Here is an 86,783-nt window from a genome sequence, read left to right on the forward strand (position 1 = left end):
GCCTGTCACGCCGGAGGTCGAGGGTTCAAGTCCCTTCCGCGTCGCCATTTGCCTCTGTAGCTCAGTTGGTAGAGCAGGGGACTGAAAATCCCCGTGTCGTTGGTTCGATTCCGACCGGAGGCACCAAATCTCTCTGAATTGCATAGTGTAGTTCAGAGAGAGTTCTCTGCGGGTGTAGCTCATCTGGTAGAGCGCCACCTTGCCAAGGTGGAGGTAGCGAGTTCGAGCCTCGTCACCCGCTCCAGAAACAGAGGATAACAGGAGCAAGTAATTTGCTCCTGTTATCTGTAATCGGCGCCATAGCCAAGTGGTAAGGCAGAGGTCTGCAAAACCTTTACCCCCAGTTCGAGTCTGGGTGGCGCCTCCAAAAATCCCGAATGCGAAAGCGTTCGGGATTTTTCATTGTTTTATACTGTTCTGCCGGTTCGGTGTTCAACGGCAGAGCGGGAAATAGCCCCATGGCGGGGCGGGCTGATTTTAAACTGTTGCAGCCAGGAGGGGAACGCAATGGCAGAGCTAATCGAAATCACCAGCCTGGATTTGCCTGAGCTGGAGGTCTTTACCCGGCTGACGGAGGCCCAGCTGCGCAACCGGCTGGAGCCCGAGAAGGGAATTTTCATCGCCGAGAGCCCCAAGGTCATCGCCCGGGCCCTGGAGGCCGGATATCAGCCCCTGTCCCTGCTGATGGAGCGCAAGCACCTGGAGGGCCAGGGCAGGGAGGTCATGGAGCGCTGCGGGGATATCCCGGTGTACACCGGGGACAGCGAAGTGCTGGCCGCCCTGACCGGCTATCAGGTGAACCGGGGCATCCTGTGCGCCATGCGCCGCCCCGTGCTGCCCACCGTGGAGGCGCTGTGCGCCGGGGCCCGCCGGGTGGCGGTGCTGGAGGGCATCGTGGACGCCACCAATGTGGGGGCCATTTTCCGATCCGCCGCGGCGCTGCACATGGACGCTGTGCTGGTCACGCCCACCTGCTGCGACCCCCTCTACCGCCGGGCGGTGCGGGTGAGCATGGGCACCGTGTTCCAGATCCCCTGGGCCCGCATCGGCGACAGCCCCGCCGACTGGCCGGAGAAGGGCCTCGCCCTGCTCAACGCCCTGGGATTCAAGACCGCCGCCATGGCCCTGAGCGACGACTCGGTGCCCATTGACGATCCGGCCCTCATGGCCGAAGAAAAACTGGCCATTGTGCTGGGCACCGAGGGGGACGGCCTGGCGGAGCGCACCATCGCCGGCTGCGACTACACGGTGCGCATCCCCATGTCCCACGGGGTGGACTCGCTGAATGTGGCTGCGGCCAGCGCGGTGGCCTTCTGGCAGCTGCGCGCAAGGGAATAAGGAACCGGCCCCCGGCGCAAGCGCCGGGGGCCGGTTTGTCATATTCAGAGAGCGGAGGCCCCGTCTGCGCGGATATCCCGGAGCACGCGGAGAATCTGAAGGGTGTCGGCATGGGAGTGCCGGGGGCTCTCGATCCTGCCGGCGGCCACGTCGTCTATCAGGGCCTGAATCTCGCCGGTCATGTCGTCGCCCGGGGCGGGAAAGCGGCGCAGGATGGGCGGGCGGCCCTCCAGCGCGATTTCATAGCCGGTGAGGCGGTGGAAGTCGGGGACCGTGATGCTGCCCAGTTCGCCCCGGATGACGGCGCGGCGCGCCCTGTCCTGGTCAATGCCGCCCTCCAGCAGCGCGGTCACGCCGCCCTCAAAGGTGAGCGCCGCCTGGAAATGGAGGTCGATGCCGCCCTGCCGGGTGAGCGCGCCGGAGATCTCCCGAACGGCCCGGCCGGACATGAGGGCCAGCGGAAAGCCGGCCACATAGGGGCCCAGGTCATTGAGGGCGCCGCCCTGGGCCGGGTCGAAGAGAAAGCTGTCCCGCTCCTCCGAGGCGTCATAGCAGAAGCAGGTCTCAATGGTGCGGAGGGGGCCTAAGAGGGCTGTGTCCCGCCGCAGCCGCTCCAGCCCGGGGGCGAACTTGGTCTTCAGCGCCTCCAGGAAATAGGTGTGCTCCTCCGCCGAGACCCGGGCGATCTCCTCCATCTCTTCAACGGTCAGCGCCGCCGGCTTCTCGCAGAGCACCGGGCGGCGGCGGCGAAGAGCCTCCACGGCCCACACAGCGTGCAGCTTGTGGGGGAGGGCGATATAGACCGCCTCCACCTCCGGGTCCCGGAGCAGGGCGCCGTAGTCCCGGTAGAGCCGCACGCCGGGGCTGGAGCGCAGAACGGGGTCCTCCGGGCTGAGGCTGCGGGAGGCAATGGCACAGATGCGCCCGCCGGAGGTATAGGGGATGCTCTGGGCAAAACGACGCGCAATGTTTCCAAACCCAATCACGCCAAAGTTCAAGGCAGTACGCCCCTCTCTTTTTGAAATGGGGGTTGGCAAGAGAAAACGCTGGGTAGAGTATAGCACTCCGGGAATAGGCGATCAAGGAGGGGAGGGAAAAGAAGCGCAGACACAGCCTTCCGGATGGACTAAAAAGAGACTGTTATCGCTTTTTCCCGATTGGGCAAAAGGAAGGAAAAAAGAGGGGAGAGGCTTGTGGGTTTAGCGGATTGACTTTTTGGCTCGATTTCGGTAGTATAGGATCTGAATTTTTATCAAAAGACCTGAACCCGGCCTGCGGGGCCCTCAGGTGAATTTCCATCGGGGAGTGAAGCTTCCATGAAAAAGCCCTTCGTGACCCTGGACCAGCTCCAGGAAATGACCAAGACCTATCCCACCCCGTTCCATCTCTACGACGAGAAGGGCATCCGGGAGAATGCCCGGAAGCTGAAGGCGGCCTTCGCCTGGAACCCGGGCTTCAAGGAGTATTTCGCCGTCAAGGCCACGCCCAACCCCGCCATCCTGAAGATCCTCCGGGAGGAGGGCTGCGGCACCGACTGCTCCTCTCTCACCGAGCTGATGATGGCCGACCGCTGCGGCTTCTCCGGCAGCGAGATCATGTTCTCCTCCAACGACACCCCCGCCGAGGAGTTCGCCCTTGCCGCCAGGCTGGGCGCCACCATCAACCTGGACGACTTCACCCACATCGACTTCCTCAAGGAGACCATCGGCTATATCCCCGAGACCATCTCCTGCCGCTTCAACCCCGGCGGCACCTTCTCCATCGGCGCGTCCGAGGAGGGCTTCCAGGTGATGGACAACCCCGGCGAGGCCAAGTACGGCTTCACCCGGGAGCAGCTCTTTGAGGGCTTCAAGAAGCTGAAGGCCATGGGCGCCAAGCACTTCGGCCTCCACGCCTTCCTGGCCTCCAACACCCTGAGCAACGAGTACTACCCCACCCTGGCGGGCATCCTGTTCCAGCTGGCCGTGGACCTGAAGAAGGAGACCGGCTGCGACATCCGGTTCATCAACCTGTCCGGCGGCGTGGGCGTGCCCTACCGCCCCGAGCAGCCCGCCAACGACATCGCCGTTATCGGCGAGGGTGTGCGCAGGCAGTACGAGGCCATTCTCACCCCCGCCGGCATGGGGGACGTGGCCATCTTCACCGAGCTGGGCCGGTTCATGCTGGCCCCCTACGGCTGCCTGGTGACCAAGGCCACCCACTTCAAGCACACCTACAAGGAGTATGTGGGCGTGGACGCCTGCGCCGCCAACCTGATGCGCCCGGCCATGTACGGCGCCTATCACCACATCACCGTCATGGGCAAGGAGGACGCCCCCTGCGACCACAAGTACGACGTCACCGGCTCCCTCTGCGAGAACAACGACAAGTTCGCCGTGGACCGCATGCTGCCCGAAATTGAGCTGGGCGACCTGCTGGTCATCCACGACACCGGCGCCCACGGTTTCGCCATGGGCTACAACTACAACGGCCGCCTCCGCTCCGCCGAGGTGCTGCTGAAGGAGGACGGCTCCACGGCGCTCATCCGCCGGGCCGAGACCCCCGACGACTACTTTGCCACCCTGGTCTGGTAAGGGCCCCACAGCGAAAAACGCCCGGCCGCGCTCCCCGCTTGGGGAAGGCGGCCGGGCGTTTGTACTTACAGGGGAAGGAAAAAGAAGAGAAGCAGGAGCAGGACGGACGCGCCGAAGAGGGCCAGCTCCAGCACCAGGTCCTTCCTGCGCCGCATATCCCGGCGGCACTCCAGCCAGACAGGGACAGCGGATCCGGAGAACATCTGGCAGAGCACAATCACCCGCAGGACCACATCGGCGGCCGAGAGAGCCAGGCTGGCGTAGCCCAGGGCGTCCGCAGGGGCCATGGCCTCCTGATACCGGGGGAGAATCCAGTTGCTGAAGGCGGCGATCTGCTCGAAGCCGATGAGGCAGAACACCACCAGAGCGGCCCGGCTGCCCCGGTACAGGGCCCACAGCACCACGGCGGAGGGCAGCAGGGAGGCCAGGGCGGAGAGCACTGCCAGGGGCGTCAGGCCGCCGCCGGCGCGGATAAGCGGAATCAGCGCCTGGGCAAACTGGGATACAAAAATCAGCCACAGCAGGGCGCGGAGCAGAAAGCGGCCCTTCTGGGCCCGGATATCCTGGTACATCCCCATCACCTCGTCCGGACTCCGCAGAAGCGGAGCGTTTTTATCATTTTACCATAACGGGCCGGGATACGCCAAGAGGGAAGGGCGCCGAAAAGTCTTGCGCCGGGGCGGGTCCTGTCATAAAATAGACTGGCATGAATACAACAGGAGGAACCCACATGAGCTACGCCGACGAGCGATTTATCCAGAACTGCAAAGACATCCTCGCCCACGGGACCTGGGACACGGACCAGGCGGTGCGCCCCCGGTGGGACGACGGCGCCAGCGCCCACACCGTCAAGCGTTTCGGCGTGGTGAACCGGTACGACCTGCGGGAGGAGTTCCCCGTCCAGACCATCCGGAAAATGGCCTTTAAGAGCGCTCTGGACGAGCTGCTGTGGATCTGGCAGAAGAAGTCCAACAACATCCACGACCTGAACAGCCACATCTGGGACGCCTGGGCCGACGAGACCGGTTCCATCGGCAAGGCCTACGGCTACCAGCTGGGGGTGAAGCACGTCTACCCCGAGGGGGAGTTCGACCAGGTGGACCGGGTGCTCTACGACCTGAAGCACAACCCGGCCTCCCGGCGGATTATGACCAATCTCTACAACCACCACGACCTCCACGAGATGGCCCTCTACCCCTGCGCGTACTCCATGACCTTCAACGTGACGGGCAAGACCCTCAACGCCATTCTCAACCAGCGCAGCCAGGACATGCTCACCGCCAACGGCTGGAACGTGATGCAGTACGCCGCCCTGGTCCACATGCTGGCCCAGGTGTCCGGCCTGGAGGCGGGGGAGCTGGTCCACGTCATCGCCGACGCCCACATCTACGACCGGCACGTGCCTATTGTGGAAGAGATCATCGCCCGCAAGCCCTATGAGGCCCCCGCGCTGTGGATGGACCCGGCGGTGGACGACTTCTACGCCTTCACCCGGGACAGCCTGAAGCTGGAGGGCTATCAGTCCCACCCCCTGGACGTGAAAATTCCGGTGGCGGTGTAAGGAGGAAGGGCAGATGCGGATTCTGGTGTCGGCCTGCCTGCTGGGCCTGACATGCCGGTACAGCGGCGACGGAAAAGCATTTCCGCCGCTGACGGAGCTGCTGAACCGGGCAGATTTGAGCTTCGTGCCCGTGTGCCCCGAGCAGCTGGGCGGCCTGTCCACACCCCGTCCGCCCTCCGAGCGGGTGGGGGAGCGGGTGCTCACCCGGGATGGGGCCGACGTGACGGAGCAGTATGCCCGGGGCGCAGCCCAGGCAGAGGAGCTGGCCCGTCTGATGGGCTGCCGGTGCGCCTTGCTGAAAGCCCGCAGCCCATCATGCGGCAGCGGCATCATCTACGACGGCACCTTCACCGGACGGAAAATTCCTGGCGACGGCGTGACAGCCGCCCGGCTCAAAAGCGCGGACATCCCGGTGTTCGATGAGGAGCACTGGGCGGAATTTCTGGACTTTATTAAGGAGGAAGGCTGAATGTACCTGATTGCGGCGGTGGATCAGAACTGGGCCATCGGCAGTCAAAACAAGCTGCTGGCCCGGCTCTCGCCTGATTTGAAGCGGTTCAAGGCCCTGACCCTGGGTCACCCGGTGCTGCTGGGGCGCAAGACTCTGGAGACCTTCCCCGGCGGTAAGCCCCTCCCGGGGCGGCAGAACTATATTTTGTCCACCAATCCGGACTACAAGGTGGAAAAAGCCCTTGTGCTCCACAGCCTGGAGGAGGCCCGGACAAGCTGCCCGGCGGATACCTTTGTCATCGGCGGGGCCCAGGTGTACCGGGCCGCCCTGGACTGGTGCGACACCGCCTACATCACTAAAATCCACGCCTCCTTTATGGCCGACGCCTGGATGCCCGACCTGGACGCCCTGCCGGAGTGGGAGCTGGCGGAGGAGGAGCCGCCGCTGGAGGACGGGGGAATTGTCTTTCACTATGCTACCTACCGGAGAAAGGGGTGAGAGGAGTGTACGCAGACGACATCCGGGCCTACCGCCCTCAGGACGAGCAGGAGGAGACCGACAAGCGCATCATCCTGGAGTATGTGGACCGGTACCCCGACACCGTGCTCACCCGGCGCAATGAGTATGCCCACATCACCAGCTCCGGCTTTGTGGTCAACGCCGACGCGTCCAAGGTGCTCATGGCCCACCACAATATCTACCGGGTGTGGGCCTGGACCGGCGGCCACGCCGACGGGGACGGCGACCTGCTGTCCGTGGCCCTGCGGGAGGCCAGGGAGGAGACCGGCGTCACCCACGTCCGTCCCCTCTCGCCCGCCATCGCCTCCCTGGACATCCTGCCTGTGTGGGGCCATGTAAAGTGGGGGAAATATGTGGCGGCCCACCAGCACCTCAACGTGTCCTACCTTCTGACCGCCGGCGAGGACGACGCCCTCACCGTCCGGGAGGGGGAGAACACCGGCGTAGCCTGGCTGCCCGCCGACCGGCTCACAGAGCTGACCAACGAGTGGCAGATGGACTATGTGTATCTCAAGCTGCTCCGCCGGGCCCGGGCTCTGCTGGGGCTGGGGTAAGGAATCAAAGAGAGAGCGCTGGAACCGAGGTTCCAGCGCTCTCAGGCTGTCGAAAAAGTCCTTGACTTTTTCGACAGCCTTCAAAAATGCCGTTACTTTCGCGCCGCACAGCGGCGCAAAAGTCCTCGCTCCGCTCTCCGGACGCCTTGCACAGCAAGGCGTCCGGGGCATTCGTTCCCACGCGAGGCGGGCGGCTGCCCCCTCGCGCTCCCCTGCCCCGGCGCAGGCAATTCTGTTCAACCGGTTTTTTTTGACACGCTGAAAGAGCGCTGGAACCTCGGTTCCAGCGCTCTTTTTCTGTCAGTCGGTCCGGCTTTCGTCTTTGCCTCTGTCGGGGGTGCTCCGGGCCGTCCGCTCCTTCCACCGCTGACGCTTCTTCTCCAGGGAGCGGAGATGGTGCTCCTTCAGGTGCTGGAAGGTGAAGCCGCCGGGGAACAGGCTGTTGACCGCCATGGCCGCCAGCACGCCGATGGCGGTGTCCAGGATGCGGTTGAGGGCGTAGCTGACGTAGGTGTCCGGCGGGGTGTTGAACAGCAGGATGCACAGCACCACGCCGCCGGGCTGGACCCCGCCCACCCAGAAAACCTGGCACAGGAGAATGAGGATGACCACGCCTACAAACACCAGAGGCACCAGCAGCAGGGAGTGGCCGCCGTTGGGGTAGAAGATCAGGTATACCCGGAACAAAGCCATGCCCAGCAGTCCGCCGATGAGGGTGCCGAAGAGGCGGTTGCCGCCGTGAAGCCGGGAATTTTCCAGGTCGCTGCCCATGCCGAAGATGGCGCCGATGCAGGCAAAGGCGGGGCTGCGGTCCAGGAAGAAGTACACCAGGGCGCACAGGGCTGCGGCGGTGGCTGTTTTGATGTTGCGCATACCCACCCTGGGCAGAGAGCGGGGCGCGGGACTGTTTTTACGCATCTTAAAATCGCTCCAACTCCGAAATTTCTGGAAGCTTGTTCCAGATACAAGCATTATAGCATGGGAAAAAGGCGCTTGGGAAGAGCGAACAGTGATCTCAGCTTATAAAAATAAAGAAAACCGGGGCCGTCAGGCCCCGGTTCAGCGTGTCGAAAAACCTCCCAGAAGGGGAAGCCTCGCAGAGTTCCGTCATCCGCAGATGACGGAATCAAATGAAAATCCGTCATTTTCGGGGACATCAAATGAAAATCCGTCATTTTCGGGGACATGCGCCTCGAAAATGACCCTTCTCATGAAATTTTTGCCGACAATTTCATCAGAAATCGAGGCAAAAATTTCATGAAGCTCCTTCGAAAAAGTGGCGGTAGCCACTTTTTCGACAGCCTGAACCGGGGCCGTCAGGCCCCGGTTTTCGGATTTATCCGGCGTTATCCGCCGCAGTATGGGGACAGCCGGTACTGCCGGCTGTCCAGGAGGAACTGCTCCAGATAGGGCTCACCATCCCGATAGAGCCACCGCTCGAGATACACGGGCGTGACGGCAAAGAGCAGCTCGCCGCTCAGATGGGTGTACCGCCCGAAGGAGGAGGGGAAGCGCGCCCGGTACAGCGCGGCAAAGGCGGCATTGTCCAGCGGACGGCCCGCCTCACGGCAGAGCCCCTCAATCTGGATATTGTCGGCGCACAGGGCCACCCGGGGGTTTTCGGCCAGCTGGCGGTACTTCCGAAAGTGTCTGTCGGTCTGAAACCAGAACAGGCCGTCCATCTGAATCACGCTCATCATCCTGGAGGTGACATGGTCGTGAAGGGAGGTGGATAACACCATGTGCCGGCCGGAGCCGAATTCCTGAAAAAAGTTCTGCATATGCGCTTCGAATTCACCCATTAAAGATTCCCTCTTTTTGACTTTTTCCTCAGCGCCAGAGCGACTGCGGCCAGCGCAGTGGCGGCGCAGCCCAGCGCAATGCAGCACAGGAGCATCAGGTTGGCCCCACCCATGGGCAGGGAGGCCCCGGCGTCCAGGGCCAGGCCGCTGATATAGCTGCCCAGCATGCCGCCCATGCCGTTGGAGGCCACCATCATCACCGTCTGCCCCCGCACCCGGTCGGCCTGGGGTACCGACTCGTTGACAAAGTACACCGACGCCGGGGTGAACAGGCCGTACCCCAGCATCTGGAGGGGCTGGGCCAGGAACAGGGTAGTCAGATTGAAGGACAGCAGCAGCGCCGCCGCCTTGAGCACGGTAAAGGCCATGCTGATGAGGATGAGCTTTCCGCTGCCCAGGCGGCGGAGCATGCGCTGAAAGAAGAAGGCGGTGGGCAGCTCAAAGCCGCCCATGAGAAACAGCGCCACGCCCAGGTCGGCGCTGTTGCCGCCCCGGCTCTCCACCACGTTGACCAGGAAGTTGGACATGGGCAGGCAGGCGGTGATGCCCAGCAGGATGGCCAGGAGCATGAGGGCGAAGGGGGGATTGTTCTTCAGCAGGTACCACACCGAGTGGGGCTTCTCCGCCGGCGGCGCGTCCGCTGCCGCGGGCGCGGCGCGGAAGGCGGGGTAGGTGATGGTCAGGGCGATGACCGCCGCCACCAGCACCGCGTGGGTGACGAGGGTGCTCTCCACCCCCAAGGTCTGGGTCTGGAGGCCCAGGCCGGCGCAGGTGACGGCGTAGGCCATGGAGCCGATGCCCCGGCCCAGGCTGTACCGGATGGGCACGCCCGCGTTGATAAACTGGATGGCCATGGCGTCCATCAGCGGGTAGGCGGAGATCTCAAAGCCGCCCAGGATGATGAGGATGACGGCGGTGCCGCCCATGCCCATGGGCCAGAGGAGGAACACCAGGGAGGCGGCCAGGGACAGGGCCAGAGACAGGGAGACGATGACCTTCAGGGGGATCTCCGGGTGCCGGTCTGCAAAGCCGCCCAGCAGGGGCTGGCAGACAATGCCTGCCAGGCAGCGGATGGCGATAAGCAGGCCGATCTGGCTGTTGGAGAAGCCCCGCGCCCCCAGCAGGGCGGCCAGATAGGCGCAGATGGCGGCGAACATGGCCCAGTAGCCGATCTGCATGGCGATATAGTGCAGGTCCAGCCTGCGGAGGGAGGGCTGTGGGGCGATCAATCCGTTCACCTCGTCAATAGCGGAATTCCGGCTTCGCGTCCGCGCCGAAGAACTGGAACAGCTCGGGCAGGCGGGTGGAGCTGGCGCAGTACATCACCACCACCATGTCCGGATCCAGCCAGTCTATATAATCCATCAGGTTTTCCTTAAAATATCGCAGGTCGATGGTAATGAGCTCCGAGCAGTCCAGAGCCAGGAAGGGAGCCAGAATGCAGGAGAAGGAGTCCCGCACCAGCAGCACCCGGGGCCCGTCCGGGTTCAGGTGGTTGGTCATACGGGCCAGGTTGTAGTCGCCGCCGGCGTAGAGGGTGTAGGGGTTGCCGTTGAAGTAGTCGATTTTCTCCACCCGCTCCGGGAACAGCAGGGACTCCTCAAAGGGGCCGGTGCGCTCAATGGCATTGAGGGGCACCGAGTAGGTAAAGCTGGTCTCGAAATTGGGCTTCCACAGGTTGATGCTGTCCACGCCGGAATACAGCGTGCCCACCCGCTTGCCCTGGCTGCCCAGGAAAAAGTCCTCATAGAGGATTTTCTCGTAGCTGTCCGGGTCGGTGTAGAGGGGATTGACCTCATAGCCCAGAATCTCCGACAGACGCTGCGTCACCGCCTGATAGCCCACAAAGCCGCCCTCCGGGGTCCAGTGGTGGTCGGTGCGGAAGTAGAAGGGGAGAGCGCCGGGGGCCTGGGCCGCCTCCTCCAGCACGGGCCGCAGGTCCAGGGTGTCCACCCCCAGCTCCGCCAGGGAGGAGAGGAGCAGATCGGCGTTTTCGTGGCCGTAATCGCTCACGCCCTCGGGCAGCTCATCGCCGCTCTGGCTCACCTTCTGGGGGGCCTGGACGTAGAGCAGGGGGATGCCTTTCTCGGAGAGCTGGCCCTTGAAGTCGGCCACCGCCTGGGCGTGGGGCCGGGTGTCGGTGGGGCCGCCGTAGAGGTTCTCAAAGGCCAGGTCCCCATTGTCCAGCTTGACGACGGTGTAGTCCGCCTCCACGTCCTCCACCACCCGGCGGCCCATGAGCCGCTGGATGCCGCCGTAGAGCTGGATGAAGTAGTGGTCCTTGTCCAGGTCCTGGTTCAGGGCGTTCTCCGCGCCGGAGAGGAAGGTGGGCAGGTAGGAGATGTCCCGCCGCAGCTTGCCGAACTCAGCCCGCAGATTGCCGCTGCCGCTGAAGAAGGCGGCGGTGGCCACCACCAATCCGGCGGCAATGCCCAGCAGGAAGAGGACGGCGGTGAGATTGGATTTCAGCTTGTTCATGGCGCGTCCTCCTCAGAAATTAAAGTAGATGAAGGGGTTGTAGGTGCCCTTGATGGTGAAGCACACGGCCACCACAAAGACCGCCAGCAGGGCCAGGGTGGACACGCAGTCCCACACCGGCAGCAGCCTGCCGCCAGCCGTCACAGCCAGCTTTTTGCGCAGCCAGGTGGCGGTGGGGGCGGCGCAGAGCGCGGCGGCCAGGAGGATGATCCAGTACTCCCGCAGGTAGAGGGCCGCCTGGCTGCTCCACAGCGGCATGGAGCCGATATGGAACAGGGAGAGGAAGTAGGACCCGGCGGCGGACAGGGAGTCGGACCGGAACACCACGCAGGTGAGCACAAAGGCCGCCTGGGTGTAGAGCCAGCCGAGGGCCTTGGGCCAGCCTCTGCCCAGCCCGCCGTACTTCTCCAGCATGAGCAGGGCGTAGTTCAGCAGGCCCCAGACCACGTAGGTCCAGTTGGCGCCGTGCCAGATGCCGGTGAGGAGCCACACCACAAAGATATTGCGCACCACCTTCCACTGCTTGTCCACCCGGCTGCCCCCCAGGGGGAAGTAGACATAGTCCCGGAACCAGGAGGTGAGGGAGATGTGCCACCGGCGCCAGAACTCGGTGACCGAGGTGGAGATGTAGGGGTAGTCGAAGTTCTCCAGGAAGTGGAAGCCGAACATCCGGCCCAGGCCGATGGCCATGTCGGAGTAGCCGCCGAAGTCGTAGTAGAGCTGGAGAATGTAGCACACAGCCCCAATCCAGGCGAAGGCCATTGACTGGGGCTGGCCGTGGTTAAAGGCGGCGTCGGCCACGACGGCCAGCTGGTTGGACAGGATGACCTTCTTCCCCAGGCCCATCAGGAAGCGCTGGACGCCGGAGGTGAAATCGTCCCAGTTCTCCCGGCGGTGGAGAATCTCCTCGGCCACCGTCTCATACTTCACAATGGGGCCGGCGATGAGCTGGGGGAAGAAGGAGACGTAGAGCCCCACGTTGAGCAGGCTCTTCTGGGCCTCGCCGCGGCCCCTGGCCACGTCCAGCACATAGCTCATGGCCTGGAAGGTGAAGAAGGAGATGCCGATGGGCAGGTTGATGACGGGCACCGTCAGCTGGAAGCCCAGCAGGTTCAGGTTGGTGAGGACAAAGGTCAGGTACTTGAAGATAAACAGGACGGCCAGATTGCAGACAACCGAGACGGTGACGGGGAGACGCAGTCTGCGGCCCCGCTCCTTCCAGGCGGCCACCCACAGGCCGAACAGGTAGTTGGCGGCGATGGAGCCCATCATGACCAGGACGAACCAGGGCTCGCCCCAGGCGTAGAAGAACAGGGAGGCCAGGGTCAGAAAGATGTTCTGCCCCCGCCGCCACTTCCGAAGGGGGAGGTAGTACACCAAAAGCACCACCGGCAGGAACAGAAACAGGAACACAGAGCTGGAAAAAAGCATGGATTGAACTCCTTTGTGAAGATTGAGACGCTCAGGTGAGCCAGCGGCCCGCAAAGGGGATCTTGCTGATGAGCCAGGCCGCCGCCGCCGAGGGGATGAGCACCAGCGCCGTGACCACGGGCACCGCCAGTACCGGCGGCAGGGGCAGCTGGGTGATGCCGAAGTGGCGGTAGACGATGAGGAACAGGTCGTGGACCAGATAGACGCCAAAGGTGATTTTGGCCAGCCCGGACAGGCTCTGCCGCCGGGAGCCCTCGTCGCTCACCCCCAGCAGGTACCGGAACAGCACGAACACCGCCACCGCCATGGCCGCCACGTTGGGGGTCATGTACTCGTACAGCACGCCGGACAGGGCGCCGCTCTGGAGGGAGAGGGCCCGGGTACCCCAGATGGTGGCCGCCGCGCCGCCGATGCCCAGCAGGTAGATGACGGCTTCCGCCACCCGGGACAGGGCAAAGGTCTTCAGGTAGTACCCCGCCACATAGTACCCCACATAGCCCATAACCATGTGCAGGTTGAGCCGGGAGAGGTAGGTGGAGACGGTCTGGCTGGGCCGGAGCTGAAGCAGAGTGGGCAGCAGGCAGGCCACCACAAAGCACAGCAGGAAGAAATAGTGGAAATCCTTCCGGGAGGCCCCCTGGACAAAGGCGCGGAGGATGGGCGTCACCAGATACAGGCCCAGAATCACGTAGAGGAACCACAGGTGGTAGTGGGTGTTGCCCAGCAGGGCGGTGTACAGAGCGGAGCGGATGCCCGCCCAGGTGAACGCGCCGTCCACCCCGCCGAAGTCCACAATGGCGTACACCGCGCCCCACACCACCAGGGCCGCGAAGATGCGCAGGATGTGGTGAAAGAACAGCCTGGGCAGGGTCAGGCTCTTCTTGGGGTCCAGCAGGAACATGCCCGAGAGCATGACGAACACGGGCACGCACCAGCGCACCAGGCTGTCGTATACATTATATATATCCCACGCGCCGCTCCCCACGGGCACATCGTAGATCCACAGGCTCACCACATGGATGACCACCACCGCCGCGATGGAGAGTACCCGCAGCAGGTCGGCGTAGGCCAGTCGGCCGTCAGAGGTTTTGGCCATCGGGGTCAGCTCCTGGCGGGGACGATCTCAATCCAGTAGCCGTCCGGGTCCTCGATGAAATAGATGCCCATGGCCGGGTTCTCAAAGCAGACGCAGCCCATCTCCCTGTGGCGGCGGTAGAGCTCGTCGTACCGGTCGGTGACAAAGGCCAGGTGGAACTCGCACTCTCCCAGGTCGTAGGGCTCGGTGCGGTCCTTCAGCCAGGTCAGCTCCAGCTCAAAGCCGGTCTCCCCGTCCCCCAGGTACACCAGCTTGAAGGAGCCGTCTTCCGCCTCCTTGGCGCGCACCGGGGAGAGCTCCAGGGCCTCCCGATAGAAGGCCAGGGACCTGTCCAGGTCCAGAACGTTGAAGTTAAAGTGAGCAAAGCGCAGCATATGGTTCACCTCATTGATAAGATGCGGGCGAAATGATTGCCGAAAGACAACGGAGAGCATTATATCACATGATTTGGAAGTTGAACAGGGCGGGGCGGAAAATTTGCAGGCGGTCGGAAACCGTCGAATGGAATGGTAACGTAAAAACAAAAGCGCGCGCGCAAATGTGGAAAAAGTAACGAGCTTTGCGCCCTTTTGCGGAAAGGAGACATAAAACAGGATAATTGGTCATGGGTTCCTGTTTACAAAAGTAATCGAACATACGTTTCTTGTGCGGAAATCACTTGTTTTCACACGAAAATACCGGGGTTGGCAGGGAAAAAAGAGTTAAAAAAGGGTTGCAATTTGGTTACATAACAATTATACTAAAAACACTGGTGGGGGAAAATGGAGCCTGCCATTGCCCGGAGGGGGGAAAGTGGTGGAAGAGAGGTGAACGGGAATGATGAGCGCCACCGGCACGTACGAGCACAGCCTCGACGCCAAGGGCCGCCTGTTCATCCCCGCCCAGCTCCGCCGCGAGCTGGGGGACACCCTCTACGTCACCATGGGCCTGGACGGCTGTCTGGCCGTCTACCCCCAGGAGACCTGGGACACCTTCACCGCCAAATTCGCCGCCCTGCCCATGAGCGAGTCGGTGGCCATGCGCCCCCTGTTCGCCAACGCCGCCAAGTGCGAGCCGGACAGTCAGGGCCGGATTGTCATCCCGGCCATGCTGCGGAAGTTTGCCGGCCTGGAGAAGGACGCGGTCATCACCGGCGTCCACAACCGGGCGGAGATCTGGAGCGCCGAGCGCTGGCGGGAGAAGCAGGAGGAGATTACCCCCGAGAAGATGAACGCCATCCTCAAGGGGCTGGGGCTGTAATATGAGTGAGATGGAATTTTCCCACAAGCCGGTGCTGCTTCAGGAGTGCATCGATGGATTGAATATCGACCCCGCCGGGGTCTATGTGGACGCCACCCTGGGCCGGGCGGGCCACTCCCGGGAGATTGCCCGGCGGCTCACCACCGGGCGGCTCATCTGCATTGACCGGGACCAGGCCGCCCTGGATGCGGCCCCCGGGCGGCTGGAGGGCCTGATGGACCGGGTGACCCTGGTCCACGGCAACTTCGGAGACCTGGCGGACATTCTGGGGGAGCTGAAGCTGGACAACCTGAGCGGCGTGCTGGCCGACCTGGGCGTGTCCTCCCCACAGCTGGACGACGCCAGCCGGGGCTTCTCCTACATGGCCGACGCGCCGCTGGATATGCGGATGGACCAGTCCGAGGCGCTGACCGCCAGGACGGTGGTGAACGACTGGCCCCAGGAGGAAATCCGGCGGATTTTGTTCCAGTTCGGCGAGGAGCGGTACGCCCCCGCCATTGCCTCGGCCATTGTCCGCGCCCGGGAAAAGGCCCCCATTGAGACCACCCTTCAGCTGGTGGAGATCATCCGCTCGGCCATGCCTGCCCACGCCCTGCGGGAGAAGCAGCACCCGGCCAAGCGGTCCTTCCAGGCCATCCGCATCGCGGTGAACGACGAGCTCTCCGCCGCGGACAAGCTCATTCAGGCGGCGGTGCCCGCTCTGGCCCCCGGCGGACGGCTGGCCGTCATCTCCTTCCACTCGCTGGAGGACCGGATTGTGAAAAACGCCTTTGCCGCCTTTGCCAAGGGCTGCACCTGCCCGCCCGACTTCCCGGTGTGTGTGTGCGGGAAGAAGCCGGTCATCCGGCTGGTGAACAAAAAGCCCATTGTGTCCGGCGAGGAAGAACTCAATGAGAACGCCCGCGCCCGCAGCGCCAAGCTGCGGATCGCGGAGAAGCTGTAAACAAGAGCAGGGAACCCCTTCCCGAATGCATCTGCAAAAGAATGGAGTGGACGCACCATGGCAAGTGCCGCAGCCCGAAGAAGACGCTATAACACGCCCCGCGCCAACTATGACAGCGTGGCCTACGCGCTGGATTATACCGGCACGGCGGACCGTCCCCTCCGGGGCGGAGAGCAGACCCAGGCCCGGCCCCTGGTCCGGCCCAGAGAGCGGGCGGCGGTGCGGCCCAAGGCCCGGGTGCGGGAGGCGGGCGCCGTCTCCATCTTCGCGGTGGTGGGCTTCCTGGCCGTGGGCGTGTTTGCTGTGCTGGTGCTGCTCAGCTCCATCCAGCTCACCACTCTGTCCGACGACATCGCCAGCCTGAAGAGCGACCTGGCCGAGCTGGAGGAGCAGGAGAGCTACCTGCGCACCCAGTACGAGCTGGCCTTTGACCTGGCCAGCATTGAGAGCGCGGTGACGGCCGACGGCTCCATGGTCAAGCCCCAGGCGGGACAGGTTCTCTATCTGGACCTCTCCGAGCCCGACAGCGTGGTGCTGTTCAACGAGGAGGAGACGCCGGTGCAGGGCCTGAACGGCGCGCTCCAGGGCATCAAGGACATTCTGGGCAATGTGGTGGAATATTTCAAGTAATCCACCCCATATAGTTTTGTAAGACCCGAAAAGAGAAAAAGGGTTGCACCCGCAGCCCATACAGAGAGAGGGCGTAAGAAAAATTAAATTTTTCTTACGCCCTCGATGTTTCAGGGCGGGACAGAGGCGGGGACTGAAGAGACAGAGCGGGGGGATAGTGTGAAAGGGGGGCGGAGCCCCCGCTTTCGCGTGGAATCACCCGCCCGCAGGCGACCGGCTGCCGCGGAGCAGAAGCCGGAACCGGGCCGCAGAGCGGCCCGGGCGTAAGAAAAATTAAATTTTTCTTACGCCCTCGATGTTTCGGGGCGGGACAGAGGCGGAGACTGAAGAGACAGAGCGGGGGGATAGTGTGAAAGGGGGGCGGAGCCCCCGCTTTCGCGTGGAATCCATCGGCTCATAGACAGAACCAGCCATCGCGTTTTACAGGCACAGAGGTGATCGTATGATGAACGGCGAAAAGAGACAGAAGCAGCAACCGGACCGCAGGGGAAACCGCACCATCCTGGGGCGGACCGTCTTCCTGATGGTCTTCTTCGGCGCGGTGATTTTCATCCCGCTGCTGGTCCGGCTGTACAACCTCCAAATCACCAACCATGAGTACTATCAGGAGCTGGCCATCGGCCAGCAGACCAGGGACGTGGCGGTGACGGCCAACCGGGGCACCATCTACGACAGCAAGGGCACCCCCCTGGCCCTGAGCTCCACGGCCTACGACATCATTGTCTCCCCCCGGGACCTGAACACCGTTCAGGAGAACTACCAGAAGAAGCTGGAGGCCTACCAGGCGGGCGAGAGCAAGGAGGCCCCCGGCCCCGAGCCCACCGACGAGGCGGTGGCCGCCGGCCTGGCGGAAATTCTGGGTATGGATAAGGACACCATTCTCCTCCGCCTTCAGAAGGACACCTCCTATGTGCGCCTGGCCGCCAAGGTGGAGCAGGACGTGAACGAGCAGGTCATGGCCTTCAAGCTGGAGTACAGCCTGTCCAACGCCCTCTACTCCACCCCAACCTCCAAGCGGTACTACCCCCACTCCAGCCTGGCCGCCCAGGTCATCGGCTTTGTCAACGCGGAGAATGAGGGCGCCTACGGCATGGAGGCCTACTACAACAGCGTGCTCTCCGGCGAGACCGGCCGGGTGGTGACCGCCAAGAACGGAAACGGCACCGAGATGCTCTCCCGCTATGAGAACTACTACGACGCCACCGACGGCAACAACCTGAACCTGACCATTGACGCCACCATCCAGTACTACTGCGAGCGGGCCCTGGAGAAGGGCATCGAGATGTACGACGTGCAGAACGGAGGCTTTGCCATCGCCATGGACCCCAAGACCGGGGCCATCCTGGCCTGGGCCAACTCCCCCACCTACGACCTGAACAACCCCAGCACGGTCACCGACCCGGACACCCTGGCCGAGCTGGAGACCCTGAAGGCCACCTACGGCGAGGACAGCGACGAGTACAAGGAGGCCCTGGGCAACGCCCAGCTGCTCCAGTGGCGCAACAAGGCCATCAATGACACCTACGAGCCCGGATCCACCTTCAAATCCATGGTCCTGGCCGCCGCCCTGGAGGAGGGGGTGGTCAGCGAGAGCGACACCTTCGAGTGCACCGGCTCGGTGGTCATCGCCGGCAGCACCATCCGCTGCTCCGACCGAAAGGGCCACGGCACCCAGACCCTGGCCAAGGCGGTGGCCAACTCCTGCAACCCGGCCTTTATCGCCATCGGCCAGCGGCTGGGCGCGGAGCGGTTCTATGACTACCTGGAGGACTTCGGCTTCCTGGAGACCACGGGCATTGACATGCAGGGCGAGGCCGGCAGTACAGTGTGGACCCGGGACTTCTTCACCGGCCCCTACGGCGAGGCCTCCCTGGCCACCGCCTCCTTCGGACAGCGCTTCAACGTGACTCCCATCCAGCTCATTACCGCCGCCTCCGCCGTCATCAACGGCGGCCACCTGATGCAGCCCTATGTGCTGGAGTCCATCACCGACGCCGACGGCAACGTGCTCCAGAGCACCGAGCCTACCGAGCGCCGCCAGGTGATCAGCGAGGCCACCAGCGAGAAGTGCCGCACCATCCTGGAGGGCGTGGTCAACGGAGGCACCGGCAAGAACGCCTACCAGGCGGGCTACCGCATCGGCGGCAAGACCGGCTCCTCCGAGACCCTGGAGGACGACCACACCATCGTCTCCTTCCTGGGCTTCGCCCCCGCGGACGACCCCCAGGTGGTGATCCTCATCGCCTTCGACAATCCCAAGCCCGTCTCCCCCGGCAGCAACTACACCGCCGGCGGCTACTACATCAGCGGCGGCGTCATGGGCGCCACCCGGGCCGGCGAGCTGCTGGCCGACATCCTGGACTACATGGGCGTGGAGAAGCAGTACACCGCCGAGGAGCTCTCGGGCGCCGACGTGCTGACGCCCAGCGTCACCGGCCTGTCCCTGGCCGACGCCCAGGCCAAGGCGGAGGCCGCCGGGCTTACGGTGCGCACCGTGGGCGACGGCGAGACCGTCACCGACCAGATCCCCATCCAGGGCGCGTCCATCCCCGGCGGCAGCGAGATGGTGCTCTACATGGGCGAGGCCAAGCCCACCGACCAGGTGGAGGTGCCCGACCTGTCGGGCCAGTCCCCCGAGACGGTGCGCCAGACCCTCAGCAGCCTGGGTCTCTACATGAAGGCCACGGGCGTGTCCGACTACTATACCTCCAGCACCATTGCCGCGGGGCAGTCCATCGCCGCCGGGACCATGGTGGACCGGGGCACCGTGGTGGAGGTCCAGTTCATGGACAACACCGCCACCACTGCCGGCGCGGGCTTCTGAGCCGTCCGGCAGGCCAGAAAAGCAGCGGCCCGGCCCGGGAAACGCCCCGGGCCGGGCCGGAGCGGCTATTCTTCCATTCCAACACAGCGTGAGGGGTGACAGCATGAGACTGAAGGCGCTTTTGTCCGGCGTGGCCCTTCTTGGGGGCTCCGCGGACGAGGATGTGGAAATTTCAGGAATCAGCTATGACACCCGCACCATCCGGCCGGGGGAGCTCTTCGTGGCCCTCACCGGCTACAAGACCGACGGACACCGCTTCCTGCGTGAGGCGGTGGAGAAGGGGGCTGCGGCGGTTATCTGCCGCAGGGCTCCCGATGAGCCCGGGCCCTGGCTCGTGGCCGCGGACACCCGGGCGGCCCTGGCCGCCGTGTCCGCCAACTGGTTCGGCCGTCCGGCCGACGCCCTGACCGTCATCGGCGTCACCGGCACCAACGGCAAGACCACCACCACCTATCTGCTCAAGGCCATGCTGGAGGGTGTGCTGGGGGTAAAGGTAGGGCTTATGGGCACCAACCAGAACATGATCGGGGCGGAGGTTCTCCCCGCCCACCGCACCACCCCGGAGTCCTGGGAGGTGCAGAAGCTGCTGCGGGACATGGCGGACAGCGGCTGCACCCATGTGGTGATGGAGGTGTCCTCCCACGCCCTGGCCCTCCGCCGGGTGGACGGCATCCGGTTCAAGGCAGGCATCTTTACCAACCTGACCCGGGACCACCTGGATTTCCACGGCACCATGGAGGAGTACCGGCGGGTGAAGGGGCTTCTCTTCCGGCAGACGGATACGGCGGTGCTCAATCTGGACGACGAGGCCGGGCGGTACTACGCCGCCGCCGTCGCCTGTCCGGCGGTGACCTACTCGGAGAACAAGGACGAGGCAGATGTGACCGCCAAGAACATCCGCCTGTTCCCCGACCGGGTGGAGTTCGAGGCCCTGACCACCGGGGCCATCGCCCGGGTGAAGCTGCCCATCCCCGGCGGCTTCACCATCTACAACGCCCTGGGGGTCATCGCCTGCGGCCTGGCCCTGGGGCTGCCCCTGCCGGAGGTGTGCGCCTCTCTGGCGGAGGCCAGAGGGGTCAAGGGCCGCATCGAGGTGGTGCCCACCCCCGCGGACTACACGGTCATCATCGACTACGCCCACACTCCGGACGCCCTGGAGAACATCCTCACCACCGTCCGGGACTTCACCCCGGGCCGGGTCATCTGCCTGTTCGGCTGCGGCGGAGACCGGGACCGGACCAAGCGGCCCGTCATGGGGGCCGTCGCGGCGGAGCTGGCCGACCTGGTGGTGCTCACCTCCGACAACCCCCGCACCGAGGACCCGGAGGCCATCCTGGCCGACATCCAGGCGGGCATGGAGGGGAGCGATACCCCCTGCCTGGTGGTGCCCCACCGGCGGGAGGCCATCCGCCGGGCCCTGGACGAGGCCCGGTCCGGCGACACGGTGGTGCTGGCGGGAAAGGGCCATGAGACCTATCAGGAGATTGGAACCCGCCGCCGCCACCTGGACGAGCGGGAGGAGGTGGCAGCCTATTTTGGCGGCCATCCCGGGAGCCGTCCATGAAAAGAGAAAAACAGGGAGAAAGTTTGTTGCTTTTTGAGTGGAAAAGACCGGGGCAGTTATGATAAAATATCATTTTATGAAAACGGACCGGAGAAGCCCGGTGTGTGCGGGCGGAGGTTTGGGAGGTTCAAAAGATGAGATATGTAGTAAGCTTCCTGGTGGCCTTTGTGGTGGCCTTCCTGGCGGGTAAAGTGCTGATTCCCCTGCTGCGCCGCCTGAAGGCCGGGCAGGGCGTGAAGGAGTACGGCCCGGCCTGGCACAACTCCAAGCAGAACACCCCCACCATGGGCGGCCTGACCTTTATTGTGGGCATTACTGCGGCGGTGCTCACCGTGGGGGGACAGGACATTGCCGCCGGGGCCTTCGGCGCCCTGTTCGTGCTGGCGTTCGCCCTGGTATTCGGCGCCATCGGCTTTTTCGATGACTTCATGAAGGTGAAATACCACCACGGCGACGGCCTGTCCGCCGGAATGAAATTCCTGCTCCAGCTGGCGGCCGCCATTGTGTACACCCTGCTGCTGCGCCGCTTCGGCTACCTGAGCTTTGACCTGTACATCCCCTTCGTCAATCTGACCATCGACCTGCCCGAGTGGCTGTACATGGTCTTTGCCGCCTTTGTCATGGTGGGCACGGTCAACGCCGTCAACCTGACCGACGGCATTGACGGCCTGGCCACCGGCGTGACCATGCCCGTGTCCCTGTTCTTCCTGGCGGTGTCCGTCCTGTGGGGCGCCACGGAGCTGAGCGTGTTCTCCGCCGCCCTGTTCGGCGGCCTGTGCGCCTTCCTGATCTATAACTTTCACCCCGCCAAGGTGTTTATGGGGGATACCGGATCCCTGTTCCTGGGCGGCGTGGTGTGCGGCCTGGCCTTCGCGCTGGATATCCCCCTGCTGCTGATTCTGGTGGGCATCATCTACATCGCCGAGACCCTGTCCGACATCATCCAGGTGACCTACTTCAAGCTGACCCACGGCAAGCGGATCTTCCGCATGGCGCCCCTGCACCACCACCTGGAGCTGGGGGGCTGGAGCGAGGTGAAGCTCTTCACCGTCTTTACCCTGATTACGCTGGCAGCCTGCCTGCTGGCATACTTCGGCCTTATCAACCGCTATCCGTTCTGAGTCTGACAGAGCGGGAGAAACCTTTGGGAGGTGACCGTCACGGCGCGGAAAATGAAGCGGGATCTCACCGTGGAGGAGCAGCTGGCACGGGGGCCCATGGACCTGCCCTTTCTGATGCTGACGCTGATGCTCACGGGAATCGGGCTGGTGATGGTGTTCTCCGCCTCCTACGCCACGGCCTATTACGACGGCGTGGTGGCCAAGCACGACCCCACCTATTACTTTGTCCGCCAGGCCCTGTTCGGCGTGATTGGCATTGTGGCCCTGTATCTGGTCAGCAGGCTCAACTACCAGCACTACCGCTGGCTGGCGGTCTTTGCCCTGATGGCGGCCTTCCTGTGCCTCATCCTGGTGTTTACCCCCCTGGGCTTCGGCAAGGAGACCACCGGCGCCCAGCGCTGGATCCGGGTGCCCGGCCTGGGCAGCTTCCAGCCCTCCGAGGTGGCGAAGCTGGGCGTCATCCTCTACTTTTCCTCCCGATTGTCCAAACGGGGCACGGAGAAGCGAAAAAAGTACGACACCCGCAAGCCCTCCGGCCGCCTGCTGGAGCTGCTGGACCGGATCGGTTTTATCGAACTGGTACCCTATGTGCTCATTCTGGGCGCGGTGGCGCTGCTCATGCTCATGGAGCCCCACATGTCGGGCACCATCCTCATCCTGGTGGGCGGCGCGGCTGTCCTCTTTGCCGGCGGCATCAAGCTGGGCTGGTTCGTGGCCGGCGGCGCGGCGGTGGCCGCGGGGCTGTGGTTCATCATGACCCAGACCAGCTACATGGCCGCCCGCCTGGCCATCTGGCAGGACCCCTGGAGCGACCCCCTCAACGGCGGCTACCAGACCATCCAGTCTCTATATGCCATCGGCTCCGGCGGACTGCTGGGGGTTGGCCTGGGCGACTCCAGGCAGAAGTTCAACTACCTCCCAGAGCCGGAGAACGACTACGTGTTCTCCATCGTCTGCGAGGAGCTGGGCTATATCGGCGCGGCCATTATCATTATTCTCTTCGCCCTGCTGGTCATCCGGGGCTACTGGATTGCCCTCCACGCCCGGGACCGGTTCGGCGCGCTGCTGGTGGTGGGCATCACCACCCTGGTGGCGGTGCAGGTGTTTCTGAACATCGCCGTGGTCACCAACCTGATCCCCCCCACCGGCATCTCCCTGCCCTTCTTCAGCTACGGCGGCACGGCGTTGGTCATTCAATTGGTGGAAATGGGAATTGTATTATCCGTGTCAAGACAGATACCGGCCCCAAGACAGGGCTGATACGTTACAGGATGAGAGGTTTGGAGTGAGGTATTGATGAACATTCTCTTCACCTGCGGCGGAACCGCGGGGCATATCAATCCGGCGGTGGCGCTGGCCCGGCTCTTTCAGGAGCGCCAGCCCGGCTGCCGCATCCTCTTCGTGGGGGCGGACGGGGGCATGGAGACCCGCCTGGTGCCCAAGGAGGGGTATGACATCCGCACGGTGACCATCACCAATTTCCAGCGCTCCCTGACCCCGGCGGCGGTGGGGCACAATCTGAAGACCCTGTTCAACATGGGCCGCTCCCGGAAGCAGGCCGACGCCATCCTGGACGACTTCAAGCCCGACCTGGTGGTGGGAACCGGCGGCTACGCCTCCTACCCGGTGGTGAACGCCGCCGCAAAGCGAAAGATTCCCACGGCGGTCCACGAGTCCAACGCCGTCCCCGGCCTGACCACCAAGGCCCTGTCCAAGGTGGTGGACGTGGTGATGGTGGGCTTTGAGGAGAGCCGCAGCCACTACGCAGCCACTACGACAACCCGGAGAAGGTGGTGGTGACGGGCACCCCCGTCCGGGGCGACTTCTTCCGGTACACCCGGAAGGAGGCCCGGGAAAAGCTGGGCATTGCCGACGACCGGCCCCTGCTGCTCTCCTTCTTCGGCTCCCTGGGCGCGGCGGTGATGAACGACCATATGACCGCCATCCTCTCCCGGGAGGTGCGCATGGGCGCGCCCTTCCGCCATATCCACGGCGCGGGCCGGGACTACGCCGGCATGTGCGCCCAGCTGGAGCAGGAGGGGCTGACGGTGTCCGGCGACTGCGTGAAGCTGGCGGCCGGCGCTGAGGACACCGGCGTGGAGCTGCGGGAGTATATCTACGACATGCCGCTGATTATGGCGGCCGCCGACCTGGTGGTCTGCCGGGCGGGAGCCTCCACCATCTCGGAGATCACCGCCATTGCCAAGCCGGCGGTGCTGGTGCCGTCCCCCAACGTGGTGGCCGACCACCAGACCAAAAACGCCCGGGTGCTCTCCGACCGGGGGGCGGCTCTGCTGGTGAGCGAGCAGGAGTGCGACGGCAAGACCGACGCCCTCTTTAATACCATCGCCGATCTGCTGAACCATCCCGAAAAGCGGGAGAATATGGCCAAGGCCCTGCGGGAGATGGCCATCCCCGACGCCAGCGAGCACATCTACCAGACCCTGGTGGGCCTGCTGAAGGGAAAATAAGAGAAAAAGAAGCCGTTCTTCCCCTGTTCCGCCACCCTTTGCCCGGTTTGCCCCGGGAACGCCCCTGTGAACCCCCGCATAGTATGGCCTGAGTGAAAACAAGACCAACTTTGCGGAGGACGGAGGATATGAGTATTTTTCTGGTGGAGGGCGGCAGGCGGTTGGAGGGGACGGTCCGTACCCACGGCGCCAAAAACAGTGTGCTGCCCATTCTGGCGGCCACGATCCTGGGCAGGGGGGAGAGCGTCATCCGCAACTGCCCCGACCTGTCGGACGTGACCGCCTCCCTGGCCATTCTGGAGCACCTGGGCTGCAAAACAGCCCGGGAAGGGGACACAGTGCGGGTGGACGCCTCCGGCCTGTCCCGGTGCGACGTGCCCGACAACCTGATGCGGGAGATGCGCTCTTCGGTCATCTTCCTGGGGGCCATCCTGGGCCGGATGGGGGAGGCGGTGCTCTCCGCGCCCGGCGGCTGCGAGCTGGGTCCCAGGCCCATCGACCTGCATCTCTCATCCATCCGGGCCCTTGGGGGCAGGGTGGACGAGACCGGCGGCGCTCTGCGCTGCACCGGGCCACACATGGCCGGGACCGACATCGTGCTCTCCATCCCCAGCGTGGGGGCCACAGAGAACACCATGCTGGCGGCGGTGGCGGCCCAGGGGGTCACCACCATCACCAACGCCGCCCGGGAGCCGGAGATCGGGGATCTTCAGGCCTTCCTGCGGGCTATGGGGGCGGACGTGCGGGGGGCGGGCAGCTCCATGATCACCATCCGGGGGGGACTGCCCCTCCACGGGGCGGAGCACACCGTCATGGGCGACCGCATTGTGGCCGCTACATATCTGGCGGCGGCGGCCGCCGCCGGGGGCGAGATTGAGGTCACCGGCGCCGACTGCCGCCATCTGTCCACGGTGACGGCGGTGCTCAGCCAGGCGGGCTGTAAGGTCCGCAGCGACGACAGCCGGATTTCCCTCTCCCGCTCCGGGCCCCTGCGGGGGGTCAGTCCGGTGCGCACCGCGCCCTATCCCGGCTTTCCCACCGACGCCCAGGCCCCTCTGATGGCGGCACTGGCCACGGCGGCCGGCACGTCGGTCTTTGTGGAAAACATCTTCGAGAGCCGCTACCGCCACGTGGATGAGCTCGCCCGCATGGGCGCCCGTATCCGGGTGGAGGGCCGGGTGGCCGTGGTGTTCGGCGTGGAGCGGCTGAAGGCCGCGGCGGTGCGGGCCGCCGACCTGCGGGGCGGCGCGGCCCTGGTGGTGGCCGCCCTGGGCGCGGAGGGGCGGAGCACCATCTCCGGCCTCCACCACGTGGACCGGGGCTATCAGGACCTGGACGGGGCCCTGCGGAGCCTGGGGGCGGACATCATCCGCCTGGAGGCGGACGCATAAGGGAATTTTAAGAATTTCCTCACAAATTGTTTGATTATTTTCGGTATACTGAAAAGAAAAAATAAGCCGCCGGGCCAAGCCCGGCGGCGGCAGAGGAGCACGGAAATGGCGGCGAGACGGAACAAGCGCAAGCGGCGGAACAGGGGACGCTTCGGCTTCCTCTATAAAGTGCTGTCCGCCGCCGTGATTGTGGCGGCGATTGTGGCAGGCTGCGCGGTGTTTTTCCGGGTGGAGAATATCGAGGTCAGCGGCCAGTCAGCCTATACGGCGGAGCAGATCATCGGCGCCGCCGAGGTAGAGCGGGGGGACAACCTCTTTGCCGTCAACAAGTTCAAGGTTATGCGGCAGATTATCTCCCGCCTGCCCTATGTGGACGAGCTCTCCGTCTCACGCCGCCTGCCCAATACGCTGGTCATCCAGGTGACCGAGTGCGTTCCCGCGGCTGCCATCCAGGGCGGCGGCGCCTGGTGGATCATTGACACCAAGGGCAAGATCCTGGAGCGGACGGACGAGACCCGGGCGGCGGAATTCCCGCCCCTCACCGGCCTGACGCCGGACAGCCCCGTGGTGGGCGCCCGGCTGGCGGTGGCCGAGGGGGAGGAGAACAAGCTGGAGAGCCTGGAGAAGCTCTTCGCCGCCCTGGCCGCCCGGGGCATGACGGACCAGGCGGAGAGCTTTGATCTCACGGCCATCAACTTCATCAAGATGGGCTACGGCGGCCGGTTTACCGTGAAAATTCCCATGAACACCGACTTCGACCAGGCGGCCAAGATTCTGGAGGCGGCCATCGGCGCCCTGGAGGAGACCGACCGGGGCGTCATCGATCTGACCCTGGACGAGCCCCACTTTATCCCCTATGCGTCCATGCTGGGCTGAGCGCCCGGCTGGAGGAAGGAGAACAGATGGAACGGACTGAACGCAGGAAGAAGAACTGGGGCGAGCTGGCCATCGGCGGCGTGTGCGTGCTGCTGGGCATTCTGCTCTCCGTGCAGCTGCGCAGCGTCAAGGTCAACAGCGCCGCGGACGCCACAAACGCAGGCCGCCTGGAGACACTCCAGCAGCTCTACAACGAGACCGTGGACAGCCTGGAGAGCACCAGGGCCCAGCTGGAGCAGGCGCAGGCCGAGCTCCAGACCTACCGGGACGCGGCCGCCTCCGGCAGCAGCGAGAGCGAGGCCCTGCGCGCCGAGGTGGACAAGCTGGAGATGGAGGCAGGCCTGGTGGAGGTGGTGGGCCCCGGCGTGATGGTGAGCCTGCAGGACTCCAGCGCCGCCAACGTCACGGGCGACGAGGCCGACTACCTCATTCACGACAACGACCTGCTCTCCGTGCTCAACGAGCTGCGGGACGCGGGAGCGGAGGCCATCTCCCTCAACGGCGAGCGGATCATGGCCACTACTGAGATCCGCTGCGCCGGGTCCGTGGTCATTGTCAACGGCCGGCGGTACACCGCGCCCTTCGTGTTCAACGCCATCGGCGACCCCAACACCCTCTACTCCGCCCTCACCATGCGCAACGGCGTGGTGGACGTGCTGGGACAGTGGAAGATTGAGGTCAAGGTGACCCCCAGCGAGATGCTGACTGTACCCGCCTACAACGGCGTGATTGACTTCCAGTACGCCAAGCCCTCCACCGCCCAGAGCGAGGACACGGAAGGGGGTGCTGTGGGATGATTGAGCTGGCCGGCCTGATTGTGGGCCTTGTCATCGGCTGCTTCCTGCCCTGGCATGTGCCCAGCCAGTACAGCCTCTATGTGGCCACCGGACTGCTGGCCGCCCTGGACTCCGCCCTGGGGGGCATGAACGCCCGCATCAAAAAGAGCTTCAACCTGTCCATCTTCCTGTCCGGGTTCTTCGGCAACGCCGTCATCGCCGTGTTCCTGGCCTGGCTGGGGGACAAGCTGGGCCTGCCGCTGTACCTTGCGGCGGTGGTGGTTTTCGGCACCCGCATGTTCCAAAACTTTGCGGAAATCCGGCGGGAGCTATTGACCTCGCGCCAAAAGAAGGCTAGAATAGAACAAGATATAAATCATGGGCAGGGCTCAGAAAATGAGCTACCATAATTTTCATAAAAAGAGAGTTTTCACTTCTTTCACATAGGAGGAGCAGTTATGCCTTTTGGATTGGACAGCGGCCCCGATACGGTAGTTACCATTAAAGTCATCGGCGTCGGCGGCGGCGGCAACAACGTGGTCAACCGGATGGTAAAGTCCGGGATGAAGGGCGTGGATTTCATCGCGGTGAACACGGATAAGCAGGCGCTTACCATGTCCAGCGCTACCTATAAGATTCAGATCGGCGAGAAGCTCACCGGCGGCCAGGGCGCGGGCAGCGACCCCGAGGTGGGCCGCAAGTCCGCCGAGGAGAGCCGCAGCCAGATCTCCAAGGCCCTGGAGGACGCCGACATGGTGTTCATCACCGCCGGTATGGGCGGCGGCACCGGCACCGGCGCGGCTCCCATCGTGGCGGACATCGCCAAGGAGATGGGCATCCTCACCGTGGGCGTGGTCACCAAGCCCTTCAAGTTTGAGGGCCGCCGCCGTATGATGCAGGCGGAAAAAGGCATTGAGGAGCTGCGCACCCGGGTGGACAGCCTGGTCATCATCCCCAACGAGCGCCTCAAGTACGCCACCGACCAGAAGATCACCTTCGCCAACGCCTTCGAGATCGCCGACGATGTGCTCCGTCAGGCGGTGCAGTCCATCTCCGACCTCATCAGCAACACCGGCTTCATCAACCTGGACTTTGCCGACGTGACCGCGGTCATGCAGAACGCGGGTATGGCCCATATGGGCGTGGGCCGGGCCGCCGGCAAGAACAAGGCCGAGGAGGCCGCCAAGATGGCCATCTCCAGCCCCCTGCTGGAGACCTCCATCAACGGCGCCAAGTGGAGACCGCCGCCAACCTGGTGCAGGAGGCCGCCCACGAGGAGGCCAACATCATCTTCGGCGCCGCCTTTGACGACACGCTGGACGACGAGATCCGGGTTACCGTCATCGCCACCGGCTTTGAGGAGGCGGAGGACAGGATTTCCGCCACGCCCTTCTCCAGAGGCGGGGAGCAGAAGGCGCCCGCCGCCGCTGCCGCCCCCCAGGCGCCCAGGACCCTGGAGCCCATGACGGAGGCCGACTCCAAGATTGAGGACGATCCCTTCAACGATATCTTCAAGATCTTCAACCGGGGAAAATAACAATGCGAAACAGCGCGCCGGACTGCCTTTGGGCAGTCCGGCGCGTTTTTTCAGCGCTGCGGGGACATACCCGGGCTTCCTGGGTTGCATTCCGGAGAAAAGAGGCTTATAATAAGGTTTGCGCAGGCCCCGGCCCCTGGGGCGCGCAGCTCTGCGCCGGGGACCGGCGATTTTTGTGGAAAAGGAGTGATATGCGCCGTGAGCAGCGACCCTCTGAGTCGAACATGGAAGGACAACGAAACCAGCGCGGCGCACGGAGGCTGAAGGTGAAAGAAAATTCACCCATATCCGCGCCGCTTTTGCCGCCGGCGGGGCGTGTCACCCACCCATCCAAGGCCCGTGAAGGGCACGGAGTTTGGATGAGCGTATGACATGGAGCGTCTTTCGCGGCGGCCACAAAAAGACGCGCGGACAGCGGGCGTCACACCGAACCCGGATAAACGGAGCGGACAGCGGGCAGACTGCCGTATAATAGGCGCCGCGGCCCGGAGAAGGGTTCTGTCTGTCCCCGGCGCGTCGGAAAGACGTGATATTGATGCTCTCCATCCACAAAACCATTGACAAGAAAATGACCCGCCTGGACGCCATTCAGGACGGGTGCTGGATTAACCTGACCTACCCCACCGAGGACGAACTGAACACTGTGTCCGAGGCGCTGAACGTGGACCCGGGCTTCCTCCGGGCCGCGCTGGACGAGGAGGAGACCTCCCGTATCGACACCGAGGACGGCCAGACCCTGATTATCATCGACGTCCCCGCCGTGGAAAAGGATGACGCGGTGGTCTACTCCACCATCCCTCTGGGCATTATTGTGACGGAAAAGCACATCATCACCGTCTGCCTGAAGGAATCCTCCATTGTGAAGGACTTCCAGGACGGACTGGTAAAAAATGCCGAAACCCAGAAGCGGACCCGGTTTATCCTCTACATGCTCCTCCAGGTGGCCAAGCGCTTCCTGCAATACCTGAAGCAGATCGACAAGATCTACAACTACATGGAGCGGCACCTCTACAAGTCCCAGCGGAACAAGGAGCTCATCCAGCTGCTGGACCTGGAGAAATCGCTGGTTTACTTCAACACCTCCCTGAAGGCCAACGAGGTGACCCTGGAGAAAATCCTCCGGGGCCGCATTATCACACTCTACGAGGAGGACCACGACCTGCTGGAGGACGTGCTGATTGAGGTCCGCCAGGCCATTGAGATGGCCAACATCTACTCCTCCATCATCTCCGGCATGATGGACGCCTTTGCCAGCGTAATCTCCAACAACCTGAACGTGATCATGAAGGTTCTGACCTCCATCACCGTTTTGCTCACAGTGCCGAATATTATCTTCGGCTTTTACGGCATGAACATCACATCCGGCCTGCCGCTGGACCAGTTCTGGTGGATTCCGCTGATTTTGGCCGTAGCTGTCATCGTTGTGGTGGCGCTGATACTGAAACGGCACGACCTTTTTTGAGTGATACAAGCGCCGTGTGTCCTCCAATGAGGGACACACGGCGCTTGTGCATTATGACGAATGTTTACGGCAGGGAGATACAGGCAGCGGTTGACAACCGAGGAAAATGATATATAATTCACAATGTGCATTTCCATCCCCGCCGGTAAGGGAAAGAAGGCGGGGGACGGATACATCCGGGTTGTGCACACGCAGAGACACGCACAATGGAAAGGAAGGAACGAAACCAATGAAGAAAAGCAAACGAGCACTCAGCCTGGTTGCGGCCGGCGCCCTGCTTCTGACGGCGGCCTGCTCCACAACTCCGCCCGCGGGCAGCCCCTCCGGCACGCCCTCCGCCAGCCAGCCTCAGGCCAGCGAGCCCGCCCAGACCACCGCGGCCAGCGGCGTCTATGAGGGCAAGGGCACCGGCTATGGCGGCGAGGTCTCCGTCCTGCTGACCGTGGAGAACGGACAGATGACCGACCTGCGCCTGCTGGATCACCACGAGACCGATCCCGTGGTGAACCGGGCGTTCCCCATTCTGAAGGACCGCATTCTGGAGGCCCAGAGCCCTGTGGTGGACAGCGTCTCCAGCGCCACCTTCACCTCCTACGCCGTGAAGTCCGCCGTGGCTGACGCTGCCAGCCAGTACGGCCAGGATTTCGGCGAGATCACCATGACCACCGCCAGCGCCGAGACCCCCGCTGCGCCCGAGGATACCACCACCCAGCTGGTGGTCGTGGGCGGCGGCCCTGCCGGCCTCGCTGCCGCCATCTCCGCCAAGCAGAACGGCGTGGAGGACGTGATCCTCATTGAGAAGCTGGGCATCCTGTCCGGCAACGGCAAGTTCGACATGAACTTCTTTGACCTCATCAACTCCAAGGCCCAGCAGAAGGCCGGCATTGAGTACACCGTGGAGCAGTTCATCGAGGAGAAGAAGGACGCCGGCAACACCCCCGAGCGTCTCCAGGCCTGGGCTGAGGGCGAGTGGACCCTGGACGCCTGGCTGCGCGACATGGACATCCTCCTGAACCAGTCCAACGGCGGCACCAACCACATGGCCGAGAGCGACGTCTACGCCGGCGACCACATCCAGACCGGTCTGGAGAAGGAAGCCTATGAGCTGGGCGTTGACATCCGCCTGGAGAACAAGGGCACCGACCTCATCATGGAGGACGGCGTGTGCACCGGCGTTGTGGTGGAGACCAAGGGCGGCACCTACAACATCACCGCCGACGCTGTGGTGGTGGCCACCGGCGGCTTCTGCAACAACAAGGAGCTGCTGGCCAAGTACGCCCCCGGCCACGAGGTGCTGGAGACCTCCAACTCCATGGGCACCACCGGCGACTTCATCCCCGTGTTTGAGAAGAACGGCTTCGGCCTGGAGAACATGGGCAAGATGTCCGTCTTCTCCTACATCCTCAATCCCCGCCGGGATCTGACCGGCGGCGGCTCCGGCTTCCTGCTGGTGAACAAGGACGGCTCCCGCTTCATCGACGAGGCCTCCACCTCCGGCCTGGAGCTGGGCACTGCCATCCTGGCTCAGCCCGACGGCGCCGCCTTCTACCTGGCTGACCGCACCCTGTACGAGGACAATTTCCGTACCCGCAAGCACGTGGCCGCCGGCTACTATCAGCAGGGCGAGACCCTGGACGAGCTGGCTGAGAAGCTGGGCATCGACGCCGAGGGCCTGAAGGCCGCTGTTGCGGACTACAACGCCAACCTGCCCGAGGGCGCCCGTCCCTTTGACGCTGAGGGCCCCTACTACGGCGCCAAGGTTCAGACCGCCAACCACATGACCAAGGGCGGCGTCACCGCCGACGAGCGCGCCCAGGTCCTCTATGAGGACGGCACTGTGGTGCCCGGCCTGTACGCCGCCGGCGAGGTCACCTGGATCAGCGGCGCTTACAGCGCGGCTGTGGTCTTTGGCCGCATCGCCGGCGCTTCCGTGGCCGAGGACATCCTGTAAGCTGTTCCGGCTGCAGAAAATAACGCGCAAAAAACGTGCCGCTCTCTGAGCGGCACGTTTTTTGCGCCATTTTTACGGAATTTTGGATATATAAACAGGGACTGTCATATAAAATAAGTTTGAAAAACAAGGTCTTGCAAAAACACTGTGTATCCATTCATAAAATAGAAACAATTTCACGCTATAATAATCAGCAAGCTATTACTTCATCCACCAAAACGCAAGGGCCGCCCGTAGGCGGCCCTTTCCCGGAAAAAGGAGGTCTGACAATGGCAAGCAATCCGAATTACAATGAAGTGACGCCTGAGGTAACCGCATTGGCCAACCTGGCCCTGGCCAACAGCAGTATTTCCCCGGACGACTATGTGAAGTATGACGTGAAGCGGGGGCTGCGGGATCTCAACGGCAAAGGCGTTGTTGCGGGCCTGACAGAGATATCGGAAATCGTGGCCAAGAGGGCAGTGGACGGCAAAGAGGTGCCCTGCGAAGGCGAGCTCTACTACCGGGGCATCAATGTGGAGCAGTTGGTCAGCGGGGCTCTGAAGGAGAAGCGCTTCGGATTTGAGGAGACCGCCTACCTGCTCCTGGTGGGCCGCCTGCCCAACGCCGATGAGCTCTCAGCCTTCCGCGGTCAGCTCTCTTATTACCGCTCCCTGCCCACCAACTTTGTCCGGGATGTGATTCTCAAAGCCCCCAGCAAAGACATCATGAACTCCCTGGCCCGCAGCGTACTCAATCTGGCGGCCTATGACGACCGGGCGGACGACACCTCCCTGCCCAACGTGATGCGCCAGTGTCTCCAGATGATCGCCGTGTTCCCTCTGCTGGCGGTGTACGGCTACCAGGCCTATAATTATAAGGAGGGCAACAGCCTCTACATCCACGCGCCCCGGGCGGAGCTGTCCACAGCGGAGAACATCCTGGCCCTCCTGCGCCCCGACGCATCCTACTCCTTCTGGGAGGCCCATGTGCTGGACGTGTGCCTCACCCTCCACGCCGAGCACGGCGGCGGCAACAACTCCACCTTTACCACCCACGTGGTCACCTCCTCCGGGACGGATACATACTCCTGCATGGCGGCGGCGCTGGCCTCCCTCAAGGGGCCCCGCCACGGCGGCGCCAACATCAAGGTCATCCGCATGTTTGAGGACATGAAGGAGCGCGTCCGGGACTGGAAGGATGAGGATGAGGTGAAGGCCTACCTCCAGGCCCTGCTGGATCGGAAGGCCTTTGACAAGGCGGGCCTCATCTACGGCATGGGCCACGCGGTGTACTCCCTGTCCGACCCCCGGGCCAACATCCTCCGGTCGTTTGTGGAGCGGCTGTCCCGGGAGAAGGGCCGCACCGAAGAGTACGAGCTCTACTCCATGGTGGAGCGGCTGGGCCCTCAGATCATCGCCGGCGACCGGAAAATCTACAAGGGCGTGTCCGCCAATGTGGACTTCTACTCCGGCTTTGTCTACCACATGCTGGACCTGCCTCTGGAGCTGTACACCCCCATCTTCGCCCTGGCCCGGGTGGCGGGCTGGAGCGCCCACCGCATCGAGGAGCTGATCAACATGGGCAAGATCATCCGTCCCGCCTATCAGTATGTGGGACGCCGGCAGGATTACAAGAGCCTGTCGGAGCGGTGAGCCGAAAAAGAATACGGACGATTCAGGCGGAGAAGCACAGGAATGCTTCTCCGCTTGGATTTTTCAGGAAGAAAGAGCAAGGGCAGACAGGGCGACATTGATTTTTCTGCTGCGCGCTGATATACTTTGAGCATAGTTTCTTTCCGGATGGGAGGCTTGGAAATGGGGAACACAGCGTTTGAACGGCGAAAAAGGGCAAATGCATTTTTCCGTAGCTTTAACTGCAATCCGATGATTCTCTTTGTGGGCAGACATATCAGCGATGAGGAGCTGAAACTGGTGGCGGACTGCCCATGGAGCTGCGTAATGACCAGCAGGACGGATGCGGCTTTCAGCACCTGTTTTAAAAAGACGGAGCGCTCTGTCCAGGAGTACACGACCAGGGCGGAAATTCTCGCAAGGCCGCTGAAGCGGGAGAAGCTGCCCATTCTGCGGCTGTGCGGCGTGGAGGGCCATATCCAGGAGGAGGCGGCCAACGACGACGCATTTTTGAAGTCCATCGGCCTTTCTGACGGCGGAACGGACATCACTGCCGCCGCCCACGCACAGGAGCTGCTTCAGCTGTTGCCCAGCCTGCTGGACTGCGTCAGCCAGATGGTGGTCACCGGCTACCGGCCCGAGACAGAGGGAGAGCTGTCCCTGGCCGTATTCGCCAGAGCATTGCTCACCGTGCCCAACGGCAATGTCCAGTTCTGGGGTGTGGACCTGGACCAGCCCTCCGGCGGGCAGCTGAAACAGATTGCCGACCGGAAGAGCTTCTATTTGTCGGCGGATAAACTGGCCGATATCATCCGTGAGCGCACGGAGGATGTGGCGCCGGTGGCGCCGGCGGACAGCGGCGACCTCTATTATGTGAACAACGGGCCTGTCAGCATCCGACCGGAGGAGCTGATGCATTATGGCTATCTGGCCACCCTGCTCACCGACCGGATCGTCTATAAAATCCGCCCCTACGGGAAGCTCCAGTATGAGAAATGGTTTTCCAATTTCCTGGAACTGAGCGCCTCCAACGGACCCCAGTGGTATGGCTATCTGCCTCACTCCACTTTTTATATAAAACGGAGTTATGAGGATACCATTGTCCAGCTGACCAGAAAAATGCTCTCCGGCGGCGGGATGTTTGACCCGCAGGAGTCCGGCCCCATTGTCCTGACCGGCCATCCCAGCAGCAGCAAGAGCATCACCTTGGGAGCGCTGGCCTACCGGATTTACAACGAAAAGCTCTGCCCTGTTGTTTTTATCCAGAATGATACGCTGCTCTTCTACAACGGCAGCCAGGAGCTGGACGACCTGGACAATTTGATGCAGTACATCGAGCAGCAGGACGGCATGGGGGCCACCCGCATCCTACTGGTGTGGGACTGCTCCTCTTACCGCTCCGGTGTCAGCAATGCCCAGAATCTGGTCCGGCAGCTGAAAAACAGAGGCCGGCGCTTTGTGCTGGTGTGCAGCGCATACAGCAAACCTGAGGACAACGCCGCCGACACAGAATTTTACAGGATGGAAAAGACAGGAGAGTCCACTCGCTTTGTGGCGTGCGGCGCGGAACATGCCCAAGTCATCCGGAGCCGTCAGAGCTATTATGTGCCCACCACCCGTGTCCTGACCGAGCGGGAGGTGGCTGACCTGCGGAGCAAATTCCGGGACTACTCCGGCATTGATTCGGCCACGCTGAGAAGCTGGTTTGAGCGGCTTGGCCGGGAGGGAGAGCCCGATATTTTCAACTACTTCTATAAGCTCATCGCCCTGCTGCGGCCCCAGCTGGAGGAGGGGCTGTCCCGGGAGCAGCGGAAGGTGGCCCAGTACGTCAACGAGCGCTTTGACAAGATTCTGGGGGGAGAGAAGAAAAAAAAGGAGCTCAGCCCCATGATGCAGGCCTTCCTGAAGGCAGGGTTCACGCCTGAGGAGATTCCGTCGGAGGTGGCCGGGGAGGAAAAGGAGGGAAGCGACACAGAGTTCAACGAGGCACTGGACCGGATGAACCTCTGTGTAGCCATGTTCAGCCGCTTCAAGCTGGACATGCCCAGCGGCCTTGCCTTTTCCATTCTGCTGAACCAGTCCTCCAGAGGCAGCGTGTACAGTACCGAGAACCGGGCGCTGTTCCATGAGGTGACCAATATCCCCTGGCTCTACTACGGTGAGAGCGAAACCGGCGGAGATTTCGTCTTTCGATTCCGCAACGCGCTGGAGGCCAAGATTTTCCTGGACAACAAGGGGTACGGCGGACGTGAGCAGGTGGATCTGCTGTGCGACATCATGGACCGCTACGGCCAGGATTACCGCCGCAGCCAGTGCATTGACGAGGAACTGACCAAGAGTCTTCAGGATTTGCTGCGCCTGATGGGCCCCAATTCCCGCTATCTGCCCTTCCAGCAGAGAAAGGAAGGGCACGGGGAGATTCTCAGCAATCTGGACCGGCTCATTGAAAAAGTGAAGGACATCCGGGACGTGTACGGCGTACCCGATATGGATATGGGCTTTGCGTCCATCATCGTCACCTTCACCCGGGAGTTTTACGGAGGACTGTGGGATGAGGCCTGCAAGGACCGGATGAGCTCCGGAGAGAAGCCGTGGGAGTATGACAGAGAGTGGTACTCGGTGGAGCGCTACGAATACCGGCTTCAGCGGCTGTACGAGGCTCTGACCCTGGCCAACCGCTGCGTGGACGAGCTGGACGGCACAATCCAGTCTCGGGACGACTGGTACAGCAAGCAGCACCTGGCGGAGCAGCGGGATATGCTGATGGTGGAAATCGCCCAGTGCAACTCCCTGGTGGAGCGGATGGGAGAGGAGTACCGGGAGTGCTGTGCGGCCTGTAACGCCAAGCCGGAGCAGATCCAGTACAGCGGCTGCCACATGCAGTACCCGGAGATTTTCCGCCAGCTGGTCCGGGTTATCAACCGCCAGCCCACCAACGGATATGCCTACAACGTGCTCTTCAAGGCCTTCCTCAGAGCCTACAACAAGGAGAGCCGCAGCGAAAAGCGGCTGCAGTACCTCAGCGAGATCATGCAGATTGTAGATATCTGCAGCAACACGGAGGTGCTCAACCGGGGCGCCAACGGCAGGGACGAGATCAGTGAAAACATCACAGCCATTCAGGCCCTCAGCAACGACTTCAGGATCTCCATTGACGAGATTAAGAACCGGAGTGCCGGAGCGCAGAACACCTACTACGACCTCTACGACAAGCTGCTGGAGGCAAACAACCCTGCGGCCATTACCTTCATCTGCCAGAAGGAGCTGGACAGGGCAAAGATTGCGTTCCGCATGAACAGCCAGCTCTCCGACTATCAGGTCATGATGTGTGAAAAAATACGGAAGTTCATGCGCAGCAGTGAGAATTTCCAGTGCATCGCAGCCAATGCCTACGCGCTGGCCATGCTGATCCGGGTCAGCTGGATGAGTTATAACAGGCGCTCCCTGCAGGGCAGCGCCGAGTGCCAGCTGACCAGGCTGAACCGGAGCCAGTGGGAAGACCTGCACGGGCTGTGCCGGCAGTACTTTGACCGGGCGGAGGCCGCGGGCCGCCAGCCCATCCTGGTGCTGCTCTATGCGCTGTCCACCCTCCAGACCGGATGGAACTACAACGCGGCCGATCAGATTCTGAAAACCCTGGATGAGGGACAGTTCTATGCCTCTGCCAGAATGCGCACACCCTTTATGATCTGCGACGAGACAGGGGCGCCGCTGAAGTACAGCGGCACCGTGCTGAGCACCAAGGATTACAGCGGATATATCCGGGTTAACGGTGTGCCGGAGCATCTTGGCAGCAGAACCGGCATCCGGTTCCACCGGGCCAACCTGGGACGTACCACCCGTATGCCCGAGCGGAACAGCGTGCTTACGGATCTGGAACTGGGCATAGGCTATATGGGGCTGTCTGTGTATACGGACAGCGGAAGACAGGAACGGGGGGCGCAGTGATGAGCAGTATCCTTATCTCTGCGGAGCCTGCGGAAGCTCTGAACCGGAGAATCCGGGAGAAAATCGATCCAGCCCTCTTCCTCACCTGCAATTACGCGCCCACGGCGGTACCCTCGCTCCACTGGGACGCCAGGTTTTATCTGGCCGTCCAGAACCTGTACAAGTTCGCGGTGGACAGCACCTGTGTGACACCGGCGCTGTACCACTTTACGCCTGAGGCCGAACGGTGGCGCTTCAGCCGCTTCCGGGAACTGGTGGATACTATAAAAATGCTGCGAGCCGTGCTGGACCACAACAACAGTCAGGCCAACGGCTTCTTTGAGCAGCATCAGCTGGAGGAGTACAGGACGTGGCAGCAGAGAGAACTGGGGAAGATACAGGCGGAGACCGATCAGGACTTCGAACGGCTGTACAGGGCATTGGAACAGATAGGCGAAAAGCTGATTACCCAGCTCACGCTGTTTGTGGATCTGGTGGCGGAGGCCGCGGACAAGGCGCCGTTGTAGACCACTGGAAAAGGGAAATTCTGAACTGGTACTGCAAAAAGCAGGATATCTACCTGGGGCAGCTTGCCGCTGCCTATATGGCCAACGCTGCGGCCGCAGGCGTCAATATAAACCGAATCAAAGCCTATAACATCCGGCCAAAGCTGGACCGCTGGATTGAAAACGCCCTCTTTGCCCACCTGGACGAGAAAATCAGAAGCTGCGATTTCATCATCCAGGCGTATCCGTCGGCGGCCTGTGAGGCACAGAAAAAGAAGGAGGAGTACTGCCGGGAGAGCGAAGCGCTGCGGGAGGAGATCCAAAGATCTGTTTCCCGGCGGTCGGGAAACAGAAGGAGCACGGCGGCGGACTGCCGGGACTATTTCTTCTCCCGCCTGTATCCCCAGATCCAGGCGACGCTGGAGAACTGCGGATGTGGAATGCTGCCCCAGGAATTGCTGCAGGAGGACATTAAACGGCACTTTACCGGCGTAGAGGCCGAGGACTTTGACCGGGAGGCCGGATTTTGAGGGCGGCGCGGCGCCCAGGCCGCCGAAAAAGCCCCTGCATGGTTTTCGGCGGCCTTCCCAAATGCTGTCGCGTTTCGGCCGGGCCGCCTTTTTCCAACGGACAGAATGGACGGAGCGCAAGGCCATAAAATCCTCTTGACATTCCCCCGGGAGGAGGGGGTATTCTGTTAGGGAAGAAGATACGCGGCCCCGGGCGGCCGTGAAAGACGGGGAACAGGGAAAGGAGCCGGAGTATGAGACCTGTAGAGCTGGAAACTGACGTGCTGGTACTGGGGGGCGGCAGCGCCGGGCTGTGCGCGGCCATGGCGGCCCGGGAGGCGGGGGCCCGGGTGACCCTGGCCTACAAGCGGGGGGGCAACGCCACCGCTGTGGCCGCCGGCGGGTACGCGGTGGTGCTGCCCGACGCGGCGGACGACTCCATGGACCGCCTGATGGCGGACGCCCTCCGCAGCGGCACGGAGCTGGTGGACCAGCCTCTGCTGCGCCGTCTGGCCGAGCGGGCCTACCCCGCCATAGAGCGGGTGACGGAGTGGGGGGTGGAGTTCTACCGCAACGAGGACGGCAGCTACCGCCGCTTCCGCTCCGGCGGGCACTCGGTGCCCCGGTCCCTGCGCTGCGCCTCCGGCCGGGGCAGCGATTCCTACGGCGTCCTCTTCCGCCGGGCGGGAGAGGAGGGCGTGGCCATGCTGAAAAACGCCCTCATCACCCAGCTGCTGCGGAAGGACGGCCGGGTGCGGGGCGCGGCGGGCATGGACGGGGATGGCAACCCCCTGCTGATTGCGGCCAAGACGGTGGTGCTGGCCACCGGCGGCATGGCCGCCCTCTACGAGCACACCACCACCGCCCCCGGCCTCACCGGCGAGGGGTATATTTTGGCTCTGGAGGCGGGCTGCCGCCTGCGGGACATGGAGTTTGTCCAGTTCATGCCCACCACGCTGGCCGCGCCGCCGGGGCTGAAGGGCAAGCTGGTCAACGACACCCTCCGGGGGGAGGGGGCCGCCATCCTCAACAGCGAGGGCGAGCGGTTCATGGAGCGCTATGACCCGGTGCTGAAGGATGTGGCGGCCCGGGACATCCTGTCCGCCGCCATTGCCAAGGAGGTGGCCGCCGGACGGGGCAGCCCCATGGGCGGCGTGTATGTGGACGCCCGGCACATCCCGGAAAAAGCCCTGCTCCAGAGCTTCGGTGCGTGCAAGGCCCTGCGGGCGGCGGGCATCGACCCGTCCAGGGACCTGATTGAGGTGGTGCCTGCGGCCCACTTCTCCTGCGGCGGCGTGGTCATCGACGTGGACTGCCACACCGACGTGCCCGGCCTGTACGCCGTGGGCGAGGTGGCCGGCGGCATCCACGGCGCCAACCGGCTGGGGGCCACGGCCCTGACGGAGAACGTGGTCTTCGGCCAGATTGCCGGGCAGTTTGCGGCGGAGGAGGCGGAAAAGACGCCCGCGCCCGCCGGGCTGACCTGGGACGCGCCGGCGCAGTGCAGCGACTGCCCCCCCGACCAGGGGACGGAGGACATGCTCACCGGCGGCGAGAAGAAGATCCGCCGTATTCTCTGGCAGTACGGCGGCATCCTGCGGGACGCCCAGGGCCTGACCCAGGGCCTGGTGGAGCTGGGCTACCTGGACCGGCAGCTCTCTGAGCTGCCCACGCCCAACTTTGTCCAGCAGCAGAAGAAGCGCCGCCTGACCCAGCTGGTCTACCTGGCCAGCCTGGTGCTCCAGTCCGCCCTCCGGCGGACCGAGAGCCGTGGCTGCCACACCCGCACCGACTTCCCCGACACCGACCCCAGCCAGGAGAAGAGCATTATCCTCTCTCTGAAAGATTAAACAGAACATTAAACAGAACAACGTGCCCGGAGCCTGCGCTCCGGGCACGTTTTGTGTGGATTACTCCTGGGAGAGGGCGTCGCCGAAGAAGTCGCTGTACCGGAAGGAGGAGAGGCCGCCGTCTATGGAGAAGAGCAGATCCTCCACCGGGAGGGCCTCCGCAGGGACGGTGAGAGCAAACCAGCCGTTGGCGGGCGCCTCCGTGCGGACCTCGTAGGGGAGGTCCCCGGCGGTCTGGACGGTGATTTCCGCCGTGGTGAAGGGCACGTCGGGGCCGCTGGGGTCGGTCCAGGTGGAGCCGCCCAGGAAACCGAACACCAGGGCGTTGTCTTCGTCATACCGCAGCACCCCGGCGGTGACCCGGGGACTCATCAGGGGGTCGCAGGTGCCCCGCTCCGAGAGACGCCAGCTGCCGTCCTCATTCCGCCAGGCTACCCGGGCCGCATAGCCCACCTCGCCGTCCCCGGTCCAGCTGCCCATAATCAGATAGCCGGTGTCGTAGGGGATGGCTGCCGCCACCTCATAGCCGTCCTCAGCGGCCAGGAAGGCGTCCACGGCCTCGTCCACAGGGAGGTCGGTCAGCCGGTCGCGGATGGGGAAATTGTCCTCATCCACGAAGTCCAGAGAGAGCGGGTCCTCGGGCTGGCCGGTCCGGGCGGGAATCCACTCCAGATGGAGCACCCTGTCCTCCCCGCCCCAGTCGGTCAGACGGGCCAGCATGTTTCCGGGTTCCACCTGGTCTCCAACCGCCACATAGAGGTCGGACAGATTGGCATAGCGGAAGGAGCCCTCCTCACAGGAGACGACGATGTACGTCCCATACTGGGGGTCGGCGCCTATCTCGGTGACGGTGCCGGAACAGGCGGAGGCAGCGGCGACTGCGATAATGTCCACACCCGGGTGGTCCTGTGAGAAAGGACGGGCGATCTGGTAGTGGCTGATAACGGGCCAGAGATAGCCGCTGTAAGTGACGGGCTGCCAGGCGGACTCCGTCAGGCCCACCACCCGGTTCCCCCCATCCAGATAGAGGGTGTAGCCCGAGTTGAGGCGGCCCTCCAGAGAGACCATGGCATCGGAGTAAGGAAGGGGAGAAATATTCCCAAAGCCGTGCCCGAAGAGGGCTACGGGAAAGTCGGGGTCGGACAGCGGATAGGTCTGGTCAGTTCCGTCCTCGGCCCGGAAGGTAAGCGAGCTGTCGGAGAAGGAGACCAGCTGTCCCTCCAGCCGGGTGGGGAGGGGGGCGCCGCTGAGGGTGAAGTCCTCCGGGGCAAGCCGCCGGCCGGTGGAGTCCAGAGCCCGGTACTCATCCCGATTCTCCTCGGAGAACTGCACGTCGCTGGGATAGGTGGCGTAGAAAACCGTGCCCTCTGTCTCCGCCAGAATCACCATCATGGTGGGGTAACTGGACTCAGGGTCGTCGCCCCACTCCTCATAGAAAACGTCCCGGTCCGCCGTATGCATGCTCAGGAGCCAGCCGCCCGTTTCATCCCGGTTTTTGATATAGAAGTCCCAGCTGTCGGGCCCCTCCGCCACCTCGTACAGCCCGGCCCAGTTCTCGGGCAGCTGAAGGGTGAAGCCCCAGACCTGGCTGGTGTAGGAGGGGTTGACTTCCGTCCGAACCACGGGCAGAAGGTCCACCGTGATGATCTGCTCGCCGTTCTCCGGGTCTGGCAGGGCGGCGTCCAGGGTGAGCTCGGTGACGGAGGAGAGGTCCCACGACGCCAGCAGGTCCTCGTCCTGGGTGCGGATGGCGGCAATCTGGGCGTCGGTGAGGGGGATGGTGTAGGTCTCGCCCGCCTCCCAGACAGTGCCGTCCAGGTAGTGGAGGCTCATGCCGCTCTCGCTGTCCATCTCCTGCCGCGCCGCAATGTGGATGGACCAGTCAGAGGCGGGGGAGTAGCCTGCCGGGACGGTGAAGGTGAGGGCGGCGGTGTCGGGGTCAAAGGCGATGCTCTCCTGCAATGTATCCAGCGCCTCCCGGGCGGTGAGGGTGTTCCCGGACGGGGTTTCCCCGCCCTCCGCCTGCTCGCAGGCCACCAGGCCGCCCAGGGCCAGCACCAGGGCCAGGGCGCAGCACAGCAGGGGCACGCCCCGGCGCTTTTTCAGGAACAGGTTGCCCAGCCGGTCCTTCAGCTGTCCCTTTCCGCTGCCGAAGCGGGTGGAAAGGGCGGGACCGGAGGCATCCGCGGCGGCCTGGAGCAGCACCTGGCCGTACTCACGCCGCCCGCCGCCGTTCAGGCTGCGGATGACCGCCTCGTCACAGCAAAGTTCCAGGTTGCGGCCCGCCTCCCGGGCCATCCACCACACCAGGGGGTTGAACCAGTGGACCGCGTTGGCCAGCAGCATGACCGCCTTGTAGGCCACGTCCCGGCGCTTCAGGTGGAGCAGCTCGTGGCGGAGGGTCAGGTCCAGCTCACTGTCCGTCAGGCCCCGGTCTGGGAGGAGAATCACCGGCCGGGCCAGCCCCAGCATCATGGGGGAGCGGACGGCGGAGGAGCGCATCAGTCCCACGGGGCGGCGGATGTCCAGCGCCTGCCGGAGGGCGGAGCACCTGTCCGCCTGTTCCGGGGTGGGGGGCAGGGCGGCGCGAAGCAGCCTCCGCCGGGCCAGCAGGTAGGATACGCAGTGGAGCGCCAGGAAGACTGCCGCGCCCGCCAGCCAGAGAATGGAGAGCAGCTGGGTGGAGCGGATGGTCACAGGCTCAGGCTCCGGGGCGGTCTGAACCTGCTGGGGCAGGGGTTCCGCCGGGGATTGACTGGCCTGGCCGGAGGGATTTTGCTCGGTTGGGATCATGTTCTGCACCGGGGCGGGGCGCTGTACCGGCGCGGAGATGGAATAAGCGGGCACCTCCACCGTGACGGCGGGGGCGAACCAGCTCAGCTGTACCGGCAGGACCAGCCGCAGGGCCAGCAGGAGAAAGAGCACGTAGAGGGTACGGGCGGCGTAACGGTGGCGGATGCGCCGGGCCAGGAGCAGCAGGGGCAGCAGCACAGCGGAGCAGGCCGCCGACAATGTGAGCACGCGCAGCAGCAGGTCTTCCATTTACCTCGCCTCCTCTTCCAGTTGGTCCAGGTAGGCCCGCAGCTCGGCCACATCCTCCCGGCGCAGGCTGCCGCCGTCGTGGAGGGCGGCGGCAAAGCGGCGGAGGGAGCCGGCGTAGAGCTTGCCCAGAATGGTCTTTCCCTCCTCCTCCTGGTAGCGGGCCTTGGAGATCAGAGGGGCGTACAGGTTGGTCTTGCCCGCCTTGCGGCAGGAGAGAAAGCCCTTCTCCTCCAGCCGCTTCAGGTAGCTGTGGAGGGCGCTGGCGGTGAGGGGCCGGTCCAGGGCGGAGAGAATCTCCGGCGCGGAGATCTCCCCCTCCGCCGCCCACACGGCCAGCATGATGTCCAGCTCGGACTCAGGCAGACGCTTGAAGAAATCCACAGGGTGCACCTCCTTTTTCTGCAAATGCAAATCTTATCTTCAAGTATATTCTACATTTGCAGAAGATACATGTCAAGAGCAAGTTTTGCTTTTGCAGAAAATAGAAGATCAACATAAAAAATAAGAAACAGAGAAAACCTCAGCAAAAGCCTGGATTTTCGGGCAGGTTTTCCCTTGACCGGAAGGGGTGGGGACGGTATAATACAGACGAAGTTAGTCGCATCAAACTTTTTGAATAGGATGGAATTCCAATGAGGAATGAGAAGGAAAAACGAACCCTGGAGGACCTGGCGCCCGGCGAGCGGGGCATTATCCTCCGGGTGGGCAGCGACAAGGGCGCGGTGAAGCGCCGCCTGGTGGACATGGGCCTGACGCCGGGCACGGAAGTGATGGTACGCAAGGTGGCCCCTTTCGGCGACCCCATTGAGGTCAACCTGCGGGGCTACGAGCTCTCCCTGCGGAAGGAGGACGCGGCCCAGATCACCCTGGCCACCGGGGAGGAGGCCCAGGCCTGCCGCACCGAGCGCAAGCGCCGGTCCGGCATGATCCAGCGGATACCCGACGAGGCGACCCTGCGGCGGATGAGCGCCGCCCACCAGCACGAGGAGGCGGAGCACAGCTCCGTGCCCGACTACGCCAGCCACGACACCCGGGAGATGAAGCTGGCCCTGGTGGGCAACCCCAACTGCGGCAAAACCACCCTCTTCAACGCCCTCACCGGCTCCAACCAGTACGTGGGCAACTGGCCGGGCGTCACGGTGGAGAAGAAGGAGGGCAGGGCCCAGGTGGACGGCAAGGACGTCACCGTGGTGGACCTGCCCGGCATCTACTCCCTGTCGCCCTACTCCATGGAGGAGATTGTGGCCCGGGACTTCATCGTGGGAGAGCACCCGGACGCCATCATCGACATCATTGACGCCACCAACATCGAGCGGAACCTGTACCTCACCGCCCAGCTGCTGGAGCTGGAGCGGCCCATGGTCATCGCCCTGAACTTCATGGACGAGGCCCGGCGGCACGGGGACAAAATCGACTGCCAGCGGCTGTCCGAGCTGCTGGGCGTGCCGGTGATCCCCATCACCGCCCGCACGGGTGAGAACATCCAGGAGCTGCTGCGGGTGGCCCACCAGCAGATGCACGTGGGCGTCACCCTGGAGCCCGACGACCTGTACGATGACTATACCCACCTGATCCACCACGAGGTGGGCGAGCTGATCCACGACCGGGCCTATGAGATTGGCCTGCCCGCCCACTGGGCCTCCATCAAGCTCATCGAGGGGGACGCCCTGGTGGAGAAGACCCTGGACCTGCCGGCTGAGACCAAGGAGAAGCTGGAAAAAATCTGCCATGAGTACGAGGCGGCCTACGCCCTGGGCGACCGGGAGACCCTCATCGCCGACGCCCGGTACCAGTTCATCCAGCGGGTGACCAGCGTGTCGGTGGAGAAGGGGCGGAAGGCGGGGGAGCTGACCCTGTCGGACAAGATCGACTCCATCGTCACCCACAAGTGGTTCGCCGTGCCCGTGTTTCTGCTGATGATGCTGGCCATGTTCTCCCTCACCTTCGGGCCGGGCGTGTTCCTGTCCGACCGGATTGAGGAGCTGATGGGCGCCCTGGGGACCTGGGTCTCCGGCGCACTGACCGCGGCGGACACCGCCCCCTGGGTTACCAGCCTGCTGGTGGACGGTATTATCTCCGGCGTGGGCGGCGTGCTCACCTTCCTGCCCCAGATCGCCCTGCTGTTCCTCTTCCTCTCCCTGCTGGAGGACTCGGGCTACATGGCCCGCGCCGCCTTCATCATGGACCGGCTGCTCCGCCGCTTCGGCCTGAGCGGCAAGGCCTTTATCCCCATGCTGATGGGCTTCGGCTGCACGGTGCCCGCCGTTATGGGCGCCCGCACCATGGAGAACGAGAAGGACCGCCGCATGACCATCATGCTGGTGCCATTTATGTCCTGCTCCGCCCGCCTGCCGGTGTACGGCCTGCTGTCCGCCGCGTTCTTCCCCCAGTACGCCGGGCTGGTGGTCTTTTCCCTGTACCTCATCGGCCTGCTGATGGCCATCTGCTCCGGCCTCATCCTGAAAAAGACCATGTTCAAGGGCGAACCCGCCGCCTTTGTGCTGGAGCTGCCCCCCTACCGCCTGCCCACCCTGAAGAACTGCCTTATGCACGTGTGGGAGAAGGTCCGGGGCTTCCTGGTGAAGGCGGGCACCCTTATCCTGGCCATGAGCGTGGTGCTCTGGTTCCTCCAGTCCTTCGGCTGGGACGGGGGCCTGGTCATGGTGGAGGACGCCGGGCAGTCCCTGCTGGGCGTCATCGGCGGCGTCATCGCCCCCATCCTGGCGCCTCTGGGCTTCGGCACCTGGCAGGCGGCGGTGGCCCTCCTGTCCGGCCTTATCGCCAAGGAGGCGGTGGTCTCCTCCATGAGCCTGTTCTACGGCTTCTCCATGAGCGCCAGCGGGGCGGTGGTGGCCTCCGCCCTGTCCGGCACCTTCCAGACGCCGGTGGCGGCCTACGCCTTCCTGGTCTTCGTGCTGCTGTATGTGCCCTGCGTGGCGGCGGTGTCCACCATCCACAAGGAGATGAACTCCACCAAGTGGACCATCCGCTCCATTCTCTGGCAGCTGTGCTCGGCCTACCTTGTCTCCTTCCTGGTGTACCAGGCGGGCAGCCTGATTTTCTGAGTGTATGCGGCTGAGCCCGCAGGAGGTTTTTGTGAAATACATCATTTATCTGGCTGTGGCCGCACTGGTGGTATGGGCGGTGGTCTACCTCATCCGCCATGTCCGCCGTCAGCTCAGGGGCGACTGCGGCTCCTGCGGCGGGTGCGGCGGCTGCTGTTCCTGCTGCGGAAAAAAGAAGAAATAAAACAAGTGCGCGTGTGCCTCCTTGCATGGGGGCACACGCGCTTTCCTATTGTATTCAGGGCTCCAGGGCCCGGACAAAGGCGTCCACGGTGTTGTTGATATAGTCCTGTTCGTCCACGTCGCGGGTGACGCCGTTGATGATGCGGTAGAGCACCACATAGGACATCAGGCTGCCCAGAAATACCTCCGTGATGCCAGGCACATCCGCGTCGGCCCGGATCAGGCCCCGCTGCTGCTGAAGGGTGAGAAACCGGACCAGCTCCTTGCGGGCGGCGCAGTGACTGTACTGATAGTAGGCCGCGCCGAAGCTGGGGAACTTGTTGGAGTCCCGGATAACCGTGCCAAGAAAGGCGCTGCGCTCGGGATTACGGGCGCTGTTCAGGCAGCTTTTGGCCACTGTGCGCAGGTGCTCCCGCCAGTCGTCGCTGTCCCGCCGGGTGCCGTCGGGGCCGTGGAAGCCGCTGGAGATATAGTACTGGAGCACCTGGAGGAACAGGTCCTCCTTGCTGGAGCAGTACTGGTACAGGGCGGCCTTGGACAGCTCCGCCCTCTCGGCGATGGCGTCCATGGTGGTGCGCTCAAAGCCCTCCTGCCCGAAGATTTTCAGGGCGACGCGGCAGATCTCCTCCCGCTTGCGGTCAAACTCCGGCCGGATGTCGGCCATATGCTGGATGTCCAGGGAGGCGAAGAGGTCCTTTTTCCCGGAAAAATAGAGGTAGATGGTGGAGGGGGAGACGCCCGCCTCGCTGGCAATGTCGCCTATTTTTGCCTCGGAAAAGCCCTTTGCCAGAAAGACGCGCCTGGCGGCCGCCTGAATGCGCTCCTTCAGCTCCAGCTTTCTCAAGTGATTGGTCATAGAAGCATCACCTGCTGCTGCACAGTCAGTTTGGCTCCAGTATAACGGAGAAAACGCCCAAATGTCAAGAATTTCACGGAGCGGAATTTCCTGCTGTTGGAATGGAGCCGGGACTGTGGTACACTGGTGGTAACAACAGAGAGTTAAGGAGGATGACGGCCATGGAGGAAAACAGAGCGCGCCTTCAGCGCTGGATTGAAGAGAGCAGCCGGATTGTGTTTTTCGGCGGCGCCGGGGTGAGCACCGAGAGCGGAATCCCGGATTTCCGCAGCGTGGACGGGCTGTACAACCAGCAGTACGACTACCCGCCCGAAACCATTCTCAGCCACACCTTTTACGAGGCCCGTCCGGAGGAGTTCTTCCGCTTCTACCGGAACAAGATGCTCTTTCCCGACGCACAGCCCAACGCGGCCCACAAAAAGCTGGCCGAGCTGGAGGCGGCGGGTAAGCTGACCGCCGTGGTCACCCAGAACATCGACGGCCTCCACCAGAAGGCAGGGAGCAAAAACGTACTGGAGCTCCACGGCTCGGTGCTGCGCAACCACTGCGAGAAGTGCGGCAAGTTCTTCTCCCTGGAGGAGGTGATGGCCTCCTCCGGCGTGCCCCGGTGCGACAAGTGCGGCGGCCGGGTCAAGCCCGACGTGGTGCTCTACGAGGAGGCCCTGGACCAGCAGATCCTCACCGCTGCCCTGGAGGCCATCCAGAGGGCGGATATGCTCATCATCGGCGGGACCTCTCTGGCGGTCTATCCGGCGGCCAGCCTGGTGAACTATTACCGGGGCAATAAGCTGGTGCTCATCAACAAGAGCCCCACGCCCTACGACCGGAACGCCGACCTGGTCATCGCCGCGCCCATCGGTCAGGTGCTGGGCGGCATCACAGTGAAATAAATCGGAAGAGGTGGACGGGTACATACCTGTCCACCTCTCTTATCAATAAAGATTTATCGAAAAACAATAAAAATAGATTGACAAACAATATGGGCGGCGCTATAATGGCCCCATCAGCAAGGAGGGATTTCCCATGGAAAAATCAGACGCCGCAAAGCTGGCCAAAATCCTGAACATTCTGGTGCTCATCGCCTTTGTCTGCAATCTGGTGGTCCTGCCCCTGGTGCCCGGCCTGGTGGGCATCGCCTCGGAGGACGGACTGAGATATTTTGCCGACTTTGTATCCCAGGACAATGCGTCCGCCGGTGCCCCTACAGCGGTGACGCTCTTCTTTATGGTCTGCTGGCAGTTTCTCTGGCGCATCTGGCGCACACCCCACACCGCCGCCATCGCCGCCTTTCTCATGTTCTGCGGGGTGTGCACGGCCATCATCCTCTGGCAGGCCAAGCGGGTGCTGGGCACCATCCGAAAGGGCAATCCCTTCTGCCGGGACAACGCCCGCAGCCTGAAGCGGGCGGCGGTGTGCTGTCTGGTCATCGCCCTGGCGGCCCTGGTCAGAACCATTTGGGCGGTGGTATATTACCGCTCCGCCGTCCCGGTCTTCACCTATAACACCCTGTTTGTCCCCCTGTTCCTCATGGGCTTTCTGCTGTGCATGGTCATGTCCGCCCTCTTCCGCCAGGCCGCCGAGCTGAAGGAAGAGAACGACCTGACCATCTGAGGGAGGGGAGAGACATGCCCATTGTGGTCAATCTGGATGTGATGATGGCAAAGCGGAAGATGAGCCTGAGCGAGCTGGCCCAGCGGGTGGACCTGACCCTGGCCAACCTGTCGGTGCTCAAAAACAACCACGCCAAGGCGGTGCGGTTCACCACCCTGGAGGCCATCTGCAGGGCCCTGGACTGTCAGCCGGGGGATATTCTGGAGTACGTGCCCGAGGAGGGAGAGGGATGAAAAGAATGCTGGCCTTTTTTTCGGCGCTGCTGATGGTTGTGCAGCTGGCAGGGTGCGCGCCCTGGCCCTCCTCCGGCCTGAAGGGGGAGTTTGCCCGGACCCTGGGGGTGGACCTGGCGGGCGGGACCACAGTCAAGGAGGAGGACACCCACGGCGGCTTCCACGGCGACGGGGACACCACCCTGATCCTTACTTTCGTCGGAGAGGAACGGACCGCGCTGGAGGGGGAGATAGCCCAGGCCGACGGCTGGAAGGCCCTGCCCCTGACGGAGAATCTGAACCGGGTGGTGTACGAGGAACGCTTCGGGGACCTGTGTGAGGACGTGCCCCAGGATCTGACCGACGGCTGGTACTGTTTCCTGGACCGCCACAGCCAGGCGGAGGACCCGGCGGACGACAGCGGGCTCTTTGGCCGGGCCTCTTACAACTTCACTCTGGCAATTTACGACGGGGAGAGCGGGGTCCTCTACTGCTATGAAGTGGACACATAGCGCCCGGCGCCGGGAAAGCCGCTGTTTCTTCCTAAACGTGGGAAAATGGCCGGATAAAGAGAAAATTTAGGTAAAATTAAGAATTTTGCCCCTTGCGGAGGGACAGGAGATTCTCTATACTGAGAACATATTCTCATGTTTGCCGCAGCTTCAGGCTGCAACAAGAAAGGAGGATCTGCCCGTGCCCATTGTGTTCCTGCACGGACTGGGACAGAAACCCGGAGACTGGGATCCGGTGATCAACCGGCTGGACAAGGGGAGCCGGGCGCTGTGCCCGGATTTATATGCCCTGGAGCGGGAGGGAGAGGACTACTCCGCCCTCTATGGGGCGCTTGAACGATACTGTGACGGCCTGGAGGGCCCCCTGGACCTGTGCGGGCTGTCTCTGGGGGGCGTGCTGGCCCTCCAGTACGCCGCCGAGCACCCGGAGCGGGTGGACAGCCTGGCCCTCATCGGCGCCCGGGCCTCCATGCCCAAGGGTCTGCTGGCCCTCCAGAACCTGCTGTTCCGGGTGATGCCCGCTGAGAACTTTCGTAAAATGGGCCTGGAGAAGCAGTCGGCCATTCAGCTGTGCGCCTCCATGGCGGAGCTGGACTTGCGGCCCGTGCTGGAGCAGGTTGGCTGCCCGGCCCTGGTGCTCTGCGGCGAGCGGGACCGGGCCAACCGCCGGGCGGCGGAGGAGCTGGGGCGGCTGCTGCCCCGGGCGGAGCTCCGGCTCATCGCCGAGGGCGGCCATGAGGCCAACAGGGACGCGCCCGAGGCCCTGAGCGTGCTGCTCACCGGCTTCTACAGGCGCTGCGCCGGGGCAAAGACGGTTTAAATAGAGAAAGAGAAAAGCCGCTGGCTGCACTCCCGCAGCCAGCGGCTTTTTGCGTCTTGCTACAGCCCCACCCGGTAGAGGGGGACGGCGTTGATGACCGGTTCCTCGTAGGGGTGGACCCGCTTGACGGCGGTAATGGTCTCGTCCACCCGCTCGGTCCGGCAGGTGACCTCCACCTTCAGCTCCGGTGCGGCGCAGATCTCCCCCTCCCGCCCCAGGTAGGGGGACGTGCCCGCCAGGGGCCGCCAGCAGCCGGTCACCGGGGAATAGGACAGGCAGCAGTCGTAGCTGCCGATGTGCCCCGCGTCCACCTCCGTCAGAGCCTGCCGGAGGACGTCCAGATGGGTCTCCGGGATAAAAATCTCCAGCTTGCAGTAGGGGAATTCCGCCATGTGGGCCGCCTCCTCATAAAAAAGGATCACTTGCGCTCGCCGAAGTCCCAGGCCTCCCGCAGCCAGGACAGCAGCTGGCCGTCAATCTGCTCCGGGGCGTCCACCACCACGTGGTGGGTCCAGCGGTTGGGGTAGGGCTCCACGGCCACGGCGATGCGGGGGTCCGCCACCCGGTGGGACAGGCCGAAGGTGACCAGGATGCAGTGCTCCGGCCAGCTCTTCTTCCGCCGCACCGGCAGAGAGGCGGCGGCAAAGAGATGCCGCCCGTAAAAGCTGATCTGGCTCTTCTGCACCTTGACCGAGGCCTGGGGAAAGGCGGCGTCCAGGGCGGCGAAGAGGGCCTCATAGAGGGACAGCTCCAGGGGCCTGCCGTCAAAGTAGAACAGCAGGTCGGCGGTGTAGTGCTCGGAATGGTTCATATCCGGCGCCTCCTCCCGGAAAATTACTGCCCGGACTTCAGATAGTCCAGGATCTCGGCGGCGTTGGTGTCCGGCTTCACCTTGGGCATGGCCTTCTCAATGACGCCGTTTTCGTCGATGATATAGGTGGTGCGCACCACGCCCATGGAGACCTTGCCGTAGAGCTTTTTCTCCTGCCATACGCCGTAGGCCTGAATGGCGGTCAGATCCGGGTCGGAGAGCAGGAGAAAGGGCAGGCTGTGCTTGTCGGCAAATTTCCGGTGGGAGGCGGCGGAGTCCTTGCTCACGCCGATGACGGGCACGCCCAGCCGCTCAAACTCGCCGTAGGCGGCGGCAAAGGCGCAGGCCTGTCTGGTGCAGCCCGGGGTGCTGTCCTTGGGGTAGAAGTAGAGCACCACCTTTTTTCCGGCAAAGTCGGACAGGGAGACGGGGCTGCCGTCCTGGTCGGGCAGGGTGAAGGCGGGGGCTTTGGTTCCGGCTTCCAGCATATCAGGTTTCTCCTTTCAAAAAGACGAAGTGGTTTTCCGTGGAATGGACAGGGGAGAAGGCGTAGCCCAGGCCGTCGAAGTCCCGCAGGTCCTCTGCCCGGTCGATGCCATGCTCCGCCATCCAGCGGACCATCTGGCCCCGGGCCATCTTGCAGGCAGTGCCCTTTTCCAGGACCTTTCCGCCATTCTCCTCGCCGAAGGTACAGGTGAGGAACCGGACTGTGGGGGGCAGGTGGGGCTCCACCGTCCGGCTGTACTCCCGGGAGGCCAGATTGACCACCAGGTCGGTCTCCGCCGCCAGGGCCTCCGCCGGCGCTCCGCCCCAGAAGGCGTACAAATCCCGGCAGCCGTCCACGGAGAGCCTGGCCTGCATCTCCAGCCGGTAGGGGGTGACGCCGTCAAAGGGCCGCAGCAGCCCGTAAAACCCGGAGAGGATCCGCAGGTGCGCCCGGATGTAGTCCAGATGCCCTGTCTCAAAGACAGTAGGAGCCATGTAGCGGTACTGAATCCCCTCGTAGGACAGGATGGCGGGGGTCAGGTTCCGCCTCAGGTCCATGGCCGCCAGCCGCTCCACGTTGAGGGCGGCGATGGCGCCGCTGCACTTCCAGAGGGCCTGGAGCGCCGGCGGGGACATGGTCCGGAGGGCGGAGAGCAGCCGCTCCGTCCGGGGCAGAAAGGCGGGCAGGCTTTCGGGCGGAAAGCTGTCCGTGTCCACAATCATTTTCTTGGCCGGTGAGATGATAATCCGCATGGTAAGGCTCCTTGTGTGTGGCGGTCTCTGCTGACAGAATACCACAAAGCCGCCCCACTTTCAAATGGCAATCTGCGGCCCCGGCTTGCCCGGCGGGAGTGGCTGTGGTACAATCAGAGCGCAGGGCGGGAGCCCGCGCAGCAGACACAGCCCGGGAGGTGAGAGACATGGACGGCAGATACATCGCCTTTGACGTGGAGACCCCCAACTATGCCAACGACCGCATAAGCGCCATCGGCATTGCGGTGGTGGAGGCGGGGGAAATCACCGGGGAGTACTGCACGCTGGTGAACCCGGAGGAGCCCTTTGACCCCTTCAACATGGCCCTGACGGGCATCACCCCTGAGATGGTGGCGGACAAGCCCACGTTTCCGGAGCTGTGGCGGGAGATTGGCCCGCTCATGGACAGCGGCCTGCTGGTGGCCCACAACGCCCCCTTTGATATGTCGGTGCTGGCCAAGTGCCTGCGGGGGTATGGAATTTGCTGGCGGCCCACGGTGCGCTACGCCTGCACCTGCCAGATGAGCCGCCGCCTGCTGCCCCGGCTGCCCAACCACAGGCTGAACACGGTGAGCGATTACCTGGGCCTGGAACTGGACCACCACCACGCCGGCAGCGACAGCCTGGCCTGCGGAGAGATTCTCCTCCACCACCTGCGTTCCGGCTTTGAGGTGACCCCGTTCATCCGTACCTACGACATGGAGCGCCTGTGCACCGTCAGAGGGGATGGACGGCGGAGATAAGAGACAACGGGCGGCCGGACAGCGGAAACGCAGTCCGGCCGCCCGGCCTGTTCAGACATAGAACTCCGCCATGTCGTCCAGCCGCAGGCAGGAGAGCCGCCGGTGCTCGCTGGCGTTACCGCAGCCGCAGTCGATGTCGATGAGCCCGTCCCCGTGCCAGATGGACAGGGGCTGGTCCATCCGTCCGGTGAGAAAGCAGGTGGGCGTGTGGCCCACAATGGCAGTGCGGCCGGGGAGCGGGGCGGGGGAATCCGGCTCCGGCCGGTCCCAGATGCGCCGGTAGGGGTCCTCCGACGGCATGCCGTGGACCAGGTGGAAGGCCCGGTCCCCCACGGTCAGCTCCAGATGGTCGGGCAGGCCGGAGAGGAACCGGAGCACCTCCCACCGCTCCCGGGGGGAGCAGACGTAGAGCAGGCGGCGGTAGGTGCAGTTTCCGCCGTTCTGCCGCCAGAGGGCCCGGCTGCCGTAGACGCTGTTGGGCCCCAGGGTGTCCAGGCACATCTGCTCATGGTTGCCCAGCAGCATATGGATGTTGTCCGCGGCCATGATCTCCAGGAGCAGGTCCACGCCGCCGGGGCTGCGGTCGATGACGTCCCCGATGATGTACAGCGTATCCTGGCCGGAGAACTGGATTTTTTCCAGCATGGCGTGAAAGCGGTCCTCCTCGCCGTGGAGGTCGGACATGCAGTAGATCATGCGCTCAGCTCCTTTTTCAGAGGGGGCGGGCCCTGTGCTGTCTCCAGTATAGCAGACTTTTGTCCCATTTGGAATAAAAAAGCGGCGGGAGAGGGCTTTCCCCTCTCCCGCCGCCTGTATCATAACGCCGTTACTGGCTGCCGCCCGTCTCCTCCGGGGTGCGGATGGTGATGGAGGTGATGACCGGCTGCTCCTCGGCGGGAATGGTGCCGTTGTCGTCGGTGGGCTGGGCGGACTCGCAGATGGCGTCCACAACGTCCATGCCCTCGGTCACATAGCCGAACACGGCGTACTGGCCGTCCAGATAGGTGGAGTCCTCCTGGACGATAAAGAACTGGGAGCTGGCGCTGTCGTAGTCGCTGGACCGGGCCATGGACACGGCGCCCCGGGTGTGGGACAGGTTGTTCTCATAGCCGTTGTCGCTGAACTCACCCACAATGGTGGCGCCGCTGCCGCCGGTGCCGTCGCCGTTGGGATCGCCGCCCTGCATCATAAAGCCCTCAATAATCCGGTGGAAGGTGAGGCCGTCGTAGAAGCCCTCCTCCGCCAGGGACACAAAGTTGGCCACCGTCTCGGGGGCGGCCTCCCCGTCCAGGGCCACGGTGATGGTGCCGTAGTCCTGGATTTCAATGTCCGCGTAATAGCTGACGGTCTCCGCTTCGGCGGCGCCGCCGCTGTCCGTGCCGCTCTCATCAACAGCGGCGCTGCCGGTGGCCTCCGGCGTCTCGGACACCTGGGCGGATTCAGAGGGGCTGGCCGACGGGTCGGCCTGGCCCGTGCCGCCGCCCACGGCCACCGAGATTCCCACAATCAGGCACACTGCCGCCAGCAGGGAGACGGCCAGGATGGAGCGCCTGGTCCGCTGCTTTTTCCGCCTGTCCAGGAAGGGCTGACAGATATTGTCGATGCCCATCTGCACGGTGACGGTGACGGTTCGGGGGATGGCGACGGCCTTCTGCTGCTCCAGCAGGGCCTGATGGAAGGCCTCCGCCGACATGGGTTCCGCCCCTTGGCCGGGGGCCAGGGAGAGAATGCGGGCGATGTTGGCCTCCTCGGCCTGGAGGGCCAGCCGGACGGTCTCCGTGGAGGTGTTGAAGAGCTTGGCGATGGCCATGTCGTCGTACCCGCACACCCCGTGGAGCACATAGATGAAGCGGTGGAGGGGTGGCAGGTTTTTCAGCACGGTCTCCCAGGTCTGTCCGCCGAGGGACATGCTCCCGGCCTCATAGGGGGTGTTCATAAAATTCCGGCTGACAGGGACCCGGAAGGCCTTGGAATCCTTCCTGGCAATCTGGGCCTTGCAGTAGTTGACGGCCTTTCTGGTGACGGTATCCCGGAAATCCTGCTCCGAGATGACCTGCCCGGAGACGACCAGATCCCACATGGCCTTGAACACGTGGGACACGGCGTTGCAGGCGGCGTTTTCGTCCAGGAGCAGCGCCTGGCACAGGAACATGATCCCGTCCTTGTTCTGGTCGTAGAGGGTGCGCATTGCCTCGGGGACGCCCTTGCGGGCATTGTCTATGACTTCTGCCATGGTATTCAACCTTTCTTTCTCTGGGATATCACGCCTCGGGGGCAGGCTTCCCGGTTATGATACGTCCCCGGGCTAAAGCCGGACTAAAGACCGCCGCAGGAGGAGAAAAAAGCCGGAAAAGGCCGGCAGAACGACGGCGCGTTCTGCCGGCCCGGAAGCGGGAGTCAGGCTGCGGAGGTGACCAGGGTGGAGTCTCCGCTGTCATCGGAAGGGGCATCGGTGGGTTCCGCAGGCGCATCGGAGGAGCCGGAGCCGTCCTCCCCGGCGCCTTCGGCACTGCCGTCGGTCTCTGTGTCCGGATTCCCGGCGGGGCTGTACTCCAGGACGATGATCTCCTGGATGCCGTCCTCCGTGGTGGTGACGGCCACCATGTCGCCCACCGTCAGGCCGTCGGCCGTGGTGCTGTACAGAATACCGGAGGAGACGTACTCAAACACCGCGTCCGTGTCCAGGGTAACGGTCTCGGAGGTGCCGGTGTCGGTGAGGACGGCGGCGCCCAGGTCGGTGTAGTCGGCAATCTCCGTGTCCGGTTCATAGAGGTTGATTCTGATGTAGGAGTCGCCGACATAGGTGATCTCGCCAATCAGGTCCGCTGTGCCGGCGTCCGTTCCGCCGCCGGCGCTGTCCGTGCCGTCTGTGCCGGAGGTATCGTCAGTGCTGTCCGTACCGCCGGCGCCGTCCGTACTGACCGGAGTGTCCGTGCTGTCGTCCGACACGGTGTTATCCGACGTATCTGTCCCGCAGCCTGCAAGCAGGCCGATACACAGAAGCGCCGTCAGGAGAATGGAGAGTCGTTTGGTATACTGTCTCATGTAACAACCTTCTTTCTTGCTTCAACAGATGGAATTTGGCGGTCTGTCTTCCGGCCGCAGGTACAGCATAAGGCCGGGCGCTAAAGGGCCGCTAAAATTTTTGATGAACAAACTGTAAAGCCGGAGACAAAAAAGACGGAAAAATCAAAACATTTTGTAAACGAAATGCCCCGCAGGTTGATACCGGGGCGGCGGGATACTATAATAGGCACGGGAAAGAAACGAGGGGAGAGCGGCGGCCCGCGGCTGAGAAATACGACGCAAGGAAGGCGGGTTGAGCGTATGCGGCTGCTAGTGGCAGAGGACGATCTGAAGCTGCTGAAATCCCTCAAGCACATCTTTGAAAAGAACAAGTACATGGTGGACGCGGTCTCCACCGGGACGGACGCCCTGGCCTATGCCGAGACGGAGGAATACGACGGCATGGTGCTGGACATCATGATGCCCGGACTGGACGGCGTGGCGGTGCTGCGCCGCGTCCGGGGCCAGGGTATCTCCACACCGGCCCTGTTTCTGACGGCCAGAACCGAGGTGGACCAGCGGGTGGAGGGGCTGGACGCCGGGGCGGACGACTACCTGTCCAAGCCCTTCTCCACCTCCGAGCTGCTGGCCCGGGTGCGGGCCATGCTGCGGCGGAAGGACAACTATGTCCCGGACCTGCTGCGGTTGGGAGAGCTGGTGCTCAACCGGTCCACCTATGAGCTCAGCTGGGGCGGGCAGACCCAGGCCCTCAGCGGCAGGGAGTTTCAGATCATGGAGATGCTGCTTCAGCGCCCCAATTTCATCATCACCACCGATGAGTTCATGTCCCATGTCTGGGGCTGGGACAGCGAGGTGGACGTGAGCGTGGTGTGGGTGCACATCTCAAACCTGCGGAAGAAGCTGGCGGCCCTCAAGGCCCCCGTCGCCATCCGCTTTGTCCGCAACGCCGGGTACACCCTGGAGCAGGAAGCATGATTGACCGGCTGAGAAGAAAGTTCATCCGCATCTGCATGCTGTCCTTTGCGGCGGTGTTTCTCATCCTCTTCGCTGCCATCTACCTGGCCACCGAGGTCCAGACCAGCGCCCGGCTGGACACTCTGGCCGACCTGGTGTCGGAGAACGACGGCATTTTTCCGGATTTTGAGCAGTTCGGCCCGGAGGAGGGGCAGACCCTGCCGCCGGACGGGGTGAATCAGGAGTCCCCCTTTACCACCCGTTTTTTCACTGTCCGCTTTGACAGGGACGGGACGCCGGTCTCAGTGGATATTCGGGCCATCGCCAGCGTGAGCGGGGAGGAGGCCCAAGCCTACGCCGCCGCCGCCCTGGAGAAGGGGACCGAGCGGGGATGGATTGAGGACTTCCGCTACAAGGTGTACAGCACGCCGGAGGGCGCCGCGGTGGTGTTCATCAACGGCGCCGACACTAGGGCGCTCAACCGGCGCTTCCTGATGGCGGCATCCTCGGTGTTTGTGGCGGGCAGCGTGGTGGTGCTGCTGCTGGTGATGTTAATCTCCAGACAAGCGGTGAAGCCCGCCATGGAGAGCTATCGGAAGCAGCGGCAGTTTGTCACCGACGCCAGCCATGAGCTCAAGACCCCTCTGACCCTGATCCGCACCAATCTGGACATCATGGAGTCGGAGGACGGCCCCAACGAGTGGCTCAGCGACATCCGGGAGGAGACAGGCACCATGACCGAGCTGGTGAACCGGCTGGTGACGCTCAGCCGGATGGACGAGGACCAGAGCGCCCTGGAGACGGCGCGCTTCAGCCTGAGCGAAGCGGTGAACGAGACGGCGGCGGCCTTTGCCGGGGCTGCCCGGGAGCGGGAGGCGGCCCTGACCCTGGACGTGCCGCCGGAGGTGTTCTGCACCGGGGACGAGGCCGCCGTCCGCCAGCTCATCTCCATTCTCATGGACAACGCGGTGAAGTACTGCGACAGGGGCGGCGCCATCCGGGTGGGGCTGTCCGGCGGGCGGCGGGCGGTGCTGACCGTGGACAACAGCTATGCTGCGGTGGACAGCGTGGAGCTGGACCGCCTGTTTGACCGCTTCTACCGGGCCGACAGGGCCAGGACCTACGGCAGCGGCTTCGGTATCGGGCTGTCCATTGCCAAGGCCATTGTGGAGAAACACAGGGGTGAAATCAGTGTCTCCGGCCTGGATGGCCGGGCCATCCGTTTCCGGGTGAAGCTGTAATAAAAAACCAGGACTGCAAAAGCGGTCCTGGTTTTTGCGTGACACAGTGAAACATGGGGATGGCGCAGTCTAAGCTGTGCCCTTCCCATGCTGCGCTTATTTCACATCCGGCAGATATTCCAGCGGGTCCACATAGACGCCGTCCTTCATCATCTCCAGATGCAGGTGAGAGGCCGAGAGACTCTCGGCCTTGGCGGTGCTGCCCACAGAGCCGATGATGTCCCCGGTGGTGACCACGTCGCCCGCCTCTACGGTGGGCTGCTCGGCCAGGTTGGAATACACGCTCACCATGCCGTTGCCGTGGTCAATGGTCACGGTTGTGCCCATAAAGTAGTCCTGCTCAATGGCGGTTACGGTACCGCCTGCGGCGGCCTTGACCTGGATGCCAAGGTCGGCGGCAATGTCTACGCCCTCATGGGTTCGCCAGTCCCCCATCGTGGGACTGAAGACCTGCTGCTCAAGGGAGAAGGCGCTCAGCACCGTACCTTTTACCGGCCAGGTGTACACGGCGGAGGTGACCACCTCAGAGGGCTTGGGCGCGGCGGAGGGGGCGGTGCTGGCGCTGGGGGTGGGGGTGGCTGCGGGCGTAGGTGTGGGCGAGGGAGTGGCCGGAATGGTCGGCTTCACCGCGTCCACCGTGGGAGAGGGGGAGACGCTGGGACTGGGGGTGACGGTGACCTGAGCGGTACCGCCCACCGGGGCGGCGGGATCCTTCCCGCCCAGAGTGGAGAAGAGATAATAGCCCGAAATTCCAATTGCGGCGACGCAGAGGAACAGGACTATGTAAAAGCCCTTCCCCGCCATGAAGTCGCCAAAGCGGTCGGTCCATGGTTTTTTCATTGTGACGCTCCTATCCTAAGATTTGAGGGGGCTGTAGCTCCCTTCGCGTCCTATTGTGGACATGGAGAAGGAAGAATATACATGAAAATACAAAAAAAGAAAAATAGAAATGGTAGGATAGGCAGAGGAGAAAGAAGGAAATTTTAATCCGTTTTTAAAGCGCGCAAATCTCAGCGCTGTATAATAGGTAAGCCAGCCGAGGGAATATGAACAAATTTAAAATTTTATGGGCTCTGAATTGACATATGACAACTTGTCAGCTATCATTGCTGACAGATCGTCATACGCGGAGGGATGAGATGCCAAGCGCAACATTTTTCAACCTGCCGGCGGAGAAGCGGGAAAAGCTGCTCGCCGCCGCCCGGGCGGAATTTGCCCGGGTGCCCTATGCGAATGCCTCCATCAACAAAATGATTCAGGCGGCGGATATTCCACGGGGCAGCTTTTACATGTATTTCCGGGACAAGGAGGATCTGTTCCTCTATCTTATGGGGGAATATGGGAAACAGCTCTTCGCAGCCATTGAGGAACTGTTGGAGCGGTGTCAGGGAGATATTTTTGCCGCTTTTCTGGAACTGTTTGACCGGATACAAGCGGAATACCGGGACCCGGAGAAGCGGAAGTGCTACCAGCACATTATTGGCCTTGTCCGCAACAACAGCGGCGCCCAGCTGTCCTCTCTGCTGGGGATGGAGGGCTGCCTGCCTGCGCCTGGCCGGCTGGTGGAGTGGGTGGATCCCCGGCTTCTGGACCTGCGCAGCGCCGATGACCTGGGGAACATATTCCGTATTCTCATGGGTGTGACCGGGCAGGCGGTCCTCCGGGGCATTCAGACTGAGGACCCGGCGGAGACGCGAGAGGTCTATCTGCGCACACTGGACATACTCAGGCGGGGCATGGAGCGAAAGCAGCCCGAAACGCAGCATGAATAAAGGAGAATCAGCATGGAAAGCACAGAAATTAGGGAAGCGGCGCCCCAGACACCGGCTGCCGGCAGAAGGCCGGAGTTCAAGATTCCAAAGCCGAAGAAAAAGCGCAGATGGATAAAAGTACTGATTGTGCTGGCAGTCCTGGCGGCGCTGGTGTTCTGGTTTCTCATCCGGCCTATTATGAGCGCGTCGGAGCAGATTGGAAACATGCTCTACCAGACCGGTACGGCGGAGTACCGGGATTTGACGGTCTCGGTGTCGGGCACCGGGACGGTGGAGCCCGCCGACTCCTACCAGGTCACCGCCCTGGTGAAGGGCGAGATCCTGGACGCCCCCTTTGAGGAGGGCGACCAGGTGGAGCAGGGGGACGTGCTCTATCAGATTGACGCCTCCGACGTACAGAACTCCATCGAGCGGGCGGAAATCGCGGTGGAGCAGGCCCGGCTGAGCTACCAGAACGCCCTGGACAGCAGGGAGGACGCCGCAGAGAACACCGACGTGAAGGCCAGCGACACCGGTGTAATCCAGAAGCTGTACTGCGAGGCGGGGGACAGCGTGACCGCCGGCTCTCCCATTGCCGATATCATCGACCGGGACACCATGAAGCTGACCATTCCCTTCCACTCCGCCGACGCGGCGGCCTTCTATGTGGGACAGGGCGCCACGGTGTATGTGGACGGCACCGCCGAGACCCTCCAGGGCACGGTGGATTCCATCTCTCCCGTGGACCAGACGGGCACAGGGGGCACCCTGGTCCGTGAGATCACCATCACCGTTCCCAACCCGGGGGCCCTCTCCGACCAGAACACCGGCACCGCCTCGGTGGGCGGGGCGGACTGCGCGGGCACCGGCGCCTTTACATACGCCGCCCAGTCCACCGTCACCGCCAGAACCAGCGGCAAGCTGGAGTCCCTCACCGTCTCTGAGGGCGACCGGGTGACCAAGGACCAGATCATCGGCGCCTTTGAGGCCACCGACATGGACAGCCAGATTGAAAACGCCCGGCTCAGCCTCCGTTCCGCCGAGCTGAGCCTCCAGAGCACCAGGGACCAGCTGGAGAACTACACCATCACCTCCCCCATCTCGGGCACGGTGATTGAGAAGAACTACAAGGCGGGGGACAATCTGGACACCTCCGCTGCCGCTGCCGCGACAGGCTATCTGGCGGTCATCTACGACATGTCCAGCCTCAGCTTTACCATGAACATCGACGAGCTGTACATCGGCCAGATTGAGGTGGGCCAGGAGGTGCGCATCACCGCCGACGCCCTGGAGGGCCAGGAGTTTACCGGCCACGTGAGCAAGCGCAACATCAACGGCACCACCATGAACGGCGTCACCACCTACCCGGTCACTGTGGAGATTGACGACCCCGGCGAGCTGCTGCCCGGCATGAACGTGTCCGCCGAGATTCTGGTGGAGCACGCCGAGCATGTGCTCTCCGTGCCGGTGGAGATGGTGGGCCGGGGCAACGTGGTGCAGGTGCTGCCCGCCGACGCCTACGACAAGGACGGCAACCCGGACTACTCCCGCCTGGTGGAGACGCCGGTGGAGCTGGGCCGCAACGACGAGGAGTACATCGAGATTCTCTCCGGTCTGGAGGAGGGGGACACGGTGGTCTACCAGATGAGTCAGACCAGCCTGATTGAACAGATGATGGGCAGCATGGCCCAGTCCGGCGGGGCGGCTACCTCTGTGACGGTGACCGAGCCATGATTAAATTTACCGACGTCTATAAGATCTACCAGATGGGCGACACGGCGGTCCACGCCCTGGACGGGGTGTCCTTCGAGATTAACGAGGGGGAGTTTGTGGCCATCGTGGGCCAGTCCGGCTCGGGCAAATCCACGGCCATGAACATTATCGGCTGTCTGGACGTGCCCACCAGCGGCACCTATGAGCTGGCCGGGGTGGACGTGTCCACCATGGACGACGACCAGCAGGCCGTCATCCGCAACAAGATGCTGGGCTTTATCTTCCAGCAGTACAACCTGATCCCCACCCTTAACGTGCTGGAGAACGTGGAGCTGCCCCTGCTCTACGGCGGCGTGTCCGCCTCCGAGCGCCGGGAGGCGGCCATGAAGGCCCTGGACATGGTGGGATTGAGCAGCAAGTACAAAAACCGGCCCAATCAGCTCTCCGGCGGACAGCAGCAGCGGGTTTCCATCGCCCGGGCTCTGGCGGGCAACCCGGGGGTCATCCTGGCCGACGAGCCCACCGGCGCCCTGGACTCCCGGACAGGCCGGGAGGTGCTCTCCTTCCTCCAGCAGCTCAACGCGGCGGGGCACACCATCGTGCTCATCACCCACGACAACTCCATCGCCGTCCGGGCCCAGCGGATCATCCGCCTGCAGGACGGGCGCATCATCTACGACGGGGACGCCCACGACCCCCGGGCCGTGGTCCAGCCCACCGAGAGCGGGATGGAGGAGCCCGCCGGCTTCGGAGAGGGGGCGGGGGCATGAATTTCACCCAGTCCTTCCGCCTGGCGCTCAAGAGCCTGGCCACCAGCAAGATGCGGGCGCTGCTCACCATGCTGGGCATCATCATCGGCGTGGCCGCCGTCATCATCATCATCTCCCTGGGCGACGGCATGAACGATATGATCAACTCCGAGTTTGAGAAGATGGGCACCAACCTGCTCCAGGTCCAGATCATGGGGCGGGGTTCCTCCCAGAACATCACGGAGGAGGAGATGTACGCCCTCAAAGACGAGAATCCGGACTGCATCGCCGCCATGAGCCCCAGCGTCAGCTCCATGGCCACCGTGAAGCAGGACTCCGAGACCCTGAGCGCCACCCTCACCGGCGTGGGCGAGGAGTACATCGCCGTCAAGAGCCTGGAGCTGAGCCAGGGCCGGTTTATCCAGTACATTGACACCGCTCGGATGCAGAACGTGTGCGTCATCGGCTCCTACGTCAACGAGGAGACCTTTAACGGCGCCGGCCTGGGACAGACACTGCGCATCAACGGCAACGAGTACACCGTGGTGGGCGTGCTGGCCGAGCAGGCGGACAACACCTCCTACGGCAACGACAATACGGTCTACATCCCCTATACCAACGCCACCCGGCTCAACGGCAACGCCGTCATCAGCCAGTACATGTTCACCGCCACCAGCGAGGACACCAACGCCCGGGCCAAGGCGGTGATTGAGAGCAAGCTGGAGCAGTTCTACGGCGGCGACGACTACTACATCGTCATCTCTATGAGCGAGATGATGGACATGATGGGCAATATCCAGGGCACGGTGATGACCGTCCTGGTGGCCATCGCCGCCATCTCCCTGCTGGTGGGCGGCATCGGCATTATGAACATCATGCTGGTGTCGGTTACCGAGCGAACCCGGGAGATCGGCATCCGCAAATCCCTGGGCGCCAAGGGCAGGGATATCCGCAGGCAGTTTATCATTGAGGCGGGCACCACCTCCGTGCTGGGCGGCGTCATCGGAATTGTGCTGGGCGTGTCGCTGGCCACGGTGGCGGGCAACCTTGTGGGCATCACCGCCAAGGCGTCTCTGTCCGCCATTGCTATCTCGGCTGGCGTGTCCCTGGCGGTGGGCGTGCTCTTCGGCTATCTGCCCGCCAACAAGGCCGCCAAGCTCAACCCCATTGACGCCCTGCGCTACGAGTAAAGGAGCATATAAGATGAAGAAACGGATCTTTTCCGCGCTGCTGGCCGCCGCCCTTGTGCTGGGGCTGGCCGCGCCCGCCTTTGCCGCCCAGGCCCAGGTCACGGTGGACGAGGCCGCCCAGGTGCTCTCCGCCCTGGACATTATGACCGGCGATGAAAACGGCGACCTCCACCTGGACCGGCCCGTCACCCGGGCGGAGTTCACCAAGCTGACCGTGGCCGCATCGGCCTACGCCGGCAGCGTGGGTCCTGCCGCCAGCATCTCCCCCTACCCTGACGTGCCCAGAACCAGCTGGGCGGCCCCCTATATCCAGGTGGCCCAGGAAAAGGGCATGGTCCGGGGCTATCTGGACGGTACCTTCCGCCCCGACAGCCAGATCCAGCTGGTGGAGGGGGTGTCCATGGTGCTCTCCCTGCTGGGGTACACCAACGAGGACTTCTCCGGTGCCTGGGGCTCGGGCCAGATGGCCAAGTACCAGGCCCTGAATCTGGACCGGGGGGTTACCGCCGGTAAGAACGACCCCATGACCCGGCAGGACGCCCTGTGGCTGTTCTACAATCTGCTCACCGCGCCCACCAAGACCGGGCAGATCTATCTGACCACCCTGGGGCACAGCCTGACCGCCTCCGGCGAGATTGACCGGGTGGCCCTGATCAACTCCGCCATGGAGGGGCCTGTGGTGGCGGAGGGGGACTGGCAGGCCTCTGTGCCCTTCTCCCTGACCACCGCCGCGGTGTACCGGGACGGCAAGGCGGCCCAGCCCGCGGACATTCAGACCCTGGACGTGGTGTACTACTCCAAGCCCATGCACACCGTCTGGGCCTGGTCGGGCAAGGCCACCGGCGCCATCCAGCAGATCAGCACCACGGCCAACCCCACCGCCGTAACAGTGGGCGGCCAGACCTATGCCATTGAGACCGCTTCGGCGGCCTACGACCTGTCCGACCTGGGGTCCTTCCGGGTGGGGGACAACGTGACGCTGCTGCTGGGCCGCTCCGGCGGCGTGGCCGCCGTCCGAATCCCCGGCGAGAGCGGCGGCACGGTCTGCGGCGTGGTGACCGCCATCGGCACCGCCGCCTATCAGGATGAGAACGGCCGCAGCTACACCGCCGACACCATCACCCTCACCGCCACCGACGGCGGCACGTACAGCTACCGCTGTGACAACGCGGACAGCATGCTTGACCCCGGCGACCTGGTTCAGGTCACCGGCGGCACGGAGGTCAGCCGCCTCAGCTCCGCCTCCCTCACCGGCAGGGTGAGCGCCGACGGGACGGCCATCGGCAGCAATCCTCTGGCGGCCGGGGCGGAGATTCTGGACACCTATGGCGACACCCAGGCCCTCCGGGTCTACCCCAGCCGTCTGGCCGGGGTGAACCTGACCAGCGGCATGGTGCGCTGGTACTCCACCAACACCCGGGGGGAGATCGACCGGCTGATCCTCAACGACGTCACCGGCGATCTCCACCAGTACGGCGTCCTCACCGACGTGACCGAGCAGTCCTTTGGCATGGTGCTCATGAGCAGCTATGTCTATGACATCGCCGGCGTGCCCGGCGTGTCTACCAGCCAGACCGCCATCTGGAACCTGGAGGAGGGTCCCTGCCAGGTGCGGACGGACGGCAAAGCGGTGGAGCGGATCTACAACCTGACCGGCGCGGAGCTGACCGCTGTGGACGGCAAGACCGCCATGGCGGGCACCCAGGCCTGGACCATCTCCGACAGCGTGGCGGTCTACGAGTACCGGGACAATACCTACTACCTCTCCGACCTGAGCCGGGTATCCGGCGGAGGCTACGACCTGACCGGCTGGTACGACAAGGCCCAGGACCAGGGCGGCCGCATCCGGGTCATCATCGCGGAGGCACAGTGACAGAACGGCAGGAGCTCTGAGCGGCGGCTCAGAGCTCCTGTTTTGGATTTATCTGGGATAAAGGGCGGCACCGGTATCCGAAAGGCGCACAAAATCCGGCGGCTCCATTGGGCGTTCTGACAAATTGAGATGCGGGAAGGGAAGCTGCGTTGTTCTTTGGAATGAGATGTGATATACTAATTTAGTTATGTATTCTGAACGGAAAGCGTACATGTGAATTTAGATGTAACAGAGAGGATGGGAGGGCGCGGCGCGGCGGCGCGCCGGGCCGGGACGATGAAGAAGATCGGATTTGACAACAAGAAGTACCTGGAAATGCAGTCCACCCACATCCGGGAACGGATCGGCCAGTTCGGCAACAAGCTGTACCTGGAGTTCGGCGGCAAGCTCTTTGACGACTACCACGCCTCCCGGGTGCTGCCCGGCTTTGAGCCGGACAGCAAGATCCGCATGCTCAAGGAGCTGCGGGAGTCCGCCGAGATTGTCATCGCCATCTGCGCCAGCGACATCGAGAAGAACAAGGTCCGGGGTGACCTGGGCATCACCTACGATGTGGACGTGCTCCGTCTCATTGACGCCTTCCGGGGCGAGGGCCTGATGGTGGGCAGCGTGGTGGTCACCCAGTACGCCGGCCAGGCCGCCGCCGACGCCTTCCGCGCCCGGCTGGAGAGCCTGGGCGTCAAGGTCTACCTCCACTATCCCATCGCCGGCTACCCCCACAACATCGGCCTCATCGTCAGCGACGACGGCTACGGCAAGAACGACTATATCGAGACCACCCGTCCCCTGGTGGTGGTCACCGCCCCCGGTCCCGGCAGCGGCAAGATGGCTGTGTGCCTGAGCCAGCTCTACCACGAGTACAAGCGGGGCGTCAAGGCGGGCTACGCCAAGTTCGAGACCTTCCCCATCTGGAACCTGCCCCTCCAGCACCCGGTGAACCTGGCCTACGAGGCCGCCACCGCCGACCTGGGCGACGTGAACATGATCGACCCCTTCCACCTGTCCGCCTACGGCGAGACCACGGTGAACTACAACCGGGACGTGGAGATTTTCCCCGTCCTGTCCGCCATGTTTGAGAAGATCACCGGCGAGTGCCCCTATAAGTCCCCCACCGACATGGGCGTGAATATGGCGGGCAACTGCATCTTTGACGACGAAGCTGTCCAGGACGCCGCCCGTCAGGAGATTGTCCGCCGGTACTACGCCGCCCTCTGTGACCGCAAGCAGAACCAGAACGGGGACGAGACGGTGTACAAGCTGGAGCTGATCATGCAGCAGGCCAAGATCACCCCCGCCATCCGTCCGGTCATCGACGCTGCCCTCCAGGTGGCCGAGGAGACCGGCAACCCCGCCGCCGCCATCGAGCTGCCCGACGGCGAGGTGGTCACCGGCAAGACCACCGGCCTGATGGGCGCCTCCTCCGCCACTCTGCTCAACGCCCTCAAGCGCCTGGCGGGCATTGAGCATGAGAAGCACCTTATCTCCCCCGAGGCCATCATGCCCATCCAGACCGTCAAGGTCAAGCACCTGGGATCCACCAACCCCCGGCTCCACAGCGACGAGGTGCTCATCGCCCTGGCTATCTCCGCCGCTGCCGACCCCCTGGCCGCTGCCGCACTGGAGCAGCTCTCTGCCCTCCGGGGCTGCGACGCCCACTCCAGCGTCATCCTCTCCCCGGCGGACAGCGTGACCTACAGCAAGCTGGGCATGCACCTGACCTGCGAGCCCCAGTACGAGACCAACAAGCTCTACCACCGGTAAGAAAACGAACCGCCCCTGTCAGCCTGACGCTGACAGGGGCGGTTTTTCGTATTACGGGACCACCCGCAGGGGAGGGCCGTCCAGCACAATGACCCGGTCGGCCAAGTCCAGCACCTCCCGGTCGTGGCTGGCCAGCAGGACGGGCACCCCCAGCTCCCGGATGCGGGAGAGCATCCGGCCAATCCGGGGCGGGTCCACCCCGTTGAAGGGCTCATCCAGCAGATAGAGTTCTCCACCCAGAGCCAGGGTGCGGGCCAGGGCAAGACGGCGGCACATGCCGCCCGACAGGGCGGAGGGAAAGGAATTCTCCTCTCCGGTCAGCTCGGCCAGCGCCAGCCAGCGCTCCGCCTCCTGGCGGCGTCTGGGGGGCAGCAGGTCGGTGATGTGCTCCTCCACGGTGCGCCAGGGCAGGAGCCGGTCCTCCTGAAAGAGTACGGCGATGTCCCGGGGCGCGGGGCCGTCCACAGTGCCCGATTCCCCGGACTGGAGTCCGGCGATGACCCGCATGAGGGTGGTTTTGCCGGACCCGGAGGGAGCCGACAGGGCGGTGATGCCCTCCAGAGGCAGGGTGAGGGAGAAGTTGTCCAGCACCGTCTTATCCCCAAAGCGGACGGTGGCGCCGGTGATGCGCAGCTCCTTCATGCGCCCCGCCCCCTCTCCATACGGCGGAACAGGGTTCCGAACATTTTGTCCAGCAGGAAGCTGAGGGCCAGCACCGTGATGGTCCAGGCGAAGAGGGAGGGAGTCTCCAGGTAGAGCTTGGAGTAGTACACCTGGGAGCCGATGGCCAGCTTGGGAACGCAGAGCACCTCAGCGGCCACGCCTGCCTTCCAGGCCAGGCCCAGTGCGGTGGAGCAGCTGCTGGCGAAGTAGGGCAGCACCGAGGGCAGGTACACCAGCCGCAGGGTTTTCAGACGGCCAAAGCGCCAGGTTTTTGCCCCCTCCAGCAGCAGCGGGTCGGTTTGGACGATGCCCTTGTACACGTTGCCCCACACCACCGGCAGCACCATCAGCCCGGCGCACACGGCGGGCACCAGCCCTGTGGTCACCCACAGCAGAAGCAGGATAATAAAGGAGGCCACCGGGGTGGCCCGGATGACGCCCACAGCGGGGGTCAGCAGCAGCCGGGCGGGACGGAAGGCGGCGCAGGCGGCGGCCAGCAGGCCGCCCAGCACAGCGCCCCCCAGGAAGCCGGAGAAGATCCGCACCAGGGACAATGCTGCGCTCTGCCACAGCAGGGGGGTGATCGCCAGCTCTGCCAAAGTGCGCAGCACCAGCAGAGGCCCGGGGAGGAGGAGGGCCTTGCCCTCTATGACAGCCTTGACCAGTGCAGCGCCGTCTCCGGCCGCCCAGGCGGCGGAAATGGCCTTCCGGCCCACCCACATAGCGGCAAGCTGCCACACCCCCAGCCAGAAGGCAGGGGGTATGACAGCCCGCAGGATATCCCGGCCCACGGAGCGGCCGGGCGTTTTTTGATTGTCAGGGGATGTAATAGAACGCGTCATCGGGGATATACCCTCCGATCGAGGTGGGATCGGCCTGCCACAGCACATCGAAGTAGCCCTGGATGCCCTCCATCATGTCCTTGCCGGTGATGCACACCATGTTGGCCTGGGGGATGGCGGCCTTGGCGATGGCGGCCTTGGGGGTGATGCCGTACTGGGTGATAAGCTCAGCGGCGGCGTCCGGGTTGCTGGTCACGTAGTCGATGGAGGCGGCGTACTCCTCCAGGAAGGTGTTCAGCAGGTCGGGGTTCTCCTCGGCCCAGTCGGCCTGGACCACCAGGCAGCCCATAGTGAGCACGCTGTTGTCGGTGGTCACCTTGTCCCACTCCTCGGTCAGGTCCAGGGCCTGGCGGGTGGACTTATTCTGCATCAGCACGCTGGTGGCGGCGGGCACGGGCAGCATGCACAGGCTCATGGAGCCGTCGGCCATGCCGGTGGTGATCTCCTCGGCGGGAGCCCACTCGATGGTCACGTCCTCACCGGGCGTGAGGCCATTCTGCTCCAGCAGGTAGTTGAGCACGTACTCCGGGTTGGAGCCCTTGGTGTTGGCGGGGGCGTAGAGGGTCTTGCCGGCCAGGTCGGCCATGGACTGGACGCTCTCGCCGTTCTCCAGAATGTAGAGCACACCCAGAGTGTTGAGGGCCACCATCTTGATGCCGGCGTCCTTGTTGTAGAGGGTGGCGGCCAGGTTGGTGGAGATGGCGGCGATGGTCAGGTCGCCGTTGATGATCTTGCCGGTGATCTCGTCAGGGCTGGCGGCGATGGTCACGTCATAGTCCAGGGCGGTGGTGCCGGCGTCGTTGTCGGAGAGAAGCTTGGCCGCGCCCATGCCGGTGGGGCCGCTGAGGACGGCCAGGGACACCTGGGGCCGGTCGCCGGTGGGCTCATCAGTGGGGGTCACCTCGGGGGAGGGAGTGGAGGAGGGCTCCACGCTCTCAGTGGGCGAGGGAGAGACGGAAGGGGAGGGAGAGCCGGAGGTCTGGGGATTCTGGGGCCCACAGCCCGCCAGGGCCAGCACAAGGGCCAGCGCCAGGGTCAGTGCGAGACATTTCTTCTTCATGGGATTCCTGTCCTTTCTGATTGAAATAGGATGGTTCACAGTGTTGGTTCCAGCAGCTCCGGTCTGAGCACCCGGATGGCCTTCCCCTCCCGCTGGATGGCGCCCCGGTCCTCCAGGGCATCCAGGGCACGGTACAGGGAGGCACGGCTCACGTTGAGCCGTCCGGCCAGACCGGTGAGGGAGCAGCCCAGGGGGACCAGATCGTCCCGGGCCTGGGCGCGGAGGAAGCAGGAGAGCCGCTCCTCCGCCGTTCCGGCCACCAGGCTGTTGATCTTCTGCTCCAGAAAGCGGATGCGGCCGGAGAGGTAGCGGATGTACTGCCGGGCCAGAGCGGGAGAGGCGGCCATCAGCTCCTCCACCAGCTCCTGGGGCAGGAGCAGCAGGCGGCAGGGGGTGCGGGCGGTGAGCTGAGCGGCGTAGTCCGTGCGGTCGTTGAAGAGGGCGGCCGCGCCGAACAGGTCTCCCGGCTCCAGCACGCTGACAATCAGCTCCCCCTTGCGCACCTCCACCTTGCCGGAGAGCACCGCCCCCAGGCTGCGGGAGAAGGCATGGGGGGTGTAGATGGTCTCCCCGCGGGCAGCCTCTGCCAGGGTGGAACGCCGGTCGGCGGCCGCCCGGAGAACCAGGGTTTCGGGCAGTCCCTGGAAGAGCGGCGTACTGGCCAGCAGGGCCAGCTCGGACCGGTCCAGCTCTGCCATATACGCCACCTCCAAAAACTGTCTCATTTGATACAGTTTTCAGAATACCGTGTTTTTAGGGAAAAGTCAAGCACCTTTCGGCGCAGGAAGGGAGGAGGACGCATAGAATGGGGGCAGAGAAATGGAGGTAATGCAGATGGCAGAATGCAGGTACCGGGCCCAGTGCCGGGGCTCCGGGCGCTCCTCCGCCCGGAGCGAGCGGACCATGGAGCGCCTGGAGAATATGCCCATGAACCGATACATCAATCCCAATACCATGATCACCCGTACACCGGGCGGCTGCTGCGGGCGGGGAGAGGAACAGGCCCTGCTGGAGCAGCTGGTGGAGCTGTCGGTGAGCCAGAATCAGCTGCTGGTGGATTTGCTGGGGGCGGTCAACGCCCTGACGGCGGCGCTGCTGGCCAAGCTGTGACAGTGGACCTTAAAATAATGTGAAGTTCCGCAACTTTTCCTTGCTCCCGCCCGTCTGATCCGATATAATATCGATTGTTGACATAACGCACAAGAAAACGGGAGTGATGATACCCCATGGCGGGAGCACGGAAGAAAAAGAAGAAACGGAGGGGCTCACCTCTGGGCAGGGCGCTGCGCACCCTTTACGCCACAGTCGTGGTGCTCTCCGCGATCATTGTGACCACCTACGCGCTGTTCCAGATTCTTGTCCCCGCACCCACGGTGGAGCAGCCGCCGGCGCCCACCGCAAGCGCGTCGGAAAACCCCACCGACAACCCGGATACGCCGGATGTTGACGAGAGCACGGCCTCGCCCAGTCAGCAGACGCTGGAGCGGAAGGAGCAGTTCTATACCTTCCTCCTGGCCGCCAGCGACCAGGTCAGCGGCAACTCGGATACTATCATGGTGGCGTCCTACGACGTACCCAACCAGAAGGTGGCGCTGGTATCCATCCCCCGGGACACCCTGGTCAACGGCAAGTACGGCAGCCACAGGTACTACAAAATCAATTCCGCTTACTCCTACGGCGGCATTGAGGAGCTGCGGGCCGTGGTGGCCGACATGCTGGGCATCCCCATCGACTTCTATGTGACGGTGGACCTGAAGGCCTTTGTGGAGATTGTGGACGCGGTGGGCGGCGTGGATTTCTATGTCCCGGTGGATATGAACTACGACGCCGACGACCAGAACCTCCACATCCACTACGACAAGGGCATGCACTACGGACTCACCGGCCAGCAGGTGCTGGAGATTGCCCGCTGCCGCAAGAACTCCGACGGACCGGGCACCTATCCCGACAACGTCTATGACGTGTACGCCGGCAGCGGCACCAACCGGGAGCAGACCCAGCGGGAGCTGATGGTAGCCATTGCGCGGAAGCTGATCTCCTGGAACAGCATCCCCAAGATCACAGAGTTTGCCGGGATTGTGGGAGAGAATGTAAAGACCAACATGTCGGCCAGCGACCTGGTGTTCTTTGCCACCCGGGCCATCTATGTGGATATGGACGGCAACGTCACCACCACCATCTTCCCCGGCAACGGCGAGGTGAGCTACAAAGGCTGGAACTGGTGCTGGCAGTACTACCCGGAGGAGTCTCTGGAGATTATCAACACCTACCTCAATCCCTATACCACGGACATCACCATGGACATGACCAACATGTTCCAGGTCCAGTGACAAAAAAGAAGCGCGTCCGTCTGTACAGCAGACGGACGCGCGTCAGTTTTTATGCAGTTTACCAGGGATGGGCGGCAAAGTATGCCCGGGTCTGCCCGGCGTTGCGCATGACCTCATCCCGCAGGGCCTCCAGGCTGGGGAACTTCCGCTCTCCGCGGAGATAGTGGTAGAACTCCATCCGGATGGTCTGGCCGTACAGGTCCCCGTCAAAATCCAGGATAAAGCCCTCCACATTGACAGCGCCGTGGTCGTCCACTGTGGGGCGGACGCCGATATTGGTTACCGCCGGGCGGCTGTTGCCGTTTTCAAAGCATACCCGGGTGGCATACACACCCCGGGCAGGCACCAGTACGCCGGGGGCGAAGCGGAGGTTCACCGTGGGAAAGCCCAGGGTGGTGCCCAGCTTCTTCCCGTGGGCCACCGTGTCGGTCAGGGTGTGGGGGTGGCCCAGAAAGTAGTTGGCCCGCTCCATCTCTCCCTGGGCCAGCAGGGTGCGGATGTAGGTGGAGGAGATGGTGATGCCGTCCAGCTCCACCTTTGGGATAATGTCGCATCCAATGCCCATCTCGGCGCACACGGCCTTCAACCGCTCCGGATTGCCCTCGCCCTTGTAGCCGAAGTGGAAGTCGTGGCCCGCCACCAGATGGATGGCGCCGTTCTCCCGGATAAGGAACTCGGTGACAAAGTCCCGCCAGGGCATGTGCATCATCCGGTCGTCAAAGTGGGCGATAATGACCTCCTGGATGCCGTAATACCGGCGCATCAGCTCGGCCCGGTCCAGGGGGGAACTGATGAGGGGCATGGGACTGCCCAGAATCAGGTTTTCCGGGTGGGTGTCAAAGGTGACGGCGGCGGGGGTCGCGCCCAATTCCCGGGCAGCCTGGGCCACCCGGCTCAGCAGGGCGCCGTGGCCCCGGTGTACGCCGTCAAAAAAGCCCAGAGCGATGACCCGTTTCTTCTGCTCCATTGCTTACACCTCGAAAAAGCTCTTGATGGTGGTGAGACGGCCGTTTTTCACCTGGCCCAGGGCCAGAAAGGCGCCGCTCTCACCGTAGACCCGGTACTGGCCGTCGGCCGCCCGGGGCAGGGACACCGCAGTGCCGTTGCGCACCTTTTTCTCTCCGGCAGGGGGGAGGGTCAGGGCGGGATGGCGGGAGAAGTAGGCGTCCACCGGCAGCAGCAGGCGCTGGGGGTCCTCCGCGGAGAGCAGGGCGTCCAGCGTCACGGCCTGGTTCAGGGAGAACCCTGCCGCCTCGGTACGGCGGAGGGAGTACATGCACCCGCCGCAGCCCAGGGCCTGGCCGATGTCGTGGCAGAGGGTGCGGACATAGGTGCCCTTGGAGCACCGGACCCGCAGCAGATAGTCGGCGGGACCGGCCTGCTCCACCACCTCCAGGCCGTAGATGGTCACGGGGCGGGGCTCCCGCTCCACCTCCTGGCCCTTCCGGGCCAGCTCGTAGAGCTTCTTGCCGTCCCGCTTGATGGCGGAGTACATGGGGGGGATCTGGAGGATGTCCCCCCGGAAGGGGGCCAGGGCGGCCTCAAGGGCGGCCCGGTCAGCGGCCACAGGCCGCTCCTCCAGCACCGTGCCGGAGGTGTCCTGGGTGTTGGTCACAACCCCCAGCCGCAGCCCGGCCACGTACTCCTTGCCCCCCTCGGCGGCGAACTCCACCGCCCGGGTGGCCCGGCCCACAAAGACGGGCAGGACCCCGGTGGCCATGGGGTCCAGGGTTCCTGCATGGCCCACCCGGCGCTCGTGGAGCACGCCCCGGATTTTGGCGCACACATCCATACTGGTCCAGCCGGAGGGCTTGTCGATGACGATAATTCCGTTTGCCATGACCGTCTCCTCAGCTCTGCTGAATCTGGCGGATAGCGGCCAGAATAGCGGCCTTGGCGTCGGCCACCGAGCCCGCCACCGAGCACCCGGCGGCGGCGGCGTGGCCGCCGCCCCCCAGCAGGGCGCACACCGCCGAGGCATTGAGCCCGGCGGCGGTGCGGACGGAGAGCTTGCATTCTCCGGGCCGCAGCTCCCGGATGGTGACGGCGGTCTCCACTCCCTCCACCTGTCCGGCGAAGGCGGCGATGTCCTCGGCGTCCTCCTCCCGGGCGTCCAGGGCCTTCATCATGTCCAGGCTGACGGCGGCGATGGCAATGGCGCCGTTGTCAAAGAGCTCCATATCCTGGGTGATCATGCTCTCCAGCCGCAGGCGCTTGAAGCTCTTGGTGCGGAAGTGCCGCTTGTTGACGCGCCGGTAGTCGATGCCGACGTCCATCAGGGCGGCGGCCACCCGGTGGGTGTCGGGGGTGGTGTTACTGTAGACAAAGCAGCCCGTGTCTGTGGACACAGCCAGGTACAGGGGCAGGGCGGCGGCGGGGGAGACGGGGCCCCACTGGCGGATGATGTCGTAGATAAGCTCGCCGCAGGCGGCCCGGCCCGGGTCCACGCAGTTCTCCTTGCCGAAGCCCTCGTTGGAGCCGTGGTGGTCGACGGCCAGATCCACCCCCTTTTCCAGCCAGCAGCGGGCGTTTTCGGGGAACAGGCCCCGGCCCGCTATGTCCACGCTGACCACAAAGGCGGGGGAGAAGCCGTCGGGGGCCAGATAGCCCTCCAGATATGGGGTAAAGAGGGCGGTGGCGTCGGCGTTGGGCAGGAGCCAGGCGGTTTTGCCCAGCTCCCGCAGGGCGGCGCACAGGCCCACGGCGCAGCCGATGGTGTCCCCATCGGGGCGGCGGTGGGTAAGGATAAGAATGTTGTCCTGACGCCGCAGCAGCTCAGCGGCTTCGGTATAGGTCATGGGGCTTCACTCCTCGCTGTCCAGATTGATGTGGGCGTTGGCGGGATTGGCGGGCTTGACCACCTCGGGGTCCCGCAGCATGCTTAGAATGTGGGCGCCCTGGGCCATGGAGTCGTCCTTCTCAAAGATGAGCTCCGGGGTGTACCGCAGGGAGAGGGCGGCGCCCAACTCCCGGCGGAGGTAGCCGGCGGCGGACTTGAGGCCCTTGACCACCTCATTGACGTCGCTCTTGTCCAGCACGCTGACGTGGACCTTGGCGTACCGCAGGTCAGTGGTGGTGTCCACCGCGGTGATGGAGACCAGCCCGTGGACTCTGGGGTCCTTCACTGTGCGGATGAGGCCGGAGAGCTCCCGCTGGATTTCTTCGTTGATGCGTCCGATTCGATTGCTCGCCATAATCGGATCTCCTTTCAGATAAGTGGGCGGAGGGATGTTAAGACACGACCTCCGCGCTATATTGTAATGGTCAGACAGGCCTGGGGATGCTCCGCCAGCTGCTCCAGCGTGTCCCGCTCCAGGGCGGACAGAGGGCCGGAGAAGCGGCGCACCCGGTGTGCCTCGCCGCCCACCCACAGATGCCACAGCTCCACGGTCTCCCCATGGGCGCAGGCTTGCTCCAGATAGGCCCGCAGCAGCGCGGCGTCCTCCTCGGTGGGAGCCAGGTTCAGCTCGTACCGGCAGGGCTGCATGTCCAGGCCCAGGTCGTCCACCGCATGGCGGTAATAGCTGTGCTCCATGACGGAAAACCCGTCCTCCTCCACCGTGGCGACTGTGATTCCGGCCTTCACGGTACGGAGGCGTCGGAGGCCGGAATCATAGAGGGGCAGGGGGTGGGAAGCGGCCAGAAGATACACGCAGCTCATGGGACCTCCTGTTCATAAGCAAAGCAGGACGGGCGAAAACGCCCGCCCTGCTTTTGGGGTCTGTAAAATCGGGGATAGAGGATTACACTTCAATCTGCTCCATGATAAAGGCTTCGATGACATCGCCCTGCTTGATGTCCTGGAACTTCTCAAAGGTGATGCCGCACTCGTAGCCCTGGGCGACCTCCTTCACGCTGTCCTTGAAGCGCTGGAGGGAGGCGATGGAGCCGTCGTAGATGACGATATTGTCCCGCAGGAGACGCATCTGAGCGCCGCGCTGCATCTTGCCGTTGGTGACGTAGCAGCCGGCCACCATGCCCACGCCGGTGATACGGAACACCTCGCGGACCTCGGCCTGACCCAGGAAGACTTCCTTGAACTTGGGGGCCAGCATGCCCTTCATGGCGGTCTGGATCTCCTCGATGCAGTCGTAGATGACGCGGTACATCCGCATGTCCACCTTGTTGCGGGCGGCCGTGTCCTTGGCGTTGTTGTCGGGGCGGACGTTGAAGCCCACGATAATGGCGTTGGAGGTGGTGGCCAGCATGACGTCGCTCTCGCTGATGGCGCCCACGGCGCAGTGGATGACCCGCACCCGGACCTCCTCGTTGGAGAGCTTCTCCAGGGAGGATTTCACCGCCTCGGCGGAGCCCTGGACGTCGGCCTTGACGATGACGTTCAGGTCCTTGATCTCGCCCTGCTGGATCTGGCTGAACAGGTCGTCCAGGCTGACCTTCTGCTTCACGCCGCCGGAAGCGGCCATCTTCTGGTCGTGCTTGCGCTGCTCCACCAGCTCCCGGGCCATGCGCTCGTCGGCCACGGCGTGGAAATCGTCGCCGGCGCCGGGCACCTCGCTCATGCCGATGATCTCAACGGGCACGGAGGGGCCGGCCTGGGTGAGCTTCTCGCCCCGGGCGTTGGTCATGGCGCGGACACGGCCCACGGCGGTGCCGGCAATGATGATGTCGCCCTGCTTCAGGGTGCCGTTCTGCACCAGGAGGGTGGCCACAGGGCCGCGGCCCCTGTCCAGCCGGGCCTCGATGACCGCGCCGTGGGCGGAGCGGTTGGGGTTGGCCTTCAGCTCCTGCATCTCGGCGGTCAGGATGACCATGTCCAGCAGGTTGTCGATGCCCTCGCCGGTCTTGGCGGAGATGGGGCAGATGATGGTCTCGCCGCCCCACTCCTCGGGCACCAGCTCGTAGTTGGTGAGCTGTTCCTTGATGCGATCGGGGTTGGCGGTGGGCTTATCCATCTTGTTGATGGCCACAATGATGGGGATGCCGGCGGCCTTGGCGTGGTTGATGGACTCCACGGTCTGGGGCATGATGCCGTCGTCAGCGGCCACCACCAGGATGGCCACGTCGGTGATCATGGCGCCGCGGGCACGCATGGCGGTGAAGGCCTCGTGGCCGGGGGTGTCCAGGAAGGTGATGGGCTTGCCCTGGACGTCCACCTGATAGGCGCCGATGTGCTGGGTGATGCCGCCGGCCTCGCCGGCCGCCACATGGGAGTTGCGGATATAGTCCAGCAGGGAGGTCTTGCCGTGGTCCACGTGGCCCATGACCACAACCACGGGGGCGCGGGGCACCAGATCCTCTTCCTTGTCCTCGGCGGTATCGATGAGCTTCTCCTCGATGGTGACGATGACTTCCTTCTCCACCTTGCAGCCCATCTCCTCGGCGATGATGGCGGCGGTGTCAAAGTCGATGATGTCGCTCAGGGAGGCCATGACGCCGTTCTTGATCAGGCACTTGACCACCTCGGCGCCGGTCTTTTTCATCCGGCTGGCCAGCTCGCCCACGCCGATCTCGTCGGGGATCTTGACCACGGTGGGGTGCTTCTTGGCGATCTCCGCCTGGAGCCGGCGCATCTTCTCCTGCTCCTCGGCCCGGCGCTTGCTGCCCTGGAAGCTGTTGTTCCGGCGCTGGTTGCGGCCCTGGAACTTCTGCTTGCCGCCGCCCTGCTGCTGGCGCTCGGAGGTAAAGGACTCCAGGCGCTCGTCGTATTTATCCAGGTTTACGTTGCCGCTCTTGCGGGTGTCCACCACCTTCTTCTCGGGGACCCGGGTCGTGGGACGGCGATCGCCCTGGGGCTGCTGCTGCGGCCGCTGCTGCTGGGGCTGATTCTGGTTCTGCTGGGGCGCGGGCCGCTGGCCCTGCTGCTGGGACTGGGCCTTGGGGGCCTCCTTGCCGGGCTTGCCGCCCTGCTGGGGCTGAGCCTGCTGGGCGGGCGCGGCCTTGGGGGCCTCCGCCTTCTTGGGCTCGTGGTACACATCGGCATAAATGCTCTCGATGCTGTCCACCTGGTTGTGCTGGGTCAGATACTCAAAGATGATGGACAGCTCTCTGTCCTCCAGCACCTGCATATGGTTTTTGGGCGTGGTCGCGTACTTGGTGAGGATATCGGCGATATCCTTGGAGTTCATTTTGAAGTCCTTTGCGACCTCGTGCACACGGTATTTGTTCAGCAAATGAGCCACCTCCATTGTGGAGCCTGCACCAATAGGAAAACGCAGGCAGGGCGCTCCTGCGCTTTCTTATTGGAACAAGCTCTCTGCTCGAAACGGATACGTTCTCTATGGAAAACCGCCGCGGCGGCGGGAAAGCCCTGTTCATGTCCTGGGCTTGGGGTCCCGGCCGGGCCGGAACTTGATGGTGATCTTGCCTCTGGGGGCCTTGGGCCGGCCCGGGGGAGGGGGAGAAACCCGCACAGGCGCCTTGTGGGAGCCGCTGCCCGTCTTCTTCTCCCCGGGAGGCGGGGCCCAGGGCTTGCGCTTGCCCTCCCGGAGATTTTTCTCGTGCTGCCGCTGCTCCTTCTGCCGCTGGAGGGCCTTCTGGGCCTTGACATCCAGAGCGGCGGCCAGGTCGCCGTACCGCTCCGGATTCAGCGCGGAGAGCTTGGCGGCCAGGGAGGAGGCGAAGCCGATATCCGTGACGGCTGCCAGGGCGCAGGAGCTGCGGCCCACGGTACCGCCCAGCTCCTCCTTGGTGAAGGGCAGCTCCGCCCAGGGCACGGCGCCCGCCTCGGCAAAATGGGCGCAGCGGCGGCGGGTGTTGGCGGCGGCGTCGCTGGCCACCAGCAGCAGCCTGGCGTGGCGGGCGCGGGCGGCCGCGCCCACCGGCTCCTCGCCCACCTCCAGCCGCCCGGCCTTCTTGCACAGGCCGATCAGGGAGAGAATGGCGTTAGACATCGGGGGCCTCCTTCATCTGCGCCTCCAGGGCCTCCCAGACCTCGTCGGGCAGGGGGGCGGAGAAGGCGCGCTCCAGCGCCCTGGCCTTCCGGGCCTTTTTCAGGCACTCTGGGCTGGGGCAGACATAAGCGCCCCGGCCGGGCTTTTTGCCCTTGAAGTCCAGGGAGACCTCGCCCTCGGGGGAGCGGACCACCCGGATCAGCTCCTTCTTGGGCTTCATCTCCCGGCAGCCCAGGCACTGGCGCAGGGGAATTTTTTTGGGCATGGGACAAGCGCCCCCTTTCCACGGGAAAAATCAGAGAGTCAAATTACACGTCCAGGGGCTCGTCGCCGGCCTCGGCGGGCTCAGCAGCCTGAGCGGACGCGTCGTCCGCCAGGACCTCGCCGGTCTCCTCGTCCTCGCCGCCGCCGGGGTTGGAGGAGGGCTTGATGTCGATCTTGAAGCCGGTGAGCTTGGCGGCCAGGCGGGCGTTCTGGCCCTCCTTGCCGATGGCCAGGGACAGCTGGTCGTCGGGCACCACCACCCGGCAGCTCTTGCCGTCGTCCAGGGTGGTGACGCTGATGACGTCGGCGGGGGAGAGGGCGGCGGCCACGTACTCGGCGGGGTCGTCGGAGTACTTGATGATGTCCACCTTCTCGCCCTTGAGCTCCTCCACAATGTTGTTCACCCGCTGGCCCCGGGGACCCACGCAGGCGCCGATGGGGTCCACATTGGGGTCGGCGGACCAGACGGCCAGCTTGGTGCGGCTGCCCGCCTCCCGGGCAATGGACTTGACCTCCACGGTGCCGTCGTAGATCTCGGGCACCTCCAGCTCGAACAGGCGCTTGACCAGGCCGGGGTGGGTGCGGGAGATAAGCACCTGGGGGCCCTTGGTGGAGCGGCGGACCTCCACCACGTACACCTTCAGCCGGTCGCCCTCGCGGAAGGTCTCGCCCCGGACCTGCTCGCCGGCGGCCAGGAAGGCGTCGGTGGCCTCGTTGCCCGAGCCGATGCGCAGGCTGGCGGAGCCGGTGCGTGGATCGATGCGGGTGACCACGCCGGTGAGCAGCTCGTGCTCCTTGGAGCTGAACTCATCATAGATCATGCCCCGCTCGGCCTCCCGCATACCCTGGATGATGACCTGGCGGGCGGTCTGGGCGGCGATGCGGCCGAAATCCTTGGTCTTGACCTCCACGCGCACCACGTCGCCCAGCTGGATGTGGGGCAGGCGCATCCGGGCGTCGGCCAGGCTGATCTCGGTGAAGGGGTTGTCGACGGTCTCCACCACGTCCTTCTTGACGAACATGCGGACCTCGCCCTTCTCCTCGTTGGCGTCCACCACAATGTTGTCCCCGGCGCCCTCGTGGTCCCGCTTGTAGGCGCTGATCAGGGCCTGGGTGATCTTCTCCAGCATGTAGCTCTTGGGGATGCCCTTCTCCTGCTCGATCATGCCGATGGCGGCGAAGAACTCCTTGCCGTCCAGCTCGTTGCTCTTCTGAGCCTTTGCATTTCTCTTAGCCATAATCCTTCATCAAACTCCTTATACCATTACGGATTCCCGGCGGGAATCAAACACGGACGTACAGCCGCACCTGGGCCACGTCCTTCTTGGGGAAGGTCACGGCTCCCGTGGGGAGCTCTACCGTCACATCGCCGTCTTCATAGCCTCTCAGAAGGCCCACATGGTCCTTCCGGCCCTCCACGGGGCGGTAGAGGCGGACCTCCACCTCGGCGCCCAGGAAGGCGTCGAAGTGCTCCGGGTGCCGGAGGACCCGGTCAATGCCTGCGGAGGAGACCTCCAGCGTGTAGCTGCCCTCGATGGGGTCGGCCTCGTCCAGGGCGTCGGACAGGGGCCGGGACACGGCCTCGCAGTCGTCGATGGTCACGCCGCCCTCCTTGTCCAGATAGACCCGGAGAAACCAGGTGCCCGCCTCCCGCACATACTCCACATCCCAGATGCCGCAGCCGTTTTCCGCCGCGATAGGCTGGGCCAGCGCCCGGACCAGCTCGGTGACTTTCGCCATATAGGGGCCTCCTTCGGTACAAGATGTAAGAAAAAACCAAACCGGTTTTTTTCAATAATAAAGAGCGGAGCAAAGCCCCACTCTCACCATACTACCTCTACTATCATACGCAGTATACCACGGAATGTCCTCCATTGCAAGGGCTTTCCGTGTTTTTTCATGGGGAAGAGGGGGGCAAAATGGACGGAAGGAGGCAGGGCGGCGGAAAAGGCCGGCCAGCTGCAACATTTTTTCACTTTAATGCGATATCATCACAGAGAAAATGGACGGCAGGGGGGATACGCCGGCGTTTCCGCGTTGACATAAATAGAAAATGCCCCTAAAATAATCTCAAGACAGGATTCCACACAGTGGGAGGAAATGAGGAGAAAAACCATGAACCAGGCAGTACGTATTTTGCAGGAAGTGAAAAAAGCGGTGGTTGGCAAGGACGAGGTGCTTGCCCGTGCTCTGCTGGCCATTCTGGCCCGGGGGCACATCCTGCTGGAGGATATCCCCGGCGTGGGCAAGACCACCATGGCCCTGGCCTTCTCCCGGGCGCTGTCCCTGGACTATAACCGGGTGCAGTTTACCCCCGACGTGATGCCGTCGGACATCACCGGCTTCTCCCTTTATAATAAGGAGACAGGGAAGATGGAGTACCAGCCCGGCGCGGCGCTGTGCAATCTGTTCCTGGCCGACGAGCTTAACCGGGCCACCAGCCGCACCCAGTCCGCCCTGCTGGAGGCCATGGAGGAGGGGCAGGTGACGGTGGACGGCATGTCCCACCCGGTGCCCCGGCCCTTTATCGTCATTGCCACCCAGAACCCGGCGGGGGCCGCGGGCACCCAGCTGCTGCCCGACTCCCAGATGGACCGGTTCATGGTACGGCTGTCCATCGGCTACCCCGCCCCCGAGGCGGAGAAGGAGATGCTCCGCCGCAGGCAGGGGGGCAACCCCCTGGACAGCGTGGAGCGGGTGGTGGACCACGGCGGCCTGCTGGACCTCCAGCGGCAGGTGGACGCCGTCCACCTGTCCGACCAGGTGCTGGAGTATGTGGTGTCCCTGACGGGGGCCACCCGGGTCCACCCCATGATTGAGCAGGGGGCCAGCCCCCGGGCCTCTCTGGCCCTGTCCGCCATGGCCAAGGCCGCCGCCTTTGTCCAGAACCGGGACTATGTGCTGCCTGAGGACGTGACGCTGGTGTTCAAAGACACGGTGGCCCACCGGCTCATCCTCTCCCCCAGGGCCGGGGAGAACGACCCGCTGGAGGACGTGCTGCGGGCGGTGGCGCCGCCCAGGGTGCGGTAATGGCCCGGTGCCGTGTGGGGTATCTGCTGGCGCTGGGGGCGGCGGTACTCTTTTTCATCTGCTTTAACGGCTATTTCTCCTTCTATATTTTAGTGCTCACGCTGGTATTTCCCCTGTTCTCCCTGCTGGTCAGCCTGCCGGGGATGCTGGGGTGCACCGTGGAGCTGGCAGTGTCCGCCCGGGCGGTGCGCCGGAACGAGACGGCGGAGGCCCAGCTCACCGTTGTCAGCCGCAGCCGCCTGCCGGTGGGGCGGCTGACGGCGGACCTAGGGTGGGACAACGCCATGAACGGCCAGTCCGGCCGGACCCGGGTCAGGCTGTCCGGGGCGTCTCTGGGGGCTGTCCGGCGGGAGAGCCTCCCCACCGGCCACTGCGGCATGGTGAGATGCCGGGCGCTCCGGGTGAGGGTGTGCGATCTGCTGGGGCTGTTCGCCCTCCGGCGGCCCCTCCCTCCGGCGGCTGAGCTGGCTGTGCTCCCCCTGGACCTGCCCCCCGAGCCGGTGCCGGCGCTGCTGGGGGCGGAGAAGAACCAGGTCATGCGCCCCCGCCCCGGCGGCGGCCCCGGCGAGGACTACGACCTGCGGCCCTACCGGGCGGGAGACCCCCTCCGCTCGGTCCACTGGAAGCTGTCCACCAAGGTGGACTCCCTGGTGGTGCGGGAGACCCTGGAGCCTCAGAAGGCCGTCATTGTCCTCAGCTTTGACCACTTCGGCACGCCGGAGGAGCTGGACCGGATTCAGGACCGGCTGGACGCGGTGTCCCGGGCCCTCATCGAGCGGGAGCGGCCCCACGCCGTCCGCTGGCTGGAGGAGGGGGCCGGGCGGGTCAGGGAGCGGAAGATATCCAGCCTGACCGAGCTGCGCGCCTGCCAGTGGGAGATCTTCTCCACGCCCGCCCCCGCCGGCGGGCACACCTCAGCGGGCGGGCGGAACGGAAACAGCGGCGGCAGCCTGGTCCGCAGCCTCCACATTACAGCGGAGGACAGCGGGGGAGAGGAGGGAGCCCGATGAACGAGAACCTCACCCTCACCCGCCGCACAGCGGTGGCGCTCTCCGACTGCCTGATGCTCTTCCTGGGCCTGTACGGCACGCTGTTCTGCCTCATCACCGCCTTCCACCTGCCGGTGGATTACCAGACCATTACTGCCGCCTGCCTGGTGTGCGCGCCCCTTTTTACGGCGGTGTTCGCCCTGCCGTGGTACTGGGCGAGAGCGGCCCTCTACCTGGGCTGCGCCGCCGCAGTGGCGGTGACGGCCTGGCGCTGGCTGGATCTGCTGACGCTGGGCGGCCTGGTGCTGGCCCGGCAGGTGGTGAACACCTTCGCCTGGGCCCTGGGCAGCAGCGTGACCCTGGACATTACCGTTTTGACCGGGGAGACCACCCTGGGGGACGAGGCGGCGGCCATCACCGCCCTGTTCCTTCTGCTGGCCGTGGCTGTGGCCTTCTGGATCGGGTGGCTGTGGCAGCGGATGCGGTCCTTCTGGCTCACCTTTTGGGGTACCTTCCCGCTGCTGGCGCTGCCCCTGTCTGTGACTGTGACCCCGGGCTGGGTGCCCCTGCTGATGCTGCTTTTGTTCTGGGGCGTGGGCCTGCTGGTGCGGCAGACCAATAAGACCGACCTGTCCGGCAGCGCCAAGACCGTGCTCATGGTGCTGCCCCTGTGCGTACTGCTGCTGACAGGGCTGGGGGCGGTACTGCCCCGGGAGGACTACGAGCAGACCGGCTGGGCGGCGGAGGCCCGGCTGGAGATCATCGACCGTCTGGCGGCGGTGGGACGGGGCGCGGCCAGCGCCGGGGCGGATCTGGGCCTGGCCTCCGGCTCCGACCAGATTGACCTGAGCCGGGTGGGGCCCCTGGGCTTTGACGGGGATACGGCCCTCCGGGTGCGCAGTCAAACCACGGGACACATCTACCTGCGGGGCTTCTCCTCCGCCGTCTACACCGGCGGCGGCTGGGAGCAGCTGTCCGACGAGGTGTACCAGCAGATGCGGGAGGGCTGGACCTTTACCGTGCCCGATACGGCGGCCATCTCCTCCCTGAAGAGCGGCACGGAAGTGCCGATAGACGGCATCGGGGCCTATCAACCCATCAACTTCCCCGCCATGGCGGACGCCAATGCGGATTCTGTCCGCATCGAGGTGGAGAACGTGGGGGCGGCCGACCGGTTCGTGTACACCCCCTACCAGCTGAGCACCACCCCCGACCGGATGACCGGCGCGGAGTTCGTGGGGGACGCCTATCTGGCCCGTGGCACCGGCGTGTGGACCCACATCCTCTACGCCCGGGAGACGGCCAGCCCCCTCCGGGCCCGGCTCACAGGGGATGCGGCCCAGATGGAGCAGAACTACCGGTATTTCGTCTATGAGAACTACCTCCAGCTCCCCGACGAGCTAAGGGAGGAGATAACAGCGCTGGTGGAGAACATGGAGACGTGGGACGGACAGGCCGTCTCCGCGGAGCCGGGCACGCCCTATCGGCTGCTGCTGGCCCGGCATGTGGGCGGGTACCTGGCCTCCATCGCGGTCTACGATCCGGATACCCCCGCCGCCCCGGAGGGGACGGACTTTGTCACCCACTTTCTGGACGAGGGCCGGGGCTACTGCATGCACTTCGCCACCACCGCCACCCTGATGCTGCGGAGCATGGGAATTCCCGCCCGGTATGTGTCCGGCTACGTGGCGGACACGGCGGCGGGGGAGTGGGTGGACGTGCCCGACTACAACGCCCACGCCTGGGTGGAGGTCTATCTGGCAGGGTACGGCTGGCAGCCGGTGGAGGTGACGCCGGGCTATGACGGCACCTTTGCCTGGGAGCGGGAGCCGGAGGAGACCCCGGAGCCCTCTGAGACCCAGACAGCCGGGCCCACCCCCGCCCCCACTCACAGCCAGGCGCCCCGGCCCACCCAGGAAGCAGAGCGGCCGGAGGAGCCGGAGCGGGAGCCCCTCAGCCCCTGGCTGTGGCTGCTGGCCATTCCGGCTGTGCTGGCGCTGGCTGCGGCGGGACTGGTGCTCCGCCGCCGTCTGGCGGCCCGGAGCAGGGCCCGGAAGTTCGGCCAGGCCGACTTCAACCGGGCGGTGATTGAGATGTACCTCTACATGGAGAAGGTGGCCGCCCGTACCGGCGGCGCCGTGGACCCGGCCCTGGAGGCCCTGGCCAAGAAGGCGGCCTTCAGCGCCCACGTACTGACGGAGCCGGAGCGGGAGACCGCCCGCACCCTGACGGAGCAGGCCGCGGACGCGGCGGACCAGAGCCGCAGCCGGCTGGGCCGGCTGGCGTTCCGGTACATTCTGGGACTATATTAATGTCTACTGAATAAACCGCTTTGCGGTTTATTCGTGCGGCACAGCCGCACAATTCCATAAAAACGGCTCAAAGGAGCCGCTTTTGTGGAATTCAGC

Annotated in this window: 82 protein-coding genes, 3 tRNA genes and 1 pseudogene; 51 read left to right on the plus strand and 35 right to left on the minus strand. The window is 64.0% G+C overall.

The window, feature by feature from the left end; all coding sequences use genetic code 11:
• Positions 1 to 50 precede the first annotated feature (50 nt).
• The 4 genes from QZY67_RS01040 to QZY67_RS01055 all read left to right on the plus strand — a co-directional run bounded on the left by QZY67_RS01040 (position 51) and on the right by QZY67_RS01055 (position 1,338).
• Positions 51 to 126, plus strand: a tRNA-Phe gene (locus QZY67_RS01040).
• A 42-nt stretch (positions 127 to 168) separates the two neighbouring features.
• Positions 169 to 244: transfer RNA gene (locus tag QZY67_RS01045), tRNA-Gly, on the plus strand.
• A gap of 49 nt (positions 245 to 293) precedes the next feature.
• A tRNA-Cys gene (locus QZY67_RS01050) sits at positions 294 to 367 on the plus strand.
• A gap of 140 nt (positions 368 to 507) precedes the next feature.
• A complete protein-coding gene (locus QZY67_RS01055) occupies positions 508 to 1,338 on the plus strand; it encodes an RNA methyltransferase (protein WP_295368141.1) in 831 nt (276 codons plus the stop codon).
• Between the two features lie 44 nt (positions 1,339 to 1,382).
• Here QZY67_RS01055 and QZY67_RS01060 read toward each other — a convergent pair whose 3' ends face one another.
• Positions 1,383 to 2,336: a Gfo/Idh/MocA family oxidoreductase gene (locus QZY67_RS01060; RefSeq protein ID WP_295368142.1), complete on the minus strand. Its 954-nt coding sequence runs from the start codon at positions 2,334 to 2,336 to the stop codon at positions 1,383 to 1,385.
• Between the two features lie 318 nt (positions 2,337 to 2,654).
• Here QZY67_RS01060 and QZY67_RS01065 point away from each other — a divergent pair, with 318 nt between their 5' ends.
• On the plus strand, positions 2,655 to 3,911 hold the full coding sequence (locus QZY67_RS01065) for a diaminopimelate decarboxylase (protein ID WP_295368143.1): 1,257 nt from the start codon (positions 2,655 to 2,657) through the stop codon (positions 3,909 to 3,911).
• Positions 3,912 to 3,976: 65 nt separating this feature from the next.
• Here the strand turns inward: QZY67_RS01065 and QZY67_RS01070 are convergent, their stop codons facing one another.
• Positions 3,977 to 4,483, minus strand: coding sequence for a hypothetical protein (locus QZY67_RS01070; protein WP_295368144.1), 507 nt, complete (start codon positions 4,481 to 4,483; stop codon positions 3,977 to 3,979).
• A gap of 158 nt (positions 4,484 to 4,641) precedes the next feature.
• Here QZY67_RS01070 and thyA point away from each other — a divergent pair, with 158 nt between their 5' ends.
• Genes thyA through QZY67_RS01090 form a run of 4 tightly spaced genes read left to right on the plus strand, consistent with a single transcriptional unit; the run spans position 4,642 to position 6,996 of the window.
• A complete protein-coding gene (gene thyA, locus QZY67_RS01075; RefSeq protein WP_295368145.1) occupies positions 4,642 to 5,472 on the plus strand; it encodes a thymidylate synthase in 831 nt (276 codons plus the stop codon).
• 13 nt (positions 5,473 to 5,485) lie between these two features.
• The gene (locus QZY67_RS01080) at positions 5,486 to 5,941 is read left to right on the plus strand and encodes a DUF523 domain-containing protein (RefSeq protein WP_295368146.1); all 456 of its coding nucleotides are present in this window, start codon (positions 5,486 to 5,488) and stop codon (positions 5,939 to 5,941) included.
• Positions 5,942 to 6,421, plus strand: coding sequence for a dihydrofolate reductase (locus tag QZY67_RS01085; protein WP_295368147.1), 480 nt, complete (start codon positions 5,942 to 5,944; stop codon positions 6,419 to 6,421).
• Between the two features lie 5 nt (positions 6,422 to 6,426).
• The gene (locus QZY67_RS01090) at positions 6,427 to 6,996 is read left to right on the plus strand and encodes an NUDIX hydrolase (RefSeq protein ID WP_295368149.1); all 570 of its coding nucleotides are present in this window, start codon (positions 6,427 to 6,429) and stop codon (positions 6,994 to 6,996) included.
• Between the two features lie 300 nt (positions 6,997 to 7,296).
• Here QZY67_RS01090 and QZY67_RS01095 read toward each other — a convergent pair whose 3' ends face one another.
• The 8 genes from QZY67_RS01095 to QZY67_RS01130 all read right to left on the minus strand — a co-directional run bounded on the left by QZY67_RS01095 (position 7,297) and on the right by QZY67_RS01130 (position 14,177).
• Positions 7,297 to 7,914, minus strand: a complete 618-nt coding sequence (locus QZY67_RS01095; protein WP_295368150.1) for an aromatic acid exporter family protein — start codon at positions 7,912 to 7,914, stop codon at positions 7,297 to 7,299.
• Between the two features lie 189 nt (positions 7,915 to 8,103).
• Positions 8,104 to 8,286, minus strand: a complete 183-nt coding sequence (locus QZY67_RS01100; protein ID WP_295368151.1) for a hypothetical protein — start codon at positions 8,284 to 8,286, stop codon at positions 8,104 to 8,106.
• Between the two features lie 56 nt (positions 8,287 to 8,342).
• A complete protein-coding gene (locus QZY67_RS01105; protein WP_295368152.1) occupies positions 8,343 to 8,777 on the minus strand; it encodes a pyridoxamine 5'-phosphate oxidase family protein in 435 nt (144 codons plus the stop codon).
• 20 nt (positions 8,778 to 8,797) lie between these two features.
• Positions 8,798 to 10,036: an MFS transporter gene (locus QZY67_RS01110; protein ID WP_295368153.1), complete on the minus strand. Its 1,239-nt coding sequence runs from the start codon at positions 10,034 to 10,036 to the stop codon at positions 8,798 to 8,800.
• 4 nt (positions 10,037 to 10,040) lie between these two features.
• Entirely contained in the window at positions 10,041 to 11,276 is a 1,236-nt protein-coding gene (locus tag QZY67_RS01115; protein ID WP_295368154.1) for a DHHW family protein, read from the minus strand.
• A gap of 12 nt (positions 11,277 to 11,288) precedes the next feature.
• Complete coding sequence (locus QZY67_RS01120; protein WP_295368155.1) at positions 11,289 to 12,707, minus strand: MBOAT family O-acyltransferase; 1,419 nt, start codon at positions 12,705 to 12,707, stop codon at positions 11,289 to 11,291.
• Between the two features lie 31 nt (positions 12,708 to 12,738).
• Positions 12,739 to 13,803: an acyltransferase family protein gene (locus QZY67_RS01125; protein ID WP_295368156.1), complete on the minus strand. Its 1,065-nt coding sequence runs from the start codon at positions 13,801 to 13,803 to the stop codon at positions 12,739 to 12,741.
• 5 nt (positions 13,804 to 13,808) lie between these two features.
• The gene (locus tag QZY67_RS01130) at positions 13,809 to 14,177 is read right to left on the minus strand and encodes a VOC family protein (protein WP_294531978.1); all 369 of its coding nucleotides are present in this window, start codon (positions 14,175 to 14,177) and stop codon (positions 13,809 to 13,811) included.
• A 442-nt stretch (positions 14,178 to 14,619) separates the two neighbouring features.
• Between QZY67_RS01130 and mraZ the strand changes: the two genes are divergently transcribed.
• From mraZ to QZY67_RS01235, 21 genes and pseudogenes are all read left to right on the plus strand, one after another.
• Entirely contained in the window at positions 14,620 to 15,042 is a 423-nt protein-coding gene (mraZ, locus tag QZY67_RS01135; RefSeq protein ID WP_294531981.1) for a division/cell wall cluster transcriptional repressor MraZ, read from the plus strand.
• Between the two features lies 1 nt (position 15,043).
• Positions 15,044 to 15,985 carry a 16S rRNA (cytosine(1402)-N(4))-methyltransferase RsmH gene (gene rsmH, locus QZY67_RS01140; protein WP_294531983.1) on the plus strand — a complete coding sequence of 314 codons (942 nt, stop codon included), beginning with the start codon at positions 15,044 to 15,046 and terminating at the stop codon, positions 15,983 to 15,985.
• Between the two features lie 57 nt (positions 15,986 to 16,042).
• Entirely contained in the window at positions 16,043 to 16,615 is a 573-nt protein-coding gene (locus QZY67_RS01145) for a hypothetical protein (protein ID WP_294531986.1), read from the plus strand.
• Positions 16,616 to 17,057: 442 nt separating this feature from the next.
• Complete coding sequence (locus tag QZY67_RS01150) at positions 17,058 to 19,439, plus strand: penicillin-binding transpeptidase domain-containing protein (protein ID WP_295368157.1); 2,382 nt, start codon at positions 17,058 to 17,060, stop codon at positions 19,437 to 19,439.
• Positions 19,440 to 19,542: 103 nt separating this feature from the next.
• A complete protein-coding gene (locus tag QZY67_RS01155) occupies positions 19,543 to 21,003 on the plus strand; it encodes a UDP-N-acetylmuramoyl-L-alanyl-D-glutamate--2,6-diaminopimelate ligase (protein ID WP_295368158.1) in 1,461 nt (486 codons plus the stop codon).
• A gap of 134 nt (positions 21,004 to 21,137) precedes the next feature.
• Positions 21,138 to 22,124, plus strand: a complete 987-nt coding sequence (gene mraY, locus QZY67_RS01160; RefSeq protein WP_294536206.1) for a phospho-N-acetylmuramoyl-pentapeptide-transferase — start codon at positions 21,138 to 21,140, stop codon at positions 22,122 to 22,124.
• Positions 22,125 to 22,175: 51 nt separating this feature from the next.
• Positions 22,176 to 23,384 carry a putative lipid II flippase FtsW gene (gene ftsW / locus QZY67_RS01165; protein WP_295368159.1) on the plus strand — a complete coding sequence of 403 codons (1,209 nt, stop codon included), beginning with the start codon at positions 22,176 to 22,178 and terminating at the stop codon, positions 23,382 to 23,384.
• Between the two features lie 36 nt (positions 23,385 to 23,420).
• Positions 23,421 to 23,924 carry a glycosyltransferase gene (locus QZY67_RS01170; protein WP_295368160.1) on the plus strand — a complete coding sequence of 168 codons (504 nt, stop codon included), beginning with the start codon at positions 23,421 to 23,423 and terminating at the stop codon, positions 23,922 to 23,924.
• Positions 23,921 to 24,595 carry a glycosyltransferase gene (locus QZY67_RS01175; RefSeq protein ID WP_295368161.1) on the plus strand — a complete coding sequence of 225 codons (675 nt, stop codon included), beginning with the start codon at positions 23,921 to 23,923 and terminating at the stop codon, positions 24,593 to 24,595. The genes QZY67_RS01170 and QZY67_RS01175 overlap by 4 nt, the downstream gene beginning before the upstream one ends.
• 128 nt (positions 24,596 to 24,723) lie before the next feature.
• Positions 24,724 to 25,986, plus strand: a complete 1,263-nt coding sequence (gene murA / locus QZY67_RS01180; RefSeq protein ID WP_295368162.1) for a UDP-N-acetylglucosamine 1-carboxyvinyltransferase — start codon at positions 24,724 to 24,726, stop codon at positions 25,984 to 25,986.
• A 105-nt stretch (positions 25,987 to 26,091) separates the two neighbouring features.
• Positions 26,092 to 26,862 carry an FtsQ-type POTRA domain-containing protein gene (locus QZY67_RS01185; RefSeq protein ID WP_295368163.1) on the plus strand — a complete coding sequence of 257 codons (771 nt, stop codon included), beginning with the start codon at positions 26,092 to 26,094 and terminating at the stop codon, positions 26,860 to 26,862.
• Positions 26,863 to 26,888: 26 nt separating this feature from the next.
• A complete protein-coding gene (locus QZY67_RS01190; RefSeq protein WP_295368164.1) occupies positions 26,889 to 27,659 on the plus strand; it encodes a DUF881 domain-containing protein in 771 nt (256 codons plus the stop codon).
• Positions 27,656 to 28,048 carry a small basic family protein gene (locus QZY67_RS01195; protein WP_295368165.1) on the plus strand — a complete coding sequence of 131 codons (393 nt, stop codon included), beginning with the start codon at positions 27,656 to 27,658 and terminating at the stop codon, positions 28,046 to 28,048. The genes QZY67_RS01190 and QZY67_RS01195 overlap by 4 nt, the downstream gene beginning before the upstream one ends.
• Before the next feature lie 48 nt (positions 28,049 to 28,096).
• A pseudogene (gene ftsZ, locus QZY67_RS01200) lies at positions 28,097 to 29,175 on the plus strand (cell division protein FtsZ).
• A 535-nt stretch (positions 29,176 to 29,710) separates the two neighbouring features.
• On the plus strand, positions 29,711 to 30,637 hold the full coding sequence (locus QZY67_RS01205) for a magnesium transporter CorA family protein (RefSeq protein WP_294534373.1): 927 nt from the start codon (positions 29,711 to 29,713) through the stop codon (positions 30,635 to 30,637).
• A 229-nt stretch (positions 30,638 to 30,866) separates the two neighbouring features.
• The gene (locus QZY67_RS01210) at positions 30,867 to 32,588 is read left to right on the plus strand and encodes an FAD-binding protein (protein WP_295368166.1); all 1,722 of its coding nucleotides are present in this window, start codon (positions 30,867 to 30,869) and stop codon (positions 32,586 to 32,588) included.
• Between the two features lie 269 nt (positions 32,589 to 32,857).
• Entirely contained in the window at positions 32,858 to 34,222 is a 1,365-nt protein-coding gene (locus QZY67_RS01215) for a citrate/2-methylcitrate synthase (protein ID WP_294534366.1), read from the plus strand.
• Between the two features lie 243 nt (positions 34,223 to 34,465).
• Positions 34,466 to 38,149 (plus strand): hypothetical protein, encoded by a 3,684-nt coding sequence (locus QZY67_RS01220; protein WP_295368167.1) that lies wholly within the window; start codon positions 34,466 to 34,468, stop codon positions 38,147 to 38,149.
• Positions 38,149 to 38,655 carry a hypothetical protein gene (locus QZY67_RS01225; RefSeq protein ID WP_295368168.1) on the plus strand — a complete coding sequence of 169 codons (507 nt, stop codon included), beginning with the start codon at positions 38,149 to 38,151 and terminating at the stop codon, positions 38,653 to 38,655. The genes QZY67_RS01220 and QZY67_RS01225 overlap by 1 nt, the downstream gene beginning before the upstream one ends.
• 77 nt (positions 38,656 to 38,732) lie before the next feature.
• Positions 38,733 to 39,164 carry a hypothetical protein gene (locus QZY67_RS01230; RefSeq protein ID WP_295368169.1) on the plus strand — a complete coding sequence of 144 codons (432 nt, stop codon included), beginning with the start codon at positions 38,733 to 38,735 and terminating at the stop codon, positions 39,162 to 39,164.
• A 233-nt stretch (positions 39,165 to 39,397) separates the two neighbouring features.
• A complete protein-coding gene (locus QZY67_RS01235; RefSeq protein WP_295368170.1) occupies positions 39,398 to 40,993 on the plus strand; it encodes an FAD-dependent oxidoreductase in 1,596 nt (531 codons plus the stop codon).
• Between the two features lie 60 nt (positions 40,994 to 41,053).
• Here the strand turns inward: QZY67_RS01235 and QZY67_RS01240 are convergent, their stop codons facing one another.
• Together QZY67_RS01240 and QZY67_RS01245 are read right to left on the minus strand one after the other, a co-directional pair.
• Positions 41,054 to 44,035 (minus strand): M56 family metallopeptidase, encoded by a 2,982-nt coding sequence (locus QZY67_RS01240; protein ID WP_295368171.1) that lies wholly within the window; start codon positions 44,033 to 44,035, stop codon positions 41,054 to 41,056.
• Positions 44,036 to 44,416 (minus strand): BlaI/MecI/CopY family transcriptional regulator, encoded by a 381-nt coding sequence (locus QZY67_RS01245; RefSeq protein WP_295368172.1) that lies wholly within the window; start codon positions 44,414 to 44,416, stop codon positions 44,036 to 44,038.
• Positions 44,417 to 44,667: 251 nt separating this feature from the next.
• Here QZY67_RS01245 and feoB point away from each other — a divergent pair, with 251 nt between their 5' ends.
• Positions 44,668 to 47,100 carry a ferrous iron transport protein B gene (gene feoB, locus QZY67_RS01250; RefSeq protein ID WP_295368174.1) on the plus strand — a complete coding sequence of 811 codons (2,433 nt, stop codon included), beginning with the start codon at positions 44,668 to 44,670 and terminating at the stop codon, positions 47,098 to 47,100.
• Positions 47,101 to 47,131: 31 nt separating this feature from the next.
• Positions 47,132 to 47,284, plus strand: a complete 153-nt coding sequence (locus QZY67_RS01255; RefSeq protein ID WP_294534351.1) for a hypothetical protein — start codon at positions 47,132 to 47,134, stop codon at positions 47,282 to 47,284.
• A 54-nt stretch (positions 47,285 to 47,338) separates the two neighbouring features.
• Here QZY67_RS01255 and QZY67_RS01260 read toward each other — a convergent pair whose 3' ends face one another.
• Positions 47,339 to 48,139: a TetR/AcrR family transcriptional regulator gene (locus QZY67_RS01260; protein WP_295368175.1), complete on the minus strand. Its 801-nt coding sequence runs from the start codon at positions 48,137 to 48,139 to the stop codon at positions 47,339 to 47,341.
• 161 nt (positions 48,140 to 48,300) lie between these two features.
• Here QZY67_RS01260 and QZY67_RS01265 point away from each other — a divergent pair, with 161 nt between their 5' ends.
• The 5 genes from QZY67_RS01265 (at position 48,301) to QZY67_RS01285 (ending at position 51,294) form a co-directional block, all read left to right on the plus strand.
• Positions 48,301 to 49,029: an NAD-dependent protein deacylase gene (locus QZY67_RS01265; RefSeq protein ID WP_295368176.1), complete on the plus strand. Its 729-nt coding sequence runs from the start codon at positions 48,301 to 48,303 to the stop codon at positions 49,027 to 49,029.
• Between the two features lie 133 nt (positions 49,030 to 49,162).
• A complete protein-coding gene (locus QZY67_RS01270; RefSeq protein ID WP_295368177.1) occupies positions 49,163 to 49,750 on the plus strand; it encodes a DUF2975 domain-containing protein in 588 nt (195 codons plus the stop codon).
• Between the two features lie 14 nt (positions 49,751 to 49,764).
• Positions 49,765 to 49,983, plus strand: a complete 219-nt coding sequence (locus tag QZY67_RS01275) for a helix-turn-helix transcriptional regulator (protein ID WP_294534343.1) — start codon at positions 49,765 to 49,767, stop codon at positions 49,981 to 49,983.
• Positions 49,980 to 50,474, plus strand: coding sequence for a hypothetical protein (locus QZY67_RS01280; protein WP_295368178.1), 495 nt, complete (start codon positions 49,980 to 49,982; stop codon positions 50,472 to 50,474). The genes QZY67_RS01275 and QZY67_RS01280 overlap by 4 nt, the downstream gene beginning before the upstream one ends.
• 181 nt (positions 50,475 to 50,655) lie before the next feature.
• Positions 50,656 to 51,294: an alpha/beta fold hydrolase gene (locus tag QZY67_RS01285; protein WP_295368179.1), complete on the plus strand. Its 639-nt coding sequence runs from the start codon at positions 50,656 to 50,658 to the stop codon at positions 51,292 to 51,294.
• A 59-nt stretch (positions 51,295 to 51,353) separates the two neighbouring features.
• On the opposite strand, the gene cutA is transcribed toward QZY67_RS01285, so the two are convergent.
• Genes cutA through yaaA form a run of 4 tightly spaced genes read right to left on the minus strand, consistent with a single transcriptional unit; the run spans position 51,354 to position 53,344 of the window.
• Positions 51,354 to 51,686 (minus strand): divalent cation tolerance protein CutA, encoded by a 333-nt coding sequence (gene cutA / locus QZY67_RS01290; protein ID WP_294534337.1) that lies wholly within the window; start codon positions 51,684 to 51,686, stop codon positions 51,354 to 51,356.
• A gap of 26 nt (positions 51,687 to 51,712) precedes the next feature.
• Complete coding sequence (locus tag QZY67_RS01295; protein ID WP_295368180.1) at positions 51,713 to 52,105, minus strand: DUF5655 domain-containing protein; 393 nt, start codon at positions 52,103 to 52,105, stop codon at positions 51,713 to 51,715.
• 23 nt (positions 52,106 to 52,128) lie between these two features.
• Entirely contained in the window at positions 52,129 to 52,593 is a 465-nt protein-coding gene (bcp, locus tag QZY67_RS01300) for a thioredoxin-dependent thiol peroxidase (protein WP_295368181.1), read from the minus strand.
• A gap of 1 nt (position 52,594) precedes the next feature.
• Positions 52,595 to 53,344 carry a peroxide stress protein YaaA gene (yaaA, locus tag QZY67_RS01305; protein WP_295368182.1) on the minus strand — a complete coding sequence of 250 codons (750 nt, stop codon included), beginning with the start codon at positions 53,342 to 53,344 and terminating at the stop codon, positions 52,595 to 52,597.
• 167 nt (positions 53,345 to 53,511) lie between these two features.
• On the opposite strand from yaaA, the gene QZY67_RS01310 reads away from it, so the two are divergent.
• Positions 53,512 to 54,087, plus strand: coding sequence for a 3'-5' exonuclease (locus tag QZY67_RS01310; RefSeq protein ID WP_366448920.1), 576 nt, complete (start codon positions 53,512 to 53,514; stop codon positions 54,085 to 54,087).
• Between the two features lie 51 nt (positions 54,088 to 54,138).
• Here the strand turns inward: QZY67_RS01310 and QZY67_RS01315 are convergent, their stop codons facing one another.
• From QZY67_RS01315 to QZY67_RS01325, 3 genes are all read right to left on the minus strand, one after another.
• Positions 54,139 to 54,783 carry a metallophosphoesterase gene (locus QZY67_RS01315; protein ID WP_294534327.1) on the minus strand — a complete coding sequence of 215 codons (645 nt, stop codon included), beginning with the start codon at positions 54,781 to 54,783 and terminating at the stop codon, positions 54,139 to 54,141.
• A gap of 130 nt (positions 54,784 to 54,913) precedes the next feature.
• The gene (locus tag QZY67_RS01320) at positions 54,914 to 55,696 is read right to left on the minus strand and encodes a peptidylprolyl isomerase (RefSeq protein ID WP_295368208.1); all 783 of its coding nucleotides are present in this window, start codon (positions 55,694 to 55,696) and stop codon (positions 54,914 to 54,916) included.
• 788 nt (positions 55,697 to 56,484) lie between these two features.
• Positions 56,485 to 57,132, minus strand: coding sequence for a hypothetical protein (locus QZY67_RS01325; protein ID WP_295368183.1), 648 nt, complete (start codon positions 57,130 to 57,132; stop codon positions 56,485 to 56,487).
• Between the two features lie 282 nt (positions 57,133 to 57,414).
• Here QZY67_RS01325 and QZY67_RS01330 point away from each other — a divergent pair, with 282 nt between their 5' ends.
• Together QZY67_RS01330 and QZY67_RS01335 are read left to right on the plus strand one after the other, a co-directional pair.
• Positions 57,415 to 58,089 carry a response regulator transcription factor gene (locus QZY67_RS01330; RefSeq protein ID WP_295368184.1) on the plus strand — a complete coding sequence of 225 codons (675 nt, stop codon included), beginning with the start codon at positions 57,415 to 57,417 and terminating at the stop codon, positions 58,087 to 58,089.
• The gene (locus QZY67_RS01335) at positions 58,086 to 59,309 is read left to right on the plus strand and encodes a HAMP domain-containing sensor histidine kinase (protein WP_295368185.1); all 1,224 of its coding nucleotides are present in this window, start codon (positions 58,086 to 58,088) and stop codon (positions 59,307 to 59,309) included. Before QZY67_RS01330 ends, QZY67_RS01335 begins: the two co-directional genes overlap by 4 nt.
• 96 nt (positions 59,310 to 59,405) lie before the next feature.
• On the opposite strand, the gene QZY67_RS01340 is transcribed toward QZY67_RS01335, so the two are convergent.
• Positions 59,406 to 60,149, minus strand: a complete 744-nt coding sequence (locus QZY67_RS01340) for a M23 family metallopeptidase (RefSeq protein WP_295368186.1) — start codon at positions 60,147 to 60,149, stop codon at positions 59,406 to 59,408.
• A gap of 299 nt (positions 60,150 to 60,448) precedes the next feature.
• Between QZY67_RS01340 and QZY67_RS01345 the strand changes: the two genes are divergently transcribed.
• From QZY67_RS01345 to QZY67_RS01370, 6 genes are all read left to right on the plus strand, one after another.
• Positions 60,449 to 61,081 (plus strand): TetR family transcriptional regulator, encoded by a 633-nt coding sequence (locus tag QZY67_RS01345; RefSeq protein WP_295368187.1) that lies wholly within the window; start codon positions 60,449 to 60,451, stop codon positions 61,079 to 61,081.
• Between the two features lie 12 nt (positions 61,082 to 61,093).
• Positions 61,094 to 62,794, plus strand: coding sequence for an HlyD family efflux transporter periplasmic adaptor subunit (locus tag QZY67_RS01350; RefSeq protein ID WP_295368188.1), 1,701 nt, complete (start codon positions 61,094 to 61,096; stop codon positions 62,792 to 62,794).
• Complete coding sequence (locus QZY67_RS01355) at positions 62,791 to 63,543, plus strand: ABC transporter ATP-binding protein (RefSeq protein ID WP_294532701.1); 753 nt, start codon at positions 62,791 to 62,793, stop codon at positions 63,541 to 63,543. The genes QZY67_RS01350 and QZY67_RS01355 overlap by 4 nt, the downstream gene beginning before the upstream one ends.
• A complete protein-coding gene (locus tag QZY67_RS01360; RefSeq protein WP_295368189.1) occupies positions 63,540 to 64,712 on the plus strand; it encodes an ABC transporter permease in 1,173 nt (390 codons plus the stop codon). Before QZY67_RS01355 ends, QZY67_RS01360 begins: the two co-directional genes overlap by 4 nt.
• Before the next feature lie 13 nt (positions 64,713 to 64,725).
• Complete coding sequence (locus tag QZY67_RS01365) at positions 64,726 to 66,585, plus strand: S-layer homology domain-containing protein (protein ID WP_295368190.1); 1,860 nt, start codon at positions 64,726 to 64,728, stop codon at positions 66,583 to 66,585.
• 276 nt (positions 66,586 to 66,861) lie between these two features.
• The gene (locus tag QZY67_RS01370; protein ID WP_295368191.1) at positions 66,862 to 68,346 is read left to right on the plus strand and encodes a DUF1846 domain-containing protein; all 1,485 of its coding nucleotides are present in this window, start codon (positions 66,862 to 66,864) and stop codon (positions 68,344 to 68,346) included.
• 51 nt (positions 68,347 to 68,397) lie between these two features.
• On the opposite strand, the gene QZY67_RS01375 is transcribed toward QZY67_RS01370, so the two are convergent.
• From QZY67_RS01375 to QZY67_RS01390, 4 genes are read right to left on the minus strand one after another with little or no spacing between them, the layout of a single operon-like run.
• Entirely contained in the window at positions 68,398 to 68,988 is a 591-nt protein-coding gene (locus tag QZY67_RS01375; protein ID WP_295368192.1) for an ATP-binding cassette domain-containing protein, read from the minus strand.
• A complete protein-coding gene (locus QZY67_RS01380) occupies positions 68,985 to 69,851 on the minus strand; it encodes an ABC transporter permease subunit (RefSeq protein WP_295368193.1) in 867 nt (288 codons plus the stop codon). Before QZY67_RS01380 ends, QZY67_RS01375 begins: the two co-directional genes overlap by 4 nt.
• Positions 69,826 to 70,911, minus strand: coding sequence for an ABC transporter substrate-binding protein (locus tag QZY67_RS01385; RefSeq protein WP_295368194.1), 1,086 nt, complete (start codon positions 70,909 to 70,911; stop codon positions 69,826 to 69,828). The genes QZY67_RS01380 and QZY67_RS01385 overlap by 26 nt, the downstream gene beginning before the upstream one ends.
• A 35-nt stretch (positions 70,912 to 70,946) precedes the next feature.
• A complete protein-coding gene (locus QZY67_RS01390; RefSeq protein WP_295368195.1) occupies positions 70,947 to 71,609 on the minus strand; it encodes a Crp/Fnr family transcriptional regulator in 663 nt (220 codons plus the stop codon).
• A gap of 136 nt (positions 71,610 to 71,745) precedes the next feature.
• On the opposite strand from QZY67_RS01390, the gene QZY67_RS01395 reads away from it, so the two are divergent.
• Both QZY67_RS01395 and QZY67_RS01400 read left to right on the plus strand, forming a co-directional pair.
• Positions 71,746 to 72,021, plus strand: a complete 276-nt coding sequence (locus QZY67_RS01395) for a hypothetical protein (RefSeq protein WP_157196048.1) — start codon at positions 71,746 to 71,748, stop codon at positions 72,019 to 72,021.
• A 116-nt stretch (positions 72,022 to 72,137) separates the two neighbouring features.
• On the plus strand, positions 72,138 to 73,241 hold the full coding sequence (locus QZY67_RS01400) for an LCP family protein (protein ID WP_295368196.1): 1,104 nt from the start codon (positions 72,138 to 72,140) through the stop codon (positions 73,239 to 73,241).
• A 58-nt stretch (positions 73,242 to 73,299) separates the two neighbouring features.
• On the opposite strand, the gene ribF is transcribed toward QZY67_RS01400, so the two are convergent.
• From ribF to rimP, 10 genes are all read right to left on the minus strand, one after another.
• Positions 73,300 to 74,208, minus strand: coding sequence for a riboflavin biosynthesis protein RibF (gene ribF / locus QZY67_RS01405; RefSeq protein ID WP_295368197.1), 909 nt, complete (start codon positions 74,206 to 74,208; stop codon positions 73,300 to 73,302).
• Between the two features lie 3 nt (positions 74,209 to 74,211).
• Positions 74,212 to 75,081, minus strand: a complete 870-nt coding sequence (gene truB / locus QZY67_RS01410; RefSeq protein ID WP_295368198.1) for a tRNA pseudouridine(55) synthase TruB — start codon at positions 75,079 to 75,081, stop codon at positions 74,212 to 74,214.
• Positions 75,082 to 75,091: 10 nt separating this feature from the next.
• Positions 75,092 to 76,039, minus strand: a complete 948-nt coding sequence (locus QZY67_RS01415) for a DHH family phosphoesterase (protein ID WP_295368199.1) — start codon at positions 76,037 to 76,039, stop codon at positions 75,092 to 75,094.
• Positions 76,040 to 76,045: 6 nt separating this feature from the next.
• The gene (gene rbfA / locus QZY67_RS01420; protein ID WP_295368200.1) at positions 76,046 to 76,435 is read right to left on the minus strand and encodes a 30S ribosome-binding factor RbfA; all 390 of its coding nucleotides are present in this window, start codon (positions 76,433 to 76,435) and stop codon (positions 76,046 to 76,048) included.
• 56 nt (positions 76,436 to 76,491) lie between these two features.
• Positions 76,492 to 76,902, minus strand: a complete 411-nt coding sequence (locus QZY67_RS01425; RefSeq protein ID WP_295368201.1) for a hypothetical protein — start codon at positions 76,900 to 76,902, stop codon at positions 76,492 to 76,494.
• Between the two features lie 82 nt (positions 76,903 to 76,984).
• Positions 76,985 to 79,387, minus strand: a complete 2,403-nt coding sequence (gene infB / locus QZY67_RS01430; RefSeq protein WP_295368202.1) for a translation initiation factor IF-2 — start codon at positions 79,385 to 79,387, stop codon at positions 76,985 to 76,987.
• Between the two features lie 126 nt (positions 79,388 to 79,513).
• Positions 79,514 to 80,092, minus strand: coding sequence for a 50S ribosomal protein L7 (locus QZY67_RS01435; protein ID WP_295368203.1), 579 nt, complete (start codon positions 80,090 to 80,092; stop codon positions 79,514 to 79,516).
• Entirely contained in the window at positions 80,085 to 80,357 is a 273-nt protein-coding gene (locus tag QZY67_RS01440; RefSeq protein ID WP_294532664.1) for a YlxR family protein, read from the minus strand. The genes QZY67_RS01435 and QZY67_RS01440 overlap by 8 nt, the downstream gene beginning before the upstream one ends.
• Positions 80,358 to 80,400: 43 nt before the next feature.
• Positions 80,401 to 81,594: a transcription termination factor NusA gene (gene nusA / locus QZY67_RS01445; protein ID WP_295368204.1), complete on the minus strand. Its 1,194-nt coding sequence runs from the start codon at positions 81,592 to 81,594 to the stop codon at positions 80,401 to 80,403.
• A 46-nt stretch (positions 81,595 to 81,640) separates the two neighbouring features.
• Positions 81,641 to 82,096 (minus strand): ribosome maturation factor RimP, encoded by a 456-nt coding sequence (gene rimP, locus QZY67_RS01450; protein ID WP_294532659.1) that lies wholly within the window; start codon positions 82,094 to 82,096, stop codon positions 81,641 to 81,643.
• Positions 82,097 to 82,471: 375 nt separating this feature from the next.
• On the opposite strand from rimP, the gene QZY67_RS01455 reads away from it, so the two are divergent.
• Genes QZY67_RS01455 through QZY67_RS01465 form a run of 3 tightly spaced genes read left to right on the plus strand, consistent with a single transcriptional unit; the run spans position 82,472 to position 86,687 of the window.
• On the plus strand, positions 82,472 to 83,386 hold the full coding sequence (locus QZY67_RS01455) for a MoxR family ATPase (protein WP_295368205.1): 915 nt from the start codon (positions 82,472 to 82,474) through the stop codon (positions 83,384 to 83,386).
• Positions 83,386 to 84,396 (plus strand): DUF58 domain-containing protein, encoded by a 1,011-nt coding sequence (locus QZY67_RS01460; RefSeq protein WP_295368206.1) that lies wholly within the window; start codon positions 83,386 to 83,388, stop codon positions 84,394 to 84,396. The genes QZY67_RS01455 and QZY67_RS01460 overlap by 1 nt, the downstream gene beginning before the upstream one ends.
• Complete coding sequence (locus QZY67_RS01465; RefSeq protein WP_295368207.1) at positions 84,393 to 86,687, plus strand: transglutaminase domain-containing protein; 2,295 nt, start codon at positions 84,393 to 84,395, stop codon at positions 86,685 to 86,687. The genes QZY67_RS01460 and QZY67_RS01465 overlap by 4 nt, the downstream gene beginning before the upstream one ends.
• Positions 86,688 to 86,783: the final 96 nt, after the last annotated feature.

It is taken from the genome of uncultured Pseudoflavonifractor sp. (assembly GCA_904419835.1).
GTDB lineage: Bacteria > Bacillota > Clostridia > Oscillospirales > Oscillospiraceae > Pseudoflavonifractor.

Excerpts from the sequence above, each read along its gene's own strand:
- QZY67_RS01055 (WP_295368141.1), top strand. The coding sequence starts at position 508 with ATGGCAGAGCTAATCGAAATCACCAGCCTGGATTTGCCTGAGCTGGAG.
- QZY67_RS01065 (WP_295368143.1), top strand. The coding sequence starts at position 2,655 with ATGAAAAAGCCCTTCGTGACCCTGGACCAGCTCCAGGAAATGACCAAG.
- QZY67_RS01070 (WP_295368144.1), bottom strand. The coding sequence starts at position 4,483 with ATGTACCAGGATATCCGGGCCCAGAAGGGCCGCTTTCTGCTCCGCGCC.
- thyA (WP_295368145.1), top strand. The coding sequence starts at position 4,642 with ATGAGCTACGCCGACGAGCGATTTATCCAGAACTGCAAAGACATCCTC.
- QZY67_RS01080 (WP_295368146.1), top strand. The coding sequence starts at position 5,486 with ATGCGGATTCTGGTGTCGGCCTGCCTGCTGGGCCTGACATGCCGGTAC.
- QZY67_RS01085 (WP_295368147.1), top strand. The coding sequence starts at position 5,942 with ATGTACCTGATTGCGGCGGTGGATCAGAACTGGGCCATCGGCAGTCAA.
- QZY67_RS01095 (WP_295368150.1), bottom strand. The coding sequence starts at position 7,914 with ATGCGTAAAAACAGTCCCGCGCCCCGCTCTCTGCCCAGGGTGGGTATG.
- QZY67_RS01105 (WP_295368152.1), bottom strand. The coding sequence starts at position 8,777 with ATGCAGAACTTTTTTCAGGAATTCGGCTCCGGCCGGCACATGGTGTTA.
- QZY67_RS01115 (WP_295368154.1), bottom strand. The coding sequence starts at position 11,276 with ATGAACAAGCTGAAATCCAATCTCACCGCCGTCCTCTTCCTGCTGGGC.
- QZY67_RS01120 (WP_295368155.1), bottom strand. The coding sequence starts at position 12,707 with ATGCTTTTTTCCAGCTCTGTGTTCCTGTTTCTGTTCCTGCCGGTGGTG.
- QZY67_RS01125 (WP_295368156.1), bottom strand. The coding sequence starts at position 13,803 with ATGGCCAAAACCTCTGACGGCCGACTGGCCTACGCCGACCTGCTGCGG.
- QZY67_RS01130 (WP_294531978.1), bottom strand. The coding sequence starts at position 14,177 with ATGCTGCGCTTTGCTCACTTTAACTTCAACGTTCTGGACCTGGACAGG.
- mraZ (WP_294531981.1), top strand. The coding sequence starts at position 14,620 with ATGATGAGCGCCACCGGCACGTACGAGCACAGCCTCGACGCCAAGGGC.
- rsmH (WP_294531983.1), top strand. The coding sequence starts at position 15,044 with ATGAGTGAGATGGAATTTTCCCACAAGCCGGTGCTGCTTCAGGAGTGC.
- QZY67_RS01145 (WP_294531986.1), top strand. The coding sequence starts at position 16,043 with ATGGCAAGTGCCGCAGCCCGAAGAAGACGCTATAACACGCCCCGCGCC.
- QZY67_RS01150 (WP_295368157.1), top strand. The coding sequence starts at position 17,058 with ATGATGAACGGCGAAAAGAGACAGAAGCAGCAACCGGACCGCAGGGGA.
- QZY67_RS01155 (WP_295368158.1), top strand. The coding sequence starts at position 19,543 with ATGAGACTGAAGGCGCTTTTGTCCGGCGTGGCCCTTCTTGGGGGCTCC.
- mraY (WP_294536206.1), top strand. The coding sequence starts at position 21,138 with ATGAGATATGTAGTAAGCTTCCTGGTGGCCTTTGTGGTGGCCTTCCTG.
- ftsW (WP_295368159.1), top strand. The coding sequence starts at position 22,176 with ATGAAGCGGGATCTCACCGTGGAGGAGCAGCTGGCACGGGGGCCCATG.
- QZY67_RS01170 (WP_295368160.1), top strand. The coding sequence starts at position 23,421 with ATGAACATTCTCTTCACCTGCGGCGGAACCGCGGGGCATATCAATCCG.
- murA (WP_295368162.1), top strand. The coding sequence starts at position 24,724 with ATGAGTATTTTTCTGGTGGAGGGCGGCAGGCGGTTGGAGGGGACGGTC.
- QZY67_RS01185 (WP_295368163.1), top strand. The coding sequence starts at position 26,092 with ATGGCGGCGAGACGGAACAAGCGCAAGCGGCGGAACAGGGGACGCTTC.
- QZY67_RS01190 (WP_295368164.1), top strand. The coding sequence starts at position 26,889 with ATGGAACGGACTGAACGCAGGAAGAAGAACTGGGGCGAGCTGGCCATC.
- QZY67_RS01195 (WP_295368165.1), top strand. The coding sequence starts at position 27,656 with ATGATTGAGCTGGCCGGCCTGATTGTGGGCCTTGTCATCGGCTGCTTC.
- QZY67_RS01205 (WP_294534373.1), top strand. The coding sequence starts at position 29,711 with ATGCTCTCCATCCACAAAACCATTGACAAGAAAATGACCCGCCTGGAC.
- QZY67_RS01210 (WP_295368166.1), top strand. The coding sequence starts at position 30,867 with ATGAAGAAAAGCAAACGAGCACTCAGCCTGGTTGCGGCCGGCGCCCTG.
- QZY67_RS01215 (WP_294534366.1), top strand. The coding sequence starts at position 32,858 with ATGGCAAGCAATCCGAATTACAATGAAGTGACGCCTGAGGTAACCGCA.
- QZY67_RS01225 (WP_295368168.1), top strand. The coding sequence starts at position 38,149 with ATGAGCAGTATCCTTATCTCTGCGGAGCCTGCGGAAGCTCTGAACCGG.
- QZY67_RS01230 (WP_295368169.1), top strand. The coding sequence starts at position 38,733 with ATGGCCAACGCTGCGGCCGCAGGCGTCAATATAAACCGAATCAAAGCC.
- QZY67_RS01235 (WP_295368170.1), top strand. The coding sequence starts at position 39,398 with ATGAGACCTGTAGAGCTGGAAACTGACGTGCTGGTACTGGGGGGCGGC.
- QZY67_RS01240 (WP_295368171.1), bottom strand. The coding sequence starts at position 44,035 with ATGGAAGACCTGCTGCTGCGCGTGCTCACATTGTCGGCGGCCTGCTCC.
- feoB (WP_295368174.1), top strand. The coding sequence starts at position 44,668 with ATGAGGAATGAGAAGGAAAAACGAACCCTGGAGGACCTGGCGCCCGGC.
- QZY67_RS01260 (WP_295368175.1), bottom strand. The coding sequence starts at position 48,139 with ATGACCAATCACTTGAGAAAGCTGGAGCTGAAGGAGCGCATTCAGGCG.
- QZY67_RS01265 (WP_295368176.1), top strand. The coding sequence starts at position 48,301 with ATGGAGGAAAACAGAGCGCGCCTTCAGCGCTGGATTGAAGAGAGCAGC.
- QZY67_RS01270 (WP_295368177.1), top strand. The coding sequence starts at position 49,163 with ATGGAAAAATCAGACGCCGCAAAGCTGGCCAAAATCCTGAACATTCTG.
- QZY67_RS01275 (WP_294534343.1), top strand. The coding sequence starts at position 49,765 with ATGCCCATTGTGGTCAATCTGGATGTGATGATGGCAAAGCGGAAGATG.
- QZY67_RS01280 (WP_295368178.1), top strand. The coding sequence starts at position 49,980 with ATGAAAAGAATGCTGGCCTTTTTTTCGGCGCTGCTGATGGTTGTGCAG.
- cutA (WP_294534337.1), bottom strand. The coding sequence starts at position 51,686 with ATGGCGGAATTCCCCTACTGCAAGCTGGAGATTTTTATCCCGGAGACC.
- QZY67_RS01295 (WP_295368180.1), bottom strand. The coding sequence starts at position 52,105 with ATGAACCATTCCGAGCACTACACCGCCGACCTGCTGTTCTACTTTGAC.
- bcp (WP_295368181.1), bottom strand. The coding sequence starts at position 52,593 with ATGCTGGAAGCCGGAACCAAAGCCCCCGCCTTCACCCTGCCCGACCAG.
- yaaA (WP_295368182.1), bottom strand. The coding sequence starts at position 53,344 with ATGCGGATTATCATCTCACCGGCCAAGAAAATGATTGTGGACACGGAC.
- QZY67_RS01310 (WP_366448920.1), top strand. The coding sequence starts at position 53,512 with ATGGACGGCAGATACATCGCCTTTGACGTGGAGACCCCCAACTATGCC.
- QZY67_RS01315 (WP_294534327.1), bottom strand. The coding sequence starts at position 54,783 with ATGATCTACTGCATGTCCGACCTCCACGGCGAGGAGGACCGCTTTCAC.
- QZY67_RS01320 (WP_295368208.1), bottom strand. The coding sequence starts at position 55,696 with ATGGGCATCGACAATATCTGTCAGCCCTTCCTGGACAGGCGGAAAAAG.
- QZY67_RS01325 (WP_295368183.1), bottom strand. The coding sequence starts at position 57,132 with ATGAGACAGTATACCAAACGACTCTCCATTCTCCTGACGGCGCTTCTG.
- QZY67_RS01330 (WP_295368184.1), top strand. The coding sequence starts at position 57,415 with ATGCGGCTGCTAGTGGCAGAGGACGATCTGAAGCTGCTGAAATCCCTC.
- QZY67_RS01335 (WP_295368185.1), top strand. The coding sequence starts at position 58,086 with ATGATTGACCGGCTGAGAAGAAAGTTCATCCGCATCTGCATGCTGTCC.
- QZY67_RS01340 (WP_295368186.1), bottom strand. The coding sequence starts at position 60,149 with ATGAAAAAACCATGGACCGACCGCTTTGGCGACTTCATGGCGGGGAAG.
- QZY67_RS01345 (WP_295368187.1), top strand. The coding sequence starts at position 60,449 with ATGCCAAGCGCAACATTTTTCAACCTGCCGGCGGAGAAGCGGGAAAAG.
- QZY67_RS01350 (WP_295368188.1), top strand. The coding sequence starts at position 61,094 with ATGGAAAGCACAGAAATTAGGGAAGCGGCGCCCCAGACACCGGCTGCC.
- QZY67_RS01355 (WP_294532701.1), top strand. The coding sequence starts at position 62,791 with ATGATTAAATTTACCGACGTCTATAAGATCTACCAGATGGGCGACACG.
- QZY67_RS01360 (WP_295368189.1), top strand. The coding sequence starts at position 63,540 with ATGAATTTCACCCAGTCCTTCCGCCTGGCGCTCAAGAGCCTGGCCACC.
- QZY67_RS01365 (WP_295368190.1), top strand. The coding sequence starts at position 64,726 with ATGAAGAAACGGATCTTTTCCGCGCTGCTGGCCGCCGCCCTTGTGCTG.
- QZY67_RS01370 (WP_295368191.1), top strand. The coding sequence starts at position 66,862 with ATGAAGAAGATCGGATTTGACAACAAGAAGTACCTGGAAATGCAGTCC.
- QZY67_RS01375 (WP_295368192.1), bottom strand. The coding sequence starts at position 68,988 with ATGAAGGAGCTGCGCATCACCGGCGCCACCGTCCGCTTTGGGGATAAG.
- QZY67_RS01380 (WP_295368193.1), bottom strand. The coding sequence starts at position 69,851 with ATGACGCGTTCTATTACATCCCCTGACAATCAAAAAACGCCCGGCCGC.
- QZY67_RS01385 (WP_295368194.1), bottom strand. The coding sequence starts at position 70,911 with ATGAAGAAGAAATGTCTCGCACTGACCCTGGCGCTGGCCCTTGTGCTG.
- QZY67_RS01390 (WP_295368195.1), bottom strand. The coding sequence starts at position 71,609 with ATGGCAGAGCTGGACCGGTCCGAGCTGGCCCTGCTGGCCAGTACGCCG.
- QZY67_RS01395 (WP_157196048.1), top strand. The coding sequence starts at position 71,746 with ATGGCAGAATGCAGGTACCGGGCCCAGTGCCGGGGCTCCGGGCGCTCC.
- QZY67_RS01400 (WP_295368196.1), top strand. The coding sequence starts at position 72,138 with ATGGCGGGAGCACGGAAGAAAAAGAAGAAACGGAGGGGCTCACCTCTG.
- ribF (WP_295368197.1), bottom strand. The coding sequence starts at position 74,208 with ATGGAGCAGAAGAAACGGGTCATCGCTCTGGGCTTTTTTGACGGCGTA.
- truB (WP_295368198.1), bottom strand. The coding sequence starts at position 75,081 with ATGGCAAACGGAATTATCGTCATCGACAAGCCCTCCGGCTGGACCAGT.
- QZY67_RS01415 (WP_295368199.1), bottom strand. The coding sequence starts at position 76,039 with ATGACCTATACCGAAGCCGCTGAGCTGCTGCGGCGTCAGGACAACATT.
- rbfA (WP_295368200.1), bottom strand. The coding sequence starts at position 76,435 with ATGGCGAGCAATCGAATCGGACGCATCAACGAAGAAATCCAGCGGGAG.
- QZY67_RS01425 (WP_295368201.1), bottom strand. The coding sequence starts at position 76,902 with ATGAGCTGCGTGTATCTTCTGGCCGCTTCCCACCCCCTGCCCCTCTAT.
- infB (WP_295368202.1), bottom strand. The coding sequence starts at position 79,387 with ATGGAGGTGGCTCATTTGCTGAACAAATACCGTGTGCACGAGGTCGCA.
- QZY67_RS01435 (WP_295368203.1), bottom strand. The coding sequence starts at position 80,092 with ATGTCTAACGCCATTCTCTCCCTGATCGGCCTGTGCAAGAAGGCCGGG.
- QZY67_RS01440 (WP_294532664.1), bottom strand. The coding sequence starts at position 80,357 with ATGCCCAAAAAAATTCCCCTGCGCCAGTGCCTGGGCTGCCGGGAGATG.
- nusA (WP_295368204.1), bottom strand. The coding sequence starts at position 81,594 with ATGGCTAAGAGAAATGCAAAGGCTCAGAAGAGCAACGAGCTGGACGGC.
- rimP (WP_294532659.1), bottom strand. The coding sequence starts at position 82,096 with ATGGCGAAAGTCACCGAGCTGGTCCGGGCGCTGGCCCAGCCTATCGCG.
- QZY67_RS01455 (WP_295368205.1), top strand. The coding sequence starts at position 82,472 with ATGAACCAGGCAGTACGTATTTTGCAGGAAGTGAAAAAAGCGGTGGTT.
- QZY67_RS01460 (WP_295368206.1), top strand. The coding sequence starts at position 83,386 with ATGGCCCGGTGCCGTGTGGGGTATCTGCTGGCGCTGGGGGCGGCGGTA.
- QZY67_RS01465 (WP_295368207.1), top strand. The coding sequence starts at position 84,393 with ATGAACGAGAACCTCACCCTCACCCGCCGCACAGCGGTGGCGCTCTCC.